The following is a 115,343-nucleotide window of genomic DNA, read 5'->3' as shown; positions in this document are numbered from 1 at the left end:
GCGCCGATCAGCCGCCGGAAGGGTCGGTTGGCCACAAGGGCGCCCAGCCGCGCCAGCTGTCCGCGCGCCCGGGCGACCGGGCGATCGGGTTCCGGCACCGCGATCACGGCGGCGGTGGTGGTGACCGGCAGCAGCAGGGCGATGGCGGCGCCGAGCGTGGCGAGGCCCGCGGCGGTGACCGCCGTGCCGCCACCGCCCGCCACCACCGGCAGGGCGATCGCCGCCAGCGTGCCCAGGATCACGAACACCTCGCGCACCGTGACGATCCGACTGCGCTCGTCATAGCCGTCGGACAGCTCTGCCGTCCAGGCCTGCTGGGAGAGCACCATCATGGTGCCGCCCAGATGCAGCACGATCGACCAGACCAGCAGATGCGCCGCCCCGGCGCCGTCGGGCGGAGACATCAGCATCCAGATGCCGGCGATGGTGAAGGGCAGGCCGGCAACCATCCAGCCCCGCCGCCGGCCGCCGGGCAGGCGGACGGCATCGGCGAGCACGCCGACCACAGGGTCGGTGACCATGTCCCAGATCCGCGCGGCGAGCAGCACGCCCCCCACGACGCCGAGCCCAAGGCCCAGCGTGTCGGCATAATAGGTCGGCAGGTAGATATAGAGCGGCAGGGTGAGTGCCGCGAGCGGCAGCCCGGGCAGGCCGAACAGCGCAAGGCGCCAGCCGGGCAGCGTGGCGATGCCGGCGGCCGCGGTCACGCGGGCCCCCCGCCGCCGATCGGCGCACCGATCGCGAGCGCGACCAGGGCACCCAGCGTGAGGCCGATGCGCAGCCGGAGATACCAGCCGGGCAGGCCCGCCCGCAGGGGGCCCAGGGTTTCGGCGGCAAGCAACAGGGCGAAGGCGGCGGTTGCAAGGGCAAAGCCCGAGGCCTGCGGCATCAGCAGGGCCGCCCAACCGAGCAGGGAGGGCAGAACCGAGATCGCGAAGCGGCGCATTGCCCGCCTGGTGTCGGTCGGGCCCGATGCCAGCGCCAGCCCCCAATGCACGGCGCCCAGGAAGGAGAGAATGACCGCGCCATAGGCGAGCAGGGCCGCGCGCGCCGCCGCGGCGTCATCCGTCAGCAGGGCAAGGGCGGCACCGGCGGCAAACGGGATCAGCCCGGCAATGCCCAAAGCCGTCGCCAGACGCGCCGGCCCGTTTGGCGTGGGCCTGTTTGGCGTGGACCCGTGCTGCGTGCCGCCGGTCCGTGCCTCCCGCGCGCCGCCCATGACATTGCCGCTGCCCATGGAACCCGTCTCCCTGACCATTTCACGGGTGATACGGGGATCAGGGCATTTCGGATCGGTCGGCCGTGATCAGGCGAGGAGACCAAGTCTTCGAAGCAGCCGTGTCGCGGGGTCGCCGAGGCCGCCGGTCTTGTCCACGATCGTGATCAGATCGTCTGCGATGGCGTTGAACAATCGGGTGCGATAGGCCGCTTTCACCCTGTGGGCGGCATCGCCTTCCAGCCCCGCGGCATCGAGGATCATGTCGAGCAGCCGCTCGGCGCCGTTCAGCCGGCCGAGCAGGATGTCGTGAACACGCGCATCGCGGGAGAGAAAGCCGGCGAAGGCCCCGAATTCATCGCCCAGGGCCTGGCCGACCACGTCGCGGGTCGAGCGGCAATCGATGGGGGAAATCCGGACGATTCTCGCCTCCTGCGGCTCCTCGATCCGGTGGCGGATCATTTCGGGGGCGGTGACGAGATCGACCAGATCGAACAGGCTGTCGGCCGCCTGAAGGGCGGTGGCAACCGGGCCCGGCGGGATGTCGGCGACGGTGACATCAAGCGCACCGGCCAGACGATCTGCGGCAGAGGTTGCGGCTGCAAGAGCCCGATCCAGCGCCGTCTGACCTGCCGCGTTCAGAACCGCGAAGGAGGCGCGGCCGGGCCCTGTGGTACGATCGATCAGCATGTCGTCGAGAGCGGTGGGATCGAAGGCGATGCCGGTGCCCGTCATGTCGATCACAGGGCGGATCTCCGCGAGGTCGGTGAGCACCGATTTGAAGGCGTCGACCGTCGCCCGGTCCGACGCCGACGCATAGAGCCGGTTGGCCTGTCTGACCAGGAAGCGCCGGCGGCGATCCTGGCGGGGGAAGGCCGCGGCAGCCGGGGCGCCGGGGTTCCCGGTCACATAGAGCCGGGCGAGCCGGCGGATCAGATTGGCCTGGCGCGAGGGGTAGGGCAGGCCCAGGGCGCCGTTGATCAGGCCCGCCAGCAGGGCGGCGGCGGACTGGCGGCAGGCCCTGTCATAGGGCAGGACACAGGCCGGCGCGAAGCTGTGGGCGGGAGCGTCGGGAGAGGCCGCGCGGAAGGCCTGCGCCGCCTGAAGGGTCTCGGCCTCCAGCAGCTTGAGTTCCTGCGCGACCCGGTTGCGCTCCGCCACCGCCTCCAGATCGTCGAGGATCGGTTCATAGCGGAAATGATCATAGAGCCGGCCGATCAGGGCGCCGCCGGCGAAGCGGGCCTCGTCGGGGATTGGCACCTCCTGCTCGGGCGTCGGTTCGACATAGGCGATCAGGCGGATCACCTGACGGCGGGCGGGCTTGTCGCCGATCGCGTCGATGACCGGGCCGAAAGGCTTGTTGTCATGCAGCCCGCCATCGGCCATCTGGGCGCGACTGCCCCAGTCATCGCCCGTCATGCGATCGTCGCCGGCCAGAATGTGTTCGCCCAGATGGCGATTGTGGAAGTCGGCGAGCCCGTCATGGGCCGACAGTTCTTCGGCGACGTCGCTGCTGCGCAGGGGCGCGAAGGCGATCGGAAAGCTGGCGGTCGACCGGCAGGCATAGGTCAAAGCGAAGATGTCGTCGAAATCACCGGTGAGGCCGCCGCGGGTCTCGAACCGCATCACATGCGGGAAGCGCCGTTCCTGCTGGCGGCCGTCATGCAGCCCGGCGTCGATCGGCAGGAAGCGCGGCCAGCCATGCAGGTCGCTGCGGGTGAGAAAAAGATCCAGCCGCTGGCCGTCGGGCAGGAGATGGGCGGTGCTGCGGCCGATCCCGTTCAGGGCCTCGCCGATCAGCCGGATGAATTTGCGGCCGTCGAGCGGCGTTCTGGTGCCGTCGCCGCCCCTCAGAAAGGCGGCGAGGTGATCGATCAGCCAGCCATGAGAGATCTGAGGTGGCAGGTTGCCCATGAAACGGTTCAGGATCGGCCGGCCGAGAGTGCGATACAGCCAGCCGGCGCCTTCCTCGGGATCGTCCTTCAGATTGGCGATATCCGCCTTGTCGATCCAGAAGCCGTTCATGTGACGCACGCCGCCGCCGGTCGCGATCGCCCGTCCCAGCACCGCGCCGTTGAGGCCGCCGGCGGAGGAGCCCGCGATGGTATCGACGACGACGCGGAGGTCGACCGTCTTCTCCGCCAGCTCGTCCAGCAGGTCGCGATAGATGGCGCTGGTCGGGGCCGGGTCCGGGGCTTTTGCCGGTGGTGGGGTGCTGCTCGCCCGATCCCGCGAGGCGCGGAGCAGGGCGTGCAGCTCTTCGGTGATGCCGGCCATGTAGATCGCCAGCGACACCCCGCCATAAAGCACGATGCCGAGCCGGAGTTCCCGGCAGGGGACGGTATCGGTCATGGCCGGACTCCCCAGGATGCAGGCTTCAGATGATCATGTTAGGTAATAAAAAGGGAACAGGCAACAACGTCTGCACGCGTCAGGTGACGGAGGCCGCAGGGGATCCGGCCACCAGGCCCGCCGCGGTTTCCAGCCGGTCGGCTTCGGCTGCGGGCTTGTCCCAGCGGATGCGGGCGATGCGGGGAAAGCGCAGGGCGAGGCCGGATTTGTGCCGGGGGCTGGGCTGGACGGAATCGAAGGCGACCTCCAGCACCAGGCCGGGGGCGACGGCGCGGACCGGGCCGAAGCGCTCGGTGGTGTTGCGGCGGATCCAGCGGTCCAGCTCGACCAGTTCCTGATCGGTGAAGCCGGAATAGGCCTTGCCGACCGGCACCAGCGTGTCGTCGTCGCGCCAGACGCCGAAGGTGTAGTCGCTGAAATAGGACGAGCGGCGGCCATGGCCGCGCTGGGCATACATCAGCACGACATCCAGGGTCAGGGGCGCGCGTTTCCACTTGAACCACGGCCCCTTGGGCCGGCCGGCGAGATAGGGGGTGTCGCGGCGTTTCAGCATCACCCCTTCGATCGTGGCGGCGGGCGGATCGGCGCGCAGCCGGTCCAGCTCCGCCCAGCTTGAGAAGGCGACCAGGGGCGAGAGGTCGAAACGGGGCGAGGGATGGGCGGCGACCAGGGCTTCGAGGGCGGCGCGCCGTTCGGTGAAAGGGCGCGGGCGCAGGTCCACGCCGCCTTTGGCGAGCAGGTCGTAGAGCCTGAGATGGGCGGGGAGGGATTTCAGCAGGCCTGCGCCGACCGTGCGGCGGTTGATGCGTTTCTGAAGCTCGGCAAAGGGCGCGGGCTGGTCGTTCGGCCCCATCACCACCAGCTCGCCGTCGACGGCCGCCTCGCCGAAAGGCCAGGCGTCGAGCAGATCGGGGAAGCCGCGGCCGATCTCGTCGCCCGATCGGGCATAGAGCCGGATCTCGCCACCGGCCGCCACCATCTGGGCACGGATGCCGTCCCACTTCCATTCGGCGCGGAAATCGGATGGGTCGAGCGGCGCCAGATCGGCCAGCTCGGCAGGCGTGGCCAGCATGAAGGACCGGAAATGCGGCAGGCCGCGCGGGTCGGGCCGGGGCCCCGTGCCGGTCGCCCAGGCGAAGAGCGCCTCGTAAGGTGGCTCCAGCCCGTGCCAGACCTCTTCCACCGCTTCGGGGGCGAGCTTCGCCCAGGCGGCGAAGGCCGCTTTGGCGAGACCGGCGGAAACCCCCACCCGCAGCCCGCCGGTGGCGAGTTTGAGCAGCGCCCAGCGCCCGGTGGTGTCGAGCCCGTCGAGCCAGCCGGCAAGCGACCGCATGGCCGCGGCGGCCGAGGGGGCGGCGGCGAGGGTTTCGGCGACCTCCGACAGCCGCACACCCGGGTCGTTGCGGCCGGCGCCCGTGGCCGCGGGTTCGGGCCACATCAGCGCCGCGGTTTCGGCCAGATCGCCGACATAGTCATAGGACAGGGCGAACAGCACCGGATCGGTGCGGCTGCCGATCAACTCGCGGATCGCCGAGGGGCGGGCGGCGCGCAGGTCGAGCGTGCCGGCCAGCGCCGCCAGGGCCCAGCCGCGATCGGGATCGGGGGTGTGGGCAAAATAGTCGCCGATCAGGCGCAGCTTGGTGGTGCGCGAGGGCGTGAGGATCAGGCGGTCGAGCAGATCGGCGAAGCGGCGCATCGGCTCAACCCTCCGTGCTGGCGGGTTGGGGGCCGGCGGGATCGGCCGGGCTGTCGTCGTCTTCGTCGCCATATCCCGCAAGGCGCAGCGGCCGGGCGTGGAGCCCCATTCCGGCCGCGGCATGGGCGAGGGCGTCTTCCCGGCCATGGGTGATCCAGGTCTCTTCGGGACGAAGATCGCTCAGCGTCTGCAGCAATTCGTCCCAGTCGGCATGGTCGGAGATGACCAGCGGCAGTTCCGCGCCGCGCTGCTTCGCCCGCTGGCGCACCCCCATCCAGCCCGAGGCGACCGCGACCAGCGGATCGGGCAGCTGCCGGGCCCAGCGATCGGCCACGGCGCCGGGCGGTGCCAGAACCAGTTCCCCTGCCAGATCGGCGCGCGCGCGTCCCGCCACCGGCAGCAGCGGGCCGAGCGGCACACCAAGGTCTTCATAGAGCGCCGAGAGCGGCGCCAGCGCGCCATGAATATAGATCGGCCGGTCATAGCCGGCATCGCGGATCATCCGGATCACCCGCTGGCATTTGCCCAGGGCGTAGACGCCGACCAGATGCGCCCGGTCGGGGAAGACGTCCAGCCCGTGCAGCAGTTTCGCGATCTCGCCCGCGGCCGGCGGATGGCGGAAGACCGGCAGGGCGAAGGTCGCCTCGGTGATGAACAGATCGCAGGGCACGGGCTCGAAAGCCGGGCAGGTGGGATCGGCGCGGCGCTTGTAATCGCCCGAGATCACCGCGGTCCGGCCCCGATGGGTGATCACGATCTGGGCCGACCCCAGGACATGGCCGGCAGGTGCCAGCATCACCGAGACATCCCCCACTGTCAGCCGCTCACCATAGCCGAGCGGTTGACCGCGCACCTGATCCGGGCCGAAGCGTGCCGCCATGATCGCCAGCGTTTCGGGCGTGGCCAGCACCGCCCCATGGCCGGGGCGGGCATGATCGGCATGGCCGTGGGTGACGATCGCGCGCGGCTTCGCCCGGGTCGGGTCGACCCAGAAATCGCCGGGTGGGCAGTAGAGACCTTCCGGGCAGGGGACCAGCCAGTCGATGCCCGCCCCGCGCGGAGCGGGTGGGGCGGGATCGGCAGGCGGCAGGCGGATATCCTCGGGCATGGGGGATCCCGGCTGGGGGGAGGAGATCGGGACGGAGATGGATGTACCCGGTTTGTGCTCCTGCCAAGATTGGGTGGCGGAGCGCCCAAGTCCACCCCCGCGGCATCATGCCGGGCTCGCCTTCGGGGCGGGCTGCACCATACTATCCGGCCATGAGCGTGCATGAACCCCGTCTGCCGGTGCTGGTGCCGGATGCCGACCTGCCGCCACCCGCGCCGCTGCCTGCGGCGGTGGCGGGCTGGTTTGCCGCGCGCGGCTGGACCCCGCACCCCCACCAGCTGCGCATGCTGGCCGCCGCGGATGCCGGGCTGCCGGTGCTGCTGATCGCGCCCACGGGGGCAGGCAAGACCTTGGGCGGATTCCTGCCCGGCCTTGCCCGGGCGGCGGCGGGAGAGGTGGCGGGCCGGCTGGATACCATCTACATTTCGCCGCTGAAGGCGCTTGCGGCCGATATCGCCCGCAATCTGGAGCAGCCGATCGCCGAAATGGGGCTGGGGCTGCAGGTGGGGGTGCGCACCGGCGATACCGATCAGCGCACCCGCGAACGCCAGCGCCGCAGCCCGCCCGAGCTGCTGCTGACCACACCGGAATCGCTGGCGCTGATGCTGTCCTACGCCGATGCGCCCAGGATCTTCGGCCGGCTGGCGACGGTGATCGTCGACGAGGTCCACGCCATCGCCGGCACCAAACGCGGCGATCTGCTGGCGCTGGGGCTCGCCCGATTGAAGTCGCTGTCGCCGGGGCTGCGCGTGGTGGGGCTGTCGGCGACGGTGGCGGATGAAGAAGCGGTGCGGCGCTGGGTCGATCCGCGGGCGGTGATCGTGCGCGGGCGCGAGGCGGCGCAGGCAGAGGTCTCGCTGCTGATCCCGGAAGGCGAGCGGGTGCCCTGGGCGGGACATCTGGCCCGCCATGCCATGGCCGGGGTCTATCAGGCGATCCGCGACCACGGCACCACGCTGGTTTTCGTGAACACCCGCGCCCAGGCCGAACTGGTCTTTCAGGAACTCTGGCATCTGAACGAGGACGGGCTGGCGATCGCGCTGCACCATGGCAGCCTTGCGGCCGAGCAGCGGCGCAAGGTCGAGGCGGCGATGGCCGAGGGGCGGCTAAGGGCGGTGGTGGCGACCTCCTCGCTGGATCTGGGCATCGACTGGGCGGCGGTCGATCTGGTGATGCAGATCGGCGCGCCAAAGGGCGTGTCGCGGCTGGTGCAGCGCATCGGCCGGGCCAATCACAGGCTCGACCTGGCATCGAAGGCCATTCTGGTGCCGGCCAACCGGTTCGAGGTGCTGGAATGCCGGGCGGCGCTGGAAGCGGTGGCCGAGGGCGAGCTGGATGGCGAGCCGCCGCGGCCGGGTGCGCTCGACGTTCTGGCCCAGCATGTTCTGGGCACGGCCTGCATGGCGCCTTTCGATGCCGATGCGCTGTATGCCGAGGTGACCGGCAGCGCGCCCTATGCCGCACTCGATCGCCCGAGTTTCGATGCGGTGGTCGATTTCGTCGCCACCGGTGGCTATGCGCTCAGGGCCTATGACCGCTTCCGGCGGATCGAGCAGGACGAGACCGGGCGCTGGCGGGTGGCGGGGCCGGTGGCGGCCAGACAATACCGGATGAATGTCGGCACCATCGTCGAGATGCCGATGCTGAACGTGCGGCTGACGAAACCCGGCGGCCGCGGCATGGGCGGCCGGATGCTGGGGCGGATCGAGGAATGGTTCGTCCAGGGGCTGGTCCCGGGCGACAGCTTCGTCTTCGCCGGCGAATTGCTGGTTTACGAGGCGCTGCGCGAGACCGATGTGCTGGTCAGCCGCGGCCGCGGCGGCGACCCCAGGATCCCGTCCTATGGCGGCGGCCGCTTCCCGATCTCGGCCTCGCTTGCCCGCCGGGTGCGGGGGATGCTGGCCGATCCGGCCCATCGCGACCTGCTGCCGCCGGCGGTCGCCGAATGGCTGGCGATGCAGGAGCTGCGGTCGGAGCTGCCGGGCGCCGACGGGCTGCTGGTCGAGACCTTTCCCCGAGCCGGCCGCTGGTTCCTGATCGCCTATGGCTTTGCCGGACGCAACGCCCATCAGACGCTGGGCATGCTGCTGACCCGCCGGATGGAGCGGATGGGCTTCCGGCCGATGGGCTTCGTCGCCAACGACTATGCCATTGCGATCTGGAGCCTGGATGCGCCGGAACGGATCGATGCCCTGTTCGGCCAGGACATGATGGGCGAGGATCTGGAAGCCTGGATGGCGGAATCGAGCATGCTGCGGCGGACCTTCCGCAATGTCGCGGTGATCGCCGGGCTGATCGAGCAGCGCCATCCGGGACGCGAGAAGACCGGCCGGCAGGTGACGTTCAGCTCCGATCTGATCTATGACGTGCTGCGCCGCCATCAGCCCGATCATGTGCTGCTGAAGGCGACCTGGGCCGATGCGGCGGGCGGGTTGACCGATCTCGGCCGGCTGAACGACATGCTGGTCGCGGTGCAGGGCCGCATCCTGCACCGGCCCCTGGCCAGGGTTTCACCGCTGGCGGTGCCGCTGCTGCTGGAGGTGGGGCGCGAAAGCGTGCCCGGCCAGGCCGATGACGACCTGCTGGGCGAAGCCGCCGCCCTGATCGAAGACGCCACCCGTGGATGACCGCCCGTGACCCTGCCCCCCGTAACCCTGATCTCCGCCCCCCGCGCCACTGCCCAGCCGATCGATCTCGGCGGCGAGTCCTTTCTGGCCGATCCGTCGGGCGCGCTGATCTGGCCGCGGCGGGACACGGTGCTGGTGGCGGATCTGCATTTCGAGAAGGGATCGGCCTTCGCCCGCAAGGGGCAGTTGCTGCCGCCCTATGACAGCCTTGAGACCCTGATCCGGCTGGAAGATCTGGTCGCGACCTGGGGCCCCCGGCGGATCCTCTGCCTGGGCGACAGCTTCCACGACCGGGACGGGCCGGCCCGTCTGGATCCCCTGGATCGGCAGCGCCTGGCGCGGCTGGTGGCCGCCCATGACTGGATCTGGATCACCGGCAATCACGACCATGGGGCGGCGGCGAGCCTGGGCGGAACGGTGATGGACGAGCTGCTGGAGGCGGGGGTGGCGCTGCGTCATGAAGCGGCTGCGGCCGCAGCGGATGAGCGGCTGGAGATCAGCGGCCATTTTCATCCGAAGGCGATCCTGCGCGTCCGCGGCCGGCGGCTGTCGCGGCGCTGCTTCGCCGGCGGACGCGCCCCCTGTGGCCGCGACCGGCTGGTCCTGCCGGCTTTCGGTGCCTATGCGGGTGGGCTGAATGCGCTGGACCCGGCCGTGACGCGGCTGTTTGCCGGCGGGTTCGACGTCTGGGCGACGGGGGACCGGGCGGTGCATCGCCTGCCGTCATCGCGGCTGGATCCGGACCAGTCGCATGTCGGCGGCCACCGGCCGTCATCTGGCCGGGCGGTGCAGGGTGCTGCCGTGCCGGGGATCACCAGCGACGCGGACGAAGCCTGACGCGCAGAAAAGCCCAGATCAGCGGGGCGGGGAAGGCGCGCGCACGATGGGCCGCGGCCCCCGGGCCGTTGCGCAGGGCGATCCCGGCCGAAAGCGTCCAGCGCCCGCGTGTCGTGCTCCAGCTGATCGAGACCAGTGCCCGCGACGGGCCGCCACCCTGCACGGGCGCCGGCACAAGGCGCAATCGAGCGGCCCTGCGCCCTGGCAGCAGCTGGTGGATCCTGGCGGGCGGCAGGGCCATGGGCAGAATTCCCTGTCACGCAGGTGTGGTTGTCGTGGGGGTGGGGCTCTCCGGGACCATGCGCGCCGGCCGATAACGAAAAGCCCGGGTGGAAACCGCGGCACCGGGAACGATGATGCGGCTTCCACCCGAAAGTTTTGGATCGGTCAGCACTGGCTTGGTCCGTGGAGTGCGGGGGCCGCATCCGTCCGCGCTTCCGGCATGGCCCCCGCCACCGGAACGGGCTTCACCCCGGACGGATGTCTTTGCTGTTCCCGGGGCACGGGAAAATTTGCGGCCCCCTGGGAACCAATCTCGTCAGTTGGCGGTTTCGGGCTGGTCCTCACCCTCACCGTCGAAGAGGTTGCCGATGGCGGAGAGAACCCGTTCCCCCAGCCCCGGCTCGCTTGCCGCTGCCGGTGCGGTTGCCGTGGGCCGTGTCGTCACCGGTTCCTGCCTGTCCGCAGCTGCGGTGACCGCAACTGCGGCGGCCGAAGTCTCGCGGGCGGGCGCAGTTCCGCGGGCGGGCGTCTCGGCAACGGCCGCGGTAGAACTGGCTGTGGTGTCGCCGGCCGGCGACGGGCCGGCCGATTGCGGATGGTCGAGTTCGTGGCGAGCGCGCAATTCCCCCACCAGACGCATCAAGGCGGGGTCGTGCTGCGCCATGGAGTCATCGGTCACGATATCGGCCTTGCGCGGCGGCTCCAGCGCCGCCGCGGCAGCGGGACTGATCAAAGTCGACGACGTGCCCGTGGTGGCATCCTGCCAGGATGGTGATGCAACGAAGGCGAGAAGAGCGGCAGCAGATACGGCCGGCAACACTGTGTAGCGAAGAGTCGCCATGTGAAGTCTCCTGAGCGGAACCCGGATGCGGATCCGGTTCCGACCGCGACGACCTTGGGTGCGGTCGCGGCTTGACCGACACTATGTGAAATCTCGTGTGGCGCCGCACGCGGCAAACTTGTGGCAAACAGGCGCTGATTTACGTCACGGACCGCTGCCATGACATGTTGTATCGTGGTGCCGAGTATTCGGACGGCGGGTTTCAATATATGCACATGGCGCATTTTGGGGCGGATGCGCCGATTGCATTGCATGGGCTGCAAAGCAAATGCGCCGGGGCACGCAACCTTGACTGTTCCATCGTCGGGCACTTCGGCTAGAATACACGGCACGTCGGCGCTGTAAGTTGCAACATCGGCGTCCGACCGACGACCAGGACGATAAAAAAGAGAACCAGAAAATTGGAGCCGGTCGGGCGAGACCAGGTTCCTGGATCGAGAGGCTGAGGTGACGGCATCCTCCGTCGAGCGCCGGACACGGCGCCGCGCAGCAGGCGCGGCAGTGTTGGCGGCCGCTCTTACGTTGTCCGCATGTGCGGCGCCAAGACCCGCGCCGGTCGCGTCAACGGCTATGACGGCGCAGCCGGGTCCCGTGTACGATCCGCAGCTCGCGGCGGCTGCGGGCATGCATAACGGCTCCCTGCTGACACCGCAGGAAAAGCCGGCCCCGCCGCCCCCGAAGCCGGACAACACGTCATCGGCCCAGGCGCAGCCGGTCTCCGGCAGCCGGAACGATGCCGGCGAAAGCCAGCAGGCCCTTCTGACGCCGGTCGTCCCCGATGTCGGGCCCGATGATCTGCGGGGCCTGTCGCCGGAACGCGTGCGTGCCCTGCTGGGCGGGCCCGTTTCGGTGGCCGAGGAACCCCCCGCAACCGTCTGGCAGTACCGCACCGGATCTTGTGCAGCGGATCTGTTTTTCTATCTGGATATCACGTCACAGGAGTTGCGGGTGGTGACGCTCGCGATTCGGGGCGCAGAGGATACCGAGAAGGCGCGCAAGGCCTGTCTCGCCGACATCAGAGCAAGGAACCGGAATGGCGGACGAAGCTGAACACGGCATGGCCGGGACGACCGGCGTGGATGATCTGCACGTCGCGATCGTTGACGATGACGACCTGTTCCGGGAATCCATCGCCCAGAACCTGGTCGATGCGGGCTTCGCCGTGGCCGATTTTCCAAGCGGCCCCGGCTTCCTGTCGTATCTTGCCGAGGGCGAAGCACCGGGACTGATCCTGCTCGACTGGAAGATGCCCGAGATGAACGGCATCGAGGTGCTGCGCCGCCTGCGCTCGGACGGGTGCGAAATTCCGGTGATCTTCCTGACCGTGCTGTCGGATCAGATCTACGAAGAGGCCGCGCTGACCAGCGGAGCGGTGGATTTCGTCGAAAAGTCGCGCAGTTTCTCGATCCTGCGTCGGCGCATCGAACTGATCCTGGGCGGGCAGAAGCGTCGGGCCGAAGCCGCAGCCCAGGGGCAGGCCGGCGAAGCGGCAGGCGCCGCGGCCGATGCGGCTGCCGCGTCGGACGTGCTGCGCAATGGCGAGATCGAGCTTAAGGTCGAAACCCACCGTGCCTATTGGCGCGGCCAGGAAGTGCCGCTCACCGTGACGGAATTCCGCATGGTGCTGCACATGGTGGAGCGCGCCGGGCTCGACGTGCGCTATCGCGACCTCTACGACCTTGTCCACGGCGCCGGATTCATGGCCGGTGACGGGTCGGAGGGCTATCGCTCCAACGTCCGGACCTTCATCAAGCGCATCCGGCAGAAGTTCCGCGATCTGGACCCTGATTTCGGCCAGATCGAGAACTATCCGGGCTTCGGCTATCGCTGGCTGGATGCAGAGCAGCCGCGGTCGACCGACGCCGCCGCGACGGAAGACTGAGGGGCGGCGGCTGGATGACGCTGCTGCGTGCGCTGAGACGAACGGTCGACAGTTTCGCCGTCAAGCTCGGTATTCTTCTGGTCGTGTTCTTCAGCGTCCCGATGATCCTCTACGACCAGTTCGAAGAGGCGGATCGTCAGCAGCGGACCCTGCTTCTCGACAGTGTCCAGCGCCAGGGCAATCTTGTTGCCCAGGCGCTGGTCCCTCTGCTGTCGGAATTCGATGCGGCCGCCGTACCGCGCGTGCGCCAGACCATCGAACGCATGGCGCAGCCCGATGTCTCGATCAAGCTGATGCTGCGGCCGTCGAACGAGGCGAACCGCAATTCATTCTTCTACATTGCTTCGGTCCCCGCCGTGCCAGTGGACTATCTGCAGGAAGAACGCGCCGAGCTGATCGAGACCGGGGTTCTGGACCGGCTGGCCGATACCTGCGGCGGCGGCCGGCCGCTGGCGGTGGAATACACCAATCCCAAGGGGCAGGTGGAGGTTCTGACCTCTCTGACCCCGATCGATGCCGCCATGGGCTGCTGGGTGGTGATCACCGCCCATGCGACGGATGGGATCGTGGGGCAGAGCCTGGCCCGGCCCTATTGGCAGATGCCGGAAGTCCGCTTCGCCGGTGCGGTCTATCTGACCCTGGCCCTGGTCGTGCTCTGGCTGTTCACCAGTGTCTGGCGCAATATCCGCGGCTTTGCCGGCGTCGCCCGCCGGATCCGCAAGGATCCCGGCACCCAGCGCTCCTTCTCGGAAATGAATCGGGTGCCGGAGCTGAACGACGTGGCCCGGTCTTTCGACGACATGGTCCGCGATCTGCGCGGCACGGCGGAGACCATGCGCCGCACGGCCGAAGAGAACGCCCATGCCTTCAAGACCCCGATCGCCGTCATCTCCCAGAGTATCGAGCCGCTGAAGCGCTCGATCCCCGAGGATGATCTGCGCGGCCGCCGCTCGCTGGATCTGATCGAGCGGTCGGTGCAGCGGCTCGACGTGCTGGTCAATGCCGCGCGGCGCATCGAGGAGACTGTGGCCGACCTGCTTAACCCGCCGCGGACACCGCTCAACCTTTCTGCCCTGCTGGAAGACATTGTCGACGAGTACCAGGAGAATGCCCGCACCACCGGCGATCGCCGGGTGGTGGGCCGGATCGATCGCAACATCTCGGTAAGGGTGGGGGCCGACATGATCGAGACGGTCATGCAGAACCTGCTCGACAATGCGCTGAGCTTCACGAAGCCCGGCACTGAAGTTATGGTGACGGCGACCGTCACCGATGGCCGCGTGCGGGTGCTTGTCGATGATCAGGGCCCGGGCGTGCCGCCGGGCGATCTGGAGCGGATTTTTGAGCGCTACGTCTCGATCCGCGACGAGAGCCAGCGCATGCCCGGTGCGGGTAATTTCGGCATCGGGCTCTGGATCGTCCGGCGGAACATCGAGGCGGCCGGTGGGTTGATCCGGGCAGAAAATCGCAAGGAAGGCGGTCTGCGGATGGCGGTGGAGCTGCCGCTCGCCCGGTGAGTCTGCGTATCGGGTGAGCGGCCGACGATGCCTGGGCTCGACCTGCCGCTCGTCATGGTGCAGCCTGAAGATGCTCCCGCCATTCCGGGAGGCGTGCCAACTGAGACTGGTTTGACCTATGCACCCTTTCCCCAGATGGTCCTTTGTCCTGTTGCTGATGGCGTTCGCCGTGCCCTGCGCAACCGTGGAAGCCCGGGCCTCCGGAGCAGGTGACGAGATGTCCGGCAGCTGTGCCGCTTCCGAGGTGGTGGAGCCGGCGGCGCCGGGGATTTTCGGCAGCGAGGTGGACGGGCACCTGTCGGAACATGATTTGCGCTGCCTGAGCATGGTGTTGAACGAGGCGGAACCGGCCCAGACGGCGAGATGGACCCTGGCCGACGGAGCGCTGATGCTGGTCACGCCCGGCCGGGAACGCGGTACCAGGGGCTTGCGCTCCTGCCGTGATCTGCGCGCCACGGTTCTGGAGGGGATGGACACCGATACCGCCTATGTCACCGCATGCCGGGTGGGAACCGGTCCCTGGGGGCCGGTAAGCTGAACCCTGCCGCCGCATCGAGGTGATGATCCCCTGCCCGAGGGCGCGGGCAGGACGGCAGCGCTTTCCTCTGGACCCGACTGGTCGGCTCGGCTATCCATCTGGGCATGATGCGATATTTCTACAGCCGCCCGATCGCGACCCGATACCGTGCTCGCCTGCTGGCCTGCGTGCTGGGCATGGCCGTGCCGGGAGGTCTGGCCGGGGTTCATACAGCTGTTGCTGCTGATCTGATCCGCCACCTGCCGCCCCGGACGCCGATGGTCACCATGCCGTGGGCCGTGGAGGAAGGCGGGCTGGATGTTGCGGTGCTGAGCACGCCCAGGCCGGTTGTGACGCCGCTGCCGGCCGCCCGGTCTCGGGCAAGCATGCTTCCGCCGATCCGGCTGCCGGGCGACATCGATGCCGCGATGGGGGATGAGCGCAAGGCGCGTTTCCTGGGCACGGTGCTGCCGGCGATCGTCGCGGTCAACAATGCCGTGCTGGGCGAACGGGCGCGGCTTCAGGCCATTCTGCGGGATGTGCGGGCAGGCATCACCCCGAGCCCGCGCGACCAGGCCTGGATCGCCCAGATCGCCCGCTTCTATCGCGGCAAGGCCACCGATCTCGACGACCTGCTGGCCCGCGTCGACGCCATTCCCACCTCTTTGGCGCTGGGGCAGGCGGCCCTTGAATCCGGTTGGGGTACGTCCCGGTCGGCGCGGGAAGGCAATGCGCTGTTCGGCGTGATGACCTGGGATGATGCGCTGTTCGTAGTGAAGCCCTACGAGACGATCGTGGAATCGGTCATCGACTATGTCCGCACCCTGAACAGCCATCCCGCCTATGCCGGGTTCCGGGCCGAGCGTCAGATGATGCGCCGGATGGGCGAACAGCTGGATGGCGGCCTGCTGCTGCGCCACCTGACCCGCTATTCCGAACTGGGCGGCGACTATATCGAACGGGTCACCGTGGTCATCCGGCAGAACGGCTTTGCCGAATATGATCGCATGGATCTGCTGGCCCCCTGGGTTCCGCACGGCTGACTGGCGCGAGGCATCCCCCCATGACGGGTTCCGACCTTCCGCCGCCGGTCGAACATCACGTCCAGTCCAGCGTGCGTGGCCCGGGCGAGGGCGGTGTGGTGGTCGGGCTTGCCGCTGCCATCGTGGCGGTCACCGATGATGACCCGCGCATTCTGGTGGTGCATGGGGGCGATGGCGACGCCCTGCCGGCCGGCCCGTTCCGGCCCGAGGCGCACCGGACGCTGGAAAGCGGTCTGCGCGCCTGGGTGACGGCGCAGACCCGGCTGCCGCTCGGCTATGTGGAACAGCTTTATACCTTTGCCGATCGTGGCCGTGACCCGCGGGAATGGCAGGGGGGGCCGCGGATCGTGTCGATCGGCTATCTGGCCCTGGTCCGCGAGGCGGTGCCGCCGGCCGATACCGAGGCGGGCTGGCGATCCTGGTACGACCTGTTTCCGTGGGAGGATCGCCGGGCCGGCATACCGCCCGTGGTGCGGGATGTCATCCGGCCGAAGCTGGAAGCCTGGATCGCCGCTGCGGCCTCGGCCGAACGGGTGCGGCGCCGGGCCCGGGTCGATCTGGCCTTCGGCGCCGGGGCCGGCGAGGCGGCCGACTGGCATGACGAAATGGTGCTGGAGCGCTATGAGCTGCTCTACGAGGCGGGCCTGGTGGCCGAAGCGGTGCGGGACCGCAGCTTCGGCGTCGCGGCGGCCCCCGGCGGGGGCAGTGACGGCGGCGTGCCGGCCAAGGGATGGGGCATGGGGCGGGCGATGGCCTTCGACCATCGCCGCATCCTGGCGACCGCCATCGGTCGGATCCGCGGCAAGCTTGCCTACCGCCCGCTGGTTTTCGAGCTGATGCCGCCCGCCTTCACCCTGACCGGGCTGCAGACGGCGGTGGAAGCCCTGGCCGGGCGCGGGCTGCACAAGCAGAACTTCCGGCGGCTGGTGTTGCAGGCGGGGCTGGTGGAACCGACCGGCCGGATGACCAACGAGACCGGCGGCCGCCCGGCCGAACTGCATGCCTTCCGCGAGGATGTGATGCGCGAGCGCGGCGGGGCCGGGCTGCGCCTGCCCGGCCGCCGCTGAGGCCCGCCGTCGCGACGCCCCCGCGCCCCCAATGCTGCGATCTCAGAAGCCGATGCGCAGGCGCAGCCGACCGGTATGCTCGGTCCGGTACTTGTCGCCGGCGAGCGTCGCATAATCTGCGGTCAGCGCCACGTCGTTGCCGATCAGCGCCGTGACGCCGAATTCCAGCCGGGCGTAGTCGGGGTCGACCTTGTCGATGGGTGCCGTGCCGCTCGACAGGGTGACGGCATCGGCGCCGTCTTCATATTCATGTTCCCAGGCCATGCGGCCCGAGAAGATCAGCGCGCCCCAATCCATCGACCGCATCACCGAGGCATGCATGCCGAGCTGCGACGTCACCGACTTTGCGCTCTGGTCTTCGAAGGTGACGCCGCCGCTGCCCCGTTCGGTGAAACCGTCGATATCGGCCTTCAGATACTGACCCTGAACGAAGGGTCCGAACACCCAGCGCGTGGGGGAAAAGCGGCTGATGCGGGGCCGGAAGTCATAGCCGACCCGCAGCGTGCCGCCCCATTCCCTTCCATCCGGCGTGGCGGTGACGTCGCCGGTGCCGGTGTCGCGGCGATAGTCGTAATCCAGCCAGCTATGGGCGAGGGTCAGATCGGCATAGGCCGATTTCGCGAAGGTCGCCGAGCCGTAGAGCATGGCGGTGTAGCCGCGGGTGTCGATGCGGGTGCGGGTGTTGTCGATCTCGCCGTCATAATCGCCATAGCCGAAACCGGCGCCGAACAGCAGGCTGTCGAAACCGCCCTCGTCGCGCAGCACCTCGTAATCGACACCGCCGACCAGGTTGATGGCGTCGTAGTCGACCGTGACACCGCTGGCCCAGGTGCCGTCGATCTCGCCCACGGAGTACGAGGCGGTGACATAGGCGCGCAGACCTTCGACACCACCCATATCGCGCGCCTGGGCCGTGTTGCCGGCGGGCGCTGCGGCCGCATTCTGGGCCAGCTGGGCCAGCTGGATGCCGCCATCCTCTTCGGCCGAGACCAGCTGGGCGAGCGGGGCGGTGAGGGCGGTGATCATGCCCGAGCGCCCGCCCCAGAACACTTCGGTCCCTTCACCGCCATGCGAAAGGCCGGTCAGGCGCTGTGAGACCAGGCGCATATGTTCGCGCGCCATGGCGAAGGCCATCTGCCGGAAGGCGTTGGCATAGGGAATGGTCAACCCGCCGCTGCCGCCACCGCCGCCACCGATCGGCGTCCCGCCGACGCCCGCGAAGGCGAAGATGAAGGTGTTGGGTGTGCCGGCGTCGGCGTCGCTGTGGGGGCCGTCCGAGGGCTTGCCGAGCGAATAGATCTCGGCACCGACCGCCTTGAGCGCTGCCAGCGCCTGGGCCTCGTTGCCGGCCGCCCCGTAATAGATGGTGAACGTGACCTCTTCACCCACCGGCAGCTTGCCGAAATCGAAGTCGAACACTGCGCCGTGGTCCGAGGGACCGCCATTGGTGAAGTTGCCGTTGGCGACCGTGCCCGTCGCCGGAATCGCGCCCTGCGGCGTGTTGGGATTGCCGTCGGCAAAGCCGTTGTTGCTGACGGCGATCAGCTTGGTCGCCGGCCAGCCCTGAATGGTCACGACCTCGGAGAACTGGGTGGGCGGAATATCCCAGTCCATGGCCCGGCGATAGATCAGCTTCGCAACCTCGCCCGCTGCCGAGGCCGAGATGTTCTTCACCGTGACGTCGACCTGGTACAGGTTCTTCACGCCGTCGATCGGCTTGAAATCGTGGGTCACCTGCAGCACCCGGCCGTCGGCGCCGGGCTCTACCACATTCACCACCGATCGTGCGGCGCTGCCTGTGGAGCTCGCATGGGTGCCGGTGCCGCTGACGGTCAGATCGACGCTGGCAGGGTCGATATTGGCGGTGCCGAAGCTTTCACCGGCCTTGCCGAACAGGGTGGTGCCGATATCGGCGATGCCCCAGCCTTCGCAGGCGCAGCCGGGCCCCAGCGCCTCGCCGAAGCTGCCGCCGGTGTTCTTTTCGGGAAGATAGGTCAGGCCGATCGGCGTGGATGCAGAGCCCGGGACGACCAGATTGCCTTCGGGATTGATACCGAGCTGCACCGTGCCGTTGTCGATGATCGCCTGGGCGAAGGCCCCGGTGGATGCCACGGTGGATGAAAGCGCAACCGCGAGCGCGGCGACCGAGGCCGTGCCCCGGAACCGGAGAGAAATCTGCATGGCCTCTAGCCCCTGATCGTATCGCGTCGTGATGCACCGGCCCCGGCGATGCCGGGCCGTCTTTACGGACTATGGTTAACCCGTCCTTGACGCGACGATGGCATTGCGGTCTCGGCCCCCACAACCATCGGAACGGGGGGCGCCTGAACAGGGCGGCCTGAACAGGGGGGCAGGAACCGGGGGTAAGGGGGGAACGGACGACATATCCGGGCACTGCTCCCGGCCGTCTTCCGACCGTCGGACTTGCGGCCGGCCTGCGCTGCGCTTAGGCTGATCGGCGGCCGGAGGGGCGGCTGCCGGGATGGGGCGATTCCGGCCTTCGTGGGGGCGGACAAGAAGAACAAGAAGGGGTGCGTATCGATGGAACATTCGCTGTTCCGCTATATCGTTCGCCATAGTCTGCGACATCAGATCATCCTTCTGATCCTTACCGTCGCATCCTTCCCCTTCCTCTATATTTTTCTGGACCTGCCCAAGGTCATCCTGAACAAGGCGATCCAGGGTAGCGATTTCCCGAAGACCTATTTCGGGTTTGAATTCGATCAGCTGGAATATCTGTTCGCGCTCTGCGCCATCTTCCTGTTGCTGGTCATCGTCAACCAGGCCTTCAAATACGTCATCAACGTCTACAAGGGCCTCTTGGGCGAGCGCATGCTCCGGCGGCTGCGCTATGACCTGTTCATGCGGGTGCTGCGCTTCCCGCTGCCGCATTTCCGCCGGACCAGTGCCGGCGAGACCATTCCGATGATCACCAGCGAGGTGGAGCCGCTTGGCGGCTACATCGCCGAGGCGATCGCGACCCCCGCCTATCAGGGCGGCACACTGCTGACCATTCTGGTCTTTTTGTTCGTCCAGGATCCGTTGATGGGCCTGGCGGCGATCTCACTCTATCCGATCCAGATCTATCTGATCCCGAAGCTGCAGCGGAAGGTCAACAACCTGGGCAAGACCCGGGTGCGGCTGATGCGCAAGGTCTCTGACCGGATCGGCGAGACGATCACTGGCATTCAGGAGATCCGATCGAACGATACGGCAGCATATGAGCTGGCGGACTTTGCGAACCGTATGAATGCCGTGTTCTGGGTTCGCTACGAGATCTATATCCGAAAATTCTTCATCAAGTTCCTGAACAATTTCATATCCCAGCTGGGGCCGTTCTTTTTCTTCACCATCGGCGGCTATCTGGTGATCAAGGGACAGCTGTCGGTCGGTGCCCTGGTGGCGGTGATCAGCGCCTATAAGGAGCTGTATTCGCCTTGGAAAGAACTGCTTGCCTACTATCAGATGAAGGAAGACGCGCGGATCAAGTATGAGCAGGTCGTGGCCCAGTTCGAGCCCGCCGGCATGATCGATCCCGACCGTCTGCTGTCGGATCCGCCGAAGATCGAGCCCTTCACGGGTGAGATCGTCCTCTCGGGCGTCAGCCTGGCCGACGAGGGCGAAATCCAGCTGCTGGAAGGGGTGAGCCTGCATCTGCCGCTCGACGCCCATACCGCCGTGGTCGGCGGCGCCGGCAGCGGCAAGCACGAACTGGCCTTGATCCTGGCGCGTCTGGCCGACCCGCAATCGGGACGGGTGACGATCGGCGGCCAGGATCTGGCCAGCCTGCCCGATGCGGTGGTCGGGCGGCGCATCGCCTTCGTCGGCGCCTCGACCGTGTTCTTCAACGGCGCCCTGGCCGACAACCTGCTCTACGGTCTGAAGCATCGCCCGGTCATCGCGCGCGAGCTGGACGGGGAGGCGAAGCGGCTGTGGGAGCGGGACCTGAACGAGGCACGGCGCTCGGGCAATTGCGAATGGGATATCAACGCCGACTGGATCGATTACGAAGCGGTCGGCGGCGAGGGGATCGAGGCGGTCGAGCGCCGGATGATCGAAGCCCTGAAGATCGTGCGGCTGGACGACGATGTCTTCGCACTGGGCCTGCGCGGCCGGATCGACCCCGAGGCGGAGCCCGAGCGCGCGGCCCGGGTGCTGGAAGGCCGCGAGAAGTTCCACGACGCCCTGGGCACGGAAGGCTTGGGCAAGCTGGTCGAACCCTTCGAGGTGGAGCGCTGGAACGACAACGCCAGTGTCGCCGAAAACCTGCTGTTCGGCGCCCCGCGCGGCGATGGTGAAGAGCTGGAGGCGCTGGTCGAGCATCCCTTCGTCGAAGAGGTGCTGACCGATGGTGCGCTGGATGCAGATCTGGTCGAGGCCGGCCGGCGCATCGCCGCCACGATGATCGAACTCTTCGCCGATCTGCCGCCCGACCATGAATTCTTCGAGCAGTACAGCTTCATCTCGTCGGAAGACCTGCCGGGGTATCAGACGCTGCTGAACCGTATCGAGCGCGAGGGCGTGGGCGCACTCGACGCCCAGGAACGTCGCCGCCTGGTCGGTCTGGCCCTGCAGCTGATCCCCGCCCGTCACCGGCTGGACGTGCTCGACGATCGGGTGCGGGAGCGGATCCTGATCGCGCGCAAGCGCCTGATGGAACACGGACCCGGCGACCTCAAGGCACGGATCGAGTTCTTCGACCGGACGCGCTATCATGCCCGCAGTTCCATCCAGGACAACATCCTGTTCGGACGCATCGTCCACGGCCAGGCCCAGGCGCGCGGCAAAGTGGGGCAGAAGCTCGCCCAGGTGATCGACGAGGCGGAGCTGCGCGACGTGGTGATGGCCGCGGGGCTGGCCTTCCAGGTGGGCTCCGGCGGTTCCAGGCTGTCGAATGCACAGCGCCAGAAGGCGGCGATCGCGCGGGCGCTGCTCAAGCGGCCGGATCTGCTGGTCCTGTCGGAAGCGACCTCCGCCGTCGACACGCTGGAGCAGGTGGATCTGGTGGAGCGCCTGCGCGAGGCGATGGCCGGGCATTGCATCGTGTGGTCGCTGCAGCGCCCGGCGCTGGCGCGGAGTTTCGACCGTGTGGTCGTGATGCAGGGCGGGCGGGTTGCACAAACCGGCACGCCGGACGAGATCGATCAGGAAGGCAGCGCCTTCCGCCGCCTGACGTCCGAGGGCTGACGGTGCGCGATCGGGGAATGCGTCCCGTGGGATGCATGCAAGGGGAATGGGCGCCGGCGATGACCCGGCTGCCAAGGGGCAGGAGGCGACGGTGAGCCTGATTCGCGATGTCGAAGTGCTGCGCAATGTGCCGATGTTCGCCAACATCGAGCCGGCCAAGCTCAAGCTCGTCGCCTTCACCAGCGAGCGGCTGACCTTCGATCCGGGCGACCGGGTGTTTGCCGAGGGCGATGTCGGTGATGCGGTGTTCATCATCGTCGAGGGCTCGGCCGAGGTGCAGGTGGCAACCCCGCGCGGCCCGTTGAAAGTGGCCGATCTGGGCCGCAACGACGTGGTCGGCGAAATCGCCATTCTGTGCGACGTGCCCCGGACCGCGACGGTGGTGGCGGCAACCCCGGTCATCGCGCTCCGGATTTCCAAGGAACTGTTCTTCCAGTTGATCGCGCAGGTGCCGCAGATGGCGGTGGAGATCATGCGCGAGCTGGCCCGCCGGGTTGATCGCACCACCGAGCGCTACCGCCTCGCAGTCGCGGGCGACGAGGGCGGATCGGGTGCGGCAGAGCCGGTCGACGCCTGAATTTCCGGGCGCCCATCCGCGGCGCGTCGTTGTGTCGCGTAGGCTGTCGGCCTATCTTTGTGGCATGAACATGTCACGCCTCGGGCGACGCCGGTTTCAGGCCGCACTGCCGGTCTCTGGCCGATACGCCGGTTCGGGTGCGTGACGTGTCCGAGCCAAGAGGAAGCGCCTCGTTCCGACCGGTCTCCCGACCGGAACCGGTCCTGCGGGAGAAGCCTTCCCGGCACGTGGGTCTCGAGCCCGACGGACGAACCGCCGGGCGGACCGCGTCACGACGTGTTGTGAGGTTAGTGATGGACTATCAGGCGTTTTTCGAGGCCGCGCTCTCTGATCTGAAGCGCGAAGGCCGCTACCGCGTCTTCGCCGATCTCGAACGCCATGCCGGCGCTTTCCCGCGCGCCACCCATCACGGTCCCCAGGGGACCCGCGACATCGTCGTCTGGTGCAGCAACGATTATCTGGGCATGGGCCAGCACCCCAAGGTGCTTGCGGCCATGCAGGATGCGGTGCGGAACATGGGCGCCGGTGCCGGCGGCACACGCAACATTTCGGGCACCAACCACCTGCATGTGCTGCTGGAAGCCGAGCTTGCCGATCTGCACGGCAAGGAAGCGGCCCTGCTGTTCACCTCGGGCTACAACGCCAACGAGGCGGCGCTTTCGACTCTCGCGCGTGGTCTGCCCGGATGCCATCTGTTCTCCGACGCGCTCAACCACGCCTCGATGATCGCCGGCATCCGGCATTCCGGCGCGGCGCGGCACATCTTCCGGCACAATGACCCGGCCGATCTTGAGGCGAAGCTCGCCTCTGTCGACCCGGCGGCGCCCAAGATCGTGGCCTTCGAATCGGTCTATTCGATGGATGGCGACATCGCGCCGATCGCGGAGATCCTGGATGTCTGCGAACGCCATGGCGCCTTCTCCTATATCGACGAGGTTCACGCCGTGGGCCTCTACGGCCCGCGTGGCGGCGGTGTCGCCGAAGCGCGGGAGCTGATGGGACGGATCGACCTGATCCAGGGCACCCTCGCCAAGGCCTTCGGCGTGGTCGGCGGCTATGTCGCCGCCTCGGCCGCGACGGTCGATTTCATCCGCAGCAATGCGCCGGGCTTCATCTTCTCGACCTCGCTGCCTCCGGCGATCGCGGGCGGTGCGCTGGCGAGCGTGCGGCATCTGAAGGAAAGCACGGTCGAACGCAGCCGCCATCAGGAGCGTGCGGCCCGGCTGAAGCGGCTGCTCGCCGAAGCGGGCCTGCCGGTGATGCCGTCGGTCAGCCATATCGTACCGGTGATGGTGGGGGATCCGGTGGCGTGCAAGAAGGCCAGCGACCTGCTGCTGGACGAGCACGGCATCTATGTCCAGCCGATCAACTACCCGACCGTGCCGCGCGGTACCGAACGGCTGCGCTTCACGCCCAGCCCCTTCCATGACGACGCGATGATGGACCAGCTGGTCGAAGCGCTGCTCTCGGTCTGGAGCGAACTCGGCCTCGATCGCCGCCAGGGGGTCGCGGTCGCCTGATCCGCCTTTTCCGCAGGCATTCGAACCGACGGCGCCGGAGAGCTTCCTCCGGCGCCGTTCTTGTATCGGTGCGACTTGTGTCGCAGGCCGGGCGGGGCCAGATTATCCGGATCATCCGCCGAAGGATCCGCCCATGGCCGCCGATGCCGATATTCTGCTGGAGATTACCGCGACCGCAGGCTTCCTGAGGGTGGCGGCCGTGGATGCGGCCACGGGTGAGGAGGTGGCGTTCATGGCGCCCCACGGCACGCCCGAGGCGGCGCTGGCGCGGCTGGCGCGCGACAAGCTCGCCTATGTCCGCAACCGCCGGAATGCGGGGGCGCGACCTGCACGGGATGCGGCGCCCGCGACGGTTCCGCGCCCCGGCGGCCGTTCGATCATCGCGTGACGGTCCGGGGCCGCCGACCGGCCGGATCCGCCGTCCACTGATGGTGGACGGGACCTGCGAATATGTTCGAAGTTGCATGTGCCTCCCGAGTTTCCCGGAAGGAACGCGATGCGATAGTGCCGTGGGCGCAAATCTTCGGGAAAGCGGCATTCGGGGCTTGCCGCACCCTGTGGCCAGTGGCTACTCTTTTCGACAGATCGATGACAGGGGATCGAGGCCGCGACCGGGGGGTCGCAGAGAAGCCTCGACACCGGGGGCTGCAAGACGATTGCAGGGCATGACGGGCGATCACGGATGACCAGGGGGAAGGCGTCATCCGTCCGGACCACGTAGACGACCGGGACGGTGGGTCAGGTCAGAGACCTGCCGGAAGCACAGGGCCATTCTCTCGGGGGAGAGGGGATGCCGGTTGCGGGGCGTGTGTGTCCGACGGAGGCGATCAGCCGGGCAGACGGGATGATGATGTCAGGGGCTGCGCGTCATGACGGCCGTGACCAAGACCGTATCGGGGGGTCATGGACTACTTTCTTCAGCAGTTGGTCAACGGGCTCACGCTCGGCGGCATCTATGGCCTGATCGCCATCGGCTACACGATGGTGTACGGCATCATCGGCATGATCAACTTCGCCCATGGCGAGGTGTACATGATCGGTGCCTTCATCTCGCTGATCGCCTTCTCGGTGCTCGGCATGGCCGGCATTACCTATGTGCCGCTGGCCCTGCTGATGGTGCTGTTGATCGCGATGGCCTTCACCGCCGCCTATGGCTGGACGATCGAGCGCGTGGCCTATCGGCCGCTGCGCGGATCCTTCCGCCTGGCGCCGCTGATCTCGGCCATCGGCATGTCGATCTTCCTGCAGAATTATGTCCAGATCGTACAAGGCGCGCGCACCAAGGCGCTGCAGCCGGTGATCTCGGGCGGGATCAGCATCCATGGCTTCGGCGACAACGCCGTCACCATCTCATACATCCAGATCCTGATCGTGCTGACCACGGTGGCGGCGATGACCGCCTTCACCCTGGTGATCAAGCAGACGCCGCTCGGCCGCGCCCAGCGCGCCTGCGAGCAGGATATGAAGATGGCCTCGCTGCTCGGCATCGACGTCAACCGGACGGTGGCGCTGACCTTCGTGATGGGTGCGGCGCTGGCCGCGGTGGCCGGGCTGATGGTCACGCTCTATTACGGTGTGATCGACTTCTTCATCGGCTTCCTGGCCGGGTTGAAGGCTTTCACCGCCGCCGTGCTGGGCGGCATCGGCTCGCTGCCCGGCGCCATGCTGGGCGGGCTGCTGCTGGGGCTGATCGAGGCCTTCTGGTCCGGCTATTTCTCGGCCGAATACAAGGACGTGGCGGCCTTCTCGATCCTGGTTGCGGTGCTGATCTTCCGGCCCACCGGCCTGCTCGGCCAGCCTGAGGTGGAGAAGGTCTGATGGCGACCACCACCGGAACCCCTGCCGCCGGCCGGCCCAATCCCGTCGGCGCGGCGATCAAGGATGCGGGTCTCGCCGCCTTCGTCGCCTTCATCCTGGCCCTGCCGATGCTGGGCCTCAAGACCGTCGCCGAAGGCCCGGTCGTGGTGGTGGAACCGCGTTGGGACTGGCTGATCATCGCGGTCGTCGCGGTGTTCTTCGGCCGGCTGGCCATCACCACCTGGGCCCGGGTCCGCGGCCCGGCCCATGGCGGCGCCCGCGCCGGCACCCATGCCGGCCAGGGTGTGGCGAAATATCTGAAGGGCATCGGCTGGGGCGGTATCGTCGTGGCGATCATCCTGCCGCTGATGCCGTTCATGGACCGCACCTCGGTCGACCTCGCCACCCTGGTGCTGATCTATGTGATGCTGGGCTGGGGCCTCAACATCGTGGTCGGCCTGGCCGGTCTGCTCGACCTCGGCTATGTCGCCTTCTATGCCGTCGGCGCCTATTCCTATGCGCTGCTGAACGCCTATTTCGGTTGGTCCTTCTGGGCCTGCCTGCCGCTGGCCGGGCTGTTCGCTGCCTCGTTCGGCATCGCGCTCGGCTATCCGGTGCTGCGTCTGCGCGGCGACTATCTGGCGATCGTGACGCTGGGGTTCGGCGAAATCATCCGCGTGGTGCTGCTGAACTGGAGCTGGTTCACCGGCGGCCCCAACGGCATCGCGAGCATTCCGCGGCCGAGCTTTTTCGGGTTCGAGTTCACCCGCAATGCCGGCGAGGGCGAGACCGCCTTCCACGAGCTGTTCGGGCTCTCCTATTCCTCGGAACACCGGGTGGTGTTCCTCTACTACCTGATCCTGGCGCTGGCGCTGATCACCAATCTGGTGGTGCTGCGTATGCGCAAGCTGCCGATCGGCCGCGCCTGGGAGGCCCTGCGCGAGGACGAGATCGCCTGCCGGTCGCTGGGCATCAATCCCACCAATGTGAAGCTCTCGGCCTTCGCGCTGGGGGCCACTTTCGGCGGCTTCGCCGGCGCCTTCTTCGCCACCCGCCAAGGCTTCATCAGCCCCGAGAGCTTCGTCTTCACCGAAAGCGCCGTGATCCTGGCGATCGTGGTGCTGGGCGGCATGGGCAGCCAGGTCGGCGTGGTTCTGGCCGCCATCCTGCTGATCCTGCTGCCGGAACTCGCCCGTGATCTGCAGCAGTTCCGCATGCTGTTCTTCGGCCTCGCCATGGTGCTGATCATGATCTGGCGGCCGCGCGGCCTGCTCGCCTTCCGCGAGCCGACCATGCAGCTCTCGCGATTGAGGTCCAGGCTGGGCCTCAATGGGCGCGACGGATGAGGCGGGGAGGATCCATCGGATGACGACGACCGCAACCGCGGCGCCCCGCGCGACCACCGCCCCGGCGCCGCTGCTCGAGGTCGAGCACCTGACCATGCGTTTCGGCGGGCTGACCGCCGTGAACGATCTGAGCTTCACCGCCGCCAAGGGCGAGATCACCGCGATCATCGGCCCGAACGGCGCCGGCAAGACCACGGTGTTCAACTGCCTGACCGGTTTCTACCGGCCGACGGCGGGGGCGCTGACCCTCCACACCGCGGCAGGCGCCCGCAAGCTGGAGCGGATGGACGGCTTCCGCATCGCCCGCGCCGGTGTGGCGCGCACCTTCCAGAACATCCGGCTGTTCCCGAGCCTGTCGGTGCTGGAAAACCTGCTGGTCGCCCAGCACAACCTTCTGATGCGCGCTTCCGCCTTCTCCATTGCCGGGCTGTTCGGCCTGCCATCCTATCGTAAGGTCGAGACCGAGGCCCTTGAACTGGCTGTGGACTGGCTGCGGCGGGTGGAGCTGATGGACCATGCCGACCGGCTGGCGAGCGAGCTGCCCTATGGTCATCAGCGCCGACTGGAGATTGCCCGTGCCATGTGCACCCGCCCGGCGGTGCTGTGTCTGGACGAGCCGGCGGCGGGTCTCAACCCGCGGGAATCGCTGGAACTGAACGATCTGCTGCTCTCGATCCGTGATCGTGACGGGGTCGGGCTGCTGCTGATTGAACACGACATGAGCGTGGTGATGACCATTTCCGACCACGTCGTGGTGCTGGATTACGGCCGCAAGATTTCCGACGGCCTGCCGGAAGCGGTGCGCAACGACCCCGCCGTCATCCGCGCCTATTTGGGCGAGGAAGAGGATGACGAACTGCCGCCCGAGGTCGCAGCCGATCTCGGCATCAGCCCGGAGGCGCAGTGATGCTGGAGATTTCGGGGCTGGAAACCTTCTACGGCAACATCCAGGCGCTGAAGGGTGTGTCGATGTCGGTGGCCGAGGGCGAGATCGTGTCGCTGATCGGCGCCAATGGCGCCGGCAAGTCGACCCTGCTGATGAGCATCTGCGGCAATCCGCGGGCGCGGTCCGGCCGGATCGTCTTCGACGGCCAGGACATCACCGGTCTCGACACCCACCAGATCGTGCGCATGGGGATTGCCCAGTCGCCCGAGGGCCGGCGGGTCTTCCCGCGCATGTCGGTGATCGAGAACCTGCAGCTGGGGGCGGTGACCACCGATCCCAAATATTTCGCGCAGGATCTGGAGCGGGTCTTCGACCTGTTCCCGCGGCTGAAGGAGCGGCGCAATCAGCGCGGCGGCACGCTGTCGGGCGGTGAACAGCAGATGCTGGCGATCGGCCGGGCGCTGATGAGCCGCCCACGGCTGCTGCTGCTCGACGAGCCGTCGCTGGGGCTGGCACCGCTGGTGGTGAAGCAGATCTTTTCGATCATCCGCGAGATCAACACCTCTGAGAAGATCACCATCTTCCTGGTGGAACAGAACGCCTTCCATGCGCTGAAACTGGCCCATCGCGGCTATGTGATGGCCACCGGCCAGATCGTCACCTCGGGCACCGGCCAGGCGCTGCTGGCCGATCCGGAAGTGCGGCGGGCCTATCTGGAGGGCGGGCATTGATGCGCGGTATCGATGGGGGGAACGGTTCATGGACGCCGTGATCGGAAGCAGCCTGCCGGTCTTCATCGGCGTGACGCTGGCGCTGATGGGCTTCTGCGCCTACATGACCGGCCGCGCGCTGGCCATGACCTGGCGGCCGGTCTGGCATGCCGTGCCCTATGGCATGCTGCTGGCCGCGGCGTCGCGGTTCCTGAAATACGCGCTCTATGACGGTGAGCTGATATCCTTCACCGGTTATGTGGTGGATGCGGTGGTGCTCGTCGCGATCGCGATGATCGTCTATCGTGCGTATAACGCGATGATGATGGTGAAGCAGTATCCATGGGCCTATGAGCGCGCCGGGATTTTCGGCTGGCGCGAGAAGGGCGGGGCTGCCGGCTGAAACCGGCCCGGCCCCTGGCTCAGGGCGGTTGAGGCCCGGGCGCTGGCGCCCAGGACGATTGAGATGGGTTTCCGTGCCGGGGGAGCGGGCGTGATCGCCCGTCGGCACGGGTCAACAGGGAGACGACCAGACCATGACCAGGACTTCGATCAATCGCGGTCTCAAGGGGGCGCTGCTCGGCGCCGTGGCGACGCTGGCGCTGGCCGGTGCGGCGCAGGCCGAGATCGTGATCTCGGTTGCGGGCCCGATGACCGGCCAGTACGCCGTCATCGGCACCCAGATGCGCAACGGCGCCGAAATGGCGGTGAAGGACATCAACGCCGCCGGCGGCGTGAACGGCGAACAGCTGCGTCTGGTGGTGGGCGACGACGCCTGCGATCCGAAGCAGGCCGTGTCGCTGGCCAATAAGCTGGTGTCGGACGGCGTGGTCTTCGTCGCCGGCCACTGGTGCTCGTCGTCGTCGATTCCGGCGTCGGACATCTACAATGACGAGGGCATCGTCCAGATCTCGCCGGGCTCCACCAACCCGCAGCTGACCGAACGCGGCCTCTCGGGCGTGTTCCGCACCTGCGGTCGCGACGACCAGCAGGGCGAGGTGGCTGCCGCCTTCATCAACGAGCATTTCAAGGGCAAGAAGGTCGCGATCCTGCACGACAAGACCACCTATGGTCAGGGTCTGGCGGATGAGACCAAGAAGAACCTGAACAAGCTGGGCGTGCAGGAGGCCATGTACGAGGCCTATACCGCCGGCGAAAAGGACTATTCGGCCCTCGTCACCAAGATGAAGAACGAGGGCATCGACCTGATCTATGTCGGCGGCTATCACACCGAATCGGCGCTGATCCAGCGCCAGGCCAAGGAAGCCGGCCTGAACGCGGTGCTGATGTCGGGCGATGCCATGGTCACCGAGGAATGGTGGTCGATCACCGGCCCGGCCGGCGAGGGCGCGCTGATGACCTTCAGCCCGGATCCGAAGCTGAACGAGGCGGCGGCCCCTGTGGTGGCGAAGTTCCAGGAATCGGGTTTCGATCCCGAGGGCTATACCCTCTACACCTATGGCGCGGTTCAGGCCTGGGCCCAGGCTGCCAATGCCGCCAAGTCGGTCGACTTCGAGCCGGTGAACAAGAACCTCCACTCCATGAAGTTTGACACCGTGCTGGGCAATATCAGCTTCGACGCCAAGGGCGACGTGGCTGCTCCCGGCTACGTGGTCTATAAGTGGAGCAACGGCAAGTACGCCTATTATTGATCTGCGCGTTCATTCGCAACGATCAGGAATGTCTGGCGGCCCCGCGCGTGATGCGCGGGGCCGTTTTTCTGTCGGGCGTCCGACCGTCAGCGGATGGCGGGGCCGGCTTCTACGACGCACTCCGCCTCGCGGTCCCAGCGCCAGTGGTGGGCGGTGGGATCGATCTGTACGCCGCCCAGCTGGCGCGGCGGCGGGGCGAGGCCAAGGGCATCGCGCCGGCCGGCAAGCACCGCGCGCCCGGCCCCGGTGAGTGCGACCACCGCCCGATACGGGTCGCCGTCTGCGGCATCGACAAGGCGGATCGCCGGATCGCGGGCCTGTGCAAGCTGGTGCAGGATCGCGAGATACATGGCGTCGCCCAGCCAGGGCAGAGGGTCGGTCTCGCGCATCAGCCGGCCGAACAACCGGCCGGCGGTCGGTGGCGCGTCCGGGGCCTCGGCGATCATCTCCAGCGTCAGGCGTTCGGTCAGCGACAGGCCGTCGCCGAGCCCAGGCAGTTCGGCCAGATACCGGTGTAGTGCCGGGGCCATCTGGGGCAAGACAGGGGTGCCGCCGGCGGCAATCGCCGCCAGATCGCGCGGATCGGGCCGGCGCAGGGCTGCCCAGACCGCCTGGCCAAGCCCGAGCATGTCGCGGGTGACCGGCCGACGCTCGGCCCAAAGCAGGCGCAGCGCCGGCGGCGGCAACTGGCCGAGGCCGATGAAGCGCGCCCGGCCGGGGAAGCCGTCGCGCAGGATCAGCTGCAACCCCTCGCCGCGGCCGGCTGCCGCGAAGGCGGCAAGGCATCGGGCCAGGATCAGCTGGTCATAAGGGTCATGCTCCATCCAGAGCACCACGGGCCTGGTGCCGCCTGCGGCTGCGGCGAGCCCTTCCGCCTCGCGGGTGAGCTTGTCGGTGACGGCAGCCACGGTCAGCCCGGGGAGGCTCTGATAGCTGCCGGCGATGAAGCGGGCGCGGACCTCGATGATGTCGTCGCCCTCGGGTACGGGGCCGTGGCAGATCGGGTCCGAGACCTCCAGGAAATCACCGGTAAAGCCGGCGAGGCGCAGGCCGTCGCGAATGTCGCTGCCGCAGCGCAGATGAAGGGTGCCCGGGGCTTCATCCGCCACGGGTTGCGCGTCGGCGATGGCCGCGCCGGCCGCGTCGAGCGCTGCGATATGGGCCTTGAGCTTCGGCCAGGAGGCGAGGCCCAGCTCGCGGGCGATGACGTGAAGCGCATCAGCCAGCACGGCTGGCCGGTCGGCACGGCGCCAGTGGCGGTGCAGCCGGGCCAGCGCATCGGGATCGCCCGCCCGGGCGGCACGGAGCAGGTTGCGTGCCTGGCGACGCTGCTGATCGAGATCGAGAAGGAATGGTTCGGGCCGCGCTGCGGGCGCAGAACGCCGGTCGGTCATCACGGAAACCCTTTCCGGTACCGTCCGTGTCCGCCGGCGGACGAGGGAAAGGGCGACGGAATGATCGGCCATATCTCTCGTCGGTCGCGGGCGCAGCCCTTTCCGCGGACGGGCGGGGCCGACCGGACCCCATGCCCGAAGCATAGGTCAGGTCGCGGGGGTGAGACAAGCGTCAGCCGACCAGCAGGGCCGTGAGCAGGGCGTGGCTGGCAAGTCCGATCGGCACGATCAGCAGCGGGCGGTCCAGGCGAAGGGCGATCAGGAAGCATTCGACCACCACCACCACCGAGACCAGCGTGCCGGGATGGGCATAGCCCATCAGCGGTCGCCCCGCCTGGGGCGCCAGCAGGGCGCTGCCGATGATCCCGCCCAGCACGGCGAAGGCGGCATAGTCGAAAAAGCGGAAGAGGGGGCTGGCGGCGGCGTTGTCGGGCGCTTTCAACACCACGAAGGGCAGCAGCCGGAGGGCATGGCTGATCACGCCGGCGAGCAGGATCGCGAGCCAGACCCGCCAGTCGGTCATCAACGAGTCGAGCAGAGCGGTCATGCAGCCCTCCCGCGGCGGGCGCCGATTTCTTCGACCAGAACGATGACCAGCCCGGTGGTGACCGCCACGATCATCAGGCCGAAACCGGGGACCAGCTGATCCGCGGGGTCGACCAGCACGAAGCCGATGAGGCCGGCGACGAACGGCGCCCGGCGCCGGGCCGCCTTGGCGAGCAGGGTGGTGAAGTAGACCGGCATCACCAGCAGCAGCAGGGCCGAAAGTTCGGTGGGCAGAACGTCATCGGCCAGGAAGCCTGCGACGGAACCGCCCGCGGCGAGCGGCACCGACAGCGTGACCACCCCCACATAATAGCGCAGCTTTTCTGTCGCCGACCGGGTGGCATGCTGATTGGCCCAGGTATAGCCCAGCGCGAAGGTGCTGGCCGAGAGGAAGAGCAGCGGCGGCAGCACCCGGCGATGGGGCAGGGACCCGTAATGCGGAACCAGTGCCGCGCCCATCAGCAGGAAGCGGAAGTTCACCACCAGGGCGATGCCGGTAACCGTGATCCAGGCGTGCTGCTTCAGCGGCTCCAGGATCACGAATTGTGCAGGCGCCGCAAAGATCGCCAGGGTGACCGCCACGGTTTCCGCGGCATCCAGACCGGCCTGCCGGGCAACGGCGCCATAGGCGGTGAAGATGAACAGAAAGGTGATCGCCACCGGGACGGCGTCGCGCAGCCCCTGCATGAAGGGGGTGGGCGCTGTTTCGGATGTCGATACTGTACTCATTCCACCCGGCCTCGACAGATCACGTCAGAGGCATCATGGCAGTCGATGCTGCAGTGCGCCATGCGGAAAAGAACGCAAAGGTTGCATGGGTGGCCTGCAAGCATCAGGCGGCATGGCGGCCGCGACGGCGCATCTCGTCGAGAGCGGCGACGAGAACCTCGGGTCCGGCCCCCTTGCGGGCATGGTTCTCGCTCAGATACCGGCGATAGGCGCGGGCACCGGGCAGGCCCTGAAACAGGCCCAGCATGTGGCGCGTGATCGCGATCAGATTGGTGCCGCGGCTGCACTCGGCCTCGATATAGGGCAGCATGCGCTCGGCGATCTCGAACCGATCCGGGATCCGGGTGGTCTCGCCGTAAAACCGGGTATCGACCTCGGCCAGGATATAGGGGTCGTGATAGGCGGCGCGGCCGAACATCACCCCATCGAGCCCGCCCCCGATCTCCACCCCGGCCTGATCGAGCGTGCTCAGCCCGCCATTGATCAGGATTTCAAGATCCGGGCGGGCGCGCTTCAGCGCATGCACCAGCGGGTAGTTCAGCGGCGGAATTTCCCGGTTTTCCTTGGGGCTCAACCCCTTGAGCCAGGCCTTTCGCGCATGGACGTAGAAGACGCCGACACCGGCCGATGCCACCGTTTCGACAAAGCGGAACAGGGTTTCGGTCTCGTCCTGGTCGTCGATGCCGATGCGGCATTTCACCGTCACCGGCACGTCGACCGCGGCCTTCATCGCGGCCATGCATTCCGCCACCAGCTCCGGCTCGGCCATCAGGCAGGCACCGAAGCGGCCGGACTGGACCCGATCACTGGGGCAGCCGCAGTTCAGATTGATCTCGTCATAGCCGGCATCGGCGGCGATACGGGCCGCCGTCGCCAGATCTTTGGGGTCCGAGCCGCCGAGCTGCACCACGACCGGATGTTCCGACGGATCGTAAGCCAGATGCCGGGCGGCATCCCCGTAGATGAGGGCCCCGGTGGTGATCATCTCGGTGAACAGCACCGCCCGCCGGCTGATCTGCCGCAGAAAATAGCGGTCATGCCGGTCGGTCCAGTCCATCATCGGGGCAACGGCTATCTTACGCCATTGATCGTTCACGGGTTTCCTGCGGCCTCGGCTTGTTGAGAAGGGGCGTGCATATGACGGCACGCCCTTTTACGACGTTTTCGGCCCGGTTTCGATGGTTGAGTGCGCAGGGCGCGCCTACGAAAATCGCCACGCCTTGATATTGAGGGGCCGGCCGTGATCGGCAAGCCCCGCTTCGCTTCCGGGTGGCGAGGTCGCACAGGGTCGGTGTCAGAGCCGGACGATGATCGTGTGGGATGTGCCGATGGGCAGCGCCGTTTTGTAGGTGATCTGTTTGAGAACCAGGTTGGACCTGATGGTGGCGACACCCTCGATTTTCGACAGCTTGCTCGTGATCAGATGTTCAAGGTCTTCGACGTTCCTCAGGATCACGCGCAGGAGGAAGTCGCAGTCGCCGGTCATCCAGTTGCATTCCATCACTTCCGGAATCCGCTCGACCGACTCCCGAAAATTCTCCAGCGCCGACTGCGGCTGTTTGTCGAGCGTGACCTGGATATAGGCGTTGATTTCAAGCCCCATCGCCTTCGGGTTCAGAAGGGTGACCCGCCTCTCGATGATGCCCATCTGCTCCAGCTTCTTCACGCGCGTGAGGCAGGGCGACGGAGACAGGTTGATGCGCCCGGCAAGCTCGACATTCGTCAGATTAGCGTCCTTCTGCAACTCGTTGAGGATCTTGATGTCCGTCCTGTCGAGCGTCAGCGTGTTCATGATGGTGACTCCCGTTCATCATGGCGACTCCCCTTTGCACAGCGGATGGCCTGGCTCAGAACCGGCGCGACGGCGGAAAACACCGCCGGACAGACCTCTTCGGGTCGATACGCCTTCCATCTGCCTTCCGGCTGTGCACATCGGAGAGTGTATCCGACACCAACCCTTGGCAGGATCTATGGGATTGCCATTTTATGTCGCGAAACTGTCAAATTGGGCGTATGTTTCGCGGTGGAATGCGTGAGGGGGCGCAATATTGCCGAAGATTGTGCGGAAGGGTGCCATACGGCCGGACGCCTCGACGATCGCCGAGGCGGTGGCGCGGCCATGGGATGTCACTGGCCTGCGTGTCAGCTTTGCCGCGCTTGATCCTGACGAGCTTGCCCGGCCGGTCACCTCGTTCCTGATCCGCCGCGAAGTGGACGACGACGAATTGCCGATCCATCAGCACCGGAAGGGGCAGCTGGTGGTGGCGGCAGAAGGTTCGGTCATGTGCCGGACGCTCGACGGGCTTCGTATCGTTCCGTCCAATGGTGCGGTCTGGATTCCGGGAGAGATCCCCCACAGCGTCTCCATGTCGGACAACGGCCGGGCATATTGCCTGTTCATCACCACAGGCGTTTCACCGCTTCCGAATGCCTGCGCGACGTTTTCGATCAACCCGATGCTGCGCGAGATGATCTTTCATCTGGCCAACCAGCCGCCGCTCTATCCTCTGGAAGGCCCCACGAGCCGTCTGGCGCAGGTCATTCTGGACGAGCTTGCGCAGATGAAGGCGGAACCGCTGCATTTCCCGGTGTCCAGCCATCCACGAATACAGCGTATTGCAGCACAATTGCTGGAGACGCCGGACGATCGCAGGACCCTGAAGGAATGGGCGGCAGCGGTCGCGATGAGCGAGCGCAGCTTTGCCCGGCTGGTCCTGAAACATACCGGGATGCCCTTCGGCCGGTGGCGCCAGCAGCTCCATATCGTGATGGCCGTTCAGCGGCTGTCGATGGGGGCGACCGTCCAGGCGATCTCGCAGGAGCTGGGATATGATTCCCCAAGTGCTTTCACCGCCATGTTCAGAAAGCACATGGGACAACCTCCGCGTCGATATCTGCGGGACCGGACGGAGGTCGTGGGGGACTGACGCGGGGTCGGCGCGGGTATCCGGCACGGAAGGGGCCCGATCAGGCGAGGCCGCCTGATCGGGATCTGCTTCGGGTATGAGGCCTGCGGGACGATCATCCCGTCAACTGACGATGTCCTGATGGATGCTCTTTCGCGCCGCCAGAAAGGCCGTGGCGGCAACGATGAAGACCACCGCAGTGCTGATCAGGGCCCAGCGGATGGCATCACCGGAGCCGAGCGAGGGGGCGAGAAAATCGCTGAGCAGGCCCACCGACAGCGGCCCGAGACCAAGCCCGATCAGATTGGCGAAGAACAGGAAGATGGCGGTGGCCGTTGCCCGGCTGCGCGGGCGGACCAGGCTTTGGACCGTCGCGAAGATGGGGCCGTAATAGATGGATTGCAGCATCATGGGCAGGCTCAGAAGGCAGAGCGCCGCCAATGTATTCGACGTGAGATAGGTTGCGAGCAGCGCAAAGGGCATGCAGAGCGCCGCCACGGCGGGAATGGTGGCATAGGCATTCAGGTTGCGGCGTACGGCGCGGTCGGTGACCCAGCCACCCAGCCAGGTGCCTGCCGCGCCGAAGATGCCGATGATGAGCCCCAGCGCCGTGCCGAGAAAGCCGGTGGCGCCCAGCTGAAGACCGGTGAGGTCGTTGACCGCAGCGGCCAGGGTGACCAATCCCTCGGCATGGTTGCGCAGGTAATGGGAGCCCAGAAATCCGAGATTGCTGTAGGTCCCGAAACTCATCGCGACCATGGCGATCGTCAGGCAGATATAGGTGCGGTTCCTGCCGAGTTCGCGCAGCGCGTCCCTGAGGGGGGGCGTCGTCTGCACCTCTTTCGCGGCAAAGGCGGATTTGCGTGGCTCAGGCAGGGTAAAAAACGCGAGAAGCCCCAGAATGATGCCGGGCACGCCGACCAGGGCGAAGGAGGCGCGCCAGCCGAGCTGGTCCGCGATCAGGCCGCCGACCATCATGCCGACCAGCGAACCCGCCGGAATGCCCATGGAAAAGAAGGCCAGCGCCGAGGCCCGCTTCTCTCTGCTCGTGTAGTCGGTGATCAGAGACTGGGAGGCGGGGGTGCAGCCGGCCTCGCCGACGCCGACGCCGACCCGGGCGAGGAACAGCTGGGCGAAGTTCTGGGCGATGCCGCAGAGGGCTGTGAAAAGGCTCCAGATGATCGCTGAGAGCGCCACGATCCTGGCTCGGTTCGCACGCTCTGCCCATCGCGCGATCGGAAGGGCCAAAGCCGCATAGAAAAGGGCAAAAGACAGCCCGGTCAACGACCCCAGCTGCCAGTCCGCAAGGCCCAGTTCCCGTTTGATCGGTTCCGCCAGAATATTGACGATCTGACGATCGACAAAATTCAGCATGTAGATGAGGAACAGCATCGTCAGGGCATACCGCCGATGGCGGGTCGGCGTGGCTGTCAGCGGCGGCGCCGACACCTTTGTGGTTGCGTCTTCGATCATCCTGCAGTCTCCAAAAGGACCGGGCATACGCGGTTGTGCCGGGTCGGTTTCGGTCGGAACCCGGTATCGGGCAGCACGCAGTGCTCACGTTCCGCTCCCGGAGGAGGTGACGTGGGCGAGCAGGGCATGGGGCTTGTCCATATCGGCGGGGAGTGTCGGACAAGCAGCATCGGAAGGGGGGAGGGGCGATAGTGGGGGAGGAGGGGGCGATGGAGGGGGTGGGCGAGACGGTGCGGCGGGGATCAGCACCGCGCACGCCACCCTCTCTCCGGATCCGAGATGTCCGGAAAGCCTGTCTGCGGGACGGTTATGGTGCAGGGTCGGGAGAGGGATTATTTCCCCGGGACCGCGAGGTCGAAATATTCCAGGGTTCCGAATCTGCCCGCGGCATAGATCAGGGGGCGTTTGTCATGGTTGTGGCTCTGCGCGACAACCGCACCCATGATGATGGTATGTGTGGAGACCTGGAGAGTGTCTTCTATCCTGCAATCGAAACTGCAGACCGAATGCAGAAGAACCGGCGCGCCGGTGGCCAGATCGTGCCAGTCGACGGGGGTGAAACGCGATGCGCCCTTGCTGCCGTCCATCGCGGCGAAGCGTTCCGCCAGCCGGACCTGATCGGCGGCGAGCACGTTCCAGGAAAAGGCGCCGGTGCGGAGGATGACGTCATGCGCCTCGGCATTGCGGTTGATGCAGGCGAGAACCATCGGCGGCTCGACGCATAGCGAGGTGGCGGCGGTAACGGTCAGACCACGTCTGTCGGGCCCCTGGCCCGAGGCCACGATGGAGACCGACCCGGCAACGGATCTGAGGAGCGTTCTGAAGGCCGCCGTCTCCACATGTTTCAGAACGGCATGATCGTGCGCGGACATGCTGAGCCTCCCACAAGGCGATGGAATGACATGCTGTCGACCCGATCGTGACTGCGGACACGGCCGTTCAGCATGGGGGCCGGATGTCGGGTGAACCGGCTTCACGGGGCAGCGGTGGCGACCGGCAGTGTCCGGCGCTCCACGATGTTCAGGCCATAACCCCTGAGGGCGACCGGGGTGTGCTCCGAATTGGAGAGAAGGATCATGTCGTGAATGCCCAGCTCGGCCAGAACCTGGGCGCCGATGCCATAATTGCGCAGCTCGGTCTTATCCACGATCGGCTCACCCGACTTCACCCGAAGAAGCTGCGACATCGGCAGATCGCGGCTGAACAGCACGATGACGCCGCGACCTTCCGCGGCGATGTCGGCCATGGACCGGGCGACGATATCGCTGCGATCACCGGTCTGGCCCAGCACGTCCGACAGGATGTCCAGCGGGTGCATGCGCACCAGGGTCGGCCGCGCGTCGATCGCGCCCTTCACCAGCGCGATCGCTTCCGTCCCGGTCGCCGTGCTGCGGAAGGTGATGGCGCTCCACGTGCCACCCCATCGGCTGTCGAATTTCGCCGTGACGACACGTTCGACATCATGATCATGGCGGCGGCGATAGGCGATCAGGTCGCGGATCGTGCCGATCTTGAGCCCGTGACGGCGGGCAAAGGCGATGAGATCGTCGAGACGAGCCATCGTGCCGTCTTCCTTCATGATCTCGCAGATCACACCGGAATGGTTGAGGCCGGCCAACCGCGCGACGTCGACCGCCGCCTCGGTATGCCCGGCGCGGACCAGCACGCCGCCCGGTCGGGACACCAGAGGAAATATGTGGCCCGGGGAGACGAGATGTTCGGGGCCGCGGGCCGCGTCGATCGCCACCGCCACGGTCCGCGCCCGGTCGGCTGCGGAAATGCCGGTGGAAACACCCTCGCGCGCCTCGATCGAGACCGTGAAGGCCGTCGCGTGCCGCGTGCCGTTCTCGGCGCTCATCAGTTTGAGGCCGAGCTGATCGACCCGTTGCTTGCTGAGCGCCAGGCAGATGAGGCCCTTGCCATGTGTCGCCATGAAGTTGATGGCGTCAGGCGTGGCCATCTGGGCCGGGATGACGAGATCGCCCTCGTTCTCCCGATCCTCGTCGTCGACAAGGATGAACATCCGACCATTGCGCGCCTCGTCGATGATCTCTGCCGTCGAGGACAGAAACGGATGGCGTGAGGTGCGAGAGAGCATCGTCATGACAATCCTTCGATCACGTCATATGTTCGAGAGGGCGCCGCGGATCAGTGAGTCCTCGGAATGGTCATAGAGCGAATCGATAAGGTCCTTGTAGCGTTCGTTCAGGACCTTCCGTTTCTTCTTTCTGGTGGCCGTCATCACGCCATTCTCGGCCGTCAGTTCCTCGGGGAGGATCCGGAATGACTTGATCTGTTCGACAGGCGCCAGCCTCTGGTTTGCCTTGGCGACTTCGCCCTCGATCAGGCGGATGACGGCTTCCGACGAACAGAAATCCGCATATGTGTTGATGATTTCGTTGCGGCTTTGGGCCCAGTCGGCGGTCGCGATGTGGTCGACCTCGATCAAGGCCACGAGGTATTTGCGCCCGTCACCGCATACCGCCGCTTCCGAGATGTACGGACTTTGCCGCAATTCATTCTCGATCTGCGCCGGGCTGATCGACTTGCCGCCGGAGGTGTTGATGATCTCCTTTTTTCGATCGATGATCGCCAGCAAGCCATCCGGGCGAAGTTGAACGACATCACCCGTGTGAAGCCATCCGTCGCGGAGCGCCTCAAGCGTCTCCTCGGGCTTGTTCAGATAGCCGATGAACAGGCCGGGCCCCGCGACCAGCATTTCGCCGTCGCCGGCGACCCGCGTCTTCCAGCGGGGATCCGCGATCGGTACGCCGATCGTGCCGGGCGTCGACCAGTCGCGCATCTGGGCGACGTTTGCCCCGACCAGTTCGGTCTGCCCATAGGCTTCCTTGAGATTCACACCCCATGTCTGCCAGAGCTTCATGACGTCCGGCGGCATCGGTGCGGACGCGGTATAGGGAGACGTCAGCTGGTCGAGCCCGATCTCCGCCAGAAGTGGCAGAAAGATCTGATCGCGACAGGTGGCGAAAAGCGCCTGAAGAAGCGGATCATCGGGGCCATCCGCCTGGCGATCCGCAAGGGCCTTCTGTGCGATTGACATCGCAAAGTGATAGGACGTCTTCCGTGCCGACGAGGATGCATTGATCCTGCTGACCAGTTCGGCGGCATAGCGTTGATAGAAGCGTGGCGGCGCCATCCAATAGGTCGGTTTCACGTCCAGAATGGTCGTCGCGAAGTCGGCACCGGTCTCGCCGAAATAGGGCGTTACCTTGCTGATGAGGGGAAAGACGATCCCCTGTCCGAGCCCCACGACATGAGAGAGCGGGAGATGGACGACCACCCGCTGGGGGTCGCGGTAAAGGGCCGGGCAATAGCTTCGGGTGGTCGCCGCCCCCTGGATCAGCGACCGGTGGGTAAGGATCGCGCCCTTGGGATTGCCGGTCGTCCCCGAGGTGTAGACGATGCAGGCATTGTCGCCGGGACGTGCCAGGCCGGCCTGATCGTCGAGCAGCGCGGCACAGGCCGAAGCCGGCGCGGAGAACTGCGACAGCGTCACGATGTTGCCGAGGGACGGAACCGTGGGATCGAACACCACGATCTTTTTGAGCGCTGCCGCCTGCCGGCTGCGCAGAAGGATGCCGAGTTCCTTTTCACCAGCAACAAAGACGAATGTGCTGCCGGAGTCTTCCAGGAAATATTCCACCTCCTCTGTCGACGAGGTGAAATAGATCCCGACCGCCACGCCGCCGGAACAGGCCGTCGCCATGAAGGCGATGACCCATTCCTGCGAGACGTCGCCGATAATGGCGACGTGATCCCCTTTCTGCAGGCCATGATCGAGGAGGGCGCGCGACAGGCAGGCGACCTGCCGTGCATAGTCATCCCAGGTCGAGGCGTGCCACGAGCCGGCACGCTTCTGAAAGAAGGCGATCTCCTGGCCCATGCTGTCCCGGCGGTCACGAAGCAGCGACGGCAATGTTGCGTCGTCGGGCGGCATTGGTGACGGGAGGATGGCAGAGGGGGCAATGGCAGTCGGCGAGGCCGGGGAAAACGAGTGCGATCCGCCCATGTCAGTAGCCACCTTCTGCAAAGCGCTTGCGCTTCTCCCGGAAGGTGGCCACGGCCTCCTTGCGCTCAGGGCTGTTGAAGGTGAGCATTTCCAGCGCCGCCGCCGTGTCGAGGTTCAGATGAACCTGATCCTTGATCAGCTTGTTGACGGCGTATTTGGTCCAGACGATGGCGTCGCGTGGGCCGGATGCCAGCATCTCTGCATAGCGGATCGCATGCTCGACGACGGTGCCTTCCGGTACCACCTTGTTGATCATGCCGGCCGCTGCCGCGTCCTCCGCCGAAATGAAGTCGCCGGTCATCAGATAGTGTTTCGCCCGGACCGGCCCCAGAAGGAGCGGCCAGATCACCGCGCCGCCATCTCCGGCAACCACCCCGGCCGTCACATGGGTGTCGGCGAAGCGCGCGCCGGGTTCTGCGAAGACGACATCGCAGAACAGTGCGAGCGTGGCACCAAGACCGACGGCAACCCCGTTCACGGCGGCGATCAGCGGCGCCTCCAGTTCGAGCATGTTGCGGATGAGATGACGCCCGGAGCGGGTGGCGGAAATCGTTCCCACGTCGTCGTCGAGCGCGTTCTGATCGCCGCCTGAACAGAAGCCGCGGCCCGCGCCGGTGAGCACGACGGCCTTGACGGCCGGGTCATTGTCGAGGTCGACGAACAGCTCTTCCAGCGCGGCGTGCATCGGCCAGTCGATGGCATTCAGAATGTTGGGCCGGTTCAGGGTGATAACGGCCACGCCGCTCGCACGCTTCTCGACGAGCAGGCCTGCATAGGTCTTGTCGGTCATGAGACTCTCCAGATCGGTCGGCAGGCTGTCAGGCCGAAGGGCCGGTCTTGCGCATCATGCGGATCTGTTCGAGGATCTCGTCCGTCGGGCGCACGACATTGTTCCGGTCATTGAAGTGCGGAATGACATAGCGGCCGACCAGCTCGATCGCTTTCATGATCTCCGCATGCGAAACCGAGTCGATGTGGAACAGAATTTCTTCGGCGCCGGCGTCGATGAACCGTTCCAGCTGACGGATGACCGTATCCGGGCTGCCGCAGACCAGGCTGGCCGAGTCGTTGAGGAGGTAATCCCAGTCGGTGGCCGCGCGCTGCAGGGCTTCCAGCCCTTCGCCCATATAGGCGTAATCGTCCGCGATCTTCGCGAGCCGGGGATAGGCATCGGTCGAGATGCGGGCGTAGTGCATCAGCGGCTCGGCATAGATGTCTTTCGCCGCCTGATCGGTTTCAGCGATCCCGAGGAACACTGGCATGCCGAGGCGCGGACGGTCGAGGGGGCCGTTCGGATCCCGGCGCCAGGCCGACCGATAGGCTTCGACCATCTTCGCCTGCGCCTCCCAGCCCTGATAGAGCGTGTGGCTGAGGACGGCGAGCCCCTGGTGGGCCGCCCAGACGTGGCTGCGCTCGCTGGTCGCGGCGATGCCCATCAGCGGATAGGGCTTCTGAAGCGGCTTCGGGACCAGCATGCGGGGTGGAACCTGGTAGTGCTCGCCGTTGAAGGTGAAGATGTCCTTGCTGAAGGCTTCGCGGATGAGCGCGATGCCTTCCTCCATCTGCGACAGGGTTTCGGCAGGCTCAACGTTGAAGGCCCGCATCGCGATCGTGGTGTTGGCTCGGCCGCAATAGAGCTCCATGCGCCCGTTGGACAGGATGTCGGTGACAGCGGCACGCTCTGCCGTCCGGAGCGCATGATTGATCTTCTTCGGCATCAGCGAGACCGCCGGCCGCAGCCGGATCCGGGACGTGACCGCCGCGAGGTAGCCATAGACGACCTCGGGCGCGGAGCTGGAAATCCCGCCCAGTGCGACATGCTGTTCGGACAGGCTGACGATGTCGAAACCCATCTTCTCGGCGAAGACCGCTTCCTCGACAAGCTCATGAAGCCGGCGCGCATAACTCTGGCCGACCAGAGTTTCCTGCTCGGACCAGAAGCCGAACTTGACTGCCATTTTGGGATGCCTTCTCGGGTTTGTTTGGAATACCCCTCTAATGACTGGAAGCTTGTCACGAAGCCCGCAGCAGAAGCTGCCGAAGATCCGCGAGGTTTGCCGGGTGTTCGGAATATTGTTTGGCGGGCGGAGGATCCGCCCGGTTACGCCGGATCGTCTTCGGCAAAACCCGCGACGAGGAGGGCGGCGATCCGCTCGATGCAGTGCCTGCCGATCGCTACCGAGGATCCGTTGGGGTCGCCCAGGATGCCGTTGGCGCTGACGGCCGCAAGCCCGTCGCGCCACATCAGTTCCAGGTCGCTCTGCGACAGAAGACCCGGTTTTCCGGCTTCGTACTTAGCGGTACGCACCCGCTCGGGGTGGATATCGAGCATCAGCGAGGTTTCGGCGATATCCGCATGACCGCCCACCCTGATCGGCTCACCCCCAGCTTCTTCGACGGCATCACGCCACCGTTCAAGCCAGGCCCTGGAATCGGTGAATGCCGAGACGCGGCAGGAGGCGGGCACGGCCGATCTCAAGCGCGGCAGCATGCCGGCCAATGGCGGGAAGTTGCCGACATGTGCCGAGAAAATGAGAATGCGGTCGAAGCCGTGCCGCGCCAGGCTGGTGCAATAATCCCGGCAGATCATTTCGAAAGTGCTGTCCTGCAGCGAGATCGTGCCGGGAAAGGCGAGATGATGGGAGGAGCAGCCGACCCTTATGGTCGGTGCAACCAGTGCATCTCCGATAGCTTTGGCCACCAGGACGGCCAGGTGTTCCGCATGGTCGGCATCGACGCTGAGGGTCAGATGCGGCCCGTGCTGCTCCACCGCACCGCAAGGGATGACGATGGTCCGCATGCCGTTTTCGATGGCACGGGCGACCTCGGGCGAGGTCATGAATTCAAGCCGGAGATGATCGCCGTCAATCATGGGTCTGCCTCGCCTTGCGCTGGAGGAACCGTTCGCGCGCCGCGGCGGTCTCTGCGCGGCTCAGATAATCCTGCATGTCGCTGAGGGTGCGCGCTTCGAGCTGCGCGTCGGTCATGAGGGGCGCGTCATTGAAGGTCCGCTTGATCGCGGCGAACAGATGCATGTCCTTGAGACGAAGGGCCTCGGCCACGACGCGGGCCCGGTCCTGCACATCCTGCGACGGAACGACCTCGTCGACCAGGCCCATCGCCTGCGCCTCGGGTGCCGAAACCAGTTCGCCGGAATAGAGGAGCCGCTCGGCAACCCGGCGCCCCAGGCGGTTCATCGCCTGACGCATGCCCTTCGCCGCCGGAAGCAGGCCATGATTGATTTCGGGGAAGCCGAACCGGGCGTCTTCGCTCGCCACGACGTAGTCGGCGTACAGCACCAGTTCCAGCGCGCCGCCCACCGCATAGCCGTTTACGGCGCAGAGCAGCGGGCAGCGATAGTTCTCGAGCACGGTCAGCAGATGGTGGAAGACGCGCATTCTGGGCAGCGCGATGTCTGCCTGCGTCTCGATTTCGCGTATGTCGCCGCCGGCACTGAAGAAGCGCTGACCGGCCCCGGTCAGTATCACGGCCGGTGCCTCGGCCGCTTCCCCGAAGCGCACGAGGGTGTCGGCCAGGGCCTGGATCAGATCCAGGGTGAGCGCATTGGCGGGCGGCCTGTCGATGGTCATCCGGACCAGCGCCGGGGATACACGATCGATCCTCAGCATGTCGCATCCTTTCACGTCAGCATGTTCAACCCGGCCTCGTCATCCCGGCGGTTGTTCACCATCGGCATGCGGGGCCTGCCTGCTGACGCGACGTTAGCGCGGGCGCCTGAAGGGGTTCTGCCGAAGACGCGTCATGCGCGCCGGCCTGAAAGAACATCGTGGCGTGACGGCGCGGTCCGGCGGTGGTCCATGCCGAATGCACCTTGGGTGATGCTCGCAAAAGAAAAGCGGAACCTGCACGATCCCAAGCGCAGGTTCCGCTAAAGCCGTTCGAAAACGGAGAGGCCGCCAGGGGCGGTTCGGGAGGTGTCAGAGGTCGGTGACGCTGGTCCAGTCGATCCAGCCGAACACCCAGGTCGCCAGGATGAACAGGCCGAAGGCGATGCGATACCAGGCGAACACGGCATAGCTGTGCTGACCGATGAATTTCAGCAGGCCCCGCACCGCGATCATCGCGAAGATGAAGGAGGTGACGAAGCCGATCGCCAGCACGCCCAGATCACCCGCAAGCAGGGTGGAGCCGTGCTTGAGGAACATGTAGACGGTGGCGCCGATCATGGTCGGGATGGCGAGGAAGAACGAGAATTCGGTGGCCGCCTTGCGCGACATGCCGAAAATCAGCCCGCCCATGATGGTGGAGCCGGAGCGCGAGGTACCGGGGATCAGCGCAAGGCACTGACATAGCCCGATCTTCAGCGCATCCGACCAGCGCATTTCTTCGGTGGAGTTTGCCCGGACGCGGTGATCCCGCTTCTCCGCCCAGAGGATGATCAGGCCGCCGATCACCAGCGCCGTTGCAACCGTGATCGGGTTGAACAGATATTCCTGGATGATGTCGGCGAAGAGCAGCCCCAGAATGACCGCCGGGAAGAAGGCGATCAGCAGGTTACGGGTGAAACGCTGCGCCTCGCGATCGCTGGGCAGGCCCGCGACGACATGGACGATCTTTCCGCGATATTCCCAGACGACTGCCAGGATGGCACCCAGCTGGATGATCACGTTGAAGGCGATGGCGAAGTCGCCGCGGAAATTCAGCAGATCGGCGACGACGATCTGATGGCCGGTGCTGGAGACCGGCACGAATTCGGTCAGACCTTCGACAATGCCCAGAACCAGGGCGTCGACGGCATCTCCAAGGGTCACGGGGTGGCGCTCCGGAAAGGATGGATGCGGCGGGTGCGGCGACCCTGTTTAGCACATCATCCGGTGCCAGATCATGATCCGATTGGGGTGTCAGCCCGGCGTTGCATGCAATGCCCTGGGACCGGAGCGTGACGAAACGTCACTCTGAAACCGTCCGCAGCCATGATAGATTTGATCTGCAACAAACACGCGGTCCATTAACGGTCCCGCAAAGGCGCCCGGCATATAACGGATGCGCCCCCAGACGATAAGGTCCGAGAGCCATGAACAACAGCCGCCTTCTGCCCAGTTCCGGACAGCCGCCCACGAGCTGCGCGCGTGTCGATTGTGATGCCTGCGACGTGCGTGCCCTGACTTTCTGCGGCGATCTCGGCCATGATGCGATGTCGGCGGTGGCGTCGATCGTGTCGCGGATCGAGGTTCCGGCCCATGCGCTGCTTGCCGAGGAAGGCGAGCAGTCGCCCTATGTGTACAACGTCACCGCGGGTACGGCGAAGCTCTATAAGAGCCTGCCGGACGGGCGGACCCAGGTTCTGGGCTTCCTGCTGCCCGGAGATTTTCTTGGCCTGGGCGACGACCGCCTGGGCGGCCTGGCTGCCGAGAGCCTGACCCGGGTGTCGGTCTGCCGCTTTCGGCGCCGTGATTTCGAAAACCTGCAGGAGCGGATCCCGGTTCTGGGCCGCCGTCTGCTGAGCCTTGCGCAGGACGAAATCGCCCGCTCGCGCGAGCAGATGCTGCTGCTGGGCCGCAAGAGCGCCCGAGAGCGTCTGGCCTCGTTCCTGCTGGGCCTCTATGACCGGCTGGAGGCACGCGGTGAGGCGAACGACCCGCTGCCGCTGCCGATGACCCGGACCGATATCGGCGACTATCTGGGCCTGACGATCGAGACCGTCAGCCGGACCCTCGCCGCCTTCAAGCGCGACGGCATCATCTCGCTGGACGGCGTCCATGCCGTCCGCCTGCTCGACCCCGAGCGGATGCGGTCGCTGGCGACCGGCGACGAAGCCGACCGTATGGCGGCCTGCTGATCCAGGCTGAACCCGCCTTCGACATGAAGAACGCCGGCCATCCTGTGGCCGGCGTTCTTTTTTGGGGCTCCAGGCTGTTCAGGTCTGGTACGGATCGGCCGCGTCGCGCAGCCCGTCGCCCAGGAAGTTGAAGGCGAGCACCGTCAGCACCACCGGTACCACCGGCAGCAGCAGCCAGGGATACTGGGTCACCACGTTGATGTCCTGAGCATCGTTGAGCAGCACGCCCCAGGAGATCAGCGGCGCGCGCACGCCGAGACCCAGGAAGGAGAGTGCGGTCTCGCCCAGGATCATGGCCGGGATGGTGAGCGTGGCCGAGACGATCAGATGGCTCATGAAATTGGGCAGAAGATGGCGGAGGATGACCCGCTTGGGCCGGGCGCCCATGACCACCGCGGCGGTGGCATAGTCTTCCTCGCGCAGCGCCAGAAGTTTCGAGCGCACCGCCCGGGCAAGACCCGTCCAGTCGAGCAGGCCCAGGATCACGGTGATGCCGATGAAGATCCAGAGCGGATGCCAGGTGACCGGCATGGCGGCCGACAGCGCCATCCACAAGGGCAGTTCCGGGAAGGAGCGGATCACCTCGATCAGCCGCTGGATGCCGGCATCGACCCAGCCGCCGTAATAGCCCGAGAGCCCGCCGAACAGGATGCCCAGGGCGAAGCTGATGGTGATGCCGATCAGACCGACGGTCAGCGAGATCCGCGCGCCTTCGATCACCCGCGAGAGCATGTCACGCCCCAGCCGGTCGGTGCCCAGCAGGAACAGCGTGCCGCTCTTGGGGGGGCAGACCAGCCGGATATCCATCGGGATCAGCCCCCAGAGCCGGTAGGGCTCTCCCGAACAGAAGAAGCCGATCGGCAGCGGCCGCACCCGGTCTTCGGAATAGGTGCGGGTGAGGGTGTCCATGTTCAGCGCATAGCGGGTGCCATAGACGAAGGGGCCGACGAACTCGCCATTGTGGAACAGATGCACCGTCTGCGGCGGGGCATGGATGTTGTCGATATGGCGGGTGTTGGGATTATAGGGGCTCAAGGGTTCAGCGAAGATCATCACCAGATAGATGAAGCCCAGGAACCAGAGCGAGGCCATGGCGAGTTTGTGCCGGCGCAGCCGCCAGAACATCAGCCGCCATTGCGAGGCGAGATAGTATTTCTCCTGCGCCGGGGTCAGGACCTCGTCATGAACGGGGTCGAAGGGGGCGTGGGAGATGTAGCGATCAGGGCCGCTCATCGCGAACGTCCTCCGTCGAGGCGGATGCGCGGATCGAGCAGGGCGAGCAGCAGATCCGACACCAGCACGCCGATCACCGTCAGCAGCGCCATGAACATCAGGAACGATCCGGCCAGATACATGTCCTGGGTCTGCAGCGCGCGCAGCAGCATCGGCCCTGTGGTCGGCAGCGACAGCACCACCGACACGATCGCGGCACCCGAGACCACCTGCGGCAGCACATTGCCGAGATCCGCGATGAACGGGTTCAGCGCCATGCGCAGCGGATATTTGACCAGGATCTTCGCCGGATGCAGGCCCTTCGCACGCGCGGTGGTGACGTATTGCTTGCGCAGCTCGTCCAGCAGATTGGCCCGCAGCCGGCGGATCATGCCGGCGGTGTTGGAGGTGCCGATCACCACAACCGGCACCCAGAGATGCTCCATGACCGACAGGAACTTGGCCCAGCTGAGCGGCTGGTCGAGATATTCCGGGTCCATCAGCCCGCCGATCGAGGTGCCGAACCAGATGTTCGACAGATAGAGCAGCACCAGGGCCAGCAGGAAATTGGGGGTGGCGAGGCCCAGAAAGCCGACGAGGGTCAGGCCGTGGTCGAGCGCGCTGTACTGGCGGATGGCGCCATAGATGCCGATCGGGAAGGCGACGGCATAGGAGAAGATGATGGTGGCGAACGATACCAGCATGGTCAGCCACAGGCGATCACCGACCACCTCGGCCACCGGCAGCTGATATTCGAAGGAGTAGCCGAGATCACCGACCAGCAGGCCCGAGGCCCAGCGGATGTACTGTTCCCAGAGCGGCAGGTCGAGCCCGTATTCCGCACGCAGAAACTCGATCTTGGCCTGGCTGGCGGCCTCACCCTGGGCTGCCAGCTCGGCAAGCTGCGTCGTCAGATAGTCGCCGGGCGGCAACTGGATGATGACGAAGACCAGGATGCTGATCAGGATCAGCGTCGGTATCATCATCAGCAACCGCCGCGCGATGTAGGCGAACATCGCTTGCCTTGCTCCCCCTCCTGGATCCGCCGTGGGGTTCTGTGGTGCCCCTCAGCTGTCGCGGCGGATCTTGAGCCCGATCGGTCGTCGGGCGCCCGTCAGTTGTCGAGCCAGAAACGCTCCGGCCGGTAGAGGCCGAAATGCGATCCCGGATCCCAGTTGTAGAGCCCCCGATCGGGCAGGTTGCGCAGGCGCCGATTGGCGACCACCGGCTGCAACACGCCCGCGACCAGAGAAATGGTGTAGACCTGATCGGCGTTGATCGCGAGCATCTCCCGCCAGATCCGCGCACGGTCGGCCGAGGACGGCGCCACCGTCCAGTCCTTGTAGAGCGCCAGCAGCTGATCGGGCTTGTCCATGTCGGGCGCTTCGCCCGACCGGCCGCCGGTCTCAAAGTACTGGCCCCATTTCGGCCATTGCAGTGATTGCTGGCTGACCGGCGCCAGCTCCCACGGGTCGGTCTCGGCGGTAGCGAGACCGGCTTCCATGCCGAACCAGACGCTCATCAGGGTATCGCCGGCGAAGATCCGGTTGCGGAACAGGTCGCGCTGCATCGGCCGCGCATAGGTCTTGATGCCGAGCTGCAACCACTGATCGTGGAGCAGTTCCAGCACGTCCATCTGCTCGGTGCTCTCACCCGCGGTCTCGATCACCAGCTCCAGCGGCCGGCCATCGGGCATCAACCGGATGCCACGCTCGTTGCGCTTGTCGAGACCCATATCGTCGAGCAGCTTGTTGGCCCGGTCGACATCGTGGTTGGCCCAGACCTTCCGATAGCCCGGGCGCGACAGCGGGCTTTCGTCGAGCACGCTGTTGCCGCCGCCGATGGTCAGGCCGTAATAGAGCACCGCATCGATCTCGTGCCGGTCGACGCCCATGGACAGGGCCCGGCGGAAGCGCGCATCGCGGAACAGGGCCCGCCAGCCCGGATCCCGGGCATTGAGATTGGGGTAGAGCGCCAGATGGGCCCCGCGCCCCGTCCGCCACAGCGATACCTTATAGTCCGCGCGCTTTTCGCCCGCCTTCAGGAAGGTGTAGTCGGTGAAATCCAGCCCGCGCGCCTGGAGCAGGGCGTCACCGGTGCCGGCCCGTGCCGCGATCAGCTTTCCGTCGACGATGTCGATCGCCATCTGGTCCAGATAGGGCAGCTGGCGGCCGTTCAGGTCGATGCGGTGGTAATAGGGGTTGCGCTCGACCAGGAACCGCACCGCCGGCGGCGCGGTCAGCAGCCGCCAGGGCTGCAGGGTCGGGAAGTCCGGATTGCTGAAATCGGTCGCCGTGTCCATGCGGTTGTGCAGCGCCGCCCAGCTCGACTGCTTGCGCTTTTCGATCATCGCCGCAAGCTTGTCGGGATCGGCATAGCGTTCGTGGAACTGGCGCAGATAGTGCGCCGGCCGGTAGAGCGTCAGCGGCAGCGGCCCGGCGATGGCCGGCAGCAGGCGCGGATTGGGCTTCGACCATTCATAGCGGATGGTGGTCTGGTCGATCACGGTAAAGCGCGGCGGCTCTCCATCGACCAGAAGCTCGCGCGGCGGGCCCGCCGGATAGAGCTTCTTGTTGTTGACCACATCCTCCCAGTAATAGCGGAAATCTTCGGCCGTGAAGGGCTCGCCGTCGGACCAGCGATGGCCGGGGCGCAGATGCAGGGTGAAGATCCGCCCGTCCTGGACATCTATCTCCCGCAGGATATCGGCCTCGAACGAGAAATCGCGGGTGTAGCGCACCAGCCGGGCATAGCCGTAGACCAGCGCCATGCGCACATCCTTGGGCCGGCCGACCAGCATCGTCCAGCTGCCGCCGTAGCGGCCGGGACGGAGATCGGGGCCGACGACATCGTCGACCGCCGGCACCTTGGGCAGTCGCTCGGCCATCGGCGGCAGCTTGCCCTCCGCCACCTGCTGTTCAAGCACCGGCGGCTCGATCAGCTGTGCCGGCATGGGCGCGCTGGGCGAGATCATCATCTCGATGATGCTGCCCATCGCGGGCCCGGCATCGTCGCCGTCCGCAGCGCGTGCGGGTGCGCCGAAGGCGAGCAGGGCCGCAGCGGCCAGGACGCCGGCAAGACGCGTGAGGCGGATCATGCCGCGGCCTCCGCGCTTGTGGCCACGCGGACGAAATGGCCGGGCGTCACCTCGTCCATCACCGACGGCATGCCCGGCGCCAGCCGCCAGGGCTCGGGCCAGGCCGCCGGATCCGAGGCGCGGCCATCCATCAGGGCCGCGAAGTCGAGCGGCCGGTCGGGATCGGCTTCGGGCACCGCGGCGATCAGCGCCTTGGTATAGGGATGGCGGGCATCTTCGAACAGGCGTTCGCGGGGCGCGCTTTCGACGATCCGGCCTGCACACATCACCAGGATGCGGTCGCACATATAGTCGACCACCGCCAGATTGTGGGAGATGAACAGATAGCCGAGGCCCAGCGCATCCTGCAGATCCTTGAGCAGGTTCAGCACCTGGGCCTGGACCGACACGTCGAGGGCCGAGACCGGCTCGTCCAGGATGAGCAGTTCCGGGCCGAGTGCCAGCGAGCGGGCGATGCCGATGCGCTGACGCTGGCCGCCCGAGAAGCTGTGCGGATAGCGGCGGAGATGGCGGATATCCAGGCCCACCATCTTCATCAGCGCCTTTACCCGCTCGGCGCGCTCTTTCGCGGTGCCGACCCCGTGGATCTCCAGCGGTTCGGCGATGATGTCGAACACGGTCATCCGCGGGTTCAGCGAATGGAACGGATCCTGGAAGACGTATTGCAGGCGCTTGCGGAACGGGATCCAGCCGCCGTCGTCGAGGGCGGCGAGGTCGGTGGGCGCGGCATCATGATCACCCTGGAACAGGATCCGGCCTTCATCGGCACGGATCGCGCCCAGCAGCATGCGCGAGGTGGTGGTCTTGCCGCAGCCGCTTTCGCCGACCAGGCCGACGCTTTCGCCCCGGCCGACGGTAAAGGAGACATGGTCGACCGCGGTCACGCTGCTGCCGCCGCCGCGGGCGAAGAGCCCGGTGCCGCGGCTGGTGAAGCGCTTGGTCAACCCCTCGACCGCGAGCAGCGGCGTGTCGGCGGCCGCTTTCGGGCCGGTGCCCTGACGCCCCACCACATCCGCCGCGAGGCGGGGATCGAGGGCGATTTCGCGCAGCGGCACCAGCCGTTCCGTGCGGTCCATGCCGATCCGCGGCACGGCGCCGAGCAGGGCCTTCAGATAGGGATGTTCCGGCTTGCGGATCAGCTCGGCCGCAGGGCCCGCCTCCATCACCTTGCCGCGATAGAGCACCACCATGTCGTCGGCCAGGCTTGAGACCACCCCCAGATCATGGGTGATCAGCAGCACGCCCATACCCAGCTCGTCCTGCAGGTCGCGGAGCAGTTTCAGGATCTGGGCCTGAAGCGTGACGTCGAGCGCCGTGGTCGGCTCGTCGGCGATGACCAGGGCCGGCCGGGCGGCAAGCGCCATGGCGATCACGCCGCGCTGACGCAGGCCGCCCGACAGTTCGAACGGGTAGCGGTCGAGGGCGGCTTTGGGGTTCGGGAAGCCCACCTTGTGCAGCATGTCGGCGGCGATCTCGCGCGCCGCTGCGGCATCTTCGTTGAGATGCAGCCGCACCGCCTCGGTGATCTGATCGCCGAGCGTGTGCAGCGGCGACAATGCGCTCATCGGCTCCTGAAAGATCATGCCGATACGCCCGCCCCGGATCCGGCGCATCGTCCGGCCGGTGGGGGCAAGCGTCGCAAGATCGGTGGCCTGTCCGTCGAGCGGGTCGGTGAAGACTGCGGCGCCGCCCTCGATCCGGGCGATGGAGGGCAGCAGGCCCATCACCGCCTGGGTCAGCACGCTCTTGCCCGAGCCGCTTTCGCCGACCAGCGCGGTGATCCGGCCCGGATTGATGGTGAAGGACACGCCGTCGACAGCGGTCAGCGGGCCTTCGGGCAGATGAAAGCGCACGACCAGATCGCGCACCGACAGCAGCGGCCGCGGCTGCGGCCAGGCATGGCGCCGCCCGCTCATGCGATCCCCCGGGCGAGGCCGAGCGCCGCCAGATTATGGGTGGTGACGTCGTCGAGCGGCAGGGCGCGGGCTTCGGCCGCAGCCAGGGCCAGGGCGACGAGGCGGTGGAAGTCTTCAAGCGTGTCTTCGGCCGCGAGCCGCACCCCGCCGTCGTCGACCAGGCGCAGGCGGAACCAGCCCGCACCCTTGCGGGGGGCGAAATGTTCCAGCCGGAAGGTTCTGAGGCGGGAGAGATCCAGCCGGCTCTGGCCGATGGCGCCGCGACGGACGATGTGATGGCCCTCCGCCGTCCAGCTTTCGGTGAGCTTGAGCCCGCGCTGAACCGCGAAGGCGGCGAACAGCAGCACCAGCGCGATCAGGGCCAGCTGCAGCACGCCGTTCATGCCATCGACCACCAGCAGGGGCAGGGCGATCACCGCACCGCCGGCGGCCGCGCGGGCAAGATCGGCGATCAGGGGGCCCGGCCGGTGACGCAACCGCGGCAGGGCAGCGGCCACCGCGCATGCCGGCGCGGGCCTGCCGGTCAGGTCCATGGCAGTCTCCGGCGTGGTCGGAAGCGACGTCGTGGAAAAGGTCACCGGTCCGGATCATCCTCGGCGTTGCGCGATCCCCATGTCGCGCCGTCGATAGGATGCCCGTTGCCCCCCGCGCCTTGCAAGCCGTTCTGCGCCGAGGTGGACCACCATCGACATGTTGCGTCGCACCAGCCGGGATCAGGCGGCGAAAACGGTCTGCAGATCCGGCCAGATCACGGCCGGATGGGCCGCAAAATGGGCCATCAGGCGGTCGAGAAACCCATCCAGTGCCTGGTCGTGCACAAGATGATGGGTCAGCAGGCCGGTCGGCTCCGTCGGATCGGCCCGACCGGTGCGACGGGCGGCCAGATGTGCGGCAATGGCGCCCAGGGCTGCGACCTCGCCCGTGAAGCCACGGCCGCCATGCCAGTCGATCGGGTCGATATGGGTGTTGACCTCCACCACCCCCGGCGCCGGAGTGCGGGTCTTGCGCGGTTTGAACCGGCTGAGACCGTTGATGCCGATCGCCGGCAGCTCCCGGATCAGGGGGGCCGGGAGCCGGTTCCAGGGCGGGGTCAGGACCGGCAGCAGGCGGGGACCGAACAACTCGTCCAGGCGGGCGCGGCCACGGGTAAGGTCGGCGGTCATCTCTGCCATCGGCCGGCCGCAGGCGAGTTCGGATTTCTTCTTGTCGGGCCGGGCATGGTTACCGTGCGACCAGCCATGGACCAGCACCCGGATCCCGGCGGGCGCCGCCGCCAGGCGATCGCCGAGGGCAGGCCCGGCCGTGGCCGGGATCACCGCCAGGGCCAGCGGCACGCCGCAGGCCTCGGCGCGGCCAAGCAGCCGGTCGAGCGCGGGCGACGGCGCGGTGGCGTCGTCGTCGCGCCACCAGAAGCTCGCCGCCCGGCCGGCCGCTGCCCAGGCATCCAGTTCGGCGGTGAGATCGACCCAGGGATCGGCAGCCATCCGATGCTATCCCCTGGCCGCCAGCCGGTCGTGCAGCAGCCGTGCCGAGGCGGCGGCCCCGTCCATGTCGAGCCGCGGCCAGTCCCGTTCGGCTGCGAGGGCGCGATCGGCAGCGGCGGCCAGGCCTTCGGCGGTCAGGGTCTCTTCATCGACCACTTCGACCAGGCCGCGCTCGGCGACCAGGCCGGCGCGCAGCCCCTGTTCGGTTTCAAGTCCGCCCGCATAGGGGACCACCACGGCCGGCACCCGGTTCTCGATCACCTCCAGAAGGGTGTTGTAGCCGGCCTGTGAGATCGAAAGGGCGGCGCGGCCCAGCATGGCGACGAAATCGGGACGGGCACGCTCCACCACGAAACCGGTGGCGTCGGCCTCTGCCGCCACCCGGCTGAGATCGTCCAGCACCGGATCGGCCAGGTTCCAGCCGACCAGAAGCCGCCAGCGCCGGCGGGCGAGGGCGGGCGAGGTAAGGGCGCGGGCGGCGATGGCGGCGCGGAACAGCGCCTCGCTGACGGCGCCGCCGCCGGCGGAGACCAGCACCTCGTCCCGGCCGTCCTGCGCGCTGCCACCGGGCGGGGGCGCCGTCTCGCGGGCCCGGTCGACGACATAACCGGTATAGCGGACGAGATCCGAGACCTCGGCCATCAGCGGGAAGGTGCGCTCGAACGGCACCAGCGCCGGATCGCCATGGACCATGACCAGATCGTAATAGTGCCGCGCCCGGGACAGCATCTCGCGGCGGCGCTCTTCCTTCGGCGGCTCGACCAGGATGTCGCGCACCGAGGAGACGATCAGCGCCGGGCGGGGAAGCGCACGCGCGGCTTCCACCATCGGCACGATTTCCGAGGCGAGCTGGCGTCGGCCGAAGGGGAAGAGTTCGGTGATCACCGCCACCGGTTGCAGACGTTCGACGATCGCCACCAGATGATCGCGGCGCCGGGCGCGCCAGGCATCGTCGATCACCTGGCCGTCGGGGCCGACCAGCACCTTGAAGAACTTGTCGACCGCCCGGGCCGGCGGCAACTGGACGACATCGGCCGGGCCGGTATCCAGCCCGCGCACCGGAAAGCCGCCGCTGACATAGGTGACGGCGAAGCCGGCCGCTTCCAGCGCCCGGGTCAGGGTCGCCGCCCGCTTCTGATGGCCGATGCCGAGCAGATGCTGGACATAGAGCAGGATGCGCGGACGATCGGTGCGGCTGGTGGTGGCGTCGGTCATGTGGTCTGGCGTCCTCAGACGAGCTTCAGGTTCAGGTGACGCACGGCGACGGCGCCGGTCTCGTCGACCCGGAACAGATGGGTGGCATCCCAGGCGAGCTTTTCCGGCGGCTTGCCCAGCATCGGCCAGCCGGTGGCCGCGGCATAGATCGCGCGGATCACGCCCTTGTGGGTGACGGCCACGACATTGCGGCCATGGGTGCCGATGGCCGCCAGCCAGGGCTTCAGCCGGCGCTGGACATCGCGCGGGCTTTCGCCCTCGGGCGGGCGGAAATCCAGGCCCTGGGCTTCCATCAGGGCCATGCGGTCGGGCTGCTCTCGGCGCAGATCTTCCAGCCGCCGGCCCTCCCAGATGCCCCAGGCCATTTCGACCAGTTCGGGCGCCACCCGGGCGCCGGGCGCCCCCAGCCGGGCCGCCGTCTCGCGCGCCCGGAGGAGGGGCGAGGTGTACCAGTCATAGGCGGTGGCGATGGCGGCGGGCACCTGCCAGCCGGTCACCTCGGCGCGGCCCCGGTCGTTGAGCGGCAGGTCGTGCCGGCCCTGCATGCGGCCCTGGTCGTTCCAGTCGGTGCGGCCATGGCGGATCAGGGCCAGGATGATACCGCCGGTGGTCGGGCGGGCAGGTCCGGTCATCTCGTCTCCTCCATCGGCCGCGGCCGCCGTGCGGCATGATTGAGAGCGGCGGCGGCCAGCGCGTCGTCGAGTGCGGCTGCTGCGGCGGCCAGATCGCGGCTGGCCGCACGCCGGCCCGCCGCGGCGGCCAGCCGGGCGCGGGTCTCCCGGTCATCGATCAGCCGTCGGGTGAGGACGGCGAGGGCGGCGGTGTCTTCCGGCGGGGCCAGAAGGCCGGTCACCCCGTCATCCACCACATCGGGTACGCCGCCGGTGCGGCCGGCAACCACCGGCAGCCCCGCCGCCTGGGCTTCGAGCAGCGCCATGCCATAGGCTTCGCGCACCGCCGGCCAGACCAGGATATCGGATGCCGCCATCGCCGCGGCCAGGGGGGCGGGGGCAAGTGCCCCCAGGAAATGCACCCGGCCGGCGGCTGTGGGTTCGAGTGCCGCCGTCACCTCGGCCCGGGCGGGGCCGTCGCCTGCGACCAGCAGATGAAGCGGTGTCGCGGCGAGCGCCGGATCGGCGAGCATGCGGCCGATCACGCGGTAGCTGTCGAGCTTGTCGCCGGTCCGCATCATGCCGACCGCCAGCAGCCAGGGCCGCGCCGGATCCAGCCCGGCGGCGACGGCAAGCCGGGCACGGGCCCGGGCACGATCGGCACGGGCGGCCTGGAACAGGCCGATATCGTCCAGAAAGGGCGGCAGCAGGCGAAGCCGGTCCGCCGGCAGCAGGCGCCCCAGGCAGACGGCGTCGAGCCTGGTCATCGGCATCACCAGATCGGCGGCGGCGAGCGCATGGCGGGCGGCGTGAAAACCGGCCTGCCAGGGCCCGGTCGCGCGTTTGGGCGCATCCGACGCCTCGATCACCAGATAGGGGATGTCGAGGGCGGCCGCGACCACCGGCCCCAGGTGATCCGGCGCCTTGTGATAAAGGTGATAGGTGATCCAGGCCTCGGGGCGCGCGGCGGCGGCGGCGGGGCGCATGTAGCGACGGGCCAGCATCCGGCCGAGGGCGGTGCCGATGCGCGCGATCCGCGCCTGCCGATCAGGATCGCCGCGGCCGTCGCGGCTGCCGAAGCGGCAGGCGAGCACGGTGTCATGGCCGGCATGGCGAAGGGCGGCCAGGATCTGGCGGGCCATCCGCCGGTCGCCGCTCGGCACCGGATGATCGGGGTGTTTCAGGGGGCAGTAGAGGGCGATCCGCATCAGCGGCCTCCGCGCGCCGCCACCGCCGCCCGCAGCCGGTCGATCAGCGGCCCGACCGAGCCGGTCAGCGAGAAGGCGCCTTCAAGCCTGCGCCGCCCGGCCGCGCCCATCGCCGCCCGGCGGGCCGGATCGCCGATCAGGGACGCGAGCGCCGCCGACAGGCCGGCGGCATCATCGGGCGCCACCAGCCGGCCGTTTTCGCCGTCGTCGATGAATTCGGGAATGGCCGAAACCCGCGTCGCCACCACCGCCAGGCGCTGGGACTGGGCTTCCATCAGAACATTGGGCAGGCCGTCGCGGTCGCCGTCGCCCGCGATGCGGCTGGCGAGCACGAAGAGATCGGCCCGGCCATAGGCCTCGATCACCTCGGCCTGGGCGCGGGCACCCAGCCAGTCGATCCGGTCGGCGAGACCGAGACGGGCGGCCTGATCCTTCAGCCGGTCCTTGAGCGGCCCGCCGCCGATATGGACGAAGCGCCAGGCGAGATCCGCCGGCAGCAGGGCCAGGGCGTCGAGCACGGTGTCCCAGCCCTTTTTCTCGACCAGCCGGCCGACGCCCACCAGGATGACCGGGCGGGCCGGGTCGGTGCCGTCCGGTCCCGCCGGCTGTGGCCCAGGATCGGGAAAGCGCGAGAGGTCGAGGCCGTGATAAAGCAGCTGCACCCGGCCGTCGGGGGCGAGCGACGCCAGATGGTCGCGATTGGTGGCGGTGCAGGTGACGGCCCAGGCGCAATCCGCCAGCTTTTCGGCCTTTTCCCAATCCGGGCTGGTCCAGATGTCCTTGGCATGGGCCGACACCGACCAGGGCAGGCCGCGCATGATCGCGGCATAGCGGGCGACCGAGGCCGGGGTGTGAAGGAAATGGGCGTAGATCATCGCCACATCGTCTTCCAGCTCGGCAGCGAGCACGGCCGCCTGGCCGAAGCGGCGGATGCGGTTGCGGGTCCGGTCGCGGGCAAGATCGCGCAGCCAGACGTCCCGGGCCCGGGCGAAGCCCGGCAGGCGGGCGGCACGCCGCAGGCCGCGCAGCACGCGGAACGGCTCCTGATGGAGATATTCCGGCAGATAGCGGACCCCGGCGGTGATTTCGCGATGGACCGGATGGACGCGGGTATCGGTGGGATGGCGCAGCGATACCAGCCGAAGCGGCAGCCCGGCCACTTCCAGCGCCCGGATTTCCTGGGCTATGAAGGTCTCGGACAGGCGGGGATAGCCCTTCAGGACCACGGCGATGGTCGGTTGTTGGCCATGGCTGGCAGAGGTCACGCCGGGGCCGGGTCGCCAGCCGTCAGGGTGCCGCACGGCGTCGTGCCCCGAAATCGGCCTCGTCGGACCAGGTTTCCTCGTCGGGCGCGGCCTCGGCCTGCGGGGCCTGAAGCAGGCCGGCACCGCCGCCCGATACCTGGCGGATCCGGGCCTGGGGCCGGCCGCGCCGGTCCAACTCGGCACCCACCAGATCGGCGACCGCATCTAGCCCGTCGAGCATGCCGGCCGGCATCACCGAAGACGGGTGGGGCTGGCGCTCGAGGCCCTGCAGCGCCTCGGCCATGGCGGCGGCGCTGCGATCGGGGCCCGGATCGAGCAGCATCCGGGTCAGCCCCAGCTTCTCGGCCCGGTCGGCGCGGATGAACTGTTCCAGCCGGGGCTCGGTGCGCGGCACGATGACCGCGGGCTTGTCGAGCGACAGGATCTCGCAGAAGGTGTTGTAGCCGCCCATGGCGACCACACCCAGCGCACCGGCCATCAGGGTCTCGATATTCGCATCGAAGGTCAGCGCTTCGATCTTGTCCAGCTTCTGGGCCCGGGCGCGCAGCCGGTCGCGCGCCTCGCGGTTCATGAACGGCCCCAGCACCAGCACGGCGCGGTGCGGCAGGCTGGACCCGTGCTGTTCATAGGCCTTCAGCACCCAGTCGATCAGCTCTTCGCCATCACCGCCGCCGCCGGTGGTGACCAGGATGTACGGGTCGCCGGCGATCAGCGACTGGATGCGTTCCGATGCAGCACCACGTACCGCTTCGCGGCGCAGATAGCCGGTAAAGGTCATCTTGGCGCGGACATCCGCCGGCAGGTCGATGCCTTCCAGCGGATCATGGATTTCCGGCAGGCCGTAGACCCAGATGTCGTCGTAAAGGTCGCGCAACGCCGGCAGCACCCGCTTGCGCTTCCATTCGGGCGCCAGCTGGGCGGGCTCGTCCATCACATCGCGCAGCCCCAGCACCAGCCGGGTGCCGCGGCGCTTCAGCCGCTTCAGCGTGCGGGCGACCTCGCCGCGCAGGCCCAGCGGTTCCTTGTCCACGATGAACACGTCGGGCTCGAACACCTCGGCCGTGCGCTCGATGATCGCCCCCCTGAGCTTCAGGATGTGGTCGACGTCCATCTTGAGCTTCAGCGAGGTGTAATCGCCATTGCGCAGCTTGATGACACCCGGCACCCGGACGAAGTCGGTGCGGGTTCTGAAATCGAAGCTGCCGATGATCGGCGAACCCGAGAGGATCAGCACCGACATGTCGGGGAATGTCCCGACCAGGCCGTGTGCAATCTCGCGGCATCTGCGCAGATGGCCGAGCCCGAAGCTGTCGTGGCTGTAGATCAGCACACGCGCGCCGTTCATGCCTTCCGGAACCTCCAGCTTGCGGCATATCGGCCGGACTATGGCACAGGCCGGCAGCGGACGGGAAGCACGGATGTCGCGACGCGGTAAGGGCGCCTGCAGGGCGCGACATCCATGCAATAACATTCGCATGAAATGAATGTTATCCTTGGCGATTATAAGAAACGTCTGATATACAGCTTTTTGTCCGGGAGGGCGGCCCTGCGGGATCCGGCCCATGCACCGGACCCAAGCCAGAGTTGAAGGTTCCGGAGAGTTCCGCATGTTGAGCGACGCGACCATTACCCTCGTCAAGGCAACGGTGCCCGTGCTGCGCACCCATGGCGAGGCCATCACCACCCGGTTCTACGAGCGCCTGCTGGCCGCCCCCGAGATCGCGGCGATGTTCGATCCGGCGCATCAGCGCGACGGGTCGCAGCCGCGGGCGCTGGCGGCGGCCGTGCTGGCCTATGCCGAGCATATCGACAACCTGGCTGCGCTGGCGGGTGCGGTGGAACGCATCGCCCACAAGCATGTCGCCGTCCAGGTTCGGCCCGAGCAGTACGACGTGGTGGGGGCCAATCTGCTGGCCGCGATTTCGGACGTGCTGGGCGATGCGGCGACACCGCCGATCCTGGCGGCCTGGGGCGAGGCCTATGGTCTGCTCGCAAAGGTGTTCATCGATCGCGAGGCGGCGCTTGCCGGCGAGGTCGCGGCACGGCCGGGCGGCTGGCGCGGTTTCCGCCACTTCGTGGTCGAGGCGGTCGCCGAGGAAAGCCGCGTGATCAAGAGCTTCCTGCTGGCGCCCGAGGATGGGGGGGCACTGCCGGATTTCGCCCCCGGCCAGTATCTGACCCTGCGCCTGACCCGGCCTGACGGCACCCAGCTGCTGCGCCATTACAGCCTGGCCGGACGTGCCGCCAACGGCCGCTGGCGGATCGCGGTGAAGCGTGAACCCGAAGGCCGTGGCTCGGGCCTGCTGCACGACACGATCCGCCCCGGCGCGGTGCTGGAGGTGGCGCCGCCGGCGGGCGACTTCTTCCTGGATGCGGAGACGCCGCGGCCGATCCTGCTGCTGGGTGCCGGTGTCGGCCAGACGCCGCTGCTCGCCATGGTGGAAACCCTGGCGGCGACGCGGCCAGACCATCCGGTGATCTGGGCCCATGCGGCGATTGACGGCGAAACCCATGCCTTCGGGGCCCATCTGCGCGCGCTGGCCGAGGCGACGCCCGGCCTGGATCTGCACATCGCCTATGAGCGCCCGGGCGCATCGGACCGCGTCGGCGTGACCCATCATTCGGTCGGCCGTTTCGACGCGGAACGCATCGCCGGGCTGCTGCCCGATCGCGAGGTCGATGTCTATATGTGCGGGCCCCGGGCGTTCCAGAAGGCGCAGGCCCGGCACCTGATCGCGGCCGGGGTCGCGCCCGCGAACATCCGCTACGAACTGTTCGGCGTGACCGACGAGGCCATCCTCGGCGCCGCCTGACGGGGGGACCCCGAGACATCGTCAATCGCCCCTGCTGTCTGCCGTCTTGAAGCGATGCCGCGACTGTCGGCAGAATGATGTGCGCCATGCGCGATCATCATGCGGATACGAAGCGGCAGGGGCGAGACGACATGGGGGACGGGCAGAGGTCGGTCGCGCGGATGATCGCGGCGGTGCTGGAGGATGAGGGCGTTACCCACGTCTTCGGCAATCCGGGTTCCACCGAACTGCCTCTGCTCGATGCCGTCGCCCGCGCACCCGGGCTCAGCTATGTGCCGGCGCTTCAGGAGGCAGTCGCCGTCGCCATGGCCGACGGCTATGCCCATGCCGCCGGCAGGGTGGGGGTCGCCCATCTCCACACCGCTTCCGGGCTTGGCCATGCCATGGGGGCGATGATCGGGGCGGCGCGCATGCGCACGCCGCTGGTGGTCATCGCCGGCCAGCAGGACAGCCGGCATCTGATCCGCGCCCCCTGGCTGGCCGATGATCTGGTGGGCATTGCCCGGCCGGTGGTGAAGCATGCCCATGAACTGACCCGGCCCGAGGATGCCGGCCAGGTGCTGCGCCGGGCCTTTGCGCTGGCCCGGGCCTGGCCGCCGGGGCCGGTCTTTCTGTCGCTGCCGGTCGATCTGACGCTTGCCGCCGCCGACCCGCCACCGCCGCGCATTCCCGCGCCGGCCCCGGCTGCGGGTGACATCGATGCCGCGGCGTCGATGATCGCAGGTGCGGAGGCCGATGATCTGGTGCTTCTGGTGTCGGACACGCTGGCCGGGCCGCAGGGGATGAGGGCGGCGATCGCCTTTGCCGATGCCACGGGCTGCCGGGTCTTTGCGACCCCGGTGCCGCGCGCCCATCTTTTCCCGACCGATCACCCGGGCTGGCGTGGTGTGCTGCCGCCCGATCTGGCGGAGATCCGCTCGATCCTCGGCGACGCACGGCTGGCGGTGCTGGCGGGAGAGGGGGCGATCAGGCCCTATCACTACCGGCCCGGACCCACCCTGCCGCAGGGGATGCGGGTCATCCAGCTGGCCCGCGATCCGGCGGCGCCCGGGCTCGACGTCGCGGCCGATCTGGTGGTCGGCGGCGATCCGGCGGCAGGCCTTGCCGCACTCTCTGCGGTCGTGGCGCGGCCGGGCGTCGCCGCCGTCACCATGCGGCGGCGGGCGGAGAAGGCGGTCGCCGATGCCGGCTTCACGGCGCGGCTCGACAGGCTTCGCGACCGGCTGCCGCTGCATCCGATGATCGCCGCCGATGCGGTGCTGAAGGCGGCCCCGCGGGGCGTGACCGTGGTCAACGAGGCCTCGGCCCTGATCGGGGGGCTGCGCCGGCTCTGGCAGGGCGGCATCGGCGACCGGCATGATTTCGTCGCCAGCGCCGGGCTGGGCTGGGGCATGCCGGCGGCTGCGGGCGTCGCACTCGCAACCGGCCGGCCGGTACTGTGCATGACGGGTGATGGCGGTGCCATGTATGCGCCGCAGGCGCTGTGGACGGCCGCCCGGCTGCGGCTGCCGGTCATCTTCGTGATCCTGAACAACCGGCGCTACGACATTCTGATGCGGACGGCGACGGCGATGGGGCTGGAGAGTGCTGCGGCAGGGCATGCCGTCGGCATGGTTCTGGACGATCCCGCCATCGCCTTCGATCAGCTGGCGGCGTCGATGGGGGTGGAGCATCTCCGTGCCGACACCGTGGCCGCAATCCGGGACGGCCTGCCAGGGTTGCTCGGGGCAGGGCGGCCGGCTGTTCTGGAGATCACCATCGGCGGTGCCGATCCGTATTGACCGGCATGTCGTTCAATGAGATTGCGTCGCAATCCAAGTTGCGGTCCCATGGGCGCCCGGATCGACCTGCTGGAGATGCCCGTCGTGCTGCGCCCGCTGATGCCCTTTGCCGCCGCTTTCGTTCTGGCCTTCGCGCTCTCGGGGACGCCGCTGCCCGCCAGGGCTGCGGGGGCACCCGGGGTTGCGGATGCCGTGCCGGTGGCGCCGGGCCTGCACGCTTTCGACCTGACGGCGGCGCGCAACGGCCTGACCTATCGGGTGGATGTGTCGGTGCCGCCGGTCACCCCGCCGCCGGGCGGGTTCCCGGTGCTCTATGTGCTCGACGGCAATGCCTTCTTCGGTGTGGCCGGTACCACGGCCAGGCTGTTAGGGTGGGAACGGCCGATTGCGGTGGTGGCGATCGGCTATCCCGGTGTGATCGGCTTCGATCTTACCCGGCGCTATCTGGATTTCACCTCGGCGGTGACACCCCGGGGACGGTCGATCATGGGCACGCGCGCACCGAAAGTGCCGACCGGTGGCGACGAGGCGTTTCTGGACGTCATTCTGAACGAGATCCGTCCCGAGGTGGTCCGTCGTTTCCCGGTGAACGACGACCGGGCGAGCCTGTTCGGCCATTCGCTCGGCGGACGTTTCGTGCTGCACGCCGCGTTCACCCGGCCGCATACCTTCCGGCGCTGGATGGCCTCCAGCCCGTCGATCTGGTGGAACGATCGGGAACTACTGACCGAGGAGGCGAATTTCGCGGCACGGGCCGATCGGCCTGCATTGAATCTGACGCTTGCCGTCGGTGGTGCCGAGCAGGATCCGGAGGCGGACGATACGCCGGAACGTGTCGCTTTCCGCAACATGGCGCGAATGATCGACGGCGTCCGGGACATGTATGTACGCCTGGTCGAGCTGCAGGGCGATGCCGGTCATCTGGAGCTGCTGGTGGTGCCTGGCGAAGGCCATATCAGCATGGTTCCCGCAGCCCTTGCCCGTGCCGTGCGTCGTGCAGGCGAGTAGTCGCCGCACAGCGGAGGCCTTCGGCTTGCATCGCCCGTAACGCGCGCCTAGGCTTGGCACCAGGGTTCCGGCGGGCGATGGCCGTCCATAATGGCCAGGTGCCGGCAGGGGGGAGATGCAGGCTGGATGGAGCGGCTGATCGACAGCGTGGCGGCGCGCCGGCGCCGGGCCGCGGCCGCGCGCGAGGCGGGCCTCAGGGACCGGGTCGCGCGCGCGGCAGTGGAGCTGTTCGACCAGCTCTATGAAGGCGCCGTCCTGATCGATGCCGCCGGCACCGTGCTCTGGATGAACGACAAATACCGCGCGATCCTGGGCTGGAACGGCATGGACCCCGTGGAAGGGCGACCGGTCGAGGACATCATTCCCAACAGCCGGTTGCGCGAAGTGGTGGCCAGCGGCCGCGCGGATCTGATCGATATTTTCGAAGTCGAAGGCCGCCAGCTGGTGGTCAGCCGCATCCCGCTGAAGGACGAGGATGGCCGGGTCTCGGGCGCGGTGGGCATGATCCTCTACGACCGGGTGCAGTCGCTGAAGCCGCTGGTCGACAAGTTTCAGGGGATGCAGCGCGATCTGGAAACCGCCCGCCGCCAGCTGGCCGATGCCCGCCGGGCCAAATACGGCTTCTCGCAGTTCATCGGCAATTCCGAGGCGGTGCGGCTGCTGAAGCGCCAGGCCCGCCGGGCGGCCGAGCGTGACATCACCGTGCTGCTGCTGGGCGAGACCGGCACCGGCAAGGAGATGCTGGCTCATGCGCTGCATGCGGCGAGCGAGCGGCAGGCCGGGCCGATGGTGCGGGTGAACACCGCCGCCATCCCCGAAAACCTGCTGGAGGCGGAGCTGTTCGGCGTGGCGCCCGGCGCCTATACCGGTGCCGGTAACAAGCCGCGCGACGGCAAGATCCGGCTGGCCCATGGCGGCACGCTGTTCCTGGACGAGATCGGCGACATGCCGCTCAGCCTGCAATCCAAGCTGCTCAGGGTGTTGCAGGAACGCGAGGTCGAGCCCTTGGGCTCCAATCGCGTGATCCCGGTGGATGTGCGGGTGATTGCGGCCACCAGCCGCGATCTGGGCCGGATGGTCGAGGACGGCCGGTTCCGCGCCGATCTTTATTACCGCCTGAACGTATTGCCGCTGCGCCTGCCGCCGCTGCGCGAGCGGCTGGACGATATCGAGCCGCTGGCCGATGCCCTGCTGGAACGGCTGGCGATCGAACAGGGCGGCCGGCCCCGTCGGCTGACCGATCGGGCGGTCGCCCGGCTGCAGCGCCATGACTGGCCGGGCAATGTGCGCGAGCTTGCCAATCTGCTGGAACGGGCGGCGCTGCTGACCGACGAGGCTGAAATCGATGCCGGCCATCTGGACGGGCTGATCGCCGCCGGGCAGCCCGGCACGACGGTAGCCGATCCGGTGGTGGGGGCCGATCCGGTGATGGGGGCCGATCCGGTGGCGACGGACGGGCCGGCCAGTGCCGCCGAGACCGTGGAACCGCTGCGTGAGGCGCTGGCGGCGGCTGAACGCGATGCCATCCGCCGGGCTCTGGCCGCGGCGGGCGGGGTGAAGACCCAGGCGGCGAAACTGCTGGGGATTTCCCGGGCACAATTCTACGAAAAACTCGCAACCCACGGCATCGAGGCCGGGCTGCCGGGACCTCGCGGCTGACCCGTCCGGAATTCCGGACAGAGGGCGAGGTGTCCGGCAGACCGGACGCTCCGGCGTCCGGAAAGCCGGACAGGATGCGGTGCGGCATCTTCTGTTGCGTTGCGGTAAGTGCCTGCTTTCCGAACATGTCGCATGAGTGGCATGCCCCTTGCTGTTTCTATCCTGAAACGGTTGCGCCGGGAGCGTAGCGCAGCCGTCAGGGCACCAAGAACAGGGTAGGGAGGCTGACCCCAATGTCGCTCAACTGGAAGCGCCTGGCCGTCGCGGCAGCGACGGCGGCGGCGATCGGCACGGCGCCCGCGATGGCGGCCGATCCGATCAAGATCGCGCTGATCTCGGGCAAGACCGGGCCGCTGGAGGCCTATGCCAAGCAGACCCATACCGGTCTGATGATGGGCCTGGAATATGCGACCCAGGGCACGATGGAACTCGACGGCCGCAAGATCGAGGTCATCGAGAAGGACACCCAGCTGAAGCCGGAAATCGCCCGCGCGGTGCTGGCGGAAGCCTATGGCGACGACGAGGTCGACCTTGCCATCGGCCCGACCTCTTCGGGCGACGCGCTGGCGATGCTGCCGGTGGCGCAGGAATACGAGAAGATCCTGCTGGTCGAGCCGGCGGTGGCGGATTCGATCACCGGCGACAAGTGGAACCGCTACATCTTCCGGACCGGTCGCAACTCGTCGCAGGATGCCATCTCGAACGCCGTGGCGCTGGGCAAGCCGGGCGTGAAGATCGCGACGCTGGCCCAGGATTACGCCTTCGGCCGCGACGGCGTCGCCGCCTTCCGCGAGGCGCTTGCCTCGACCGGCGCCGAGATCGTCCACGAGGAATATGTCCCGCGCGACACCACCGACTTCACCGCCCCGGCGCAGCGCATCTTCGACGCGCTCGACGGCGTGCAGGGCGACAAGGTGCTGTTCGTGATCTGGGCCGGCGCCTCCACGCCCTTTGCCAAGCTGGCGGCGATGGAGCCCGAGCGGCGCGGCATCAAGATCGCGACCGGCGGCAACATCCTGCCGGCCATGGCTGCCTATAAGGCGTTGCCGGGCATGGAGGGCGCCACGTATTACTATTACGACATTCCGAAGAACCCGGTGAACGACTGGCTGGTGACCGAGCATCAGAAGCGCTTCGGCACGCCGCCGGACTTCTTTACCGCCGGCGGCATGTCGGCCGGCATCGCTGCGGTCGAGGCCATCCGCAAGGCCGGCTCCACCGAGACGGAAGACCTGATCAAGGCCATGGAAGGCATGGAGTTCATGTCGCCCAAGGGCAAGATGATCTTCCGCAAGGAAGACCATCAGGCGCTTCAGGAGATGTACCACTTCAAGATCAAGGTCGACGACAACGTCGCCTGGGGCATCCCCGAGCTGGTGCGTGTCATCGGTATCGACGAAATGAATGTGCCGGTGCGCAACAAGCGCTGACCGGAGCGGGTGCTGATCCCGTGATCGTGTGTGACGGGGCGGGGCGGTTCTGCATGCCTCCCCCGGGTGCGGGCCTCTCTTCCCCCGCCGCCGTCACACACGGGTCTTCCGCCGCAGCCCGGGTGGTCCATGAACCCCGGTCGCCCGGCTGCGGCGGCAGAACCCCCACGGCTGCCCATACCAGTTGTTTCCCATACCAGACGCCGCCATCTGCGGCGCAGGCATCCACGGACACGGCATGACCGCTTCATCCGCCGCGGGCCAGGGCGGCGCCAGGCCGGCGCTCGAAACCCGCGACCTCACCGTGCGCTTCGGCGGCCACGTCGCCGTGAACGGCGTCAGCTGCCGGTTCGACCGCGGCACGCTGACCGCGATCGTCGGCCCCAACGGCGCCGGCAAGACCACCTATTTCAACTTGATTTCCGGCCAGTTGAAGGCGACCGCGGGCGAGGTGCTGCTCGACGGCCACGACCTGTCCTCGCATGGCGCGGCCGGGCGCACCCGGCGCGGTATCGGCCGCGCCTTCCAGCTGACCAACCTGTTTCCCAACCTCACGGTGCGCGAGAATGTGCGCCTGGCGGTGCAGGCCCGCCGCGGCCGCGGCTTCGACATCTTCTCGATGGCCGCCCATGGGCGGCATCTGATCGAGCGGGCCGACGAGATCCTGGAGCGGGTGCGCCTGGCCGCGCGCGGCGAGGATGTGGTCGCAACCCTGCCGCATGGCGACCAGCGCAAGCTGGAGGTGGCGATCCTGATCGCGCTCGAGCCCTCGATCTTCATGTTCGACGAGCCGACCGCGGGCATGAGCGTCGACGAGGTGCCGGTGATCCTGGACCTGATCCACGAGATCAAGGCCGATCCCGCCAAGACCGTGCTGCTGGTGGAGCACAAGATGGATGTGGTCCATTCGCTGGCCGACCGGATCATCGTGCTGCACAACGGCTATCTGGTCGCTGATGGCGACCCGCGAGAGGTGGTCGCCTCGCCGATCGTGCAGGAAGCCTATCTGGGCATGGGGGCCGCCACACATGTCTGACGCCCTGCTCACCCTTGCCGGCGTGCACACCCATATCGGCCAGTATCACATCCTTCAGGGGGTGGATCTGGTGGTGCCGCGCGGCGGACTGACCATGCTGCTGGGCCGCAACGGTGCCGGCAAGACCACCACGCTGCGCACGATCATGGGCCTCTGGCAGGCCTCGCAGGGGCAGATCACCTTCGACGGGCGCGACATCACCAGGGCTCATACCGCCGATCTCGCCGCTTCCGGCATCGCCTATGTGCCCGAAGATATGGGCATCTTCGCCGGGTTGACGGTACGCGAGAACATGGTGCTCGCCGCCCGGTCGGGGCCCATGGACCAGAAGCGCCTCGCCTGGATCTACGAGCTGTTTCCGGCCCTTGAGAAGTTCTGGAACTGGCCGGCCGGCAATCTGTCGGGCGGGCAGAAGCAGATGCTGGCCATCGCCCGGGCGATCGTGGAGCCGCGGGAGCTGCTGATCGTGGACGAACCGTCCAAGGGGCTGGCACCGGCGATCATCGGCCATCTGATCCAGGCCTTCCGCGAGCTCAAATCGACCCACACGACCATTCTGATGGTCGAACAGAATTTCAGCATGGCGACCGCACTCGGTGACACGGTGGCGGTGATGGATGACGGCCGCGTCGTCCATGCGGGTTCGATGCACGAACTCGCCCATGACGGAGATCTTCAGCGCCGCCTGCTCGGCCTCAGCCTGGACGCTCATCAATGACCGCGCGCGCCCTCAAGACCGCCGGACTGGTCGAGCGGCATGCCCCGCTCGCGCTCGCCGGCCTGATCCTGTTCCTGCCGCTCATCGCCATCGATCCCGGCACCTGGATGGTGCTGGCGGTCGCCGGCCTCGCCATGGGCATGATGATCTTCCTGATGGCATCGGGGCTCACCCTGGTTTTCGGCCTGATGGATGTGCTGAATTTCGCCCATGGGGCTTTTGTGGCCGTCGGCGCCTATCTGGCGACCGGGCTGCTGGCGCCGGGCGGCCCCTTCCATGACATGCTCGGCATCTCTCTGCTGGGGGATGTGGGGGCGATGCTGCTCTCGATCCTGGTCGCCTGCGTGGTGGCCGGCATTCTGGGCCTCGCCTTCGAGCGGATCATCGTGCGCCGGGTCTATGGCGCGCATCTGCGCCAGATCCTGATCACGGTCGGCGGGCTGATCGTCGCCGAACAGCTGATCACGGTGATCTGGGGCCCGGATCCGATCCCGCTGCCCAAGCCTGAAACCCTGCGCGGCTCGATCTTCTTTGGTGACATCGCGGTCGAGCGCTATCGGCTGGTCGCCTGCGTGCTGGGCCTCGTCGCCCATATCGGCATGCATTTCGCGCTCAACCGCACCCGCATCGGCCTGCTGGTCCGCGCAGGCGTCGAGAACCGCGAGATGGTCGAGGCGCTGGGCTACAAGGTCCGCCGGCTGTTCGTCGGAGTCTTCGTGGCCGGCACGGCACTTGCGGCCTCGGGTGGCGTGATGTGGGCGCTCTATCAGGAGCTGGTGACCGTCCATATCGGCGCGGATGTCATGATCCTGGTGTTCATCGTGGTGATCATCGGCGGGCTGGGCTCGGTGGGCGGCTGCTTCCTCGGCGCCCTGCTGGTGGGGCTGACCGCCAATTTCATGGGCTATCTGGCCCCGACGCTTGCGCTCGGCTCCAACATCCTGCTGATGGTGGCGGTGCTGCTCTGGCGACCCCGCGGGCTTTATCCCGCGACGAAGAACTGAGCCGGAGGCAAGCCCATGCTCAACTGGATCATCTCCGGCGATCATCCGCGCAGCCGCATCCTGACCATCGTTCTGCTGGTCGTGCTGCTGGGTCTCGCCTTCGCCCCCTTCGTCTTCCCCGGCACCCGCTCGCTTGCGGTTGCGGCGCGCATCTGCGTGCTGATCGTGCTGGTCGCCTCGTACGATATCCTGCTCGGCTATACCGGCATCGTTTCCTTCGCCCACACCATGTTCTTCGGCATCGGCGCCTATGGGGTCGCGATCTCACTGAATGCGCTGGGCCCGAGCTGGGGGGCGGTGGGCCTCGGCACGGTTGCGGGCGTGCTGCTCTCGATCGTGGTGGCGGCGGTGATCGGCCTGCTGTCGCTCAGGGTGAGGGCGATCTTCTTCAGCATGATCACGCTTGCGGTGGCGAGCTTCTTCCTGATCCTGGCGTCGCAGCTCTCGTGGCTGACCGGCGGCGAGGACGGCATGTCGTTCAGCATCCCGCGGCTGCTGAGCCCGGCCTTCAAGCTGGTCGACGGCGAGGTGCTGGGCCAGAAGATCAACGGCCGCATCATCGCCTATTACCTGGTCTTCCTCGTCTCTCTGCTGCTGTTCCTGTTCATGCTGCGCGTGGTCAACTCGCCCTTCGGCCGGGTGCTTCAGGCCATCCGCGAGAACGACTTCCGGGCCGAGGCGCTGGGCAACAGGGTGGTGATCTATCGCACCGCCGCCTCGTGCCTGGTGGCGGCGCTGGCGGCGCTGGCCGGTGTGCTGAACGCGCTCTGGCTGCGCTATACCGGCCCCGATGCGACGCTCTCTTTCGCGATCATGCTCGACGTGCTGCTGATGGTCGTGATCGGCGGCATGGGGACGCTTTATGGTGCGGTGATCGGCGTGGTGATCCTCAGCCTGGCGCAGTTCTATCTTCAGGACCTGATGGGCACGGCCTCCGAGGCGCTGGCCGGCATCCCGATCCTGCCCGAGCTGATCGCCGCCGATCGCTGGATGCTGTGGCTGGGCATCCTGTTCGTGCTCTCGGTCTACTTCTTCCCAACCGGCATCGTCGGCAAACTCAGGGAACGCTGATCCATGACCTTCACCCCCGATCCCACCTCGCCCCCGAATCCCACCTCAGAATTCCTGACCGCCTGCGGTCATGAAATCCATCTGATGCACTGGTCGAAGGACCGGTCGGACCCGGTGGTGATGTGGCACGGCCTTGCCCGGACCGGCCGTGATTTCGACCCCTGCGCGGCGTATTTCGCCGATCGCTACCGCATCGTGGCCCCCGACACCATCGGCCGCGGCCTGTCGTCGTGGTCAAAGACCCCCGATGCCGAGTACCGGCTGGAGCATTACGCCGATATCGCGGTGGAGCTGCTCGACCGGCTGGGCATCGAGCGGATGCGCTGGGTGGGCACCTCGATGGGCGGTGCCATCGGCATGGTGCTGGCCGCAGGCCCGCTGCGGGACCGGATCACCCATCTGGTCCTGAACGATATCGGCCCGGCACTGTCGCCGGTGGCGGTCGGCCGGATCCGGTCTTACGTCACCCAGCCACCGGTTTTCGACACGGTGCTGGAGCTGGAGGCCTATCTGCGCACCATCTACGCCCCCTATGGCGCGATCACCGATGCCCAATGGCGGCAGATGGCCGAAACCTCCACCCGCCGCCGCGATGACGGCAAGGTGACCGTGCATTATGACCCTGCCGTCATGCGCGTTTTTGCAGAGACGACAGACGATTTCGAGATGTGGGATGCCTGGGATGCCATTCGTGCCAAGACCTTGGTCATGCGCGGTGAGACCAGTGACCTGCTGACTCAGGATACGGCCGAAGAAATGACCCGCCGCGGGCCCAAGGCGAGACTTGCGGTCATTCCCGGCTGCGGGCATGCTCCGGCTCTGAACGTTCCCGACCAGTTGCAGCTGATCGAGGACTTCCTCGCCAGCTGATTTTTGACGCCCTTCCTCGCTGCGGCCGGTTCCGGGAACCGGTCATGGCGGGGGCCTCGATCGGCGGGGCCGGGAGACAGCCCGCCGGTCGAAACTGGACCGCCCTGGAAGCTGTGCTTCCAGGGCGGTTTTTTCGTCGAGCCGTGCGCCGGAATGCCGTGCCACAAAAAAAACCCCCGGAGACTCTCTCCGGGGGCGATGTCGTCCGGTGGTGCAGCCGGTCAGCCCGTGCGGGCAGATTTCAGCATGAAGGCCGGAATGTCCTTGCCGAAGCCCAGCGGCGTGTCGTCTTCACGCTGGCGGCGCTCGGACGAACGGGCCCGCTCGGGCTTGCGCTCGGCTGCACGGCGGGGCTCAGGAGCCGGTGCAGGGACTTCCTCGACGGCCTCGACCTCATCAACGGCAGCCTCAGCCTCCACGACCTCGACAGGCCGGCTCTCGACGGAGCGGGGCGCGCGACGCTTGCGCCGCTCGGGCTTTGCAGCCGGGGCAGGGGCGTCGTCGACCGCAGGTGCAGCCTCTTCGGCCTGGACGTCTTCGGCCGGCAGGTCTGCGCCTTCGGCCTCGCGGCGCCGCCGCGGACGGGTGCGGGCACCACGGGGGGTGCGGCCGCCGGCTGCGGCTTCGGTTTCGGCGTCAGCCGGGGCTTCGGCCGGCGCCTTGACCGACAGATCGCTCAGCTCTTCCAACGGCTTGCCTCCCAGCAGGGCGACCACGCGGTCGTAGAGCTTCTTGTCCTCGGGCGTGACCAGCATGATCGCGGTGCCGCTGCGACCGGCACGGCCGGTCCGGCCGATGCGGTGGATATAGTCTTCCGCGGCCAGCGGCACATCGTAATTGAACACGTGGCTGACATGTTCGATGTCGAGCCCGCGGCCGGCAACGTCGGTCGCGATCAGGAACTTGATCCGGTTGTCGCGGAAGGCGGCCAGCGTCTCGTTGCGCGCATCCTGGGTCATGTCGCCATGGAGCGCGCCGACATCGTGGCCGGCCCGCTTCAGCGCCTCGTAGAGAGTCGCGACCGTGCGCTTGCGATTGCAGAAAATGATGCCGTTGCCGACCGGCTCGTTGCGCATCAGGGTCTCGAGCGGGCGGCGCTTGGCGCGCTCGTTCGGCACCTGGACGACCAGCTGACGGACGGTGGAGGCGGCGGTGGACTGCGGCGCCACCGACACTTCTTTGGGGTTCATCAAGAACTTGTCGGCCAGACGCCGAATCTCGGGCGGCATGGTCGCCGAGAACAGCAGGGTCTGGCGGATCTGCGGCAGAAGGCTGGCGATCCGCTCAAGATCCGGGATGAAACCCATGTCGAGCATACGGTCGGCTTCGTCGACCACCAGAATGCGGACGTCGGTCAGCAGCACGCGGCCGCGCTCGAAATGATCGAGCAGGCGTCCGGGCGTCGCGATCAGCACGTCGACGCCCTTGTCGAGCGCCTTCTCCTGGTCGGAGAACGACACGCCGCCGATGAGCAGGGCCATCGACAGCGGCGTGTACTTGCCGTAGGTGTTGAAATTCTCGGCGATCTGCTGCGCCAGCTCGCGGGTCGGCGTCATGATCAGCGAACGCGGCATGCGCGCACGCACCCGGCCCTGAGCCAGGATGTCGATCATCGGCAGGGTGAAGGATGCCGTCTTGCCGGTGCCGGTCTGCGCGCAGCCGAGCACGTCCCGCCCCTGGAGCACCCAGGGGATGGCCTTCTCCTGGATGGGGGTCGGCTGATTGTAGCCGGCGTCAGTGACCGCCCGCAGGACTTCGGCACTCAGGCCCAGATCTTCGAATGTCATTGCGAGACGGTACGCCCGATCTGCTTGTCGATATCCGGATGTGTGGGCCATATATAACCGCCGCGGCGTGCAAGTCAATCACGGCGACCGGCCGTAACCCCCAGGAGGCAAGGACTTGACTGATTTCTCCCCCCGCCGCCCCGAAAACCGCACCCGTCCGGCCGGTGCGCTGATGGATGCAGATGCCGACCTGCTGGTGGTGATCGACCTTCAGGCCCGGCTGATGCCGGCGATTTCTGGCGGCGAGGCCGCGGTTGCCGATGCCGGCCGCCTGATCGACGGCGCCCGGGCGTTGGGCATTCCGGTGCTGGCGACCGAACAGTATCCCCAGGGGCTGGGCCCGACGGTCGACATGATCCGCAACCGGCTCCACCCGTCGGAGATCGTGTCCAAGATCACCTTCTCGTCCTGGAACGAGAATGCGTTCCGCGACCGGGTGATCGCGTCTGGGCGTCGGCGCCTGGTGGTCTGTGGCACCGAAGCCCATGTCTGTGTGCTGCAGACCGTGCTTGACGCCGCCCGCGCCGGCTTCCGGCTTGCGGTGGTCGCCGATGCGGTGGCAAGCCGCGCGCCCGCCAACAAGGCGCTCGCCCTCGACCGAATGGCCCGGCATGGCGTCGAGATCGTCTCGACCGAGATGGTGTTGTTCGAATGGCTGGGCCGCGCCGGCGATGACCGCTTCAAGGCGGTGCTGCCGCTGATCCGCTGAGCGTGTTACACATTCCGAAAGGTTGTTACGGATGTCCGACCGCCTGCCCCTGGTCCTGCTGCCGGGCCTGCTCTGTGACCATGACCTCTGGGCATCGGTTCTCGATGGGCTTTCGGAGCGCGCCGACATGACGGTGGCCGACCTCACCCGGGATGACAGCGTGGGTGCCATGGCCGCCCGGGTGCTCGACGAGGTGATGGCCCCGCGCTTCGCCCTCGCCGGGCTGTCGATGGGCGGCTATGTGGCGCAGGAGATCATGCGCCAGGCGCCCGACCGGGTGATCGGCCTGGCCCTGCTCGATACCTCCGCCCGGGCCGATACCGAAGAGCAGAAGGCGCGGCGTCGGGCGCTGATCGACGTGGCGAGCCGCGGCCGTTTCAAGGGTGTGACGCCGCGCCTGCTGCCGGTGCTGATCCACGAAGACCGGTTGACCGACGACGCGTTGACCGGGCGGATCATGGCCATGGCGGAGAGGGTCGGCCATCCCGCCTTTCTGCGCCAGCAGGAGGCGATCATGGCCCGACCGGACGGGCGGGCGGATCTCGCCCGGATTGCCTGTCCAACGCTGGTGGTCTGCGGGCGCGAAGACGCGCTGACCCCGCTGCCGCTGGCCGAGGAGATGGCGGCCGCAATCCCTGGGGCCGAGCTTCGTGTCATCGAAGATTGCGGACATCTGCCGCCGATGGAACGTCCGGCCGAAGCGGTGGCTGCGATGGCCGGCTGGCTTGACCGCCTGACGGCCTGATCAGATCTGACGAGTGAGCAGGCGCACGCCTGTCGCATCGGCATACATCACCCGGCCATTGACGATGGTGAGCGCCACCCGCGGCACCAGCGGATCGGTATCGTCGACCACGACCAGATCGGCGCGCAGATCCGGCGCGAGGCGGCCGCGGTCGCTGAGCCCTGCGGCACGCGCCGGCCCTGCCGCGACCAGCGACCAGGCCCGCGCAAGACCGAGCCCGGTCGTGGCGGCGGTCACGAAGGGGGCCGAGAGCAGTGCCGCATGGCTGTAATCGCTGGCGACCAGGGTGGCGGCACCGGCGGCGACGGCGTCGCGCGCATCCAGCCGTCCGGCGTGGCTGGTGCCGCGCAGCAGGTTAGGGGCACCGACCATCACCTCGTCACCGGCCGAGACGGCCGCTCTGGCCGTCGCCATGTCGACCGGGAATTCGGCGATGCGGGCACCGAGCGAGCGGGCAGCGCTGCGTGCCTCGGGCGTCTCGTCGTCATGGGACAGCAGGGGGATGCCGGCATCACGGGCGAGGGCTGCAAGCCGGCGTGCTGCGGCCCATTGTTCCGTCCGATCGGCCGCCAGCGCATCGATCCTGGCCAGAAGCTCGTCGGTCGACAGGCCGGACCGACCGGCGACGACCGCGAGCTTCGCAGGCCGGGTGCGCATGGCGACGAAATCGGGCAGATGATCGTTGAGCGCCAGAAGATCGATCAGCCCGCCCGCAAGCCAGGCCTCGACCCGTGCGGCACCTGCGGCATTGGCGACTTCGTGGCGCAGATGAATGCGGGTATCGACCATCAGCCGGGGCTTCAGGGCGTGGATCGCCAGGATCAGGGCTTCCGCCGCGTCCAGGCTGCGCAACCCCGGCTCCCATGACGCCGTGATGCCGTGCGCGGCCGTGGTGATGCCCAGCGCCGCCATCTGGCGGTCGGTATCGACGAGGCCCAGATCGACCGGAAAATGCACGCCGGGGCGGGGCGATGACCTGACGCTCGAAGGCGTCCCCGTGCAGGTCGATCAGACCGGGCGCCACCAGCAGATCGCCGAGATCGATCGCATCACCGCCGATCTGCCGCGAGGTGTCGACGATGCGCCCCTCGGCGAGGGTCAGCCTGCCCGGCGCGATTTCGCCATCGGCCAACAGCATGCGCCGGCCGCACAGGGTGAGCGGAGAGGTGGGGGAGAAAAAGGGGGCCGCCGTCATGATACCGTTCCGCGTGCAGGATCGGGGGAGGGGACGCGGACGATAGGACGGCGGCGGGGGGAGAGGGGATGAAACTCTCGTGACAGTCTGTGTTTCGTCGTCAGCCGACGCTGGAGATGAAGCGGTCGACTTCGGTACGCAGGTGGTGCGATTCCTGGTCGAGTTCCGAGGCCGCATCCACCACCCGGCGGGCGGCGACGCCCGTCTCGCGTGCGGCATTGCCGACACCGGTGATGATGTCCGACACCTTGTGGGTGGCGGTCGCGGCATCGGCGGTCGAGCTTGCCACTTCGCGGGTGGCGGCGGTCTGTTCCTCGGTGGCGGCAGCGATGGTGGTGGTTGTGCCGTCGAGTGCTGCGATCGCCGAGGCGACGGCATCCGACGTGCTGGCCACGCGGGAGATGATCGACCGGACCTGATCGATCTGGCCGCCGATCTCTTCCGTCGCCTTCTGCGTCTGGCCGGCCAGGGTCTTGACCTCGTTCGCCACCACGGCAAAGCCGCGGCCGGCCTCTCCGGCACGGGCGGCCTCGATGGTCGCGTTGAGGGCCAGGAGATTGGTCTGCTCGGCGATCGTGCGGATCAGGGTGACGATCTTGCCGATGCTTTCGGCCGCGCCGACCAGTTCGTTGATCGCGGTCCGCCCGGCATCGACATGGCCGACGGCATCCGACGACAGCTGCTTCATCCGCTCCAGCTGATGGGCAATCTCGCTGGCGGCCCGGCTCATTTCCTCGGTGGCCGCGGCGGCGGAGCCGACCGCACGGCTGGCATCGGCGGCCGCCATGTCGACCGTTTCGGCGCTGGTGCTGGTGGCCTCGGCATTGCTTGCCATCCGGCTGGCGCTGTCACGCATCGCACCGGCGGCGTCGCCGACGCTTTCAACGATCGTGCCCACGGTGGAGCGGAAGGCATCGACCAGATGGCGCAGGGCCTCGGCCTTTTCGGCGCGCCCGCGCTCCAGATAGACCGAGATCGCAAAATCCATGTCGAGCATGGCGGCGCGGATCAGAACGGTACCGTAGCGCGAGAGCTTTTCCGAGCGGCGTCCGAACAGGCCGCTTTCCATCTCGCGGGTCAGGCGCTCCATGATGCCCGAGAGGATGAAGGCATAGCCGCCGATATACCAGCGGGGCTCGAGGCCCAGACGAGCGTGGGTCTGGCCGATCCGACGGACGCTGTCGACATAGGTTTTGTCGAACCGGCCGTCGGCGATCACCAGCCAGTGGTTGAGCTGCGCCGTGCGGGCGCGGTCCTGGCCAGTCGAGCCGCCAAACATCCGGCCCAGTTCCGGATAGTTTCGGAGATGCTCATAGAAGGCGGCAAGTACTTCCGGAAGATGCTTCTCCAGGAAGGGCTTCAGGGACCTGAGATCGGCACGCGCCGCGTCATCCAGACGCAGAAACGCGAGCCGATCCGACGTTTCATCCGTCTGCGACAGAGCGGCCGTCATGTCCATTCTACTTCCCCGACGTCTCGTGCATGGCACTTGTTATAGCCGATGTCCCAATTTATCCCGTCAGAGGTTATCGAAGCGTAAAGCCGGTACACGATTTCTAGGGTAAATTTTTGTTAATCTAAATCAGAGGTGTATCTGATTTTCTCAAGATTATTCCTATTATGATCGGACAACATGATTGAAAATTTGATGGCGACTTGAAATGCAACATCAGGTCATCTGGCAGGCAGTGACCCGGACCATCGGCTGACCCGTATGTCGGGCGTCGATACCCATTGAGGATCTTCGCCATGGCGCATCATGTCTCCAGGCTGTCGCGTGAATGTGACGTCATCACCGACGCCCTGCGCTCATTGGCCCACCGCATGAAAGCCAGCCGTGAGCATCCGTCGGTCGCCGCCCGGAACTTTCAGGAGACGGCAAACCGCAACCGGTTGCTGTAACCATCCGGCGCAAGTGTTGAAAGCGACAAGGGGGAGATCGCCTTTCCCCCTTGTTTTGTGCCGTCTTTCAGGCCGTTCAGCCGGCCATCCACCAGGGACCGATCGGCGCCCGGGCGTCGTTGCAGAAGCCGAGGCAGTCATTGTCCATGTTCGGATTGCGCGGTGGGGTGACTTCCAGCAGCAGGGCACGGAACAGCGGCGCATAGCCCGCCCCATCGGCCGTCGGGATCGAAAGGTTGCCCTGGGTGGCGCTGACCGTGGTGTCGCCATAGCAGATGGCGAGGCCCAGCTGCTGCGGCCCGGTGGGGGCCGTATCCGGGGCAGGGGCCATTGCCGGATCGGCCATCTGCAGCGCCTTCGCCGTGCAGGCTTCAGGCCGCGGCGTGACGTTGCCGCCGGTCTGGACGACCAGATAATAGCCGGCGGGCACGCTGTCCGGGGCGGGATCGGCCAGAGTGAACCCGGCGGAGGGGCGCGGATAACCACGGGTCAGTGCATCGACGACCACAGCACCGCTCGCGTCCGCATCCATTCCCGCCAACGGACGCGGCACCACCACCGGCATGGGTTGCGCCCGGAAGGCACGGTCCACGGCATCGCGGTCGTAGAAGCTGCCGACGAAAGGCGGCTCGATCCGCGTCAGAGCCATGCCGGCACAGGCGCTGAGCGCCGGGGCAGCCAGCAGGGCGACAAGAGACAGTGCGCGCAGGCGTGAGGCGGACATGGGAGGGATACCCTTGAACGACGTCAGTTGCCGCCGCGGCGCGTGCCGGAATCGCCGGGCTGCTTCAGAAGGATGACGGCCTGACCCAGCGCCTGATCAAGGGCAGCCGGATCGTTGGCACGGACCGTTGCAGCGCCGAGAGGGTCGCCCGTATCGGCGCAGAGGGCAAGCTGCAGACGCTCGGTACCGGCCGGCCGGCCCACGGCTACCGGGTCGCAGGCATTGAGGACGATCGGCTGCGTATCGGCCCGCAGCAGGATATGCGGCCCGTCCGGCGGCGTGGTCGCGACCGGCAGGGGATGACCGACCGCGCGCCCGACGGCATCGGCCAGCGGCCGGGCCTGATCAGGGGTTCCGGCAGCGACCACCACCGGCGGGCTGCCCGACAGGAACATGGTGACGTCCTGGCTGGTTGCCCAGCCGACGCGGCGGGCGTTTTCGACCGTCGTACCGGCGCCGGCACAGCCGGCGAGCGCCGCGATGAGGGCGATCGTTCCCGCGACCAGGGGAAGGCGGCGTGCACTTACGGGGCGTGCGGTCCCGATCCGATCCATCTTGATCCAGGCTCCCATGACCGGCAGGGAAGCCGGCCGCGGCCCGGTCAGCTGCCTCTGCGTTGGATGTTCTCGCGCGGGTCGCGCAGGAGAACCAGGCTCTGGGCGGCGATGTCTTCAAGCGGGGAGGTTGCCTGAAGGTCGAATGGGCCGCGCGCCGTCACCGTTGCCACCATGGATCGAGAATTGCACAGGCTGATCCGCCAGCTGATGACGGGTGTCACCGCGTCATCGGCATCGCCATCATTTTCTCCGCCCGGATCATGATCGCCGCCCCTGAGATCGGCGGTACAGACTTCGTCGGTATTGGCGACGGGCGGATCGAACCGCACGAGGATATGCGGCCTGGTGCCGGCATCCGCCAGGATTTCGAGCGAGTTGCGGCTGCGGGACACCGCTTTCGCGATCCCGTCGATGACCGCGGCTTCGGTCGCAATGCGAGAAAGGCCGGGCAGGTCGCCGCGCACCACCACCATCAGCGGCTCATAGGCGAGCATCATCCGGATGTCGGTGTCGGACACCCAGCTTGCATGGCGTACGCTTTCAACCACCACCACGTTCTCGGCATCACAGCCCGCGACTGCGAGAAGTGATACGACGGCGACCAGCCCGCGCATCGGGCGAAAGCGGCGCATCGGGCCAAGGCGGCGCATCGGGGTGGGATGAGGCAGGCGTTGGGGGGCCATGCAGGATGCTCTTGGTTTGACGCGGACGTCGTGTGAAACGCCAGCATCGCCCCTTGATGATCAGACGTCGAGCGCTTCCGTGACGAAGCGGGCGTTTTCCTGAATGAACTGGAAACGTTTCTCGGGTCGCTTGCCCATCAGGGTCTCGACGCGTTCCGCGACCAGCATCCGGCTGCCCTGGTCGATGCCGACCCGAAGCAGGGTGCGGGTCTCGGGCGCCATGGTGGTCTCTTTCAACTGCCGTGCCGGCATTTCGCCGAGGCCCTTGAAGCGGCTGATCTCGGTCTTGGCCCCCTTGAAGCGGGTTGCGAGCAGATGCTTCAGGTCGGCGTCGTCGCGGGCATAGGCGGTATCACCACCGCGTGCCACGCGGTAGAGCGGCGGCACCGCCAGATAGAGCCGGCCGGAATCGATCAGCCCGGGCATCTGGCGGAAGAAGAAGGTCATCAGCAGCGAGGCGATATGCGCGCCGTCGACATCGGCATCGGTCATGATGACGATGCGCTCGTAACGCAGGTCCGCCAGCTTGAAGTCCCGGCCGGTGCCGCTGCCCAGCGCCAGGATGATGTCGTTGATTTCCTGGTTGCCCTTGAGCTTGTCGAGCGAGGCCGAGGCGACGTTCAGAATTTTCCCGCGCAGGGCCAGAACTGCCTGGGTATCGCGGTTACGGGCCTGTTTGGCCGAGCCGCCGGCCGAGTCGCCCTCGACCAGGAAAAGCTCGGTACCGTCGGCCTCGTCGCGGGTGCAGTCGGCAAGCTTGCCCGGCAGGCGCAGCCGACGGGTGGCGGTCTTGCGGCCGACGGTCTTTTCTTCCTTGCGGCGCAGGCGCTCCTCGGCCCGGTCGAGTACGAAGGCGAGCAGGTCGCTGGCGGCGGCCGGATTGGCGGTCAGCCAGTGTTCGAACCGGTCGCGGATCGCATTCTCCACCAGGCGCGAGGCCTGGGGCGAGGTCAGGCGGTCCTTGGTCTGGCCCTGGAACTGCGGATCGGGAATGAAGACCGAGAGCAGGACCACTGCGCCACCCAGGATATCGTCGGCGGTGATCTGCTGGGCGCGCTTGGCGGCGCGGGCCTGTTTCTGCGACAGCTCGGCAAAGCTACGCAGCGCCTTGGTGAGCGCCGAGCGAAGACCGAGTTCGTGTGTGCCGCCGAGCGGGGTCGGCACGGTGTTGCAATACCAGGAGGTGAAGCCCTGGCCTTCGAGCGGCCAGGTGATGGCCCAGTCGATCTTCGCCTGACCCTCACTCTCCACCAGGCCGGTGAAGGCCTCGGGCGTGACGGTCGGGCCGTCGACGAGCGTCGCCATGAAATCGGCAAGACCGCCCGGAAAGTGCAGGGTTTCTTCGGCCGGCACCTCGCCATCGGCGGCAAGGAGCGCCGGATCGCAGGCCCAGCGGATTTCGACACCGCGATGCAGATAGGCTTTGGAACGCACCAGCCGGTAAAGCGTGGCGGGCTTGAAGCGCAGATCGCCGAAGATCTCGGCATCCGGATGGAACCAGACCGTGGTGCCGCGACGATTGGGTGCGGCCCCTTTCAGGACCAGCGGCCCCTGCGGACGCCCGCGGGAATAGTCCTGCGCCCAGAGCTTCCGGTCGCGCGCGACCTCGATCACCATCCGGTCGGACAGCGCGTTGACCACCGAAATCCCGACGCCGTGCAGACCGCCCGAAGTCGCATAGACCTTGCCGTTGAACTTGCCGCCGGCGTGCAGGGTGGTCATCACCACCTCGAGCGCGGACTTGTCCTTGTATTTCGGATGCGGGTCCACCGGGATGCCGCGACCGTTGTCGCGGATCATCAGCGTGTTGTCGGCGGTGAGCCCGACCTCGATCCGGGTGGCGTGGCCGGCGACGGCCTCGTCCATCGAATTGTCGAGGATTTCGGCCGCGAGATGGTGCAGTGCACGATCGTCGGTGCCGCCGATATACATGCCGGGACGGCGGCGCACCGGCTCCAGACCCTCGAGAACCTCGATGTCCGCCGCCGAATACCCAGTGCCGCCGGTTCCGGCTGCGTCGCTTTCGAAGAGATCTGACATGGCGCGGATTATAGGAATCGCGCGGATCACCGGCAAGGGCTACAGTCGATGTTACGTCGCGGGTCGGGCGATGTCACGTCGCGGGCCGGCGGAAGCCCGGAGGATCGGCCCTGTTGCGCTGCAGCCTGTCCGGCCCTGCACCCATCGATGAGGGGAGCCCTGCGCCATGACCCGCAGCCACGAGCCCGGTACCATGCCGCGCCGCCCGGAAGGCGCGGCGGAGCTGCGCACCGTCGCCATGCCGGCCGACGCCAACCCGGCCGGCGACATCTTCGGCGGCTGGGTGATGGCGCAGATGGACATCGCCGGGGGCATCGCAGCGGGCCAACGCGCCCGCGGCCGGGTCGTCACCGCCGCCGTGGACGCCATGAGCTTTCTGAAGCCGGTGCGGGTCGGCGACCTGGTCAGCGTCTATTGCCGGATCGTCGGCACGGGGCGCAGCTCGATCCGCCTGCATCTGGAAACCTGGGTGACCCGCCGCCGCACCGGGCTTGATGATCCGATCGAGGAGCTGGTGACCGAAGCGGTCTTCACCTTCGTGGCGGTCGATGCCGAGGGGCGGCCGCGGCCTCTGCCGGATTGAGCGCTGCCGCCACCGCCGCGAGATCCCGGTCCCGTCGCAGCTCCAGGGCCGAAATGAAGGCCGCGGCCAGGGCGTCGGCGCTGCCGGTCGTGACCTGCAGCCGGGTGGTGACGAAGGGCAGGTCTGCCGCAAGGCGCAGCATGACCAGACCCTGCCCGATGAAATCCAGCGCGGTGATCGGGTTGACCACGCCGACGCCGACTCCTTCGACGACCATGGCGCAGAGCGCTGAACTGGTCGGCGTTTCGACCAGCCGTGCCGGTGTCACGCCCTCACCGGCCAGAAGACGATCGAGGCGCTGGCGGTAAGGGTCGCTCGCCCCCAGCATCACCAGGGGCTGCCCGGCCAGATCTGCGGGGACGACGACCTGACGGTCGGCGAGGGGATGGCCCGCCGGAACCACGGCGATCTCGGGGCAGTCGGTGAACGGGCGGGTGTCGAGCCCGGTGACGTCGATATCATAGGCGGCGATGCCGATATCGACCTCGCGGCTGCGGGTGGCGCGGACCACATCGGACGACATCAGCGGCGTGACCGACAGGCTGGCTTTGGGATGGTCGGCCAGGAAGTCGGCGATGGTCCGGGCGATGAAGCCCTGGGCGAAGGCGGGCAGGCAGCCGACGCGAAGATGGCCGGTATGGCGCCGTCGCAGCTGGCTCGCGACCTGGGCGATGCGGTCGATCCCGGCATAGCTCTGCCGGACCGTCTCCATCAGCTCGCGAGCATCCGCCGTGGGTTCCAGCCGGCCGCGGACGCGGCGGAAGAGCTGAAGACCGGTCGCATCTTCCAGCTGGCGGATCGACCGGGTGACCGCCGGCTGCGAGGTGGCGAGCACATTCGCGGCTGAGGTGACGGTGCCCAGCGTCATCACCGCCTGAAAGGCATCGAGCTGGCGCATGCCGAGTTTCATGAGGCCCTCCGCTCTTCCGTCATCCATATCAGAAACGAATGAAGTGCCGTCAAAACGGCATTGGACCGATATGGTACCCCTGGCCGATGCTCCGTGGCGAGCCGCCTGTTGCGGCGGATGTGGAATGGAGCGGCATCATGTCGATCGATGGTGACGACGGCGCAACCCTCAGGCGGACCGCACCTGCGGCGCCCGTGATCGGCGTCGAGGCGCAGGGCATTCTCTGGGCCGTGACGGCGGTGGGACTCTTCGCCCTGATCTTCATGTCGGGCAAGATTGCCGGCGGGCTGATCCCGGCGTTGCAGATCATGTGGCTGCGCTATCTGGGCGGGCTGGCGACGGTTGTGGTGGCCGTCACCGCCGGTGGCCGCTGGCGGTCGATGGCGACACGCCAGCCGGGCCTGCATGCCATTCGCGCCGGGTGCGGCGGGTTGGGCGGCATGGCGGCCATTCATGCCGCAACCGCAATGCCGGTTGCCAATGCCGCCGCGATCGGTCTGCTGGAAGGGCTGTTCACGGTGGTGCTGGGGGTGACGCTGCTGGGAGAGCGGGTGCGGCCGGCACGCTGGGCAGCGGCGGCGCTGTGTCTGGGCGGCGCCGCGATCGTGGTCTTTGCCGGCGGAGAGGGGGTGCGCTTCACGCCGGCCATGTCGGCGCCGGCCCTGGTGGCGCTCGGCGGTGCCGCGCTGATCGCGATCGAGGCCATCATGATCAAGACGCTGGCGCGCTCGGAAACCCGGCTGGTGGTGCTGTTCTACGTGAACCTGTTCGGTAGCCTGCTGCTGGCCCTGCCGGCGCTGCTGGTCTGGCAGCCGATGTCGGGCTGGATGCTGACCGCCTTTTTATGCCTGGGTCCGGCGGCGATCCTGGGCCAGACCTGCAACATCCAGGCCTATCGCCTGGCGGATGCCGCGACGCTCGGCCCGGTGCGCTATGTCTGGATCGTGTTCAGCGCAGCCCTGGGCTGGCTGCTGTTTGCCGAAGTGCCCGGGCCCGCGGCGCTGGCGGGTGGGGCGGTCATCCTGGCCGGTGGCATCTGGCTTGCCAGGACGGGCGGCGCGCCCCGCTGAAGGCGTGGCAGATACACCCGACATCCATGGCCGCACTTAAAAACGCCGGGGCCGCCGTCCCCACCCGAAGGCGGAAACGACGGCCCCGTCGGTCGACCGTCACCGGTGGTTCACGAAACGAAGGCCCCCGCTCCTCGATCCGCGACCCAGCCCGGCGCGATCAAACGCTTGGAGATCACACGCTATAGTAGTTCCGGAACTCGACCGGATGCGGGGTGTGTTCCCACTCGTAGACTTCCTCCATCTTCAGATCGATATAGGCATCGATCTGGGCGTCGGTGAAGACCTCGCCCTTCTTGAGGAACTCGCGGTCGGCGTCGAGAGACGCCAGGGCCTCACGCAGCGAGCCGCAGACGGTCGGGACGTCCTTCAGCTCCTCCGGCGGGAGGTCGTAGAGGTTCTTGTCCATCGCGTCGCCGGGATGGATCTTGTTCTCGATACCGTCGAGGCCGGCCATCAGCATCGCCGAGAACGAGAGGTAGGGGTTCGCGGTCGGATCCGGGAAGCGGACCTCGATGCGCTTGCCCTTCGGGCTCGCGACATAGGGGATGCGGATCGAAGCCGAACGGTTGCGCGCCGAATAGGCGAGCAGCACCGGCGCCTCGAAGCCCGGGATCAGGCGCTTGTAGCTGTTGGTCGACGGGTTCGTGAAGGCGTTCAGCGCCTTCGCGTGCTTGATAATGCCGCCGATGTAGTAGAGGCACATCTCCGACAGGTCGGCATAGCCCGAGCCGGCGAAGAGGGGCTTGCCATCCTTCCAGATCGACTGGTGGGTGTGCATGCCCGAACCGTTGTCACCCGAGACCGGCTTCGGCATGAAGGTGGCCGACTTGCCGAAGGCATGGGCGACGTTGTGGACGACGTACTTATACTTCTGCACGCCGTCGGCGGTGGCGGTCAGGGTGCCGAAGCCGGTGCCCAGCTCGTTCTGCGCCGGAGCCACTTCGTGGTGGTGCAGGACCGGGGTCATGCCGACCGCCTTCAGCTGCTCCAGCATCTCGCCGCGGATGTCCGACATGCTGTCGACCGGCGCGACGGGGAAGTAGCCGCCCTTGACCTTCGGACGATGGCCGGTGTTGCCCTCGTCATAGGCGCGGCCGCTGTTCGAGGGCAGCTCCAGTTCGTCGACCGAATAGGAGGCGCCGAACATGCCGACATTAAAGCGGACGTCGTCGAACAGGAAGAATTCCAGCTCGGGACCGAAGAAGGCGGTGTCGCCGACGCCGGTGTACTTGAGGTACGCCTCGGCGCGCAGCGCGGTCGAACGCGGATCGCGCTCATAACCCTGGCCGGTCGACGGCTCGAGCACGTCGCAGACCACGACCAGGGTCGGCTGGGCGGCGAACGGATCAACGAAGGTGCTGCTGCAGTCGGGCATCAGGATCATGTCCGACTCGTTGATCGCCTTCCAGCCGGCGATCGACGAACCGTCGAACATCACGCCGTCAGTGAAGGTGCCCTCGTCCACCGCCTCGGCGAAGTAGGTGGTGTGCTGCCACTTGCCGCGCGGGTCGGTGAAGCGGAAATCGACGAACTTGATTTCGTTGTCTTTGATCTGCTGAAGGACAGTCTTCGCGTCCGACATTTTCTATCCTGCCTGTTGATTGGCCTGCCTGTTGACGGGCCTGCCTGGACTGCGGCATGCGGACCACCGTGTCCCCGGATGATCCGTCATACCGACCGGTCGGCCCGCCGTCAGGCGTCTGCGGGGGCGGGGCCGAGCTTTTTCAGTCTCGTGAGTGCACCACCGGCGGCGGTGCGGATCAATGGCGATCTCGTCGCAGGGCAGCCATGGCCGCGCCGCTCAGTCCGGCACAGGCCCGGTACCCCGCAGAACCGGTCAGAGGGCGTCGTTGCCGCGCTCACCGGTGCGGATGCGGATGGCATCTTCCACCGGCGTCACGAAGATCTTGCCATCGCCGATCCGGCCGGTATGAGCGGCCTGCTGGATGGCTTCGATCGCGCGCTCGACCTGGGCGTCGCCGACCACGATCTCGATCTTCACCTTGGGCAGGAAGTCGACGACGTATTCGGCACCACGATACAGCTCGGTGTGACCCTTCTGGCGCCCGAAACCCTTGGCTTCGGTCACGGTCATGCCCTGAAGGCCGATCTCGTGCAGCGCCTCCTTCACCTCGTCGAGCTTGAAGGGCTTGATGATGGCTTCGATCTTCTTCATCTCGGCGGCTACTCTCGTCAGTCGCGCGCATGAACCGGAAGATCCGGGCCCCTGTATCCGGTCGCCGATCCTGGCGGCCAGGACCTGCGGGACCTGGGGCGGGGGTGCCGGTCATGCGCTGGACGCGCCCGAGCCGTACACCGGCAGGTGGCGCGCACCACCCACGCCGACCAACGTTTGCACGTGCCGTGCCAAACCCCGCAAGTCACTGGTACATCACGGACCAGCCCGGCCGGAGGCGCAGGCGTCGCGCGGAGGTCCATGGGCTTTGGCTAAAACACGGGCAGATGCTGCCCAAAACACAGGCAGTCGGGCCAGCATCTGTGCGGCCGCCTTGTCGGATGGCTCGGCTTCTGCGATCCTCGGGCCTCATCTCTATTCAACCCAACCCGAGATTGAGAAATCCGGGTCGGCGCATCAGCAGGAACGGGCCGTGCAGTTCGCCAATCAGATCCTCTCCGGCTATGGCACCACCATCTTCACCGTGATGAGCGCGCTTGCGCAAGAGCACGGGGCCGTCAATCTCGGCCAGGGCTTCCCCGACTGGGAAGGGCCCGAGGAGGTGCGGCGCGTCGCCGCCGACGCCCTTATGGCCGGCGGCAACCAGTATCCGCCGATGGCGGGGATTCCTGAGCTGCGCCGGGCGGTGGCCGAGCATGACCACCGCTTCTACGGCATCGAGGTGGACCCGATGCGCGAGGTGATCGTGACATCGGGGGCGACCGAGGCCCTGGCGGCGGCCCTGCTGGGCCTGCTCAACCCCGGCGACGAGGTCGTGCTGATCGAGCCGCTCTACGACAGCTATCTCCCGATCGTGCAGCTGGCGGGCGCGGTGCCGAAGCTGGTGCGGGTGGAGCCGCCGCACTGGCAACTGCCGCGCGAGGCGCTGACGGCCGCCTTCGGGCCCAAGACCCGCATGCTGCTGATGAATTCGCCGATGAACCCGACCGGCAAGGTGTTCAGCGACGACGACCTCACCTTCCTGGCCGATCTGGTCAAGGCGCACAACGCGGTCGTGGTCTGTGACGAGGTGCACGAGCATCTGGTTTTCGACGGTCGGGCCCACCGGCCGATGATGACCCTGCCGGGCATGCGCGAGCGTAGCGTCCGGGTCGGCTCTGCCGGCAAGACCTTTTCGCTCACCGGCTGGAAGGTCGGCTATCTGGTCGCCGACGCACCGATCGCCGCCGCCCTCGGCCGGGCGCATCAGTTCCTGACTTTCACCACCGCCCCCAATCTCCAGCGGGCGGTCGCCCATGGCCTGACCATGGACCGCAGCTATTTCGACGGTCTGGCGGCCGATCTCGCCGCCAAGCGCGATCTGCTCTCGGCCGGGCTGCGCCGGGTGGGGTTCGATGTGCTGGCGGCGGAAGGCACCTATTTCATCGGCGCCGATATCCGGCCGCTGGTCGGCGACATGGATGACGTGGAGTTCAGCCGCCGTCTGACGGTGGAGGCCGGGGTGACCTGTCTGCCGTTCAGTGCCTTCTATCAGGCGGGCGACATCCGCAACTTCGTCCGATTCTGCTTCTGCAAGCGGGAAAGCGTTCTCGAAGAAGCGGTTGCCCGGCTGGAGCGCTTCTTTGCCGCCGGTGGCTTCCAGCAGGCCCGCAGCGCCTGAGCTAAAAACTCAGGGCGCCGCTTCACAAACCGCTTGACCCGCCACGGGCTGGCGTATTAGAGAAGCGGCACTCCGGTGGCGGGTGTAGCTCAGTTGGTTAGAGCGCCAGATTGTGGCTCTGGAGGCCGTGGGTTCAAATCCCATCACTCGCCCCACTCCCCCTCTTGCCGTTCAGAACGGCGTGGGGGTCGAGGCCCGGACAAAGACTTGAGAAAGGCGCGGATCCCTTGGGGCCCGCGCCTTTCGTCTTTTCGGGGCAGGCGGCCGGCCACCGAACGACGCACGGCTCAGACGGGCAGGTCGATCAGCAGGGCGTCATGGTCGGAGAGGCCGTCATGCGGCAGGATGCGGACCGACGGCTGCGGCAGGGTGTCGGCAACCAGCACCCGGTCGAGACGAAGCCTGAGCGGACCCAGGCGGAAGCTGCCACCGATGGGGGTGGCATCGTGCCACCCGGGCAGGCGCAGGGCTTCGGGCCAGTTGAGGTCGCCTGCGATCAGGGCAGGGCGGTGGCCCGCCACCACACCCAGCTCCCGCCGACGGGCGAGGGGGCCATGGGACAGCTGCAGATTGGCGGCGACCGGCCCATCGGGCACAAGGCGGAAAAGCTGCGCCACGCGCGGCCAGGGCCAGCCACCGATACTCAACGGCTGAACCGGCCCCACCGGACCATGCCGCCGCCAGAGGAGATGGCCTTCAGCGCTCTGGCGGAGCGGGAAGGCGGCGGTGAAGGCCGACGTTCCGCCCAGCAGCCGGCCGAGCGCCGGACCGTCCCCAGGCCGGGTTTCCTGCGCCATCAGCAGCTCCACCCCCAGATCCCGCAGTCGTTCGGCGATGCCTCTGAGGCGGCAGCCGTCGGGGCGCTTCAGATTCCAGCAGAGGATGCGCATGACGGCGGCGATCAGCCGGCAGGCGGTGCGCTGCGTTTCTCGGCCAGAGCGACGAAACCGCGGGCGAGATCGGCCAGGGCGTGTTCCGACCGCTCGCGATGCTCGTTCAGGGCCGCTTCCAGCCGGGCGAGCCGCTCTTCGATCTCGGCGATGCGGCCGTCATCCACCGGTGCTGCCGCTGCGGCGGCCGGCGCCGGGGCGGCGGGATCCCCCCAACTGGTGCTCTCTGCGGCATGAACGGCCTGGGCTTCGGCGAAGGCACGGATCGCCTCGGCGAGCCAGATGCCGAGCGTCTGCCCGGACGCCTGGGCGGCGCGTTTGGCGATGTCGCGGGCGTCTCGGTCGACGCCTTTCACGCTCCAGGGCGGTGTGGTCGCCATCGTCTCCAGGGCCTCCGGGGGTGATTGGGGTCCATGTCGGGCAGTGTGACATTCCGAACTTTAGGTGTGGGGCAGGATTCTTGTCAAAGCCGGCCCGCACGTCGAAGATGCGGGGCGTGCCGTACGGGCCTTGTCCGTGCGGCTGTCGCCGATCGCCGGAAGGACCCCCGAGCCATGAGCCACGAGCTGTTGACCTGTGCCGAGATGGGCCGCGCCGACCAGGCCACTATCGTCGGTGGCACCGCCGGCATCACGCTGATGGAAACGGCCGGGGCAGCCGTGGCGCAGGAGGTGATGGCTGGCCTTGGACCGCAACCGAGGCGTGTTCTCGTGCTGGCCGGTCCCGGCAATAACGGCGGCGATGGCTGGGTGGCCGCCCGGCATCTCGCCACGGCCGGTTGGCCGGTGGAGGTGGCGTCGACGGTGGCACGCGGGGCGCTTCGGGGCGATGCCCGTCTGGCCGCTGATCAGTGGATGGGCAGCGTGCTGCCGATTTCTGAGGCAGCTGCCCGTTTTGCGGCCGCGCCCGACGAGACGGCGCCACCGGTGGTGATCGATGCGCTGTTCGGGGCCGGGTTGTCGCGGCCGATCGAGGGGGAGGTGGCCGATCTTCTGGCCTCGCTCGCCGCCTCGCCGGCGGCGGTGGTCGCGGTCGATGTGCCGAGCGGCGTGTCGGGGGATGACGGCGCGGTGATGGGCATGGCGGCGCCCGCCATGTTGACCGTGTCGTTCTTCCGGCCCAAGCCCGGCCATTGGCTGATGCCGGGCCGCGCCCTGCGTGGCCGGCTGGTGATCGCCGATATCGGCATCCAGGACGGCGTGCTGCGCGAGATTGCGCCGGTGACCATGCTCAACCGGCCGTCGCTCTGGCGCCACGCCCTGGGCGCGCCCGTCGCCTCGGACCATAAATACCGGCGCGGCCATCTGGTGGTGGCCGGCGGCCCGCCCGAGACGGCGGGGGCAGCGCGGCTTGCGGCCCGGGCGGGGCTGCGGGCCGGGGCCGGGCTGGTGACGATCGCCTGCCTGTCGGATGCGCTCTCCATCTACGCCGGCGCCGACCCTGCGGTGATGACCCGGGTGGCGCCGACCCCTGAAGCCTTCGAGCAGCTGCTCCGCGATCGCAAGGTGGCGGCGGCCGTGCTGGGGCCGGGGCAGGGGGTGGATGCGCTGACTCGCGACTGGGTGCGCAGGGCACTGGCCCGGCTGCCGGCCGCGGTACTGGATGCCGATGCGCTGACGGCCTTTGCGGCGACGCCCGACCTGCTGTTCGACCAGATCCGCGAAGTGACCGGCGACGGGGCGCGGGTGGTGCTGACGCCGCATGACGGTGAGTTTGCCCGGATCTTTCCCGACCTGTCCGATGCCAGCCGGCTGGATCGTGCCCGGATCGCCGCCGACCGTACCGGGGCGGTGGTGGTGCTGAAGGGGGCCGACAGCGTGATCGCGGCACCTGGCGGTGCGGCGGGCCGCATCGCGATCAACGGCAACGCGCCGGCGCGCCTTGCCACCGCCGGGGCGGGGGATGTGCTGGCCGGCATCACGGGTGGTCTGCTGGCCCAGGGGCTGCCGGCCTTCGAGGCCGCGGCCGCGGCAGTCTGGCTGCATGGCGCCGCGGCCCGCCGCCTGCCGCGCGGGCTGATCGCAGAGGACCTGCCCGATGCCCTGCCTGCGGTGCTGGATGCGGTGGCGCCGGGCACCGACCCGACCCTCGATCCGCTGGGCTTCGGGCTCGACGGCTGAGATGCCACGAAAGCTTCACCACTCGCGGGCATGTCAAGACTTGAACGCGGAGGTCCGCATCCCCTGATCCTCTGGAGGGCCGCAAGAGCCGAAGGAGGACCGCCGTGACCGACACCGTGACGCCAGTGCAGACAACCCTGCAGACCACACTTCCCGTTCCCGCCCAAGCTGCCGTCACGCCGCCCCCTGCGACCGATGCCGGTGCCGAGGGTCCGGGCTTTTTCGACCGGACCCTGGACCGGCTGAACCGGCTGTGGCGCGAGGTGTCGCAGCAGGCGCGGGCGCGCATCGGCGCGCCGATCCGCGCCGACCTGCCGGCTGAGGATCTGGACCGGATCCGGGCGCTGATCCGTCAGTCGCTTGATGCCGTGGGCGGCGAGGTGTCGGCGCGGGCGCGCACGGCCGAACTGGGGCAGGTCTATCTGGGGCTTGCCCCGAAAGGCAAGACTGCCTTCCTGGGCCTGCTCGCCAACGAATTCGACGTGCCGCCGGGAGAGCTGGACGCGGCCATGCTGGCGGTGCGTGAAGCGGGGGTAGACCAGACAGCGCGGGTGGCCGCGCTGGAACGGCTGCGGGCGACGCTGGTCAGCCCGCGGGCGCGGTTGCTGCGCCAGTTCAGCAGCCTGCCGCAGGGCGTGAAGTTCCTGGTCGACCTGCGCGCCGACCTGCTGCCGCTGGCCCGCACCGACCCGGCCGCGCGGGGCATGGAGCACGAACTGCGCGAGGTACTGTCGGGCCTGTTCGACATCGGCCTCCTGGACCTGACCCGGATCACCTGGGATGCGCCTGCCGCCCTGCTCGAAAAGCTGATCGAATACGAGGCGGTGCACGAGATCCGTTCGTGGTCGGATCTGCGCAACAGGCTGGAAAGCGACCGGCGCTGCTATGCCTTCTTCCATCCGAAGATGCCGCGCGAGCCGCTGATCTTCGTGGAAGTGGCCCTGGTCAAGGGTTTGGCCGGCGATGTTCACACCCTATTGGACGAGGCGGCGCCGACAGCCGACCCGGAAGCCGCCGACACGGCAATCTTTTATTCGATTTCGAATGCCCAGAAGGGCCTGGCGGGTTTCAGCTTCGGCAATTTCCTGATCAAGCGGGTGGTCGAGGACCTGTCCCATGATCTGCCCAACCTCAAGACTTTCGCGACCCTGTCGCCGATCCCCGGCTTCAGGGCCTGGCTGGACGAGTGCCTGGCGGCCGGCGGCGAGGGGCTCATCTCCGAGGCGGAACGGTCGAGGCTGAAGGCCGCCCTGCCCAGAGAAGCGGAGGGTCATCCGTTGGCGGTCGCGCTGGAGCACGACTGGCCGGCCGAGCCTCAGCTTGCCGAGGCTTTGAAGGCACCGCTGATGCGACTGGCGGCTCGCTATCTCACCCAGGAGAAGACCCGCGGCCGGGCACGGGACGGCGTGGCGCATTTCCACCTGTCCAATGGCGCGCGGGTGGAGCGGATCAACTGGCGGGCCGATCTCAGCACCAAGGGGGTCCGTCAGTCGGCCGGCATGATGGTCAACTATCTCTATAAGCGTGGCGAGATCGAGGACAACCACGAGGCCTATACCGGCGGCACGCATGACGTCCGGGCCGGCTCTGCCGTGCGGGGGCTGCTGCGCTGACTGAGAGACGGTTCCACACCGGCCGGACGTCTTGACCACTGGCAACTCTGCGGGCCGGCGTGCTATATCCACCGCCGGTTCGCGGGCGTGGCGGAATTGGCAGACGCGCGAGATTTAGGTTCTCGTGCCGGAAGGTGTGTGGGTTCGAGTCCCACCGCCCGCACCATCCTTTCCCTGATTTCAGTCTTCGGGCGCGCCGCGGGCATCCGGATATGACCAGCCTGCCGACCATCTTTCATGTCCAGTATCTGCGCATCGCGGCAGCCATGATGGTCATGCTGCTCCATGCCAGTCACAGCTATGCCGTACACCTGCAGGGCAGGGGCCTGCCCGTCTTTCTGGACGGGCAGAAGGGCGTTGACCTGTTCTTCGTGATCAGCGGCTTCATCATGACCTGCATGACGGCGCGGGACGGCGTACGGCCGGGTGACTTCTTCCTGCGGCGGCTGACCCGGGTCGCCCCGCCTTACTGGATCGTGACCGCGGCGGTGCTGGCGCTCGCGATGCTGGTACCGTCGATCTTCCACACGATGGGCCTGGACGCCGCTCATGTGGCGGCATCCTTCGCTTTCCTGCCCTGGACGCATCCGGAGACGGGCACGGCCCTGCCGCTGTTCCAGCTCGGCTGGTCGCTGAACCTCGAACTTGAATTCTATCTGCTGTTGGCTCTGGTGCTGGCCGTGTTGCCCGCCCGCCGCGTCGGGGCGATGGTCACCATTGTGGCCGGTCTGGTGGCGACGGGGCTCATCTGTCGTCCCGATGTCGCGGCATTTCGGGTCTGGACCTCGCCGATCCTGTTCGACTTCGTGCTGGGAATGGTGGTCGCGGTCGCCTTCCTTGGCCGGATGCGGCTGTCGCGTCCGGCGGGTCTGACCCTGCTGGCGGTGGGATCGGCTGCTCTTTTCATGACACCTGCGCCGCAGACGACCTATGACCTCTGGCGGTGGCTGAGCGCCGGGGTTCCCGCAGCGGTCATCCTGCTGGCGGCGGTGATGCTGGAGAAGGGCGGGCATGTCCGGCCGATCGTATGGCTTCGCGTTCTGGGTGATGCCTCCTATGCCCTTTATCTGTGCCATTATTTTGCGATCGGCGTATTGCGGGTCATCTGGCCGCAGGCCGCACCCGGCGGAACGGCTGGCGGCGCCCTGTTTTTGACGGCCGCGGCTGTGCTCTCACTCGTCGGATCTGTCTTTTTTCATCTACTGATCGAAAAGCCAGTCGTCGATACCGCTCGCCGGATGGTGGTGCATAAATAGCCAGTGTCTGACGTCAAGGCATCAAGATGTGCCGCATTGTTGCAGCACCATTACAGGCATTTCTCCGCATATTTTGCGGTATCTCTGGTGATGAATGCGGTTGCGTTCGTTGTTCCCCAGTAGATAACGGAGACGGAAAATGCCGACGTCCTCAGATGATGTGACTTATCTCGCCCCCTATCTTGGTGGAGTCTCTCGGACTCTCACGAACAAGCTCGCTGAATACGTGACGCCCGAGGATTTCGGGGCTGTGGGTAACGGCAGTGTCAATGACACCGCGGCTGTCCAGGCGGCCCTGAACAGCGGCCGAGACGTGGCGCTGGTGTCGCGCTATCTGGTAACCGATACCGTGGACGTGATCACCCGTGGCCAGCGCATCTTCGGTTTGACGGGGCCGGGGACGACCTCGCGTGCGTCCATCCAGATGGCGCCGACCAGCACGGCCGACATCGTGATGAATGTCCGCGCACATTCGGTCAATCTCGAAAACTTCGTGATGATCGGTCGCGACCAGAACGAAAGCGGCACGGTGGTCATCTTCGCCGAGGAAGACTATCTGGTGACGCCCGACGGTGAGAACAACGGCGATGTCGATCTCAAGATCACGTCCTGTGTGCTCGGCCGGGCCAATACGCTGATCCGGATCAAGGGCCGGGGGCTGAACGTCACCCAGTGCAATCTGGTTTCGTTCACCCATGGGATCGAGCTCGACTGGCCGGATGAACAGGAACCGGATGCCGACCCGCTGGATCCCTCACGTTTCAACCCCGGGCCGAACTTCGACAACAAGCTGGCTGGGGGCATGCGGGCCTATATGATCCGCGACAACCGCTTTCACGCGGGTTCGGGCGGCTATCTCGTCCGCAATATCGGCTGGAACGCATCGCGTATTCACGGGATCCAGTTCTCTGGGAACTATATCGATACCAATTGCCGGATCTTCGAGGGCGCGGCGAACGAGTCGCTCTTCACGGACAACCTGCTGATCCACTCGATCGCCCCGAATTTCCTGTTCGCGATATCGGGCGGTGACAACATCCGGATCGGCGGCAACGTCTTCTACGGCATGACGGACAACGCGGCCGGCACGCCCGAGGCCGGGACCGGCGACACCCGCGAGATCCTCGGCGGCGTGCTGATCTCGAACGTGAGCAACGTCTCGATCGAGGGCAACCACTTCAAGCGTATCGTGCGGGACGTGCTCTCCCTGAGCGGAACCTGCCGGAACATCCTGTTCCGGGGTAATGTCATGAAGGATGTCTGCCTGAGCAACAACGATACCGAGACCGATCCCACGCCACCGTCGCGCTATGTGGTCCGGGTCAATGGCCCTGTCACCGGTCTCATCGTCTCGGAGAACTCGGTCGATAATGCGCCGATGGCGCGGAACGAGCCGCTGATCGGTTTCGCGACCAGCACGGCAGCCGCCGCCGGTCTTGTCGTCCGGGACAACCTTCTCCCCGCATATATGGATGCGCAACAGCCGGCAGCGAACTGGAATCAGGCCGTCGGAAATGCGAGCCGCCAGGTGACCGCCTATGATGGTGACGGAGAGACGTCGAAGACGGTGTCCCTCACCTTTGCGCCCGCATTCGTGGCCGTCGTTGCTGTGACCGGGAGCGATCGCGGGCGCACGATGTCTGTCTCGACGATCTCGTCCGCAGGTTATGATCAGGTCGAGATCTCGGGCAAGGAGATCACCGTCAAGGGCGGCTGGAACAGCGCAGGCATCTCTTACACGCTCCATGCCTTCACCTGAACCGACGCGCGGCGCCCGGCGGGAATGATCCCGCCGGGCGCCGGTTTTCGCAGCGTATTGGACTTGCGTAACCGGGTGATTTCGTGCCACATGGCTGCCGCCCGTGTCGTGGTGCAGTGCTGCCCGCGATCACGTCTCTTCGCGCACCCGGCGTTTCGTCCGGAGGCGATCCCGGCCGGCCCGGGATGCGCCTCCTTCCCCGCGACGCACCGGGTGCTGCCGCAGTCAACCGACCCTGTGAGACCGTTTTGATGCAGATCACCGAGACCAACGCCGAAGGGCTCAAGCGCGAATACAAGGTCGTCGTGCCGGCCGCTTCGATCGACGAGAAGATCGACGCCCGCATCGCCCAGATCGCGGCCACGATCAAGATGCCCGGCTTCCGTCCCGGTAAGATCCCGGCCAAGGTCGTGAAGCAGCGCTATGGCTCCTCGGTGATGGGCGAGGTGCTGGAAGAGGCGGTGAACGAGACCTCGCGCAACGTGCTGGACCAGAACAATCTGCGTCCGGCCACCCAGCCGAAGATCGAGATCACGGCCTTCGACGAGGGCCAGGATCTTGAATACAGCATGGTCGTCGAGATCATGCCGGAATTCGAGCTGGGCGATTTCTCGGATGTCGAACTGGTCCGCGAGGCGGCCGAGGTCGACGAGAAGGAAGTCGACGAGGCGCTGGAGCGCATCGCCGCCGCCAATCGCGAGTTCGAGACCGTCGAGGATCGCGCCGCCGAGAACGGCGACCAGGTGGTCATCGACTTCAAGGGCTTCGTCGACGGCGAGGCCTTCCAGGGTGGCGAAGCCGAGGGCTATGCGCTGGCTCTGGGCTCGGGCACCTTCATCCCGGGCTTCGAGGATCAGCTGCTCGGCGCCAAGGCCGGCGAGGAGCGCAAGGTCGAGGTCTCCTTCCCCGAGGACTATGGTGCGGAGCACCTGGCCGGCAAGGCCGCCGTGTTCGAGACCACCGTCAAGGAAGTCAAGGCGCCGAAGACCGCCGGCATCGACGATGCCCTGGCCGAGAAGCTGGGCCTCGACAACCTGGATGCGCTGAAGGCTGCCATCCGCGACGACTTCCGCGGCCGTTACGACCAGATCTCGCGCCAGAAGCTGAAGCGTGCGCTGCTGGATGCGCTCGCCGGCCGTTATGAGTTCGAGGTGCCCGCCGGCATGCTCGAGGCCGAATTCGAAGGCATCTGGAAGCAGCTGACCGACGAGATGGCCCGCACCGGCCAGACCTTCGAAAGCATGGAAAAGACCGAGGACGAGGTCCGCGAGGAGTATCGCGCGATTGCGCTCCGTCGGGTTCGTCTGGGTCTGGTCCTTGCAGAAGTCGGTCGCGTGAACGATGTTCAGGTGGCGGACGAAGAGGTCAACCGTGCCCTGATCGAGCAGGCGCGCCGCTTCCCCGGTCAGGAAGCGCGGGTGATCGAGTATTACCAGAAGAATCCGGATGCGCTGCGTGCGCTCCGGGCGCCGATCTTCGAGGACAAGGTCGTCGACCACATCCTCGCCCAGGCGAAGGTCGAAGAGAAGGTCGTCAGCGCCGAGGATCTGATGAAGGATCCCGACGAGGACGGTGAGGCCGGAGAGGCGTCGGACAAGTCCGAGGCCTGATCCGCCGCCCTGCCGAGAGACCGTCCACGACCGCCCCCGTAGCCCGAGGGCGGTCGTGACGTCTCAAGCGCCCGGCAGGGGCTTTGTGAAGATCGGTGATGTCAGTTGAGGGGAGCGGAAAGCGCATGAGCGACATGCTCGATACCTACATGAATTCGCTGGTGCCGATGGTGGTCGAGCAGACCAACCGGGGCGAGCGCGCCTATGACATCTATTCGCGTCTTCTGAAAGAGCGCATCATCTTTCTGACCGGGCCGGTCGAGGACAATGTTTCGAGCCTCATCACCGCCCAGCTGCTCTTCCTGGAGAGCGAGAACCCGAAGAAGGATATTTCCTTCTACATCAACTCGCCGGGCGGCGTGGTGACCTCGGGTCTCGCGATCTACGACACGATGCAGTACATCCGCTGCGACGTGCAGACCCTGTGCATCGGCCAGGCGGCATCGATGGGCTCGCTGCTGCTGGCCGGCGGCGCGCCGGGTAAGCGCTTCGCGCTGCCCAACGCCCGGATCATGGTCCATCAGCCCTCGGGCGGGTTCCGTGGCCAGGCGACCGACATCGAGATCCATGCCCGTGAAATCCTGAAGCTGCGTGCCCGGCTGAACGAGATCTACGTTCAGCACACCGGCCGCCCGCTGGAGGAAGTCGAACGGGCCATGGAGCGCGACAACTTCATGTCGCCCGAAGAGGCCAAGGCCTTCGGTCTGATCGACACGGTCGTGGCCCAGCGGCCGAAGGCCGAGGATACTGCCTCCTGACCGACTGCCCCCGGTCGATGCCGCGCGTGATCGTCCGTCCGCGCAGCATCCGGCCGGCACGGCTGCCGATGGGACGTTTCGCCACATGACGTTGAGGCGTTCCGCCACATGAAGTTGGGGCGTTCCGCCACATGCAACCCGCCACCGCGCGCACGCGATGGCGGGTTCTTCATGTCCGGGGTGGGGGCGGGAAGCGTCGCCTGATGATTTTTCCCCCTTTGGCAAGCGCGAACTGCGCATTACATTTCCATTGACTGCGGCATGCTGAAGATGCTGCGGTCTCCCGGTCCGGACCCCCGCACCGGCAGACGACCCGGGGCGCGTTCCCGAAGCCAGGACGGTTCATCGTCGGTCTGCCGCTTTTTAGGGTTTGTGCCCGGGCGCGACCGGCGGCTAACATGGGCGCCGGGCAGAGCCAACGAGTGGAGACACGATGACCAAGTCCAGCGGCGGCGACGGCAAGAACACACTTTATTGCTCGTTCTGCGGCAAGAGCCAGCACGAGGTGCGGAAGCTGATCGCCGGGCCAACGGTGTTCATCTGCGACGAGTGTGTAGAGCTCTGCATGGACATCATCCGCGAGGAGAGCAAGACCTCGCTGGTCAAGACGCGTGATCGCGGACCGACCCCGAAGGACATCTTCAACGTCCTGGACGATTATGTGATCGGCCAGGAGCAGGCGAAGCGGATCCTCTCGGTCGCGGTGTACAATCACTACAAGCGTCTGAACCAGGGCGGCAAGGGTGCCGAGGTCGAACTCGCCAAGTCCAACATCCTGCTGATCGGCCCGACCGGTTGCGGCAAGACGCTGCTGGCCCAGACCCTGGCCCGCATCCTCGACGTGCCGTTCACCATGTCGGACGCGACCACGCTGACCGAAGCCGGCTATGTCGGCGAGGACGTCGAGAACATCATCCTGAAGCTGCTTCAGGCCGCCGATTACAATGTCGAGCGGGCGCAGCGCGGCATCGTCTATATCGACGAGGTCGACAAGATCAGCCGCAAATCCGACAACCCGTCGATCACCCGCGATGTGTCGGGCGAGGGCGTCCAGCAGGCGCTGCTGAAGATCATGGAAGGCACCGTCGCCTCCGTGCCGCCGCAGGGCGGGCGCAAGCATCCGCAGCAGGAATTCCTGCAGGTCGATACGACCAACATCCTGTTCATCGTGGGCGGGGCGTTCGTCGGCCTCGACCGGATCATCAATGATCGCGGCCGCAAGACCTCGATCGGCTTTGGTGCGAATGTCGAGCCGGTGGAAACCCGCCGCTCGGGCGACGTGCTTCGCCAGGTCGAGCCCGAGGATCTGCTGAAGTTCGGCCTGATCCCCGAATTCGTCGGCCGTCTGCCGGTGATCGCCACGCTGCACGACCTGGACCGCGACGCACTGGTCCAGATCCTCACCAAGCCCAAGAACGCACTGCTGAAGCAGTATCAGCGTCTCTTCGAGCTGGAGAACGTGCACCTGACCTTCTCCGACGACGCGCTGGGTGCCATCGCCGAGCGCGCGATCGAGCGCAAGACCGGCGCGCGCGGCCTGCGCGCCATCATGGAAGAGATCCTGCTCGACACGATGTTCGATCTGCCCGACCTCGACGGGGTCGAAGAGATCGTCGTCAATCGGGAGGTCGTTGAAGGCCGGGCCAAGCCTCTCCATATCTATGCGGACCGGCGGGGCGACGTGGGCGGCAACGCTTCCTGATCCCTGCGACAGTTCGGCCGCGGCACGGTCTGACCCGTGCCGGCTGTGATGCCCCGGCCATCGCCGGCCTCTGCGCGAGGCGGTGTGGTCGGCATCCGGTGGGCGCGTGTGCGCGGCCTCAACAGGAATCGGGCCGATGTGACGTCGAGGCGCCATGTCGGCCTTCCGGGGCCGCGTGTCCGACGCCGTGCCGATTCCGATAAATGCGAGACTGGCCATGACCGAAACTCATCGCACGCACACCTACCCGGTCCTGCCGCTGCGCGACATCGTCGTCTTTCCGCATATGATCGTGCCGCTCTTCGTCGGCCGCGAGAAGTCGGTGCGCGCGCTCGAGGAGGTGATGCGCAGCGACAAGCAGATCCTGCTGCTGGCGCAGAAGGATGCCGCCCAGGAGGATCCGGGCGCCGACGACATCTACATGGTCGGCACCATCGGCACCGTGCTGCAGCTGCTGAAGCTGCCTGACGGCACCGTCAAGGTGCTGATCGAAGGCGCCAGCCGCGCGCGGGTCGACCGCCTCATCTCGGACGGCGACTATTTCCAGGCGGAAGCCCAGGCAATCGCCGAGGGCGAGGATGCCGGCCGCGAGGTCGAGGCGCTGTCGCGCTCGGTCGTGGCCGAGTTCGAGCAGTATGTGAAGCTCAACAAGAAGATCCCGCCCGAGGTTCTGGTCACCCTGAATCAGATCGAGGAGCCGGCGAAGCTTGCCGACACCATCGCCTCGCATCTGTCGCTCAAGGTGGCGGAGAAGCAGGAACTGCTCGAGACGCCGACCGTCGTCGAGCGGCTGGAGCGGATCTACGCCCATATCGAGGGCGAGATCGAGGTCCTGCAGGTCGAGAAGCGCATCCGGTCGCGCGTCAAGCGCCAGATGGAGAAGACTCAGCGCGAGTACTATCTCAACGAGCAGCTGAAGGCGATCCAGAAGGAGCTGGGCGAAGGCGAGGACGGCCGCGACGAGAGCGCCGAAATCGAGGAGCGCATCCGCAAGGCGCGCATGCCCAAGGAGGCTCATGACAAGGCCATGGCCGAGCTGAAGAAGCTCAAGACCATGAGCCCGATGTCGGCCGAGGCGACGGTGGTGCGCAACTATCTCGACTGGCTGACCGGCCTGCCGTGGAAGACCCGCTCCAAGGTCAAGAAGGACCTGAAATGGGCCGAAGAGGTCCTGAACCAGGATCATTACGGCCTTGAGAAGGTCAAGGAACGGATCATCGAGCACCTAGCCGTGCAGATGCGCGTCGCCAAGCTCAAGGGCCCGATCCTGTGCTTCGTCGGCCCTCCGGGTGTCGGCAAGACCTCGCTGGGCAAGTCGATCGCCCGGGCGACCGGCCGCGAATTCGTGCGCGTCAGTCTGGGTGGCGTGCGGGACGAGGCCGAGATCCGCGGCCATCGGCGGACCTATATCGGCTCGCTGCCGGGCAAGATCATCCAGTCGATGAAGAAGGCGGGCAAGACCAACCCGCTGTTCATGCTCGACGAGATCGACAAGCTCGGCGCCGACTTCCGCGGCGACCCGTCCTCGGCCCTGCTCGAGGTGCTGGACCCCGAGCAGAACGGCACCTTTGCCGACCACTATCTGGAGGTGGATTACGACCTGTCGGATGTGATGTTCATCTGCACGGCCAACAGCCTGCGCATGCCGCAGCCGCTGCTCGACCGCATGGAGATCATCCGCATCTCGGGCTATACCGAGGACGAAAAGGTCGAGATCACGAAGCGTCACCTGATCTCCAAGCAGATCAAGGCGCAGGGGCTGAAGGAGGGCGAGTTCTCGATCTCCGACGGCGCGATCCGCGATCTGATCCGCTATTACACCCGTGAAGCCGGCGTGCGCAGCCTGGAACGCGAGATTGCCGGTCTGGCGCGCAAGGCGGTCAAGGAGCTGGTGATGGGCACCCGTAAGCAGGTGTCGATCACCTCGGCCAACCTCGACAAATATGCGGGCGTGCGGCGGTTCAAGTTCGGCGAGGCGGAACTCGAGGACATGGTGGGTGCCGTCACCGGCCTCGCCTGGACCGAGGTCGGCGGCGACCTGCTGACCATCGAGGCGGTGAAGATGCCCGGCAAGGGCAAGGTCACCATCACCGGCAAGCTCGGCGAGGTCATGCAGGAAAGCATCCAGGCGGCGCGGTCCTATGTCCGCTCGCGCGCGGTGGATTATGGGATCCGGCCGACGGTGTTCGAACAGGCCGACATCCATATCCACGTGCCTGAAGGCGCGACGCCGAAGGACGGCCCGTCGGCTGGTATCGCGATGGTGACCTCCATCGTATCGGTGCTGACCGGCATCCCGGTGAATCGCAGTGTCGCCATGACCGGCGAGGTTACGCTGCGCGGCCGCGTGCTGCCGATCGGTGGCCTGAAGGAGAAGCTGCTGGCGGCTCTGCATGGCGGCATCAAGACCGTGCTGATCCCGCGGGACAACGAAAAGGATCTGGCAGATATCCCGGCCAATGTGAAGAAGGGGCTGACCATCATCCCCGTCTCGCATGTCGATGATGTCCTGGCCCACGCCCTTCTGAAGCCCCTGACGCCGATCGAGTGGCCGGAGCGGACCGACGACAAAGCGGCCGACACCAGCCGCGACGAGGCCTCGGAGCAGGGTGAAGCGCCGGGTGCGCGGGCGCACTGAGCGCCTGCCGGACAGAGCGCGTACTTTCGGTTGAAAAGAATGAGCAGCCCTCGCGCCGATAACGGTGCGAGGGCTGTTTTTTGGCGGATTTGTGCGGTTTTCGACGGGCTGGCCGATTGACGCGCTTCTGCCGGGGGATTTACACTCCCCCCTGGTCGACGTATCACCGAGGTGTGATTTTCGAACCGCCACTCCAAGAAGGGGAGCCTCAGAAGTGAACAAGAACGATCTCGTTGCGCGCGTGGCCGACAGCACCGGGCTGTCCAAGACCGACGCGGCCCGGGCCGTCGACGGCGTGTTCGATGCCATCACCGCGGCGCTGGCTGCGGATGACGAGGTGCGCCTGGTCGGCTTCGGCACGTTCAATGTCGCGACCCGGGCCGCCAGTGAAGGCCGCAACCCGCGGACCGGCGAAGCGATCACCATTCCGGCGTCGAAGCAGCCGAAGTTCCGTGCCGGCAAGGGGCTGAAGGACGCCGTGAACGGCTGATCCTGCCCGGACTGTTCCATGGACCACCCGGCGGCTGCGCCCGCCCAAAAACACACAGATGCGCCGTTCAGGGCCATGCCAGGCCCAGGCCGAATGCAAGGCTGGCACCTCATCGAATTTCTGTGCGTACGACGCCGTCCCTCACGACGCCGGACGCCGGCGGCGCCACAAGGTCCGCAGGATCGGATCGACCCTCTGGCGCCGCGATGCGGTTCGTGGCACCGCAGATCATCAGACGCGGCCGTCCGCTCCACCTGAAGGGGCGGGCGGCCGTCGTTCACCGGTGAACAGTCTGCGTCGCTGCACGCCGGGCGATTAGCTCAGTTGGTCAGAGCGTCTCGCTTACACCGAGAAGGTCGGGGGTTCGAGCCCCTCATCGCCCACCAGTATCCGCCGGACGTTCAAGCTTCCGGCACATCTACACCGGGTTCATCAACTAAAACGTTTAATCCGTATTCCGAATTTCATATAGTGGGTGAAGAGCGGCCCGATCGCACATGGCGACGGATCATGATCGCCGGGCCGGCCGCTTCTGCCGCTGACGGGGAGAGCGGATATGAACGACCGGACGGTCACGTCGCGGACACGCGGCCTGCGCGTTGTTATCATCGGCGCGGGCTTCGGCGGATTGTGTATGGCCATCCGCCTGCGTCAGGCGGGTTTTCAGGCCGTCACGATCCTTGAGAAGGGGGAGGCGCTGGGGGGCACCTGGCGCCAGAACACCTATCCAGGGGCCGGCTGTGACGTGCCCTCCCACCTCTATTCCTTCTCCTTTGCGCCGAAACCGGACTGGAGCCGCACCTATGCGCGCCAGCCCGAGATTCTGGCCTATATGGAGGAGACCGCCGATCGCTTCGGCCTTCGGCCGCTGATCCGTTTCGGGACGGCGGTCGAGGCCGCAGCCTTCGACGATCAGCGTGGTCTCTGGACCATCGATCTGGTCGGGGGCGGCCGCATGGAGGCAGAGGTTCTCATTTCGGCGGTGGGCCAGCTGGACCGGCCGGCCGTGCCCGATATTCCGGGCCGCGAGAGTTTCGCCGGGCTGCAATTCCATTCGGCCTGCTGGCCGGGCACGATAGATCTCAAGGGGCGGCGCGTCGGCGTGGTCGGCAACGGCTCCAGTGCCGTGCAGCTGGTGCCTGAGATCGCGCCGGCCGCCAGGCATCTGACCGTGTTTCAGCGCAGCCCCGCCTGGATCGCCCCCAAGCCGGATCGCGCTTATACGACGGACGAAATCGCACGGTTTCGCCGAAGCCCGGTGGCCTTGCGTCTTCATCGCCTCGGCATCTTCCTGTCGCTCGAGAAGAACTTTCTCGTATTCGGTCGCAACGGCTTCGCGCGCCGCCGGTTTGAACGCCAGGCCCTGGCGACGCTGGCCCGCAAGGTGGCCGATCCGGTGCTGCGCCGGTGTCTGACGCCGGATTATCCCGCAGGCTGCAAGCGCATCGTGCTGTCCAACGACTGGTATGACACTCTGGCACGTCCCGATGTCGACGTCGTCGCCCGCCGCATCACCCGGATCACGGCGGAAGCCGTGGAGACCGTGGAGGGCGGGCGCCATGCGCTCGATGTTCTGATCTGGGCCACCGGCTTCCGGACGACCGAGTTTCTGGTACCGATGCGCATTGCCGGTCGGGGCGGGATCGACCTCCACGACGCATGGTCCGCAGGTGCCGAGGCGCATCGGGGGGTGACGGTCGCCGGCTTCCCGAACTTCTTCATGCTCTTCGGCCCCAATACCAGCCTTGGACACAACTCGATCATCTTCATGCATGAGGTGCAGGCCGGGTACGTGGTGCGCTGCCTGCAGCGGCTGGTGGGCGAGGGGAGACGCCGGCCGGTGATGGATGTCCGGCCCGAGGCCATGGCCGGCTATAATCGCAAGCTCAGGGATGCCTTGGATCGCACCGTCTGGGCGGCCGGCTGCAACAGCTGGTACAAGACCAGCGAGGGCCGCATCACCGCCCAGTGGTCGGGCTTCGCAAGCCGGTACTGGTGGGACATGCGCGGTGCGCCGCTGGATGAATACCATTTCGCCGAAGCCGGAGAAGCGGTGTGGCCCGGCGCGACAGGCGCGGTCCTCGACCGGCGTGAGCATGCCGTGACATGAAATCCGGGCCCCTTGCGGAAAGGCGTTGACAGAGGGGGGCTGGACCGGATAAACACCGCGCATCGCCTGAGGGGGTGTAGCTCAGTTGGTTAGAGCGCCGGCCTGTCACGCCGGAGGCCGCGGGTTCAAGTCCCGTCACTCCCGCCAGCGATCCTTCGGAAACCGGCAGACGATTTCCGGACGGTTGTATGATCCGCGTGCTCACGCATGCAGAAACGTCTTTCGGACGGTCGGACCTGCGGGTCAGGCCGCCTCATCAAGACCCGCGCATGTTCGTGCGCACTCTGTGGGCCCGCCCGATCTTCGTCGGTGCGGGCCTGTTCGTTTTTGGCCGGAAGTCCTTGTGACAACGTGCGTGTCAAGCCTTGCCGCACTGCGATGCCGGGGCATATTCGTGGCTGAAAATGGGGATTTTGTTGGCGAGCACGTTCGCCTATAGTGAGGCCGCCGCGCGGGGGTACCCGTGGCGGACCATCGGGCGTGGCCGGCGGTATGGCGTTCTTCGCGCATGCAGCATGGCACCCGCCGGAACGGTCTGCCGGTCTGCCCCGCAGCGTCGCCGGCGATGTTCCGACCGTGACGGTCAGACCGCACCGGCCGGCGTCCGCCTCAGGAGGGAAGCCTAGCCCATGCAGACCTTGCTGGCCGAGTATCTGCCGATCCTGATCTTCCTCGGCATCGCGACCGCTCTCTCCGCGGTGATCGTGATCGCTTCCTACTTCATCGCGCCCCAGCGGCCGGAGGCCGAGAAGCTCTCGGCTTACGAATGCGGCTTCGACGCGTTCGACGACAGCCGCGGTCAGTTCGACGTGCGGTTCTATCTGGTCGCGATCCTGTTCATCATCTTCGACCTTGAAGTCGCCTTCCTGTTCCCGTGGGCGGTGTCGCTCGGCGACATCGGCATGTTCGGCTTCTGGTCCATGATGCTGTTCCTGGGCGTGCTGACCATCGGCTTCATCTACGAGTGGAAGAAGGGGGCGCTGGAATGGGAGTGACCGATCCTCGCACCGCCTCGGCCGGGGCCATGGGGCATGGCCCCCTGGCCGGCGCCGATGCCGAGCGCGTGGTCGCGGCTGCGACCGATGAGCTGAAGGAAAACGGCTTCATCACCGCGCGCCTGAACGAACTCGTCACCTGGGCGCGCACCGGCTCGCTCTGGCCGATGACGTTCGGTCTGGCCTGCTGCGCGGTGGAAATGATGCATGCCGCCGCCGCCCGCTACGATCTGGACCGCTTCGGCTTCCTGTTCCGGCCGAGCCCGCGCCAGTCTGACGTGATGATCGTCGCCGGCACGCTGACCAACAAGATGGCGCCCGCGCTCCGCAAGGTCTATGACCAGATGCCGGAGCCGAAATACGTCATCTCGATGGGCAGCTGCGCCAATGGCGGCGGCTACTATCACTACTCCTATTCGGTGGTCCGCGGCTGCGACCGGATCGTTCCGGTCGACATCTACGTGCCGGGCTGCCCGCCCACGGCTGAGGCGCTGGTCTACGGCGTGCTGCAGCTTCAGAAGAAGATACGTCGCACCGGTACGCTCGAGCGCTGATCTCAGCGTTCGCGGCCGGAAAACAGCGGCGGCGGGCACCGGACCGGAAAACCGGACGGTGCTCAAGGTTTTGTGTCGAGGCACGAGAAGGCGGATGCCGTGAGTAACGTCAACGAAGACGCACTCCGGGAGCTGGGCGCGTATGTCGCATCAGCACTCGGCGACGGAGTGGACGGCTGGAAGGTCGCATTGGGTGAACTGACGGTCCGGGTCTACCGGACCTCGCTCATCCGGACGCTCACATTCCTGCGCGACGACAGCAACTGCCTGTTCAAGCAGCTGATCGACGTCTGCGGTGTCGACTGGCCGGAGCGTGAGGAACGCTTCGACGTCGTCTATCACCTGCTCAGCCTCAAGCACAATCAGCGCATCCGCGTGACCGTATCTGCCTCGGAAGACACCCCGGTCCCGTCGGCCGTGCCGGTGTTCAACTCGGCACTGTGGTTCGAGCGTGAGACCTGGGATCTCTACGGCGTGTTCTTCGCAGATCACCCGGATCTCCGTCGCATCCTCACCGATTACGGCTTCGAGGGGCATCCGCTGCGCAAGGACTTCCCGCTCACCGGCTATGTCGAGGTCCGCTATGACCAGGCCGAGAAGCGCGTGGTCTACGAGCCGGTGCAGCTGACCCAGGAATTCCGCCGGTTCGACTTCCTGAGCCCGTGGGACGGTGCGAAATACGTCCTGCCCGGGGACGAGAAGGCGCAGCAGGGGACGAAGTGATGTCGGCGACCGAAACTTCCATCAAGCCGATGATGCTCAACTTCGGGCCGCAGCATCCGGCGGCCCATGGTGTGCTCCGGCTCGTGCTCGAGATGGACGGCGAGGTGGTGACCCGCGCCGATCCGCATGTCGGCCTGCTGCACCGCGGCACCGAGAAGCTCATCGAGTACAAGACCTATCTTCAGGCGCTGCCGTATTTCGACCGCCTGGACTATGTCTCGATCATGAATCAGGAGCACGCCTATGTGCTCGCGGTCGAGAAGCTGGCAGGGATCGAGGTGCCGCTGCGCGGCCAGTATATCCGCGTCATGTTCGCGGAGCTGACCCGCATCGCCAACCACCTGCTGAACATGACGACCTTCGCGATGGATCTTGGCGCCACCACGCCGCTGCTGTGGGGCTTCGAGGATCGCGAGATCATCATGGGCTTCTACGACAAGGTCTGCGGCGCGCGCCTGCACGCGAACTACTTCCGCCCCGGCGGCGTGTCGATGGAGCTGCCGGCCGGGCTTCTGGACGAGATCTGGAAGTTCACCGAAGAGTTCCCGAAGCGCTTCGACGACCTCGAAAACCTGATGAGCCACAGCCGCATCTGGAAGCAGCGCACGGTGGATGTGGGTGTGCTCTCGGCCGAGGATGCGCTGGACTGGGGCCTGACCGGGCCGATGCTGCGCGGCTCGGGCGTGCCCTGGGATCTGCGCAAGGCGCAGCCCTATGACGTTTATGACCGCATGGACTTCGACATTCCGGTCGGTCGCAACGGCGACGTCTACGACCGCTACAATGTCCGCATGAAGGAAGTGCGCGAGTCGCTCAAGATCGTGCGCCAGTGCATCGAGCAGATGCCCGACGGCCCGTATCGGACCGAGGACCGCAAGGTGGCGCCGCCGGCCCGCGCGGACATGAAGCGGTCGATGGAAGCGCTGATCCATCACTTCAAGCTCTACACCGAAGGCTTCAAGGTGCCGGCCGGCGAGGTCTATGTGGGCACCGAGGCGCCGAAGGGCGAGTTCGGCGTCTATCTGGTGTCGGACGGCACCAACAAGCCCTATCGCTGCAAGATCCGCGCGCCCGGATTCGCTCATATCGCGGCCATGGATTTCATGTCGAAGGGCCATCTGCTGGCCGATGCCGTCGCCATTCTGGCGAATATGGACATCGTGTTCGGCGAGATCGATCGTTGAGGGGACCGGGACCAGTGAGCGACACCAACGTCGAGCCTGCGAGCTTCGCCTTCACGGAAGAGAATCTCGCCCAAGCCGCGAAGATCATCGCGAAATACCCTGAAGGCCGACAGCAGAGCGCGGTCATGCCGCTGCTCGATCTGGCCCAGCGCCAGGGCGATGGCTGGCTGCCGCGGGTGGCCATGGATTACATTGCCGATCTTCTCGGCATGCCGCCGATCCGGGTGTACGAGGTCGCGACCTTCTACACCATGTACAATCTGAAGCCGATCGGCCGGCATCACGTCCAGGTCTGCACCACGACGCCGTGCTGGCTGCGCGGCTCCGACGAGGTGCTGGGCGCGTGCAAGAAGCATCTCGGCATCGAGGTGGGCGAGACCACCGAAGACGGGCTGTTCACGCTGGCCGAGGTGGAGTGCCTCGGTGCCTGCGCCAATGCGCCGATGATGCAGATCGGTGACGACTACTACGAGGATCTGGACGCGGAGCTGACCGTGCGGGTGCTCGAGGCGCTGAAGCGCGGCGAGACGCCGAAGCCCGGTCCGCAGACCGGCCGCCGCCGGGGCTCTGAGCCCGAGGGCTGGCAGCCGTCGGCGACCCAGGCCGCACCCGGGACCGCAGGAGGCAACGATGCTGCGTGATCAGGATCGCATCTTCACCAATCTCCACGGCTATGACGATTTCCGTCTGGCCGGTGCCCGCCACCGCGGCGATTGGGATGGGACCAAGGACATCATCGCCAAGGGCGCCGACTGGATCGTCCAGGAGATGAAGGCGAGCGGCCTGCGCGGCCGTGGCGGTGCGGGCTTCCCGACCGGTGTGAAGTGGTCCTTCATGCCGAAGAACGACCCGCGCCCGTCCTATCTGGTCGTGAACGCCGACGAAGGCGAACCCGGCACCTGCAAGGATCGCGAGATCATGCGCCACGACCCGCACAAGCTGGTCGAGGGCTGCCTGATCGCCGGTTTTGCGATGAAGGCGGTCGCCGCCTATATCTACATCCGCGGCGAATTCCTCCGCGAGGCTCAGGCGCTGCAGACCGCGATCGACGAGGCCTACGAGGCCGGGCTGATCGGCAAGAACGCCTGTGGCACCGGCTATGACTTCGACGTCTACATCCATCTGGGTGCCGGCGCCTATATCTGCGGCGAAGAAACCGCGCTGATCGAGAGCCTGGAAGGCAAGAAGGGCCAGCCGCGCCTGAAGCCGCCGTTCCCGGCCATGGCTGGCCTTTACGGCTGCCCGACCACGGTGAACAACGTCGAGAGCATCGCGGTGGCGCCGACCATCCTGCGCCGCAGCGCCGCCTGGTTCGCCGGCCTCGGCCGCGAGAACAACACCGGCACCAAGATCTTCTCGATCTCCGGCCATGTGAACAAGCCGTGCAATATCGAAGAAGAGATGGGCATCCCGCTGAAGGAGCTCATCGAACGTCATGCCGGTGGCGTGCGTGGCGGCTGGGACAACCTGCTGGCCATTATCCCCGGCGGCTCTTCGGTGCCGTTGCTGCCCAAGTCGATCTGCGACGATGTGCTGATGGATTTCGACAGCCTGCGCGCGGTCAAGTCCGGCCTCGGCACCGCCGCGGTGATCGTGATGGACAAGTCGACCGACGTGGTGCGCGCCATCGCCCGACTGTCGAAGTTCTACATGCATGAGAGCTGCGGTCAGTGCACGCCGTGCCGCGAAGGCACCGGCTGGCTCTGGCGGACCATGGACCGCATGGTCAAGGGTCAGGCGACCGTCGCCGAGATCGACCGGCTGGAGCAGGTGACCTACCAGATCGAGGGCCACACCATCTGCGCGCTGGGTGATGCCGCGGCGTGGCCGGTGCAGGGCCTGATCCGTCACTTCCGTCCGGAACTCGAGCGGCGCCTCAGCGCCGCCCGGGACGCGGCCCGCGCGGCCTGAGGAGGATCCGATGCCTAAACTGACCATCGACGGCCTCGAAGTCGAGGTGCCCGCCGGGGCGACCGTGCTTCAGGCCTGCGAAGCGGCCGGCGCCGAGATCCCCCGCTTCTGCTATCACGAGCGTCTGTCGATCGCCGGCAACTGCCGTATGTGTCTGGTGGAGCAGGAGCGGGCGCCGAAGCCCATCGCGTCCTGCGCCATGCCGGCCGCCGACGGCATGGTGATCCACACCAACACCGAGCGGGTGAAGAAGGCCCGCGAGGGCGTGATGGAGTTCCTGCTGATCAACCATCCGCTCGACTGCCCGATCTGCGATCAGGGCGGCGAGTGCGATCTGCAGGACCAGGCCATGGCCTATGGCCGCGGCCAGAGCCGCTATGACGACGAAAAGCGCGCGGTGAAGGACAAGGATCTGGGTCCGCTGATCCAGACCTGGATGACCCGCTGCATCCATTGCACCCGCTGCGTGCGCTTCGCCACCGAGATTGCCGGCGTGCCCGAAATGGGCGCGACCGGCCGTGGCGAGCACATGGAGATCGGCACCTATGTCGAACATGCGCTGACCTCGGAACTCTCGGGCAACATGATCGACCTGTGCCCGGTGGGCGCACTGACCTCCAAGCCCTATGCCTTCAATGCCCGCCCCTGGGAGTTGAAGAAGACCGAATCGATCGACGTGCTCGACGCGGTCGGCGCCAATATCCGCGTCGATGTCCGCGGCCGCGAGGTGCTGCGCATCCTGCCGCGCCTGCACGAGGATGTGAACGAGGAGTGGCTGGGCGACAAGAGCCGCTTCGCCTATGACGGGCTGAAGCGCCAGCGCCTGGACCGCCCCTATATCCGCGAAAACGGCCGCCTGCGCCCCGCCGGTTGGGACGAGGCCTTCGAGGCGATCCGGGCCCGTCTGGCGGGCCGGGATCCGAAGAAGGTCGCGGGCCTGGTCGGCGACCTGGTCGATTGCGAGTCGATGACCGCCTTCCGCGATCTGATGCGCGACGTGATCGGCACGGTTCATGTCGACTGCCGCCAGGACGGTGCGGCGCTGGATCCGACCCAGCGCTCCACCTGGCTGTTCAACAGCACCATCGCCGGCATCGAGCAGGCGGACGCGGTGCTACTGGTCGGCACCGATCCGCGCCGCGAGGCGCCGCTGGTCAACGCCCGCTTCCGCAAGCGCTGGCGCAAGGGCGGGTTCCGCGGCTGGTCGATCGGGCCGAAGCTGGACTTGACCTGGCCGGTCGAGGATCTGGGCGCTGACGCGACCCGGCTGGAGGCGATTGCCTCCGGCGCCGATCCGCTGGCCGAGGTGCTGCGCAATGCCGAGCGGCCGATGATCGTGGTCGGCATGGGCGCGCTGACCCGTGCCGATGGCGCCCGCATCCTGGGTGCCGCCCGCAAGGTTGCCGAGCGCTGCGGCATGGTCCGCGACGGCTGGAACGGCTTCAACGTCCTGCAGACCGCCGCTGCCCGTGTCGGCGGCATGGAGCTGGGTCTGGTGCCGGGCGAGGGTGGCCTCTCGACCCGCGAGATCGTGGCGGCTGCCGGCCGGGGCGAGATCGATACGGTGTTCCTGCTGGGCGCAGACGAGATCCAGACCGATGCGTTGGGCGATGCCTTTGTGATCTATCAGGGCCATCACGGCGACGCCGGCGCCCATCGCGCCGATGTGGTGCTGCCGGGTGCCGCCTATACCGAGAAGAACGCTACCTATGTGAACCTCGAGGGCCGCCCGCAGCGCGCGCATCTCGCGGTGTTCCCGGTGGGCGAGGCGCGCGAGGACTGGAAGATCCTCCGGGCGCTCTCGGGCGTGCTGGGCAAGGCGCTGCCTTACGACGACCTCTCGGGCGTGCGCGCCCGGATGGCGGCGATCGCGCCCCGTCTGGCGAAGATCGACCGGATCGAGCCGGCGGGTCTGGGCGGTGCCTTCGGTCAGACCGGCGCACCGGACAAGGCGCCGCTCTCGTCCCCGGTCACCAACTACTACATGACCGACCCGATCTCGCGCGCGTCGAAGACCATGGCGACCTGCACCGCGATCTATGCGGGCAACCCGCTCCAGCAGGACAAGGCGACCGGCACCAATGGCTGAGTTCTTTTCCGGATATGTCTGGCCCGGGGTGATCATCGTCGCCCAGATCCTGGCCATCGTGCTGCCGCTGCTGATCGCGGTCGCCTATCTGACGCTGATGGAACGCCGGGTGATCGGCTACATCCAGATGCGCCGCGGTCCGAACGTGGTCGGCCCCTTCGGCATGCTTCAGCCTTTCGCCGACGCGCTGAAGCTGCTGACCAAGGAGACCATCATCCCCTCGCGCTCGAACCGGTTCCTGTTCCTGTTCGCGCCGATGCTGACCCTGATCCTCAGCCTTGTCGCCTGGGCGGTGATCCCCTTCGACGACGGTTGGGTGCTCTCCGACATCAATGTCGGCGTGCTCTATCTGTTCGCGATCTCGTCACTCGGCGTCTACGGCATCATCGTCGCGGGCTGGGCGTCGAATTCGCGCTATGCCTTCCTCGGCGCGCTGCGCTCGGCAGCCCAGATGGTGTCTTACGAGGTTTCGATCGGCCTCGTGATCATCACGGTGCTGCTGTGCGTCGGCTCGCTGAACCTGTCGGAGATCGTGCGGGCGCAGGAAACGGTGTGGTTCGCCATCCCGCTCTTCCCGATGTTCGTGGTCTTCTTCATCTCGGCACTGGCCGAAACCAACCGTCTGCCCTTCGACCTTCCGGAGGCGGAAGCGGAGCTCGTGTCGGGCTATAACGTCGAGTATTCCTCGATGCCCTTCGCGCTCTTCTTCCTGGGCGAGTATGCCAACATGATCCTGATGAGCGGGATGACCACCATCCTGTTCCTCGGCGGCTGGCTGCCCCCGTTCGACATCGCGCCGCTGAACTGGATTCCGGGCGTGGTGTGGTTCCTGATCAAGATCTTCCTGCTGCTGTTCACCTTCATCTGGATCCGTGGCACGTTCCCGCGCTACCGCTATGACCAGCTGATGCGTCTGGGCTGGAAGGTCTTCCTGCCGTTCTCGCTGCTGTGGGTGGTGCTCACTGCCGGTGTGCTGGTCGGTTTCGGCTGGCTGCCCGGGCAGTAAGCCCCCGTCAGGCAGCCTGCCCGGGCAAAAGCCGGGCAGGGGACCCAGAATGCAGGGACGCGTGCTTGCCAAGCGCGCGTCCCGGAGTAAGGTAAGCCCGCCATCCGGGCCGGCCCATGCCGGACCGTCCCGGACGGGGGAGGAGAGGTTGAGATGGCATCCATCGGCCAGACCGCACGCGCATTCCTGCTCACCGAGATCGTGAAGGGCATGGCGCTGACGTTGCGCTACTTCTTCAAGCCGAAGGTGACGCTGAACTACCCCTATGAGAAGGGCCCGATCAGCCCCCGCTTCCGCGGTGAGCACGTCCTGCGCCGGTATCCCAACGGCGAAGAGCGCTGCATCGCGTGCAAG

Annotated in this window: 100 protein-coding genes and 4 tRNA genes (2 of these 104 running past the window's edge); 59 read left to right on the top strand and 45 right to left on the bottom strand. The window is 67.0% G+C overall.

Annotated elements, in window-relative coordinates; all coding sequences use genetic code 11:
• From TMO_RS10410 to TMO_RS10390, 5 genes are all read right to left on the bottom strand, one after another.
• Nucleotides 1–707 carry the beginning of an MFS transporter gene (locus tag TMO_RS10410; protein WP_014745584.1) on the bottom strand. 745 nt of this gene lie to the left of the window's left edge, so 707 of the gene's 1,452 nt are visible here — the first part of the coding sequence; the start codon lies at nt 705–707; its stop codon lies off the left edge, out of view.
• Complete coding sequence (locus TMO_RS10405; protein ID WP_051045363.1) at nt 704–1,237, bottom strand: DUF3429 domain-containing protein; 534 nt, start codon at nt 1,235–1,237, stop codon at nt 704–706. The genes TMO_RS10410 and TMO_RS10405 overlap by 4 nt, the downstream gene beginning before the upstream one ends.
• A 69-nt stretch (nt 1,238–1,306) precedes the next feature.
• On the bottom strand, nt 1,307–3,568 hold the full coding sequence (locus tag TMO_RS10400; protein WP_014745582.1) for a patatin-like protein: 2,262 nt from the start codon (nt 3,566–3,568) through the stop codon (nt 1,307–1,309).
• A 79-nt stretch (nt 3,569–3,647) separates the two neighbouring features.
• A complete protein-coding gene (locus TMO_RS10395; protein WP_014745581.1) occupies nt 3,648–5,264 on the bottom strand; it encodes a cisplatin damage response ATP-dependent DNA ligase in 1,617 nt (538 codons plus the stop codon).
• Nucleotides 5,265–5,268: 4 nt separating this feature from the next.
• Nucleotides 5,269–6,372, bottom strand: coding sequence for a ligase-associated DNA damage response exonuclease (locus TMO_RS10390; RefSeq protein ID WP_014745580.1), 1,104 nt, complete (start codon nt 6,370–6,372; stop codon nt 5,269–5,271).
• 152 nt (nt 6,373–6,524) lie between these two features.
• Here TMO_RS10390 and TMO_RS10385 point away from each other — a divergent pair, with 152 nt between their 5' ends.
• Together TMO_RS10385 and pdeM are read left to right on the top strand one after the other, a co-directional pair.
• Nucleotides 6,525–8,999 (top strand): ligase-associated DNA damage response DEXH box helicase, encoded by a 2,475-nt coding sequence (locus tag TMO_RS10385; protein ID WP_014745579.1) that lies wholly within the window; start codon nt 6,525–6,527, stop codon nt 8,997–8,999.
• A 6-nt stretch (nt 9,000–9,005) separates the two neighbouring features.
• A complete protein-coding gene (pdeM, locus tag TMO_RS10380; protein WP_014745578.1) occupies nt 9,006–9,836 on the top strand; it encodes a ligase-associated DNA damage response endonuclease PdeM in 831 nt (276 codons plus the stop codon).
• On the opposite strand, the gene TMO_RS31220 is transcribed toward pdeM, so the two are convergent.
• A complete protein-coding gene (locus TMO_RS31220; RefSeq protein ID WP_145978110.1) occupies nt 9,811–10,077 on the bottom strand; it encodes a hypothetical protein in 267 nt (88 codons plus the stop codon). The two genes, pdeM and TMO_RS31220, sit on opposite strands and share 26 nt — an antisense overlap.
• Before the next feature lie 297 nt (nt 10,078–10,374).
• Nucleotides 10,375–10,899, bottom strand: a complete 525-nt coding sequence (locus tag TMO_RS10375) for a hypothetical protein (protein WP_014745577.1) — start codon at nt 10,897–10,899, stop codon at nt 10,375–10,377.
• A gap of 591 nt (nt 10,900–11,490) precedes the next feature.
• Here TMO_RS10375 and TMO_RS29370 point away from each other — a divergent pair.
• The 6 genes from TMO_RS29370 to TMO_RS10345 all read left to right on the top strand — a co-directional run bounded on the left by TMO_RS29370 (nt 11,491) and on the right by TMO_RS10345 (nt 16,925).
• Nucleotides 11,491–11,949, top strand: a complete 459-nt coding sequence (locus TMO_RS29370) for a hypothetical protein (RefSeq protein ID WP_014745576.1) — start codon at nt 11,491–11,493, stop codon at nt 11,947–11,949.
• Nucleotides 11,933–12,781: a response regulator transcription factor gene (locus TMO_RS10365; RefSeq protein WP_014745575.1), complete on the top strand. Its 849-nt coding sequence runs from the start codon at nt 11,933–11,935 to the stop codon at nt 12,779–12,781. The genes TMO_RS29370 and TMO_RS10365 overlap by 17 nt, the downstream gene beginning before the upstream one ends.
• A gap of 14 nt (nt 12,782–12,795) precedes the next feature.
• Nucleotides 12,796–14,298: a sensor histidine kinase gene (locus TMO_RS10360; protein ID WP_014745574.1), complete on the top strand. Its 1,503-nt coding sequence runs from the start codon at nt 12,796–12,798 to the stop codon at nt 14,296–14,298.
• Nucleotides 14,299–14,515: 217 nt separating this feature from the next.
• Nucleotides 14,516–14,836, top strand: a complete 321-nt coding sequence (locus TMO_RS10355; protein WP_014745573.1) for a hypothetical protein — start codon at nt 14,516–14,518, stop codon at nt 14,834–14,836.
• Nucleotides 14,837–14,940: 104 nt separating this feature from the next.
• Nucleotides 14,941–15,858: a glucosaminidase domain-containing protein gene (locus TMO_RS10350; protein WP_014745572.1), complete on the top strand. Its 918-nt coding sequence runs from the start codon at nt 14,941–14,943 to the stop codon at nt 15,856–15,858.
• Between the two features lie 20 nt (nt 15,859–15,878).
• Nucleotides 15,879–16,925 (top strand): NUDIX hydrolase, encoded by a 1,047-nt coding sequence (locus TMO_RS10345; RefSeq protein WP_014745571.1) that lies wholly within the window; start codon nt 15,879–15,881, stop codon nt 16,923–16,925.
• A 42-nt stretch (nt 16,926–16,967) separates the two neighbouring features.
• Here TMO_RS10345 and TMO_RS29365 read toward each other — a convergent pair whose 3' ends face one another.
• Nucleotides 16,968–19,106 (bottom strand): autotransporter outer membrane beta-barrel domain-containing protein, encoded by a 2,139-nt coding sequence (locus tag TMO_RS29365; RefSeq protein WP_014745570.1) that lies wholly within the window; start codon nt 19,104–19,106, stop codon nt 16,968–16,970.
• Between the two features lie 360 nt (nt 19,107–19,466).
• On the opposite strand from TMO_RS29365, the gene TMO_RS10335 reads away from it, so the two are divergent.
• The 10 genes from TMO_RS10335 to TMO_RS10290 all read left to right on the top strand — a co-directional run bounded on the left by TMO_RS10335 (nt 19,467) and on the right by TMO_RS10290 (nt 30,600).
• Entirely contained in the window at nt 19,467–22,112 is a 2,646-nt protein-coding gene (locus TMO_RS10335) for an ABC transporter transmembrane domain-containing protein (RefSeq protein WP_041604907.1), read from the top strand.
• 46 nt (nt 22,113–22,158) lie between these two features.
• Complete coding sequence (locus tag TMO_RS10330; RefSeq protein ID WP_014745568.1) at nt 22,159–22,689, top strand: cyclic nucleotide-binding domain-containing protein; 531 nt, start codon at nt 22,159–22,161, stop codon at nt 22,687–22,689.
• Between the two features lie 293 nt (nt 22,690–22,982).
• Nucleotides 22,983–24,209, top strand: a complete 1,227-nt coding sequence (gene hemA, locus TMO_RS10325) for a 5-aminolevulinate synthase (RefSeq protein WP_014745567.1) — start codon at nt 22,983–22,985, stop codon at nt 24,207–24,209.
• Nucleotides 24,210–24,342: 133 nt separating this feature from the next.
• Complete coding sequence (locus TMO_RS10320; protein WP_014745566.1) at nt 24,343–24,597, top strand: DUF6898 family protein; 255 nt, start codon at nt 24,343–24,345, stop codon at nt 24,595–24,597.
• 515 nt (nt 24,598–25,112) lie between these two features.
• On the top strand, nt 25,113–26,027 hold the full coding sequence (locus TMO_RS10315; RefSeq protein ID WP_014745565.1) for an ABC transporter permease subunit: 915 nt from the start codon (nt 25,113–25,115) through the stop codon (nt 26,025–26,027).
• Nucleotides 26,027–27,352: a high-affinity branched-chain amino acid ABC transporter permease LivM gene (livM, locus tag TMO_RS10310; protein ID WP_014745564.1), complete on the top strand. Its 1,326-nt coding sequence runs from the start codon at nt 26,027–26,029 to the stop codon at nt 27,350–27,352. The genes TMO_RS10315 and livM overlap by 1 nt, the downstream gene beginning before the upstream one ends.
• Before the next feature lie 19 nt (nt 27,353–27,371).
• Nucleotides 27,372–28,259 (top strand): ABC transporter ATP-binding protein, encoded by an 888-nt coding sequence (locus TMO_RS10305; protein ID WP_014745563.1) that lies wholly within the window; start codon nt 27,372–27,374, stop codon nt 28,257–28,259.
• Entirely contained in the window at nt 28,259–28,969 is a 711-nt protein-coding gene (locus tag TMO_RS10300) for an ABC transporter ATP-binding protein (RefSeq protein ID WP_014745562.1), read from the top strand. The genes TMO_RS10305 and TMO_RS10300 overlap by 1 nt, the downstream gene beginning before the upstream one ends.
• A 28-nt stretch (nt 28,970–28,997) precedes the next feature.
• Nucleotides 28,998–29,351 carry a DUF6867 family protein gene (locus tag TMO_RS10295; protein ID WP_014745561.1) on the top strand — a complete coding sequence of 118 codons (354 nt, stop codon included), beginning with the start codon at nt 28,998–29,000 and terminating at the stop codon, nt 29,349–29,351.
• Nucleotides 29,352–29,484: 133 nt separating this feature from the next.
• Nucleotides 29,485–30,600: a branched-chain amino acid ABC transporter substrate-binding protein gene (locus TMO_RS10290; RefSeq protein ID WP_014745560.1), complete on the top strand. Its 1,116-nt coding sequence runs from the start codon at nt 29,485–29,487 to the stop codon at nt 30,598–30,600.
• Between the two features lie 86 nt (nt 30,601–30,686).
• Here the strand turns inward: TMO_RS10290 and TMO_RS10285 are convergent, their stop codons facing one another.
• The 5 genes from TMO_RS10285 to TMO_RS10265 form a co-directional block, all read right to left on the bottom strand.
• Nucleotides 30,687–31,994, bottom strand: a complete 1,308-nt coding sequence (locus TMO_RS10285) for a DUF1835 domain-containing protein (protein WP_041604906.1) — start codon at nt 31,992–31,994, stop codon at nt 30,687–30,689.
• Nucleotides 31,995–32,166: 172 nt separating this feature from the next.
• Nucleotides 32,167–32,541 (bottom strand): AzlD domain-containing protein, encoded by a 375-nt coding sequence (locus tag TMO_RS10280; protein WP_014745558.1) that lies wholly within the window; start codon nt 32,539–32,541, stop codon nt 32,167–32,169.
• Complete coding sequence (locus TMO_RS29360) at nt 32,538–33,269, bottom strand: AzlC family ABC transporter permease (protein ID WP_081598862.1); 732 nt, start codon at nt 33,267–33,269, stop codon at nt 32,538–32,540. The genes TMO_RS10280 and TMO_RS29360 overlap by 4 nt, the downstream gene beginning before the upstream one ends.
• 103 nt (nt 33,270–33,372) lie before the next feature.
• Nucleotides 33,373–34,365, bottom strand: a complete 993-nt coding sequence (gene dusA, locus TMO_RS10270) for a tRNA dihydrouridine(20/20a) synthase DusA (protein WP_014745556.1) — start codon at nt 34,363–34,365, stop codon at nt 33,373–33,375.
• Between the two features lie 198 nt (nt 34,366–34,563).
• On the bottom strand, nt 34,564–35,061 hold the full coding sequence (locus TMO_RS10265; RefSeq protein WP_014745555.1) for an Lrp/AsnC family transcriptional regulator: 498 nt from the start codon (nt 35,059–35,061) through the stop codon (nt 34,564–34,566).
• A 316-nt stretch (nt 35,062–35,377) separates the two neighbouring features.
• Between TMO_RS10265 and TMO_RS10260 the strand changes: the two genes are divergently transcribed.
• Entirely contained in the window at nt 35,378–36,196 is an 819-nt protein-coding gene (locus TMO_RS10260) for an AraC family transcriptional regulator (RefSeq protein WP_041605959.1), read from the top strand.
• Between the two features lie 102 nt (nt 36,197–36,298).
• On the opposite strand, the gene TMO_RS10255 is transcribed toward TMO_RS10260, so the two are convergent.
• The 9 genes from TMO_RS10255 to TMO_RS10215 all read right to left on the bottom strand — a co-directional run bounded on the left by TMO_RS10255 (nt 36,299) and on the right by TMO_RS10215 (nt 46,450).
• Nucleotides 36,299–37,648 (bottom strand): spinster family MFS transporter, encoded by a 1,350-nt coding sequence (locus TMO_RS10255; RefSeq protein ID WP_014745553.1) that lies wholly within the window; start codon nt 37,646–37,648, stop codon nt 36,299–36,301.
• 332 nt (nt 37,649–37,980) lie between these two features.
• Nucleotides 37,981–38,520, bottom strand: a complete 540-nt coding sequence (locus tag TMO_RS10250; protein ID WP_014745552.1) for a flavin reductase family protein — start codon at nt 38,518–38,520, stop codon at nt 37,981–37,983.
• A 101-nt stretch (nt 38,521–38,621) separates the two neighbouring features.
• Nucleotides 38,622–39,752 carry a 3,4-dihydroxy-2-butanone-4-phosphate synthase gene (ribB, locus tag TMO_RS10245; RefSeq protein ID WP_014745551.1) on the bottom strand — a complete coding sequence of 377 codons (1,131 nt, stop codon included), beginning with the start codon at nt 39,750–39,752 and terminating at the stop codon, nt 38,622–38,624.
• Between the two features lie 18 nt (nt 39,753–39,770).
• The gene (locus TMO_RS10240; RefSeq protein ID WP_014745550.1) at nt 39,771–41,552 is read right to left on the bottom strand and encodes an AMP-dependent synthetase/ligase; all 1,782 of its coding nucleotides are present in this window, start codon (nt 41,550–41,552) and stop codon (nt 39,771–39,773) included.
• 127 nt (nt 41,553–41,679) lie between these two features.
• The gene (locus tag TMO_RS10235; RefSeq protein WP_014745549.1) at nt 41,680–42,468 is read right to left on the bottom strand and encodes an enoyl-CoA hydratase/isomerase family protein; all 789 of its coding nucleotides are present in this window, start codon (nt 42,466–42,468) and stop codon (nt 41,680–41,682) included.
• Between the two features lie 28 nt (nt 42,469–42,496).
• Complete coding sequence (locus tag TMO_RS10230) at nt 42,497–43,636, bottom strand: LLM class flavin-dependent oxidoreductase (protein WP_014745548.1); 1,140 nt, start codon at nt 43,634–43,636, stop codon at nt 42,497–42,499.
• A 143-nt stretch (nt 43,637–43,779) separates the two neighbouring features.
• Nucleotides 43,780–44,550, bottom strand: a complete 771-nt coding sequence (locus tag TMO_RS10225; RefSeq protein ID WP_014745547.1) for a creatininase family protein — start codon at nt 44,548–44,550, stop codon at nt 43,780–43,782.
• Nucleotides 44,543–45,307, bottom strand: coding sequence for an enoyl-CoA hydratase/isomerase family protein (locus TMO_RS10220; protein WP_014745546.1), 765 nt, complete (start codon nt 45,305–45,307; stop codon nt 44,543–44,545). Before TMO_RS10220 ends, TMO_RS10225 begins: the two co-directional genes overlap by 8 nt.
• Nucleotides 45,308–45,616: 309 nt before the next feature.
• A complete protein-coding gene (locus TMO_RS10215) occupies nt 45,617–46,450 on the bottom strand; it encodes an undecaprenyl-diphosphate phosphatase (RefSeq protein WP_014745545.1) in 834 nt (277 codons plus the stop codon).
• Nucleotides 46,451–46,791: 341 nt separating this feature from the next.
• Between TMO_RS10215 and TMO_RS10210 the strand changes: the two genes are divergently transcribed.
• Complete coding sequence (locus TMO_RS10210; RefSeq protein ID WP_041605957.1) at nt 46,792–47,478, top strand: helix-turn-helix domain-containing protein; 687 nt, start codon at nt 46,792–46,794, stop codon at nt 47,476–47,478.
• Nucleotides 47,479–47,556: 78 nt separating this feature from the next.
• On the opposite strand, the gene TMO_RS10205 is transcribed toward TMO_RS10210, so the two are convergent.
• From TMO_RS10205 to TMO_RS10155, 11 genes are all read right to left on the bottom strand, one after another.
• Nucleotides 47,557–48,711 carry an ABC transporter permease gene (locus tag TMO_RS10205; protein ID WP_014745543.1) on the bottom strand — a complete coding sequence of 385 codons (1,155 nt, stop codon included), beginning with the start codon at nt 48,709–48,711 and terminating at the stop codon, nt 47,557–47,559.
• Nucleotides 48,708–49,706: an ABC transporter permease gene (locus TMO_RS10200; RefSeq protein WP_014745542.1), complete on the bottom strand. Its 999-nt coding sequence runs from the start codon at nt 49,704–49,706 to the stop codon at nt 48,708–48,710. The genes TMO_RS10205 and TMO_RS10200 overlap by 4 nt, the downstream gene beginning before the upstream one ends.
• 98 nt (nt 49,707–49,804) lie before the next feature.
• Nucleotides 49,805–51,787 carry an ABC transporter substrate-binding protein gene (locus TMO_RS10195; RefSeq protein WP_014745541.1) on the bottom strand — a complete coding sequence of 661 codons (1,983 nt, stop codon included), beginning with the start codon at nt 51,785–51,787 and terminating at the stop codon, nt 49,805–49,807.
• Complete coding sequence (locus tag TMO_RS10190; RefSeq protein WP_014745540.1) at nt 51,784–53,703, bottom strand: ABC transporter ATP-binding protein; 1,920 nt, start codon at nt 53,701–53,703, stop codon at nt 51,784–51,786. Before TMO_RS10190 ends, TMO_RS10195 begins: the two co-directional genes overlap by 4 nt.
• On the bottom strand, nt 53,700–54,236 hold the full coding sequence (locus TMO_RS29355) for a hypothetical protein (RefSeq protein WP_014745539.1): 537 nt from the start codon (nt 54,234–54,236) through the stop codon (nt 53,700–53,702). The genes TMO_RS10190 and TMO_RS29355 overlap by 4 nt, the downstream gene beginning before the upstream one ends.
• A gap of 180 nt (nt 54,237–54,416) precedes the next feature.
• The gene (locus TMO_RS10180; protein ID WP_014745538.1) at nt 54,417–55,187 is read right to left on the bottom strand and encodes a polysaccharide deacetylase family protein; all 771 of its coding nucleotides are present in this window, start codon (nt 55,185–55,187) and stop codon (nt 54,417–54,419) included.
• 6 nt (nt 55,188–55,193) lie between these two features.
• A complete protein-coding gene (locus TMO_RS10175) occupies nt 55,194–56,402 on the bottom strand; it encodes a glycosyltransferase family protein (protein WP_014745537.1) in 1,209 nt (402 codons plus the stop codon).
• A 14-nt stretch (nt 56,403–56,416) separates the two neighbouring features.
• Nucleotides 56,417–57,034 (bottom strand): histidine phosphatase family protein, encoded by a 618-nt coding sequence (locus tag TMO_RS10170; RefSeq protein WP_014745536.1) that lies wholly within the window; start codon nt 57,032–57,034, stop codon nt 56,417–56,419.
• Nucleotides 57,031–58,221 (bottom strand): glycosyltransferase family 4 protein, encoded by a 1,191-nt coding sequence (locus TMO_RS10165; protein WP_014745535.1) that lies wholly within the window; start codon nt 58,219–58,221, stop codon nt 57,031–57,033. The genes TMO_RS10170 and TMO_RS10165 overlap by 4 nt, the downstream gene beginning before the upstream one ends.
• Nucleotides 58,221–59,486 (bottom strand): glycosyltransferase, encoded by a 1,266-nt coding sequence (locus tag TMO_RS10160; protein WP_014745534.1) that lies wholly within the window; start codon nt 59,484–59,486, stop codon nt 58,221–58,223. The genes TMO_RS10165 and TMO_RS10160 overlap by 1 nt, the downstream gene beginning before the upstream one ends.
• A 22-nt stretch (nt 59,487–59,508) precedes the next feature.
• Nucleotides 59,509–60,831, bottom strand: a complete 1,323-nt coding sequence (locus tag TMO_RS10155) for a glycosyltransferase family protein (protein ID WP_014745533.1) — start codon at nt 60,829–60,831, stop codon at nt 59,509–59,511.
• A 217-nt stretch (nt 60,832–61,048) separates the two neighbouring features.
• Here TMO_RS10155 and hmpA point away from each other — a divergent pair, with 217 nt between their 5' ends.
• The 10 genes from hmpA to TMO_RS10105 all read left to right on the top strand — a co-directional run bounded on the left by hmpA (nt 61,049) and on the right by TMO_RS10105 (nt 72,876).
• Nucleotides 61,049–62,299 (top strand): NO-inducible flavohemoprotein, encoded by a 1,251-nt coding sequence (gene hmpA / locus TMO_RS10150; RefSeq protein WP_051045360.1) that lies wholly within the window; start codon nt 61,049–61,051, stop codon nt 62,297–62,299.
• An 86-nt stretch (nt 62,300–62,385) separates the two neighbouring features.
• The gene (locus TMO_RS10145) at nt 62,386–64,080 is read left to right on the top strand and encodes a thiamine pyrophosphate-binding protein (RefSeq protein ID WP_014745531.1); all 1,695 of its coding nucleotides are present in this window, start codon (nt 62,386–62,388) and stop codon (nt 64,078–64,080) included.
• A gap of 48 nt (nt 64,081–64,128) precedes the next feature.
• Nucleotides 64,129–65,088 carry an alpha/beta hydrolase gene (locus TMO_RS10140; RefSeq protein ID WP_014745530.1) on the top strand — a complete coding sequence of 320 codons (960 nt, stop codon included), beginning with the start codon at nt 64,129–64,131 and terminating at the stop codon, nt 65,086–65,088.
• 126 nt (nt 65,089–65,214) lie between these two features.
• A complete protein-coding gene (locus TMO_RS10135) occupies nt 65,215–66,747 on the top strand; it encodes a sigma-54 interaction domain-containing protein (RefSeq protein WP_014745529.1) in 1,533 nt (510 codons plus the stop codon).
• A gap of 233 nt (nt 66,748–66,980) precedes the next feature.
• Nucleotides 66,981–68,177 carry a substrate-binding domain-containing protein gene (locus TMO_RS10130; RefSeq protein ID WP_014745528.1) on the top strand — a complete coding sequence of 399 codons (1,197 nt, stop codon included), beginning with the start codon at nt 66,981–66,983 and terminating at the stop codon, nt 68,175–68,177.
• 238 nt (nt 68,178–68,415) lie between these two features.
• Nucleotides 68,416–69,213: an ABC transporter ATP-binding protein gene (locus TMO_RS10125; protein WP_014745527.1), complete on the top strand. Its 798-nt coding sequence runs from the start codon at nt 68,416–68,418 to the stop codon at nt 69,211–69,213.
• Nucleotides 69,206–69,931: an ABC transporter ATP-binding protein gene (locus TMO_RS10120; protein WP_014745526.1), complete on the top strand. Its 726-nt coding sequence runs from the start codon at nt 69,206–69,208 to the stop codon at nt 69,929–69,931. The genes TMO_RS10125 and TMO_RS10120 overlap by 8 nt, the downstream gene beginning before the upstream one ends.
• On the top strand, nt 69,928–70,935 hold the full coding sequence (locus TMO_RS10115) for a branched-chain amino acid ABC transporter permease (RefSeq protein WP_014745525.1): 1,008 nt from the start codon (nt 69,928–69,930) through the stop codon (nt 70,933–70,935). Before TMO_RS10120 ends, TMO_RS10115 begins: the two co-directional genes overlap by 4 nt.
• 15 nt (nt 70,936–70,950) lie before the next feature.
• Entirely contained in the window at nt 70,951–72,006 is a 1,056-nt protein-coding gene (locus tag TMO_RS10110) for a branched-chain amino acid ABC transporter permease (protein ID WP_014745524.1), read from the top strand.
• 3 nt (nt 72,007–72,009) lie between these two features.
• Nucleotides 72,010–72,876 carry an alpha/beta fold hydrolase gene (locus TMO_RS10105; RefSeq protein ID WP_014745523.1) on the top strand — a complete coding sequence of 289 codons (867 nt, stop codon included), beginning with the start codon at nt 72,010–72,012 and terminating at the stop codon, nt 72,874–72,876.
• 221 nt (nt 72,877–73,097) lie between these two features.
• Here the strand turns inward: TMO_RS10105 and TMO_RS10100 are convergent, their stop codons facing one another.
• Nucleotides 73,098–74,663, bottom strand: a complete 1,566-nt coding sequence (locus tag TMO_RS10100) for a DEAD/DEAH box helicase (RefSeq protein ID WP_014745522.1) — start codon at nt 74,661–74,663, stop codon at nt 73,098–73,100.
• A gap of 172 nt (nt 74,664–74,835) precedes the next feature.
• On the opposite strand from TMO_RS10100, the gene TMO_RS10095 reads away from it, so the two are divergent.
• Entirely contained in the window at nt 74,836–75,372 is a 537-nt protein-coding gene (locus tag TMO_RS10095; RefSeq protein ID WP_041605938.1) for a hydrolase, read from the top strand.
• A gap of 31 nt (nt 75,373–75,403) precedes the next feature.
• Complete coding sequence (locus TMO_RS10090; protein WP_014745520.1) at nt 75,404–76,117, top strand: alpha/beta fold hydrolase; 714 nt, start codon at nt 75,404–75,406, stop codon at nt 76,115–76,117.
• On the opposite strand, the gene TMO_RS10085 is transcribed toward TMO_RS10090, so the two are convergent.
• Together TMO_RS10085 and TMO_RS10080 are read right to left on the bottom strand one after the other, a co-directional pair.
• Nucleotides 76,118–77,074: an alpha-D-ribose 1-methylphosphonate 5-triphosphate diphosphatase gene (locus tag TMO_RS10085; protein WP_014745519.1), complete on the bottom strand. Its 957-nt coding sequence runs from the start codon at nt 77,072–77,074 to the stop codon at nt 76,118–76,120.
• A gap of 338 nt (nt 77,075–77,412) precedes the next feature.
• Nucleotides 77,413–78,765, bottom strand: coding sequence for a globin-coupled sensor protein (locus TMO_RS10080; RefSeq protein ID WP_187297770.1), 1,353 nt, complete (start codon nt 78,763–78,765; stop codon nt 77,413–77,415).
• Nucleotides 78,766–79,061: 296 nt separating this feature from the next.
• On the opposite strand from TMO_RS10080, the gene TMO_RS31650 reads away from it, so the two are divergent.
• On the top strand, nt 79,062–79,214 hold the full coding sequence (locus TMO_RS31650; protein WP_014745516.1) for a hypothetical protein: 153 nt from the start codon (nt 79,062–79,064) through the stop codon (nt 79,212–79,214).
• A 76-nt stretch (nt 79,215–79,290) separates the two neighbouring features.
• Here TMO_RS31650 and TMO_RS10075 read toward each other — a convergent pair whose 3' ends face one another.
• The 4 genes from TMO_RS10075 to parE form a co-directional block, all read right to left on the bottom strand.
• Complete coding sequence (locus TMO_RS10075; RefSeq protein WP_014745515.1) at nt 79,291–79,938, bottom strand: hypothetical protein; 648 nt, start codon at nt 79,936–79,938, stop codon at nt 79,291–79,293.
• A 23-nt stretch (nt 79,939–79,961) separates the two neighbouring features.
• On the bottom strand, nt 79,962–80,492 hold the full coding sequence (locus tag TMO_RS10070; RefSeq protein WP_014745514.1) for a hypothetical protein: 531 nt from the start codon (nt 80,490–80,492) through the stop codon (nt 79,962–79,964).
• Nucleotides 80,493–80,539: 47 nt separating this feature from the next.
• Nucleotides 80,540–81,127: a hypothetical protein gene (locus TMO_RS10065; RefSeq protein WP_041604904.1), complete on the bottom strand. Its 588-nt coding sequence runs from the start codon at nt 81,125–81,127 to the stop codon at nt 80,540–80,542.
• A 111-nt stretch (nt 81,128–81,238) separates the two neighbouring features.
• The gene (gene parE / locus TMO_RS10060) at nt 81,239–83,218 is read right to left on the bottom strand and encodes a DNA topoisomerase IV subunit B (RefSeq protein WP_014745512.1); all 1,980 of its coding nucleotides are present in this window, start codon (nt 83,216–83,218) and stop codon (nt 81,239–81,241) included.
• Nucleotides 83,219–83,384: 166 nt separating this feature from the next.
• Between parE and TMO_RS10055 the strand changes: the two genes are divergently transcribed.
• Nucleotides 83,385–83,801, top strand: a complete 417-nt coding sequence (locus tag TMO_RS10055; RefSeq protein ID WP_051045359.1) for an acyl-CoA thioesterase — start codon at nt 83,385–83,387, stop codon at nt 83,799–83,801.
• On the opposite strand, the gene TMO_RS10050 is transcribed toward TMO_RS10055, so the two are convergent.
• Nucleotides 83,749–84,711: a LysR substrate-binding domain-containing protein gene (locus tag TMO_RS10050; RefSeq protein WP_014745511.1), complete on the bottom strand. Its 963-nt coding sequence runs from the start codon at nt 84,709–84,711 to the stop codon at nt 83,749–83,751. The two genes, TMO_RS10055 and TMO_RS10050, sit on opposite strands and share 53 nt — an antisense overlap.
• Nucleotides 84,712–84,848: 137 nt before the next feature.
• On the opposite strand from TMO_RS10050, the gene TMO_RS10045 reads away from it, so the two are divergent.
• Nucleotides 84,849–85,781 (top strand): DMT family transporter, encoded by a 933-nt coding sequence (locus TMO_RS10045; RefSeq protein WP_014745510.1) that lies wholly within the window; start codon nt 84,849–84,851, stop codon nt 85,779–85,781.
• Nucleotides 85,782–85,956: 175 nt separating this feature from the next.
• Here TMO_RS10045 and glnA read toward each other — a convergent pair whose 3' ends face one another.
• Both glnA and TMO_RS10035 read right to left on the bottom strand, forming a co-directional pair.
• Nucleotides 85,957–87,366: a type I glutamate--ammonia ligase gene (gene glnA / locus TMO_RS10040; RefSeq protein WP_014745509.1), complete on the bottom strand. Its 1,410-nt coding sequence runs from the start codon at nt 87,364–87,366 to the stop codon at nt 85,957–85,959.
• A 255-nt stretch (nt 87,367–87,621) separates the two neighbouring features.
• Entirely contained in the window at nt 87,622–87,960 is a 339-nt protein-coding gene (locus TMO_RS10035; RefSeq protein WP_014745508.1) for a P-II family nitrogen regulator, read from the bottom strand.
• 433 nt (nt 87,961–88,393) lie between these two features.
• Here TMO_RS10035 and TMO_RS10030 point away from each other — a divergent pair, with 433 nt between their 5' ends.
• Nucleotides 88,394–89,581 carry an aminotransferase gene (locus tag TMO_RS10030; RefSeq protein WP_014745507.1) on the top strand — a complete coding sequence of 396 codons (1,188 nt, stop codon included), beginning with the start codon at nt 88,394–88,396 and terminating at the stop codon, nt 89,579–89,581.
• Between the two features lie 78 nt (nt 89,582–89,659).
• Nucleotides 89,660–89,736 (top strand) — tRNA-His (locus TMO_RS10025).
• A 132-nt stretch (nt 89,737–89,868) separates the two neighbouring features.
• Here the strand turns inward: TMO_RS10025 and TMO_RS10020 are convergent.
• Together TMO_RS10020 and TMO_RS10015 are read right to left on the bottom strand one after the other, a co-directional pair.
• The gene (locus TMO_RS10020; RefSeq protein ID WP_014745506.1) at nt 89,869–90,471 is read right to left on the bottom strand and encodes an endonuclease/exonuclease/phosphatase family protein; all 603 of its coding nucleotides are present in this window, start codon (nt 90,469–90,471) and stop codon (nt 89,869–89,871) included.
• Between the two features lie 11 nt (nt 90,472–90,482).
• Nucleotides 90,483–90,851 carry a hypothetical protein gene (locus TMO_RS10015; protein WP_014745505.1) on the bottom strand — a complete coding sequence of 123 codons (369 nt, stop codon included), beginning with the start codon at nt 90,849–90,851 and terminating at the stop codon, nt 90,483–90,485.
• Between the two features lie 174 nt (nt 90,852–91,025).
• Here TMO_RS10015 and TMO_RS10010 point away from each other — a divergent pair, with 174 nt between their 5' ends.
• The 22 genes from TMO_RS10010 to nuoI form a co-directional block, all read left to right on the top strand.
• Nucleotides 91,026–92,591: a bifunctional ADP-dependent NAD(P)H-hydrate dehydratase/NAD(P)H-hydrate epimerase gene (locus TMO_RS10010; RefSeq protein WP_014745504.1), complete on the top strand. Its 1,566-nt coding sequence runs from the start codon at nt 91,026–91,028 to the stop codon at nt 92,589–92,591.
• Between the two features lie 104 nt (nt 92,592–92,695).
• The gene (locus TMO_RS10005) at nt 92,696–94,204 is read left to right on the top strand and encodes a malonyl-CoA decarboxylase (protein ID WP_014745503.1); all 1,509 of its coding nucleotides are present in this window, start codon (nt 92,696–92,698) and stop codon (nt 94,202–94,204) included.
• 81 nt (nt 94,205–94,285) lie between these two features.
• A tRNA-Leu gene (locus tag TMO_RS10000) sits at nt 94,286–94,370 on the top strand.
• 46 nt (nt 94,371–94,416) lie between these two features.
• Nucleotides 94,417–95,460, top strand: coding sequence for an acyltransferase family protein (locus TMO_RS30365; RefSeq protein WP_014745502.1), 1,044 nt, complete (start codon nt 94,417–94,419; stop codon nt 95,458–95,460).
• Nucleotides 95,461–95,599: 139 nt separating this feature from the next.
• Nucleotides 95,600–97,219: a hypothetical protein gene (locus TMO_RS09990; RefSeq protein WP_014745501.1), complete on the top strand. Its 1,620-nt coding sequence runs from the start codon at nt 95,600–95,602 to the stop codon at nt 97,217–97,219.
• Nucleotides 97,220–97,470: 251 nt separating this feature from the next.
• On the top strand, nt 97,471–98,829 hold the full coding sequence (gene tig / locus TMO_RS09985) for a trigger factor (RefSeq protein WP_014745500.1): 1,359 nt from the start codon (nt 97,471–97,473) through the stop codon (nt 98,827–98,829).
• Between the two features lie 125 nt (nt 98,830–98,954).
• Nucleotides 98,955–99,587 (top strand): ATP-dependent Clp endopeptidase proteolytic subunit ClpP, encoded by a 633-nt coding sequence (gene clpP / locus TMO_RS09980; protein ID WP_014745499.1) that lies wholly within the window; start codon nt 98,955–98,957, stop codon nt 99,585–99,587.
• 433 nt (nt 99,588–100,020) lie between these two features.
• On the top strand, nt 100,021–101,289 hold the full coding sequence (gene clpX, locus TMO_RS09975) for an ATP-dependent Clp protease ATP-binding subunit ClpX (protein WP_014745498.1): 1,269 nt from the start codon (nt 100,021–100,023) through the stop codon (nt 101,287–101,289).
• Nucleotides 101,290–101,506: 217 nt separating this feature from the next.
• Nucleotides 101,507–103,927: an endopeptidase La gene (lon, locus tag TMO_RS09970; RefSeq protein ID WP_041605929.1), complete on the top strand. Its 2,421-nt coding sequence runs from the start codon at nt 101,507–101,509 to the stop codon at nt 103,925–103,927.
• A gap of 214 nt (nt 103,928–104,141) precedes the next feature.
• The gene (locus TMO_RS09965) at nt 104,142–104,417 is read left to right on the top strand and encodes an HU family DNA-binding protein (RefSeq protein WP_014745496.1); all 276 of its coding nucleotides are present in this window, start codon (nt 104,142–104,144) and stop codon (nt 104,415–104,417) included.
• Between the two features lie 309 nt (nt 104,418–104,726).
• Nucleotides 104,727–104,803, top strand: a tRNA-Val gene (locus TMO_RS09960).
• A gap of 170 nt (nt 104,804–104,973) precedes the next feature.
• On the top strand, nt 104,974–106,527 hold the full coding sequence (locus tag TMO_RS09955; RefSeq protein WP_014745495.1) for a flavin-containing monooxygenase: 1,554 nt from the start codon (nt 104,974–104,976) through the stop codon (nt 106,525–106,527).
• A 70-nt stretch (nt 106,528–106,597) separates the two neighbouring features.
• A tRNA-Asp gene (locus TMO_RS09950) sits at nt 106,598–106,674 on the top strand.
• Between the two features lie 482 nt (nt 106,675–107,156).
• Nucleotides 107,157–107,522 (top strand): NADH-quinone oxidoreductase subunit A, encoded by a 366-nt coding sequence (locus tag TMO_RS09945; protein ID WP_014745494.1) that lies wholly within the window; start codon nt 107,157–107,159, stop codon nt 107,520–107,522.
• A 29-nt stretch (nt 107,523–107,551) separates the two neighbouring features.
• Nucleotides 107,552–108,076, top strand: coding sequence for a NuoB/complex I 20 kDa subunit family protein (locus tag TMO_RS09940; protein WP_086015164.1), 525 nt, complete (start codon nt 107,552–107,554; stop codon nt 108,074–108,076).
• A gap of 99 nt (nt 108,077–108,175) precedes the next feature.
• On the top strand, nt 108,176–108,799 hold the full coding sequence (locus tag TMO_RS09935) for an NADH-quinone oxidoreductase subunit C (protein ID WP_041605923.1): 624 nt from the start codon (nt 108,176–108,178) through the stop codon (nt 108,797–108,799).
• Nucleotides 108,799–109,983: an NADH-quinone oxidoreductase subunit D gene (locus TMO_RS09930; RefSeq protein WP_041604900.1), complete on the top strand. Its 1,185-nt coding sequence runs from the start codon at nt 108,799–108,801 to the stop codon at nt 109,981–109,983. Before TMO_RS09935 ends, TMO_RS09930 begins: the two co-directional genes overlap by 1 nt.
• A 14-nt stretch (nt 109,984–109,997) precedes the next feature.
• A complete protein-coding gene (nuoE, locus tag TMO_RS09925; RefSeq protein ID WP_014745490.1) occupies nt 109,998–110,624 on the top strand; it encodes an NADH-quinone oxidoreductase subunit NuoE in 627 nt (208 codons plus the stop codon).
• On the top strand, nt 110,614–111,894 hold the full coding sequence (gene nuoF, locus TMO_RS09920) for an NADH-quinone oxidoreductase subunit NuoF (RefSeq protein WP_014745489.1): 1,281 nt from the start codon (nt 110,614–110,616) through the stop codon (nt 111,892–111,894). The genes nuoE and nuoF overlap by 11 nt, the downstream gene beginning before the upstream one ends.
• A 10-nt stretch (nt 111,895–111,904) precedes the next feature.
• A complete protein-coding gene (gene nuoG / locus TMO_RS09915) occupies nt 111,905–113,983 on the top strand; it encodes an NADH-quinone oxidoreductase subunit NuoG (RefSeq protein ID WP_014745488.1) in 2,079 nt (692 codons plus the stop codon).
• On the top strand, nt 113,976–114,989 hold the full coding sequence (nuoH, locus tag TMO_RS09910; RefSeq protein ID WP_014745487.1) for an NADH-quinone oxidoreductase subunit NuoH: 1,014 nt from the start codon (nt 113,976–113,978) through the stop codon (nt 114,987–114,989). Before nuoG ends, nuoH begins: the two co-directional genes overlap by 8 nt.
• 153 nt (nt 114,990–115,142) lie before the next feature.
• Nucleotides 115,143–115,343: the start of an NADH-quinone oxidoreductase subunit NuoI gene (gene nuoI / locus TMO_RS09905; protein ID WP_014745486.1), read on the top strand. Its footprint extends 288 nt past the window's final position; the window shows 201 of its 489 coding nt (coding positions 1–201); it begins with the start codon at nt 115,143–115,145; its stop codon lies beyond the right edge, outside the window.

The sequence above is a fragment of the Tistrella mobilis KA081020-065 genome, assembly GCF_000264455.2.
Classification (GTDB): Bacteria; Pseudomonadota; Alphaproteobacteria; order Tistrellales; family Tistrellaceae; genus Tistrella; species Tistrella mobilis.
Note: the sequence above shows the minus strand (reverse complement) of the source record. Positions and strands in the feature narration are given on the sequence as shown.

Bases quoted from the DNA above. Each gene is read 5' to 3' on its own strand.
- TMO_RS29355 (WP_014745539.1), bottom strand. From the start codon at position 54,236: ATGGACCTGACCGGCAGGCCCGCGCCGGCATGCGCGGTGGCCGCTGCC.
- TMO_RS10225 (WP_014745547.1), bottom strand. From the start codon at position 44,550: ATGATTGACGGCGATCATCTCCGGCTTGAATTCATGACCTCGCCCGAG.
- lon (WP_041605929.1), top strand. From the start codon at position 101,507: ATGACCGAAACTCATCGCACGCACACCTACCCGGTCCTGCCGCTGCGC.
- nuoG (WP_014745488.1), top strand. From the start codon at position 111,905: ATGCCTAAACTGACCATCGACGGCCTCGAAGTCGAGGTGCCCGCCGGG.
- TMO_RS10335 (WP_041604907.1), top strand. From the start codon at position 19,467: ATGGAACATTCGCTGTTCCGCTATATCGTTCGCCATAGTCTGCGACAT.
- TMO_RS10195 (WP_014745541.1), bottom strand. From the start codon at position 51,787: ATGATCCGCCTCACGCGTCTTGCCGGCGTCCTGGCCGCTGCGGCCCTG.
- TMO_RS10300 (WP_014745562.1), top strand. From the start codon at position 28,259: ATGCTGGAGATTTCGGGGCTGGAAACCTTCTACGGCAACATCCAGGCG.
- TMO_RS10115 (WP_014745525.1), top strand. From the start codon at position 69,928: ATGACCGCGCGCGCCCTCAAGACCGCCGGACTGGTCGAGCGGCATGCC.
- hmpA (WP_051045360.1), top strand. From the start codon at position 61,049: ATGCACCGGACCCAAGCCAGAGTTGAAGGTTCCGGAGAGTTCCGCATG.
- TMO_RS09990 (WP_014745501.1), top strand. From the start codon at position 95,600: ATGCCGACGTCCTCAGATGATGTGACTTATCTCGCCCCCTATCTTGGT.
- glnA (WP_014745509.1), bottom strand. From the start codon at position 87,366: ATGTCGGACGCGAAGACTGTCCTTCAGCAGATCAAAGACAACGAAATC.
- nuoF (WP_014745489.1), top strand. From the start codon at position 110,614: ATGCTGCGTGATCAGGATCGCATCTTCACCAATCTCCACGGCTATGAC.
- TMO_RS10010 (WP_014745504.1), top strand. From the start codon at position 91,026: ATGAGCCACGAGCTGTTGACCTGTGCCGAGATGGGCCGCGCCGACCAG.
- TMO_RS10075 (WP_014745515.1), bottom strand. From the start codon at position 79,938: ATGTCCGCCTCACGCCTGCGCGCACTGTCTCTTGTCGCCCTGCTGGCT.
- TMO_RS10220 (WP_014745546.1), bottom strand. From the start codon at position 45,307: ATGCTGAGGATCGATCGTGTATCCCCGGCGCTGGTCCGGATGACCATC.
- TMO_RS10100 (WP_014745522.1), bottom strand. From the start codon at position 74,663: ATGACATTCGAAGATCTGGGCCTGAGTGCCGAAGTCCTGCGGGCGGTC.
- TMO_RS09940 (WP_086015164.1), top strand. From the start codon at position 107,552: ATGGGGCATGGCCCCCTGGCCGGCGCCGATGCCGAGCGCGTGGTCGCG.
- TMO_RS10045 (WP_014745510.1), top strand. From the start codon at position 84,849: ATGTCGATCGATGGTGACGACGGCGCAACCCTCAGGCGGACCGCACCT.
- TMO_RS10385 (WP_014745579.1), top strand. From the start codon at position 6,525: ATGAGCGTGCATGAACCCCGTCTGCCGGTGCTGGTGCCGGATGCCGAC.
- TMO_RS10140 (WP_014745530.1), top strand. From the start codon at position 64,129: ATGGGCGCCCGGATCGACCTGCTGGAGATGCCCGTCGTGCTGCGCCCG.
- TMO_RS10180 (WP_014745538.1), bottom strand. From the start codon at position 55,187: ATGGCTGCCGATCCCTGGGTCGATCTCACCGCCGAACTGGATGCCTGG.
- tig (WP_014745500.1), top strand. From the start codon at position 97,471: ATGCAGATCACCGAGACCAACGCCGAAGGGCTCAAGCGCGAATACAAG.
- TMO_RS30365 (WP_014745502.1), top strand. From the start codon at position 94,417: ATGACCAGCCTGCCGACCATCTTTCATGTCCAGTATCTGCGCATCGCG.
- TMO_RS29365 (WP_014745570.1), bottom strand. From the start codon at position 19,106: ATGCAGATTTCTCTCCGGTTCCGGGGCACGGCCTCGGTCGCCGCGCTC.
- TMO_RS10095 (WP_041605938.1), top strand. From the start codon at position 74,836: ATGGATGCAGATGCCGACCTGCTGGTGGTGATCGACCTTCAGGCCCGG.
- TMO_RS10315 (WP_014745565.1), top strand. From the start codon at position 25,113: ATGGACTACTTTCTTCAGCAGTTGGTCAACGGGCTCACGCTCGGCGGC.
- TMO_RS10050 (WP_014745511.1), bottom strand. From the start codon at position 84,711: ATGAAACTCGGCATGCGCCAGCTCGATGCCTTTCAGGCGGTGATGACG.
- TMO_RS10360 (WP_014745574.1), top strand. From the start codon at position 12,796: ATGACGCTGCTGCGTGCGCTGAGACGAACGGTCGACAGTTTCGCCGTC.
- TMO_RS10070 (WP_014745514.1), bottom strand. From the start codon at position 80,492: ATGGATCGGATCGGGACCGCACGCCCCGTAAGTGCACGCCGCCTTCCC.
- TMO_RS10015 (WP_014745505.1), bottom strand. From the start codon at position 90,851: ATGGCGACCACACCGCCCTGGAGCGTGAAAGGCGTCGACCGAGACGCC.
- TMO_RS10055 (WP_051045359.1), top strand. From the start codon at position 83,385: ATGACCCGCAGCCACGAGCCCGGTACCATGCCGCGCCGCCCGGAAGGC.
- TMO_RS10155 (WP_014745533.1), bottom strand. From the start codon at position 60,831: ATGAACGGCGCGCGTGTGCTGATCTACAGCCACGACAGCTTCGGGCTC.
- TMO_RS10135 (WP_014745529.1), top strand. From the start codon at position 65,215: ATGGAGCGGCTGATCGACAGCGTGGCGGCGCGCCGGCGCCGGGCCGCG.
- TMO_RS10240 (WP_014745550.1), bottom strand. From the start codon at position 41,552: ATGGGCCAGGAGATCGCCTTCTTTCAGAAGCGTGCCGGCTCGTGGCAC.
- TMO_RS10320 (WP_014745566.1), top strand. From the start codon at position 24,343: ATGGCCGCCGATGCCGATATTCTGCTGGAGATTACCGCGACCGCAGGC.
- clpP (WP_014745499.1), top strand. From the start codon at position 98,955: ATGAGCGACATGCTCGATACCTACATGAATTCGCTGGTGCCGATGGTG.
- TMO_RS10120 (WP_014745526.1), top strand. From the start codon at position 69,206: ATGTCTGACGCCCTGCTCACCCTTGCCGGCGTGCACACCCATATCGGC.
- parE (WP_014745512.1), bottom strand. From the start codon at position 83,218: ATGTCAGATCTCTTCGAAAGCGACGCAGCCGGAACCGGCGGCACTGGG.
- TMO_RS10345 (WP_014745571.1), top strand. From the start codon at position 15,879: ATGACGGGTTCCGACCTTCCGCCGCCGGTCGAACATCACGTCCAGTCC.
- TMO_RS10290 (WP_014745560.1), top strand. From the start codon at position 29,485: ATGACCAGGACTTCGATCAATCGCGGTCTCAAGGGGGCGCTGCTCGGC.
- TMO_RS09955 (WP_014745495.1), top strand. From the start codon at position 104,974: ATGAACGACCGGACGGTCACGTCGCGGACACGCGGCCTGCGCGTTGTT.
- TMO_RS09945 (WP_014745494.1), top strand. From the start codon at position 107,157: ATGCAGACCTTGCTGGCCGAGTATCTGCCGATCCTGATCTTCCTCGGC.
- TMO_RS10065 (WP_041604904.1), bottom strand. From the start codon at position 81,127: ATGCGCCGCTTTCGCCCGATGCGCGGGCTGGTCGCCGTCGTATCACTT.
- TMO_RS10280 (WP_014745558.1), bottom strand. From the start codon at position 32,541: ATGACCGCTCTGCTCGACTCGTTGATGACCGACTGGCGGGTCTGGCTC.
- TMO_RS10255 (WP_014745553.1), bottom strand. From the start codon at position 37,648: ATGATCGAAGACGCAACCACAAAGGTGTCGGCGCCGCCGCTGACAGCC.
- TMO_RS10355 (WP_014745573.1), top strand. From the start codon at position 14,516: ATGTCCGGCAGCTGTGCCGCTTCCGAGGTGGTGGAGCCGGCGGCGCCG.
- TMO_RS10330 (WP_014745568.1), top strand. From the start codon at position 22,159: ATGGGCGCCGGCGATGACCCGGCTGCCAAGGGGCAGGAGGCGACGGTG.
- TMO_RS10365 (WP_014745575.1), top strand. From the start codon at position 11,933: ATGGCGGACGAAGCTGAACACGGCATGGCCGGGACGACCGGCGTGGAT.
- TMO_RS10175 (WP_014745537.1), bottom strand. From the start codon at position 56,402: ATGACCGACGCCACCACCAGCCGCACCGATCGTCCGCGCATCCTGCTC.
- TMO_RS10145 (WP_014745531.1), top strand. From the start codon at position 62,386: ATGCGCGATCATCATGCGGATACGAAGCGGCAGGGGCGAGACGACATG.
- TMO_RS10295 (WP_014745561.1), top strand. From the start codon at position 28,998: ATGGACGCCGTGATCGGAAGCAGCCTGCCGGTCTTCATCGGCGTGACG.
- TMO_RS29360 (WP_081598862.1), bottom strand. From the start codon at position 33,269: ATGAGTACAGTATCGACATCCGAAACAGCGCCCACCCCCTTCATGCAG.
- TMO_RS10400 (WP_014745582.1), bottom strand. From the start codon at position 3,568: ATGACCGATACCGTCCCCTGCCGGGAACTCCGGCTCGGCATCGTGCTT.
- TMO_RS10405 (WP_051045363.1), bottom strand. From the start codon at position 1,237: ATGGGCAGCGGCAATGTCATGGGCGGCGCGCGGGAGGCACGGACCGGC.
- TMO_RS09930 (WP_041604900.1), top strand. From the start codon at position 108,799: ATGTCGGCGACCGAAACTTCCATCAAGCCGATGATGCTCAACTTCGGG.
- TMO_RS10110 (WP_014745524.1), top strand. From the start codon at position 70,951: ATGCTCAACTGGATCATCTCCGGCGATCATCCGCGCAGCCGCATCCTG.
- TMO_RS10170 (WP_014745536.1), bottom strand. From the start codon at position 57,034: ATGACCGGACCTGCCCGCCCGACCACCGGCGGTATCATCCTGGCCCTG.
- TMO_RS10190 (WP_014745540.1), bottom strand. From the start codon at position 53,703: ATGAGCGGGCGGCGCCATGCCTGGCCGCAGCCGCGGCCGCTGCTGTCG.
- TMO_RS31220 (WP_145978110.1), bottom strand. From the start codon at position 10,077: ATGGCCCTGCCGCCCGCCAGGATCCACCAGCTGCTGCCAGGGCGCAGG.
- TMO_RS10105 (WP_014745523.1), top strand. From the start codon at position 72,010: ATGACCTTCACCCCCGATCCCACCTCGCCCCCGAATCCCACCTCAGAA.
- TMO_RS10375 (WP_014745577.1), bottom strand. From the start codon at position 10,899: ATGGCGACTCTTCGCTACACAGTGTTGCCGGCCGTATCTGCTGCCGCT.
- ribB (WP_014745551.1), bottom strand. From the start codon at position 39,752: ATGACGATGCTCTCTCGCACCTCACGCCATCCGTTTCTGTCCTCGACG.
- TMO_RS10285 (WP_041604906.1), bottom strand. From the start codon at position 31,994: ATGACCGACCGGCGTTCTGCGCCCGCAGCGCGGCCCGAACCATTCCTT.
- TMO_RS10350 (WP_014745572.1), top strand. From the start codon at position 14,941: ATGATGCGATATTTCTACAGCCGCCCGATCGCGACCCGATACCGTGCT.
- clpX (WP_014745498.1), top strand. From the start codon at position 100,021: ATGACCAAGTCCAGCGGCGGCGACGGCAAGAACACACTTTATTGCTCG.
- TMO_RS10130 (WP_014745528.1), top strand. From the start codon at position 66,981: ATGTCGCTCAACTGGAAGCGCCTGGCCGTCGCGGCAGCGACGGCGGCG.
- livM (WP_014745564.1), top strand. From the start codon at position 26,027: ATGGCGACCACCACCGGAACCCCTGCCGCCGGCCGGCCCAATCCCGTC.
- TMO_RS10265 (WP_014745555.1), bottom strand. From the start codon at position 35,061: ATGAACACGCTGACGCTCGACAGGACGGACATCAAGATCCTCAACGAG.
- TMO_RS10035 (WP_014745508.1), bottom strand. From the start codon at position 87,960: ATGAAGAAGATCGAAGCCATCATCAAGCCCTTCAAGCTCGACGAGGTG.
- TMO_RS10165 (WP_014745535.1), bottom strand. From the start codon at position 58,221: ATGCGGATCGCCCTCTACTGCCCCCTGAAACACCCCGATCATCCGGTG.
- TMO_RS10200 (WP_014745542.1), bottom strand. From the start codon at position 49,706: ATGTTCGCCTACATCGCGCGGCGGTTGCTGATGATGATACCGACGCTG.
- TMO_RS10390 (WP_014745580.1), bottom strand. From the start codon at position 6,372: ATGCCCGAGGATATCCGCCTGCCGCCTGCCGATCCCGCCCCACCCGCT.
- TMO_RS10250 (WP_014745552.1), bottom strand. From the start codon at position 38,520: ATGTCCGCGCACGATCATGCCGTTCTGAAACATGTGGAGACGGCGGCC.
- TMO_RS10125 (WP_014745527.1), top strand. From the start codon at position 68,416: ATGACCGCTTCATCCGCCGCGGGCCAGGGCGGCGCCAGGCCGGCGCTC.
- TMO_RS10080 (WP_187297770.1), bottom strand. From the start codon at position 78,765: ATGACGGCCGCTCTGTCGCAGACGGATGAAACGTCGGATCGGCTCGCG.
- TMO_RS10230 (WP_014745548.1), bottom strand. From the start codon at position 43,636: ATGGCAGTCAAGTTCGGCTTCTGGTCCGAGCAGGAAACTCTGGTCGGC.
- TMO_RS10235 (WP_014745549.1), bottom strand. From the start codon at position 42,468: ATGACCGACAAGACCTATGCAGGCCTGCTCGTCGAGAAGCGTGCGAGC.
- TMO_RS10395 (WP_014745581.1), bottom strand. From the start codon at position 5,264: ATGCGCCGCTTCGCCGATCTGCTCGACCGCCTGATCCTCACGCCCTCG.
- TMO_RS10205 (WP_014745543.1), bottom strand. From the start codon at position 48,711: ATGAGCGGCCCTGATCGCTACATCTCCCACGCCCCCTTCGACCCCGTT.
- TMO_RS31650 (WP_014745516.1), top strand. From the start codon at position 79,062: ATGGCGCATCATGTCTCCAGGCTGTCGCGTGAATGTGACGTCATCACC.
- hemA (WP_014745567.1), top strand. From the start codon at position 22,983: ATGGACTATCAGGCGTTTTTCGAGGCCGCGCTCTCTGATCTGAAGCGC.
- TMO_RS10020 (WP_014745506.1), bottom strand. From the start codon at position 90,471: ATGCGCATCCTCTGCTGGAATCTGAAGCGCCCCGACGGCTGCCGCCTC.
- nuoH (WP_014745487.1), top strand. From the start codon at position 113,976: ATGGCTGAGTTCTTTTCCGGATATGTCTGGCCCGGGGTGATCATCGTC.
- TMO_RS10090 (WP_014745520.1), top strand. From the start codon at position 75,404: ATGTCCGACCGCCTGCCCCTGGTCCTGCTGCCGGGCCTGCTCTGTGAC.
- TMO_RS10305 (WP_014745563.1), top strand. From the start codon at position 27,372: ATGACGACGACCGCAACCGCGGCGCCCCGCGCGACCACCGCCCCGGCG.